The organism is Burkholderia sp. Bp8994 (assembly GCF_003853805.1).
Taxonomy (GTDB): Bacteria; Pseudomonadota; Gammaproteobacteria; order Burkholderiales; family Burkholderiaceae; genus Burkholderia.
The window spans coordinates 166,405-263,768 of record NZ_QTQH01000008.1 but is presented as its reverse complement, the minus strand read 5'-3'; the positions used below and the strand labels follow the sequence as shown (position 1 = coordinate 263,768).

The 97,364-nt window shown below is 65.7% G+C and carries 89 protein-coding genes and 1 pseudogene (1 of these 90 running past the window's edge); 62 read left to right on the top strand and 28 right to left on the bottom strand.

Annotated features, from left to right (window positions below; genetic code table 11):
• From glyA to DIE04_RS11190, 7 genes and pseudogenes are all read left to right on the top strand, one after another.
• Positions 1 to 240: pseudogene (gene glyA / locus DIE04_RS11220) on the top strand (serine hydroxymethyltransferase); the annotation flags it as partial.
• A 6-nt stretch (positions 241 to 246) separates the two neighbouring features.
• On the top strand, positions 247 to 726 hold the full coding sequence (nrdR, locus tag DIE04_RS11215) for a transcriptional regulator NrdR (protein ID WP_006760615.1): 480 nt from the start codon (positions 247 to 249) through the stop codon (positions 724 to 726).
• A 152-nt stretch (positions 727 to 878) separates the two neighbouring features.
• Positions 879 to 1,436 carry a GspH/FimT family pseudopilin gene (locus tag DIE04_RS11210; RefSeq protein ID WP_124488704.1) on the top strand — a complete coding sequence of 186 codons (558 nt, stop codon included), beginning with the start codon at positions 879 to 881 and terminating at the stop codon, positions 1,434 to 1,436.
• Positions 1,433 to 1,855 (top strand): hypothetical protein, encoded by a 423-nt coding sequence (locus tag DIE04_RS11205; RefSeq protein WP_044844097.1) that lies wholly within the window; start codon positions 1,433 to 1,435, stop codon positions 1,853 to 1,855. The genes DIE04_RS11210 and DIE04_RS11205 overlap by 4 nt, the downstream gene beginning before the upstream one ends.
• Positions 1,839 to 2,678 (top strand): PilW family protein, encoded by an 840-nt coding sequence (locus DIE04_RS11200; protein ID WP_124488705.1) that lies wholly within the window; start codon positions 1,839 to 1,841, stop codon positions 2,676 to 2,678. Before DIE04_RS11205 ends, DIE04_RS11200 begins: the two co-directional genes overlap by 17 nt.
• 106 nt (positions 2,679 to 2,784) lie before the next feature.
• Positions 2,785 to 3,333 (top strand): pilus assembly protein, encoded by a 549-nt coding sequence (locus tag DIE04_RS11195; protein WP_124488706.1) that lies wholly within the window; start codon positions 2,785 to 2,787, stop codon positions 3,331 to 3,333.
• Complete coding sequence (locus DIE04_RS11190) at positions 3,330 to 3,782, top strand: type IV pilin protein (protein WP_124488707.1); 453 nt, start codon at positions 3,330 to 3,332, stop codon at positions 3,780 to 3,782. The genes DIE04_RS11195 and DIE04_RS11190 overlap by 4 nt, the downstream gene beginning before the upstream one ends.
• A 78-nt stretch (positions 3,783 to 3,860) precedes the next feature.
• On the opposite strand, the gene DIE04_RS11185 is transcribed toward DIE04_RS11190, so the two are convergent.
• The 3 genes from DIE04_RS11185 to DIE04_RS11175 all read right to left on the bottom strand — a co-directional run bounded on the left by DIE04_RS11185 (position 3,861) and on the right by DIE04_RS11175 (position 5,164).
• Entirely contained in the window at positions 3,861 to 4,304 is a 444-nt protein-coding gene (locus DIE04_RS11185; protein ID WP_124488708.1) for a DUF3318 domain-containing protein, read from the bottom strand.
• Between the two features lie 43 nt (positions 4,305 to 4,347).
• Positions 4,348 to 4,737: a phage holin family protein gene (locus tag DIE04_RS11180; RefSeq protein ID WP_044844100.1), complete on the bottom strand. Its 390-nt coding sequence runs from the start codon at positions 4,735 to 4,737 to the stop codon at positions 4,348 to 4,350.
• 124 nt (positions 4,738 to 4,861) lie between these two features.
• Positions 4,862 to 5,164 carry a YqjD family protein gene (locus DIE04_RS11175; RefSeq protein WP_044844101.1) on the bottom strand — a complete coding sequence of 101 codons (303 nt, stop codon included), beginning with the start codon at positions 5,162 to 5,164 and terminating at the stop codon, positions 4,862 to 4,864.
• Between the two features lie 319 nt (positions 5,165 to 5,483).
• Here DIE04_RS11175 and DIE04_RS11170 point away from each other — a divergent pair, with 319 nt between their 5' ends.
• Positions 5,484 to 6,122, top strand: a complete 639-nt coding sequence (locus DIE04_RS11170) for a peroxiredoxin (RefSeq protein WP_034182833.1) — start codon at positions 5,484 to 5,486, stop codon at positions 6,120 to 6,122.
• A gap of 138 nt (positions 6,123 to 6,260) precedes the next feature.
• On the opposite strand, the gene DIE04_RS11165 is transcribed toward DIE04_RS11170, so the two are convergent.
• Complete coding sequence (locus DIE04_RS11165) at positions 6,261 to 7,448, bottom strand: acyl-CoA dehydrogenase (RefSeq protein ID WP_124488709.1); 1,188 nt, start codon at positions 7,446 to 7,448, stop codon at positions 6,261 to 6,263.
• A 123-nt stretch (positions 7,449 to 7,571) separates the two neighbouring features.
• Here DIE04_RS11165 and DIE04_RS11160 point away from each other — a divergent pair, with 123 nt between their 5' ends.
• Positions 7,572 to 8,363 (top strand): IclR family transcriptional regulator, encoded by a 792-nt coding sequence (locus DIE04_RS11160; protein WP_124488710.1) that lies wholly within the window; start codon positions 7,572 to 7,574, stop codon positions 8,361 to 8,363.
• 144 nt (positions 8,364 to 8,507) lie between these two features.
• Here the strand turns inward: DIE04_RS11160 and DIE04_RS11155 are convergent, their stop codons facing one another.
• Positions 8,508 to 9,311: an EAL domain-containing protein gene (locus DIE04_RS11155; RefSeq protein WP_044844104.1), complete on the bottom strand. Its 804-nt coding sequence runs from the start codon at positions 9,309 to 9,311 to the stop codon at positions 8,508 to 8,510.
• A 380-nt stretch (positions 9,312 to 9,691) separates the two neighbouring features.
• Between DIE04_RS11155 and DIE04_RS11145 the strand changes: the two genes are divergently transcribed.
• The 5 genes from DIE04_RS11145 to fahA are packed head-to-tail and all read left to right on the top strand — an operon-like array spanning position 9,692 to position 15,649.
• A complete protein-coding gene (locus tag DIE04_RS11145; protein WP_124488711.1) occupies positions 9,692 to 11,380 on the top strand; it encodes an FAD-dependent oxidoreductase in 1,689 nt (562 codons plus the stop codon).
• 29 nt (positions 11,381 to 11,409) lie between these two features.
• Positions 11,410 to 11,640, top strand: a complete 231-nt coding sequence (locus tag DIE04_RS11140; protein ID WP_044844106.1) for a DUF2783 domain-containing protein — start codon at positions 11,410 to 11,412, stop codon at positions 11,638 to 11,640.
• Positions 11,637 to 12,998, top strand: coding sequence for an MFS transporter (locus DIE04_RS11135; RefSeq protein WP_124488712.1), 1,362 nt, complete (start codon positions 11,637 to 11,639; stop codon positions 12,996 to 12,998). Before DIE04_RS11140 ends, DIE04_RS11135 begins: the two co-directional genes overlap by 4 nt.
• A gap of 15 nt (positions 12,999 to 13,013) precedes the next feature.
• Positions 13,014 to 14,348 carry a homogentisate 1,2-dioxygenase gene (gene hmgA, locus DIE04_RS11130; protein ID WP_124488713.1) on the top strand — a complete coding sequence of 445 codons (1,335 nt, stop codon included), beginning with the start codon at positions 13,014 to 13,016 and terminating at the stop codon, positions 14,346 to 14,348.
• Positions 14,345 to 15,649 (top strand): fumarylacetoacetase, encoded by a 1,305-nt coding sequence (gene fahA / locus DIE04_RS11125; protein WP_124488714.1) that lies wholly within the window; start codon positions 14,345 to 14,347, stop codon positions 15,647 to 15,649. The genes hmgA and fahA overlap by 4 nt, the downstream gene beginning before the upstream one ends.
• 104 nt (positions 15,650 to 15,753) lie before the next feature.
• On the opposite strand, the gene DIE04_RS11120 is transcribed toward fahA, so the two are convergent.
• From DIE04_RS11120 to DIE04_RS11095, 6 genes are all read right to left on the bottom strand, one after another.
• Positions 15,754 to 16,914, bottom strand: coding sequence for an MFS transporter (locus DIE04_RS11120; protein ID WP_124488715.1), 1,161 nt, complete (start codon positions 16,912 to 16,914; stop codon positions 15,754 to 15,756).
• A gap of 125 nt (positions 16,915 to 17,039) precedes the next feature.
• Entirely contained in the window at positions 17,040 to 18,209 is a 1,170-nt protein-coding gene (locus tag DIE04_RS11115) for an MFS transporter (RefSeq protein ID WP_124488716.1), read from the bottom strand.
• A gap of 325 nt (positions 18,210 to 18,534) precedes the next feature.
• Complete coding sequence (gene bluB / locus DIE04_RS11110) at positions 18,535 to 19,296, bottom strand: 5,6-dimethylbenzimidazole synthase (protein ID WP_124488717.1); 762 nt, start codon at positions 19,294 to 19,296, stop codon at positions 18,535 to 18,537.
• A gap of 142 nt (positions 19,297 to 19,438) precedes the next feature.
• The gene (locus DIE04_RS11105; protein WP_124488718.1) at positions 19,439 to 20,437 is read right to left on the bottom strand and encodes a 2-hydroxyacid dehydrogenase; all 999 of its coding nucleotides are present in this window, start codon (positions 20,435 to 20,437) and stop codon (positions 19,439 to 19,441) included.
• A 30-nt stretch (positions 20,438 to 20,467) separates the two neighbouring features.
• Positions 20,468 to 21,454 (bottom strand): LysR family transcriptional regulator, encoded by a 987-nt coding sequence (locus tag DIE04_RS11100; protein ID WP_124488719.1) that lies wholly within the window; start codon positions 21,452 to 21,454, stop codon positions 20,468 to 20,470.
• A 273-nt stretch (positions 21,455 to 21,727) separates the two neighbouring features.
• A complete protein-coding gene (locus DIE04_RS11095) occupies positions 21,728 to 21,973 on the bottom strand; it encodes a hypothetical protein (RefSeq protein ID WP_124523367.1) in 246 nt (81 codons plus the stop codon).
• A 234-nt stretch (positions 21,974 to 22,207) separates the two neighbouring features.
• Here DIE04_RS11095 and DIE04_RS11090 point away from each other — a divergent pair, with 234 nt between their 5' ends.
• Positions 22,208 to 23,419 (top strand): alanine--glyoxylate aminotransferase family protein, encoded by a 1,212-nt coding sequence (locus DIE04_RS11090; protein ID WP_124488721.1) that lies wholly within the window; start codon positions 22,208 to 22,210, stop codon positions 23,417 to 23,419.
• 68 nt (positions 23,420 to 23,487) lie between these two features.
• On the opposite strand, the gene DIE04_RS11085 is transcribed toward DIE04_RS11090, so the two are convergent.
• Positions 23,488 to 24,423 carry an AraC family transcriptional regulator gene (locus DIE04_RS11085; RefSeq protein ID WP_044844116.1) on the bottom strand — a complete coding sequence of 312 codons (936 nt, stop codon included), beginning with the start codon at positions 24,421 to 24,423 and terminating at the stop codon, positions 23,488 to 23,490.
• A gap of 133 nt (positions 24,424 to 24,556) precedes the next feature.
• Here DIE04_RS11085 and DIE04_RS11080 point away from each other — a divergent pair, with 133 nt between their 5' ends.
• Both DIE04_RS11080 and DIE04_RS11075 read left to right on the top strand, forming a co-directional pair.
• Positions 24,557 to 25,447, top strand: coding sequence for a DMT family transporter (locus tag DIE04_RS11080; protein WP_124573025.1), 891 nt, complete (start codon positions 24,557 to 24,559; stop codon positions 25,445 to 25,447).
• A gap of 7 nt (positions 25,448 to 25,454) precedes the next feature.
• Positions 25,455 to 25,868, top strand: coding sequence for an RES family NAD+ phosphorylase (locus DIE04_RS11075; RefSeq protein WP_260426291.1), 414 nt, complete (start codon positions 25,455 to 25,457; stop codon positions 25,866 to 25,868).
• A gap of 27 nt (positions 25,869 to 25,895) precedes the next feature.
• Here DIE04_RS11075 and DIE04_RS11070 read toward each other — a convergent pair whose 3' ends face one another.
• On the bottom strand, positions 25,896 to 27,110 hold the full coding sequence (locus tag DIE04_RS11070) for an MFS transporter (protein ID WP_044844119.1): 1,215 nt from the start codon (positions 27,108 to 27,110) through the stop codon (positions 25,896 to 25,898).
• Between the two features lie 348 nt (positions 27,111 to 27,458).
• On the opposite strand from DIE04_RS11070, the gene xdhA reads away from it, so the two are divergent.
• The 4 genes from xdhA to DIE04_RS11050 all read left to right on the top strand — a co-directional run bounded on the left by xdhA (position 27,459) and on the right by DIE04_RS11050 (position 32,503).
• Positions 27,459 to 29,003, top strand: a complete 1,545-nt coding sequence (gene xdhA / locus DIE04_RS11065; RefSeq protein WP_124488724.1) for a xanthine dehydrogenase small subunit — start codon at positions 27,459 to 27,461, stop codon at positions 29,001 to 29,003.
• Between the two features lie 18 nt (positions 29,004 to 29,021).
• Positions 29,022 to 31,385 (top strand): xanthine dehydrogenase molybdopterin binding subunit, encoded by a 2,364-nt coding sequence (gene xdhB, locus DIE04_RS11060; RefSeq protein WP_044844121.1) that lies wholly within the window; start codon positions 29,022 to 29,024, stop codon positions 31,383 to 31,385.
• 1 nt (position 31,386) lies between these two features.
• A complete protein-coding gene (xdhC, locus tag DIE04_RS11055) occupies positions 31,387 to 32,004 on the top strand; it encodes a xanthine dehydrogenase accessory protein XdhC (protein ID WP_124488725.1) in 618 nt (205 codons plus the stop codon).
• A gap of 97 nt (positions 32,005 to 32,101) precedes the next feature.
• On the top strand, positions 32,102 to 32,503 hold the full coding sequence (locus DIE04_RS11050) for a nuclear transport factor 2 family protein (RefSeq protein ID WP_124522824.1): 402 nt from the start codon (positions 32,102 to 32,104) through the stop codon (positions 32,501 to 32,503).
• Positions 32,504 to 32,557: 54 nt separating this feature from the next.
• On the opposite strand, the gene DIE04_RS11045 is transcribed toward DIE04_RS11050, so the two are convergent.
• The 3 genes from DIE04_RS11045 to DIE04_RS11035 form a co-directional block, all read right to left on the bottom strand.
• Positions 32,558 to 33,505, bottom strand: a complete 948-nt coding sequence (locus DIE04_RS11045; RefSeq protein WP_044844124.1) for a LysR family transcriptional regulator — start codon at positions 33,503 to 33,505, stop codon at positions 32,558 to 32,560.
• Between the two features lie 68 nt (positions 33,506 to 33,573).
• Positions 33,574 to 34,212 (bottom strand): 2-hydroxychromene-2-carboxylate isomerase, encoded by a 639-nt coding sequence (locus DIE04_RS11040; RefSeq protein ID WP_044844125.1) that lies wholly within the window; start codon positions 34,210 to 34,212, stop codon positions 33,574 to 33,576.
• A 107-nt stretch (positions 34,213 to 34,319) separates the two neighbouring features.
• Positions 34,320 to 35,771, bottom strand: coding sequence for a TAXI family TRAP transporter solute-binding subunit (locus tag DIE04_RS11035; RefSeq protein WP_124488726.1), 1,452 nt, complete (start codon positions 35,769 to 35,771; stop codon positions 34,320 to 34,322).
• Between the two features lie 452 nt (positions 35,772 to 36,223).
• Here DIE04_RS11035 and DIE04_RS11030 point away from each other — a divergent pair, with 452 nt between their 5' ends.
• From DIE04_RS11030 to DIE04_RS11015, 3 genes are all read left to right on the top strand, one after another.
• Positions 36,224 to 36,589, top strand: coding sequence for a BON domain-containing protein (locus DIE04_RS11030; protein WP_044844127.1), 366 nt, complete (start codon positions 36,224 to 36,226; stop codon positions 36,587 to 36,589).
• 241 nt (positions 36,590 to 36,830) lie between these two features.
• Positions 36,831 to 38,921: a D-(-)-3-hydroxybutyrate oligomer hydrolase gene (locus DIE04_RS11025; protein WP_124573023.1), complete on the top strand. Its 2,091-nt coding sequence runs from the start codon at positions 36,831 to 36,833 to the stop codon at positions 38,919 to 38,921.
• A gap of 611 nt (positions 38,922 to 39,532) precedes the next feature.
• Positions 39,533 to 41,368 carry a S10 family peptidase gene (locus DIE04_RS11015; protein ID WP_124488728.1) on the top strand — a complete coding sequence of 612 codons (1,836 nt, stop codon included), beginning with the start codon at positions 39,533 to 39,535 and terminating at the stop codon, positions 41,366 to 41,368.
• 377 nt (positions 41,369 to 41,745) lie between these two features.
• Here the strand turns inward: DIE04_RS11015 and DIE04_RS11010 are convergent, their stop codons facing one another.
• From DIE04_RS11010 to DIE04_RS10990, 5 genes are all read right to left on the bottom strand, one after another.
• Complete coding sequence (locus tag DIE04_RS11010) at positions 41,746 to 42,534, bottom strand: sulfite exporter TauE/SafE family protein (RefSeq protein ID WP_044844146.1); 789 nt, start codon at positions 42,532 to 42,534, stop codon at positions 41,746 to 41,748.
• Between the two features lie 278 nt (positions 42,535 to 42,812).
• Entirely contained in the window at positions 42,813 to 44,252 is a 1,440-nt protein-coding gene (locus DIE04_RS11005) for a DHA2 family efflux MFS transporter permease subunit (protein ID WP_124488729.1), read from the bottom strand.
• Positions 44,253 to 44,378: 126 nt separating this feature from the next.
• Positions 44,379 to 45,113, bottom strand: a complete 735-nt coding sequence (locus DIE04_RS11000) for a DsbA family oxidoreductase (protein ID WP_124488730.1) — start codon at positions 45,111 to 45,113, stop codon at positions 44,379 to 44,381.
• A gap of 281 nt (positions 45,114 to 45,394) precedes the next feature.
• Positions 45,395 to 46,189: a transcriptional regulator gene (locus DIE04_RS10995; RefSeq protein WP_124488731.1), complete on the bottom strand. Its 795-nt coding sequence runs from the start codon at positions 46,187 to 46,189 to the stop codon at positions 45,395 to 45,397.
• Positions 46,186 to 47,148: an ornithine cyclodeaminase family protein gene (locus DIE04_RS10990; RefSeq protein WP_044844133.1), complete on the bottom strand. Its 963-nt coding sequence runs from the start codon at positions 47,146 to 47,148 to the stop codon at positions 46,186 to 46,188. The genes DIE04_RS10995 and DIE04_RS10990 overlap by 4 nt, the downstream gene beginning before the upstream one ends.
• A gap of 380 nt (positions 47,149 to 47,528) precedes the next feature.
• Here DIE04_RS10990 and DIE04_RS10985 point away from each other — a divergent pair, with 380 nt between their 5' ends.
• The 11 genes from DIE04_RS10985 (at position 47,529) to groL (ending at position 58,435) form a co-directional block, all read left to right on the top strand.
• Entirely contained in the window at positions 47,529 to 48,308 is a 780-nt protein-coding gene (locus tag DIE04_RS10985) for an ABC transporter substrate-binding protein (RefSeq protein ID WP_124522832.1), read from the top strand.
• A 67-nt stretch (positions 48,309 to 48,375) separates the two neighbouring features.
• On the top strand, positions 48,376 to 49,620 hold the full coding sequence (locus DIE04_RS10980; RefSeq protein WP_124523364.1) for an FAD-binding oxidoreductase: 1,245 nt from the start codon (positions 48,376 to 48,378) through the stop codon (positions 49,618 to 49,620).
• Positions 49,621 to 50,099: 479 nt separating this feature from the next.
• Entirely contained in the window at positions 50,100 to 52,484 is a 2,385-nt protein-coding gene (locus DIE04_RS10970) for a hypothetical protein (protein ID WP_124523362.1), read from the top strand.
• 276 nt (positions 52,485 to 52,760) lie between these two features.
• Positions 52,761 to 53,120, top strand: coding sequence for a hypothetical protein (locus DIE04_RS10965; protein ID WP_124488735.1), 360 nt, complete (start codon positions 52,761 to 52,763; stop codon positions 53,118 to 53,120).
• Positions 53,121 to 53,166: 46 nt separating this feature from the next.
• Complete coding sequence (locus tag DIE04_RS10960; RefSeq protein ID WP_044846302.1) at positions 53,167 to 53,682, top strand: sigma-70 family RNA polymerase sigma factor; 516 nt, start codon at positions 53,167 to 53,169, stop codon at positions 53,680 to 53,682.
• On the top strand, positions 53,682 to 54,467 hold the full coding sequence (locus DIE04_RS10955; protein ID WP_409333444.1) for an anti-sigma factor family protein: 786 nt from the start codon (positions 53,682 to 53,684) through the stop codon (positions 54,465 to 54,467). The genes DIE04_RS10960 and DIE04_RS10955 overlap by 1 nt, the downstream gene beginning before the upstream one ends.
• A 28-nt stretch (positions 54,468 to 54,495) precedes the next feature.
• Positions 54,496 to 54,909, top strand: coding sequence for a quinol oxidase (locus tag DIE04_RS10950; protein WP_124488738.1), 414 nt, complete (start codon positions 54,496 to 54,498; stop codon positions 54,907 to 54,909).
• Positions 54,906 to 55,538, top strand: a complete 633-nt coding sequence (locus DIE04_RS10945) for a DUF1571 domain-containing protein (RefSeq protein ID WP_124522837.1) — start codon at positions 54,906 to 54,908, stop codon at positions 55,536 to 55,538. Before DIE04_RS10950 ends, DIE04_RS10945 begins: the two co-directional genes overlap by 4 nt.
• Positions 55,539 to 55,571: 33 nt before the next feature.
• Positions 55,572 to 56,081 carry an SRPBCC family protein gene (locus DIE04_RS10940; RefSeq protein ID WP_124488740.1) on the top strand — a complete coding sequence of 170 codons (510 nt, stop codon included), beginning with the start codon at positions 55,572 to 55,574 and terminating at the stop codon, positions 56,079 to 56,081.
• 373 nt (positions 56,082 to 56,454) lie between these two features.
• The gene (gene groES / locus DIE04_RS10935) at positions 56,455 to 56,748 is read left to right on the top strand and encodes a co-chaperone GroES (RefSeq protein WP_014897904.1); all 294 of its coding nucleotides are present in this window, start codon (positions 56,455 to 56,457) and stop codon (positions 56,746 to 56,748) included.
• 46 nt (positions 56,749 to 56,794) lie between these two features.
• Positions 56,795 to 58,435 carry a chaperonin GroEL gene (gene groL, locus DIE04_RS10930; protein WP_044846298.1) on the top strand — a complete coding sequence of 547 codons (1,641 nt, stop codon included), beginning with the start codon at positions 56,795 to 56,797 and terminating at the stop codon, positions 58,433 to 58,435.
• A 184-nt stretch (positions 58,436 to 58,619) separates the two neighbouring features.
• Here the strand turns inward: groL and DIE04_RS10925 are convergent, their stop codons facing one another.
• Positions 58,620 to 59,486, bottom strand: a complete 867-nt coding sequence (locus tag DIE04_RS10925) for a hydroxymethylpyrimidine/phosphomethylpyrimidine kinase (protein ID WP_044846297.1) — start codon at positions 59,484 to 59,486, stop codon at positions 58,620 to 58,622.
• A 254-nt stretch (positions 59,487 to 59,740) separates the two neighbouring features.
• On the opposite strand from DIE04_RS10925, the gene DIE04_RS10920 reads away from it, so the two are divergent.
• The 8 genes from DIE04_RS10920 (at position 59,741) to DIE04_RS10885 (ending at position 66,348) form a co-directional block, all read left to right on the top strand.
• Positions 59,741 to 59,911, top strand: coding sequence for a rubredoxin (locus DIE04_RS10920; RefSeq protein WP_004186709.1), 171 nt, complete (start codon positions 59,741 to 59,743; stop codon positions 59,909 to 59,911).
• 104 nt (positions 59,912 to 60,015) lie between these two features.
• The gene (locus tag DIE04_RS10915) at positions 60,016 to 61,317 is read left to right on the top strand and encodes a hypothetical protein (RefSeq protein ID WP_124573021.1); all 1,302 of its coding nucleotides are present in this window, start codon (positions 60,016 to 60,018) and stop codon (positions 61,315 to 61,317) included.
• A 182-nt stretch (positions 61,318 to 61,499) separates the two neighbouring features.
• Entirely contained in the window at positions 61,500 to 62,078 is a 579-nt protein-coding gene (locus DIE04_RS10910; RefSeq protein WP_044846295.1) for a YqgE/AlgH family protein, read from the top strand.
• Positions 62,075 to 62,524 carry a Holliday junction resolvase RuvX gene (ruvX, locus tag DIE04_RS10905; protein ID WP_124488742.1) on the top strand — a complete coding sequence of 150 codons (450 nt, stop codon included), beginning with the start codon at positions 62,075 to 62,077 and terminating at the stop codon, positions 62,522 to 62,524. The genes DIE04_RS10910 and ruvX overlap by 4 nt, the downstream gene beginning before the upstream one ends.
• Positions 62,511 to 63,026: a bifunctional pyr operon transcriptional regulator/uracil phosphoribosyltransferase PyrR gene (pyrR, locus tag DIE04_RS10900; RefSeq protein ID WP_124573019.1), complete on the top strand. Its 516-nt coding sequence runs from the start codon at positions 62,511 to 62,513 to the stop codon at positions 63,024 to 63,026. The genes ruvX and pyrR overlap by 14 nt, the downstream gene beginning before the upstream one ends.
• A gap of 74 nt (positions 63,027 to 63,100) precedes the next feature.
• Positions 63,101 to 64,132 (top strand): aspartate carbamoyltransferase catalytic subunit, encoded by a 1,032-nt coding sequence (locus tag DIE04_RS10895; protein WP_044846292.1) that lies wholly within the window; start codon positions 63,101 to 63,103, stop codon positions 64,130 to 64,132.
• Positions 64,133 to 64,184: 52 nt separating this feature from the next.
• Positions 64,185 to 65,471, top strand: a complete 1,287-nt coding sequence (locus tag DIE04_RS10890; protein ID WP_124573017.1) for a dihydroorotase — start codon at positions 64,185 to 64,187, stop codon at positions 65,469 to 65,471.
• A gap of 19 nt (positions 65,472 to 65,490) precedes the next feature.
• The gene (locus DIE04_RS10885) at positions 65,491 to 66,348 is read left to right on the top strand and encodes a 1-acyl-sn-glycerol-3-phosphate acyltransferase (RefSeq protein ID WP_124488744.1); all 858 of its coding nucleotides are present in this window, start codon (positions 65,491 to 65,493) and stop codon (positions 66,346 to 66,348) included.
• A gap of 33 nt (positions 66,349 to 66,381) precedes the next feature.
• Here DIE04_RS10885 and DIE04_RS10880 read toward each other — a convergent pair whose 3' ends face one another.
• A complete protein-coding gene (locus tag DIE04_RS10880) occupies positions 66,382 to 67,221 on the bottom strand; it encodes a symmetrical bis(5'-nucleosyl)-tetraphosphatase (protein ID WP_124529009.1) in 840 nt (279 codons plus the stop codon).
• A gap of 342 nt (positions 67,222 to 67,563) precedes the next feature.
• On the opposite strand from DIE04_RS10880, the gene rfbB reads away from it, so the two are divergent.
• The 15 genes from rfbB to DIE04_RS10805 all read left to right on the top strand — a co-directional run bounded on the left by rfbB (position 67,564) and on the right by DIE04_RS10805 (position 86,311).
• Complete coding sequence (gene rfbB, locus DIE04_RS10875; RefSeq protein WP_124573015.1) at positions 67,564 to 68,625, top strand: dTDP-glucose 4,6-dehydratase; 1,062 nt, start codon at positions 67,564 to 67,566, stop codon at positions 68,623 to 68,625.
• Between the two features lie 11 nt (positions 68,626 to 68,636).
• Positions 68,637 to 69,530 (top strand): glucose-1-phosphate thymidylyltransferase RfbA, encoded by an 894-nt coding sequence (gene rfbA / locus DIE04_RS10870; RefSeq protein WP_124529013.1) that lies wholly within the window; start codon positions 68,637 to 68,639, stop codon positions 69,528 to 69,530.
• Positions 69,515 to 70,066 (top strand): dTDP-4-dehydrorhamnose 3,5-epimerase, encoded by a 552-nt coding sequence (gene rfbC, locus DIE04_RS10865; protein ID WP_124529015.1) that lies wholly within the window; start codon positions 69,515 to 69,517, stop codon positions 70,064 to 70,066. Before rfbA ends, rfbC begins: the two co-directional genes overlap by 16 nt.
• Positions 70,059 to 70,958 (top strand): dTDP-4-dehydrorhamnose reductase, encoded by a 900-nt coding sequence (gene rfbD, locus DIE04_RS10860; protein WP_124529017.1) that lies wholly within the window; start codon positions 70,059 to 70,061, stop codon positions 70,956 to 70,958. The genes rfbC and rfbD overlap by 8 nt, the downstream gene beginning before the upstream one ends.
• Positions 70,959 to 71,149: 191 nt before the next feature.
• Complete coding sequence (locus DIE04_RS10855) at positions 71,150 to 71,827, top strand: hypothetical protein (protein ID WP_124529019.1); 678 nt, start codon at positions 71,150 to 71,152, stop codon at positions 71,825 to 71,827.
• An 86-nt stretch (positions 71,828 to 71,913) separates the two neighbouring features.
• Positions 71,914 to 75,324 carry a glycosyltransferase gene (locus DIE04_RS10850; protein WP_185500342.1) on the top strand — a complete coding sequence of 1,137 codons (3,411 nt, stop codon included), beginning with the start codon at positions 71,914 to 71,916 and terminating at the stop codon, positions 75,322 to 75,324.
• A gap of 188 nt (positions 75,325 to 75,512) precedes the next feature.
• Positions 75,513 to 76,325 carry an ABC transporter permease gene (locus DIE04_RS10845; RefSeq protein WP_124529023.1) on the top strand — a complete coding sequence of 271 codons (813 nt, stop codon included), beginning with the start codon at positions 75,513 to 75,515 and terminating at the stop codon, positions 76,323 to 76,325.
• 17 nt (positions 76,326 to 76,342) lie between these two features.
• Positions 76,343 to 77,725, top strand: coding sequence for an ABC transporter ATP-binding protein (locus DIE04_RS10840; RefSeq protein ID WP_124529025.1), 1,383 nt, complete (start codon positions 76,343 to 76,345; stop codon positions 77,723 to 77,725).
• A gap of 31 nt (positions 77,726 to 77,756) precedes the next feature.
• On the top strand, positions 77,757 to 78,362 hold the full coding sequence (locus DIE04_RS10835) for an acyltransferase (protein ID WP_185500341.1): 606 nt from the start codon (positions 77,757 to 77,759) through the stop codon (positions 78,360 to 78,362).
• A 134-nt stretch (positions 78,363 to 78,496) separates the two neighbouring features.
• Positions 78,497 to 79,564 carry a hypothetical protein gene (locus DIE04_RS10830; RefSeq protein ID WP_124529029.1) on the top strand — a complete coding sequence of 356 codons (1,068 nt, stop codon included), beginning with the start codon at positions 78,497 to 78,499 and terminating at the stop codon, positions 79,562 to 79,564.
• A 166-nt stretch (positions 79,565 to 79,730) separates the two neighbouring features.
• Positions 79,731 to 81,953, top strand: a complete 2,223-nt coding sequence (locus DIE04_RS10825) for a glycosyltransferase (protein WP_124573012.1) — start codon at positions 79,731 to 79,733, stop codon at positions 81,951 to 81,953.
• A gap of 29 nt (positions 81,954 to 81,982) precedes the next feature.
• Entirely contained in the window at positions 81,983 to 83,065 is a 1,083-nt protein-coding gene (locus tag DIE04_RS10820; RefSeq protein WP_185500340.1) for a glycosyltransferase family 4 protein, read from the top strand.
• 73 nt (positions 83,066 to 83,138) lie between these two features.
• Positions 83,139 to 85,202, top strand: coding sequence for an acyltransferase family protein (locus tag DIE04_RS10815; RefSeq protein WP_124529035.1), 2,064 nt, complete (start codon positions 83,139 to 83,141; stop codon positions 85,200 to 85,202).
• Between the two features lie 95 nt (positions 85,203 to 85,297).
• Positions 85,298 to 85,660 (top strand): acyltransferase, encoded by a 363-nt coding sequence (locus DIE04_RS10810; protein ID WP_124573010.1) that lies wholly within the window; start codon positions 85,298 to 85,300, stop codon positions 85,658 to 85,660.
• 333 nt (positions 85,661 to 85,993) lie between these two features.
• Entirely contained in the window at positions 85,994 to 86,311 is a 318-nt protein-coding gene (locus tag DIE04_RS10805) for a hypothetical protein (protein ID WP_124573008.1), read from the top strand.
• Between the two features lie 189 nt (positions 86,312 to 86,500).
• On the opposite strand, the gene DIE04_RS10800 is transcribed toward DIE04_RS10805, so the two are convergent.
• The 3 genes from DIE04_RS10800 to DIE04_RS10790 all read right to left on the bottom strand — a co-directional run bounded on the left by DIE04_RS10800 (position 86,501) and on the right by DIE04_RS10790 (position 90,084).
• A complete protein-coding gene (locus DIE04_RS10800; protein ID WP_124573006.1) occupies positions 86,501 to 87,373 on the bottom strand; it encodes a Stf0 family sulfotransferase in 873 nt (290 codons plus the stop codon).
• Positions 87,374 to 87,448: 75 nt separating this feature from the next.
• Positions 87,449 to 88,513, bottom strand: a complete 1,065-nt coding sequence (locus DIE04_RS10795) for a glycosyltransferase (RefSeq protein ID WP_311766326.1) — start codon at positions 88,511 to 88,513, stop codon at positions 87,449 to 87,451.
• A 122-nt stretch (positions 88,514 to 88,635) separates the two neighbouring features.
• On the bottom strand, positions 88,636 to 90,084 hold the full coding sequence (locus tag DIE04_RS10790) for a mannose-1-phosphate guanylyltransferase/mannose-6-phosphate isomerase (protein ID WP_124529045.1): 1,449 nt from the start codon (positions 90,082 to 90,084) through the stop codon (positions 88,636 to 88,638).
• Positions 90,085 to 90,548: 464 nt separating this feature from the next.
• Between DIE04_RS10790 and DIE04_RS10785 the strand changes: the two genes are divergently transcribed.
• From DIE04_RS10785 to DIE04_RS10770, 4 genes are read left to right on the top strand one after another with little or no spacing between them, the layout of a single operon-like run.
• Positions 90,549 to 91,844: a glycosyltransferase family 1 protein gene (locus DIE04_RS10785; RefSeq protein WP_124573004.1), complete on the top strand. Its 1,296-nt coding sequence runs from the start codon at positions 90,549 to 90,551 to the stop codon at positions 91,842 to 91,844.
• Positions 91,845 to 91,893: 49 nt separating this feature from the next.
• The gene (locus tag DIE04_RS10780) at positions 91,894 to 92,859 is read left to right on the top strand and encodes an NAD-dependent epimerase/dehydratase family protein (protein ID WP_124573002.1); all 966 of its coding nucleotides are present in this window, start codon (positions 91,894 to 91,896) and stop codon (positions 92,857 to 92,859) included.
• A 4-nt stretch (positions 92,860 to 92,863) separates the two neighbouring features.
• Positions 92,864 to 93,880: a glycosyltransferase family 4 protein gene (locus tag DIE04_RS10775; protein WP_124573000.1), complete on the top strand. Its 1,017-nt coding sequence runs from the start codon at positions 92,864 to 92,866 to the stop codon at positions 93,878 to 93,880.
• Positions 93,881 to 93,892: 12 nt separating this feature from the next.
• The gene (locus DIE04_RS10770; RefSeq protein ID WP_124572998.1) at positions 93,893 to 95,776 is read left to right on the top strand and encodes a nucleoside-diphosphate sugar epimerase/dehydratase; all 1,884 of its coding nucleotides are present in this window, start codon (positions 93,893 to 93,895) and stop codon (positions 95,774 to 95,776) included.
• An 82-nt stretch (positions 95,777 to 95,858) separates the two neighbouring features.
• On the opposite strand, the gene DIE04_RS10765 is transcribed toward DIE04_RS10770, so the two are convergent.
• Both DIE04_RS10765 and galE read right to left on the bottom strand, forming a co-directional pair.
• The gene (locus tag DIE04_RS10765; RefSeq protein WP_044846277.1) at positions 95,859 to 96,965 is read right to left on the bottom strand and encodes a glycosyltransferase; all 1,107 of its coding nucleotides are present in this window, start codon (positions 96,963 to 96,965) and stop codon (positions 95,859 to 95,861) included.
• Positions 96,966 to 96,992: 27 nt separating this feature from the next.
• On the bottom strand, positions 96,993 to 97,364 hold the end of the coding sequence (gene galE, locus DIE04_RS10760) for a UDP-glucose 4-epimerase GalE (RefSeq protein ID WP_044846276.1). The gene runs 651 nt beyond the window's last position; only the last 372 of its 1,023 coding nucleotides appear in the window; the start codon falls outside the window, past its right edge; it ends in the stop codon at positions 96,993 to 96,995.

The following is a 97,364-nucleotide window of genomic DNA, read 5'->3' as shown; positions in this document are numbered from 1 at the left end:
GCGGCGCACATCACGGTGAACAAGAACGCGATCCCGAACGATCCGGAGAAGCCGTTCGTGACGAGCGGCATCCGCCTCGGTTCGCCGGCGATGACGACGCGCGGCTTCGGCACGGCGGAAGCCGAGCAGGTCGGCAACCTGATCGCCGACGTGCTCGAGAACCCGGAAGATGCAGCGACGATCGAGCGCGTGCGCGCGCAAGTGGCCGAGCTGACGAAGCGTTTCCCGGTCTATCGCTGATCCGGCATGCGCTGCCCGTTCTGCCGGCATGAGGACACGCAGGTCGTCGACTCGCGCGTGTCCGAAGATGGCGCCGCGATTCGTCGGCGCCGTCGTTGCTCGGCTTGCGACAAGCGCTTCACGACGTACGAGCGGGTCGAGCTGAACCTGCCGGCCGTCGTGAAGAAGGACGGCAGCCGCACGGAATTCGACCGTCGCAAGATCGTCGCCAGCATGCAACTCGCGCTGCGCAAGCGGCCGGTTGCGGCTGACGCGATCGACGCGGCGGTCGCCCGCATCGAATATCAGCTGCTCGCAACCGGCGAGCGTGAAGTGCGTAGCGAGAAGCTCGGCGAGCTCGTGATGAACGAGCTGCGCGGCCTCGATACGATCGCCTATGTCCGTTTCGCGTCGGTTTACCGCCGGTTCGAGGACGTTTCCGAATTTGCCGACGTGATCGAAGAGTTCCGTCGCGCGTCCCCCTCCAAGCCTCCGCGTAAGCGCTGACGCGCTGCGTCCGTTCATCGTCTTCTCCGTGGTTCAGTTCGCGCCGATTGTGTCGGCTGCGATCGCACGTCGCCAGTCGGCCGTTCGGCCAATGGCGCGCGTTCGCTCGCGTCGCTACAGTCGACGCATCACGTTGACGGAGGGCGATCGCGATGGGACTGCACCGGCAGGGTGTTGAAAAACGCATGCGATGCGGCGGCTTCACGCTCGTCGAGTTGATGGTCGCGATCGCGCTGGCAGCCGCGATCGGACTTTACGCCGCACCCGCATTCGATCAGTGGCGCATGCGCGAACGCGTGGAGGCCCGCGCGCTCGCGCTGCTCGGTGCGCTGTCGTTCGCGCGCACCGAGGCGACGCGTCTCGGCGTGCGTGTCACGCTGTGCAGGGCCGGGCGCGATGGCGACTGCGTGCGGCACGGCGAGCGGTGCGATCCGGCGGAATGGTCGTGCGGCTGGATCGTCAGCGGGCAGTTCGACGGGCAGTCGCGCGTGCTGCGGCGCTATCCGCGCGATGCCGACGTCGCTATCGCGGGCGCGGCGCACGATCTGGCATTTGCGCCGTCGGCAGGCCAGGTGATCGGCGGGATCCGGCGTTTCGAATTGCGTCCGCAGCGTGCGCTGCCCGGCGATGACGCACGCGTATCGCGCTGCATCCGGATCGCGGCGGGCGGTCGGGCACGCGTCGTCGCCGGTCGTTGCGACGCGGCATGACGTGCGCACGCAAGTCGATGCGCGGCACGTCGCTGCTCGAAGCGGTGCTGGCCATCGCGTTGCTCGCAACCGTGATGCTGGCCGTGGCCGGCAGTCAGCTCGCGATGACGCGCACGCAGCGGGCGACGATCTGGCGTGAACGCGCGCTGTGGCTGGCCGACGCTCGCATCGAGCGCCGGCGCGCGGCGACGGGCGCCGACGACGGCATCGCGGCGCTCGCGGCTGCATCGCTGCCCGGCGGCACGATGACGCTCGACGATGGACCGGCCGGTGTCCGCTACGTGGTGGTCGGCTGGCGCGACACCAACGCCTACGCGGCGACTTCCACGCGATGTGAAGGTGCGGGCGCTACGGTCAAGCCGGCGTCGTGCGTGCGGATACCGTTTCGGGAGGCCCATGCCGATGCGGACGAACGCTGATCGCCGCAGCCGCGCGCATACGCTGCTCGAAGTGCTGATCGCGATGACCGTCGGCCTGCTCGTGCTTGCCGCGGCCGGTGCGCTGTACCACGCCCAGCGCATCGCGCAGCGGCGCGCGGAAGACGGGTTCCGGATGCGCGATGCGGCCGCGACCGCGCTGATGCTGATCGGCCAGCAGATCCAGATGGCCGGGTTTCGTCCGCTCGATGTCGAAGGGGCGTCATCGCTGCCGCCGGTGTTCGGTTGTTCCGCGGGGCGCGTGCGAGGCGATGGCGCGCAGGTGCGCTGCGAAGCCGTGCGCGCAGCGTCGGATGCGGTGCTGGTTCGGTATGTCGGCGATGCCGTGTCGACGTGGCTGACGGTCGGTGCACAGGTGTCGGATTGTCTCGGGCAGGGTGTCGGCGCTCCCGGTGAGCGGTCGCTCGTGGAAAACCGTTTCGACGCGCATGTCAGCCCGTCGACGGGCGAGCCCGAGTTGTACTGCGAGGGAAGCGGGCGCCCGGGTACGCCGCAGCCCGTCGTGTCCGGCATCGATCAGCTGCGGGTCCGTTACCTGCGTCGCGCAGGCGCGCGGTTCGTCAACGCGGAGGCGATGGGTGCCGGCGACTGGCACGATGTCGTCGCCGTGCATGTATGCGTGCGGGCGCGTGGCGAACCGATTGACGGGCCCGCGCGTCATGTCGATTGCGACGGCCGCACGGCCGTTTCGCGGGACGATCGCGCGCATCTGGTGCTGCATCGAATCGTCGCGTTGCGCAATGCCGCGGTCGCATTCGCGGATCCCGTCCGTGACGCGGCGCAGGACCACGAGGTAGCGCGATGATCCATGCAACCGAATTCGTCGGCGAGCTTGCGATGCGAATCGCGGCCGTCCGCGCAAGGGGGCGCATCGTTGCTTTCTTCGACTCGCAACATGCGGTGAGGGCCTCATGCTGAGCGGAAGAACGACGCGCGCACGCTTTCCATCCGCCAGCCGCGGCTGGCGTCGCGACGCGGGCCTTGCATTGCCTGCCGTGATCGCTGTCGGCGCGGCGGTCGCCGCGCTGACCGGCACATGGTTCGAATCCGCGCTGACGGAATCGCGCCGCACGCGTGCATTGTCGGACCGGTTGATTGCATTTCACGCGGCCGACGCAGCACTGGCAGCCTGTACCGCGCGATTGCTCCGCGGCGGGGCGCCGTACATGGACGAACCGCTATCACCCGGCGAGCCGGATGCATGGCGGCGTACGCCCGCGCTGGGCGTCGACGATGCATTCGCACCGTTCGCCTCCTGGCCGATGGCGGCCCAGCCGCCGCGTTGCCTGATCGAGGCCTGGCGAGGCGTCGGTCCGCAAGGGAGTCGCGCTTACCTCGTCACCGCGCGTGGTGTCGGCGGCCATGCGTCGAGCGTGGTCTGGCTGCAGAGCCAGGTCGCGCTGCGCGACGGACGCATTGTGGCGCAGCGCTGGCGTCGCGTCGCGGCGGTGCATCGATGAAAGCGCCTGGATTGCTGCGCCGGTCGGCGGCGTTCACGTTGCTCGAACTGATGATCGTGCTTGCGATCGTCGCTGTGCTGGCCGCGTGGGGCGTCCCGTCGTATCGCGAACATGTCGCGCGCATGCATCGCGCGTCCGCGGTTGCCGCGCTGTATCGCGCCGCTCAATATCTCGAAACGCTCGACGGCCCGGCGCCGCAGACGTTGCCGGATGCATACGCACAGGCACCGCCGGACGGGCAGGCGATTTACCGCGTGGGGCTGAAACGATCGGTCGGCGACGATGCGCAGGTCGTCTACGAACTCGTTGCGAACCCGCTCGAGGCAGGCCCGATGCGTGCCGATGCATGCGGCGCATTCACACTGCGTTCGGACGGCACGAAAGGCAATACGGGATCGAGCGACGCAGCGTCCGAGACACTGGGGCGGACATGCTGGGGCGTGCGCTGATCGCCCGATTACCCGATCGTCCGATCACGCACGGAAAACGCGCACCGCCGGATGGCCGTGCACGCCCGTCGTTGCGTATCAGTCGTCGTTCGCGGCCATTGCGCGTTCATCGCGCGACTGTTTCCAGATCCGGTAGAACTCCCACGCGGCGAAGCCGACGGTGCCCCACTTCAGCGCGGGGCCCGCGCTCGCGCGCAGCAGCGATCGAATGGGTTTCGCCAGCACGAGCGACGCGAGCGAACTCAGCATCGGATACTGGTTGACGAGCTGGCCGAGGTTCGCGTTCAGGTTCTTGGCGGACTGGCTCAACTTGCCGCTCGACAGGCCGGGGATGAACACCTTGAGCCAGCTGAAGCGCGTGACGGCGTGGCGCATTTCGGCGGCGGCTTCGGCAAGCTCGAGCCGCTCGACCTCGGATCGCAGGATCAGCAATTCCTTGCGGAGCGCGCGATGCTGCGACGCGCTCCACTTCGATCGCGACGAATGGGGGCGGGGCGAGTGGCCCGTGACGTTCTGGCTCATGGCGCGTCGGCGAAGTAGGTGAGAGGGGTGAACGCGACTGCGTTCACGGCTTGCCGCGGAAAGCCTCGCGGTCTTTCTCGAGCTCGGCGAGCGTTGCTTCGAACACGGTCGGCGCCTCGCGCAGGCCCGTGCGCGCCTTCAGCGCACATGCGATACCGGCGATCGCGTACAGCGCGGTGATGACCGCGAGCGATTGCCACCGGTAGGTGTCCCAGAACGCGATCGTGACGAGCACGGTCAGGCTGATGAGCGCCATCGTCGCGAGCATCATGGCCGCGAGCCCGAGGAACAGCACGCCCATCAGGCGTTCCTTCTCCTCGGCGAGTTCGATGCCGACCAGTTCGAGGCGCGTCTGCAGCAGGCCGATCGCGGAGCCGACGAAGCGGCGCAACGGTCCCTGGCCGGACGGCTGCGAGTGGGTGTCTGTCGTCATGAATAAGGCGCTTGCGCGCGCAGTGAGCGTCTAGGTCAAAGCTGGCCGGCGGCGAACCGCCGGCCGGCTTCGGCGCCCATGTGCCGCACCGGGCGGCGCATGGGGCGGAACGGCGCCGAGCGCGTTACTTGCGGTTGATCAGCAGGCCGATCAGCACACCGACGCCGGCGGCGACGCCGATCGACGTCCACGGATGCTCGTGCACGTAGTCGTCGGTCGCGCGCGCGGCCTTCTTGCCTTTCTCGACCACCACGACCTGGACGTCGGTTGCCTTTTCCTTGGCCTGCTTCAGGCGCGACAGGGCTTTTTCGCGCAGTTCCGCCGCACGGTCGCCCGTGCTGCTCGCCGCTTGCTTGAGCAGATCCTCGGCGTCCGCGAGAACGGTTTTGATATCCGACATCAGTTTCTCCTTGTTGATTTCCGACATTGCAACTCCCTTCATGCTGTCATGCTGCAGGTTCACATCCTAGCGAAACGCCTGCCCGCTGGCGAGCCGGGACAAATAAACGGCGGCAGTGCAAGACTGCATGGTAAACGACTCGTAATCGTCAACAGAGCTTCAGACGATACGAAAAGTTTCCCTGGACGCCATTCGTGCCGCGCCGCCACCCGGCAAAAATGACAAAAAAGTATGAATATCAAACGTAATAATCGTTCGCATGTCTCATTGCTTCCCGTAAGCTGATGGACTGTCCCGCGCCATCCAGCGCGCGGTTTCAACCAGCATCGTTCGAGGAGGGAACATCATGAGTCTGCGTCTTGGCGACATCGCACCGGATTTCGAGCAGGAATCGAGCCTGGGCCCCATCAAGTTTCACGAGTGGCTGGGCGACAGCTGGGGTGTCCTGTTCTCGCACCCGGCCGATTACACGCCGGTGTGCACGACTGAACTCGGGCTGACCTCGAAGCTGAAGGGCGAATTCGAGAAACGCAACGTGAAGGTGATCGCGCTGTCGGTCGACGGCGTCGAATCGCACAAGGGCTGGATCAACGACATCAACGAAACGCAGTCGACCGTGGTCGGTTTCCCGATCATCGCCGACGCGGACCGCAAGGTTTCGCAGCTGTACGACATGATCCACCCGAACGCGAACGAAACGCTGACGGTGCGCTCGCTGTTCGTGATCGATCCGAACAAGAAGGTGCGGCTCACCATCACCTATCCGGCCAGCACCGGCCGTAACTTCGACGAAGTGTTGCGCGTGATCGACTCGCTGCAGCTGACCGACAATTACAAGGTCGCGACGCCCGGCAACTGGAAGGACGGCGACGACGTCGTGATCGTGCCGTCGCTGCAGGATCCGGAAGAGCTGAAGAAACGCTTCCCGAAGGGTTTCAACGCCGTGCGGCCGTACCTGCGCCTCACGCCGCAGCCGAACAAGTAAGGAGCGGCTGCCGCCTCGGCGGCGCGTGACGAACGCGCGTCGATGAAAACGGCCCGCCCGGCAGCGATGCCGGGCGGGCCGTGTCGTTTCAGCGGCGACGATGCGACGCGAAGGGCGCCGCGCCGGGCAGGCGAATGATCAGAAGAATGCCTGGATGCCCGTCTGGGCGCGGCCGAGGATCAGCGCATGGATATCGTGCGTGCCTTCGTACGTATTCACCACTTCGAGGTTCACGAGGTGGCGCGCGACGCCGAATTCGTCCGAGATGCCGTTGCCGCCGAGCATGTCGCGCGCGAGCCGCGCGATGTCGAGTGCCTTGCCGCACGAGTTGCGCTTCATGATCGACGTGATCTCGACGGCCGCCGTGCCTTCGTCCTTCATCCGGCCGAGACGCAGCACGCCTTGCAGGCCGAGCGTGATTTCGGTCTGCATGTCGGCGAGCTTCTTCTGGATCAACTGGTTCGCGGCGAGCGGGCGGCCGAACTGCTTGCGGTCGAGCACGTACTGGCGCGCGGTGTGCCAGCAGGACTCGGCTGCGCCGAGCGCGCCCCAGGCGATCCCGTAGCGCGCCGAGTTCAGGCACGTGAACGGGCCGCGCAGGCCGCTCACGTCCGGCATCAGGTTCTCTTCGGGCACGAACACCTCGTCGAGGACGATCTCGCCGGTGATCGACGCACGCAGCCCGACCTTGCCGTGGATCGCCGGCGCCGACAGTCCCTTCCAGCCCTTCTCGAGAATGAAGCCGCGGATCGCGTCCTTGCCGTTTTCTTCCAGTTTCGCCCACACGACGAACACGTCGGCGATCGGCGAGTTGGTGATCCACATCTTCGCGCCGGACAGCGAATAGCCGCCGGGCACCTTCTTCGCGCGCGTGACCATGCTGCCCGGGTCGGAGCCGTGGTTCGGCTCGGTCAGCCCGAAGCAGCCGATCCATTCGCCGCTCGCGAGCTTCGGCAGGTATTTCTGCTTCTGCGCGTCCGAGCCGAATTCGTGAATCGGCACCATCACGAGCGACGACTGCACGGACATCATCGAGCGGTAGCCGGAGTCGACGCGCTCGACTTCGCGCGCGATCAGCCCGTAGCTCACGTAATTGAGACCGGGGCCGCCGTATTCTTCAGGAATCGTCGGGCCGAGCAGGCCGATCTCGCCCATCTCGCGGAAGATCTCGGCGTCGGTGCGCTCGTGGCGGAACGCTTCGGTCACGCGCGGCGCGAGCTTGTCCCGCGCGTACGCGTGCGCGGCATCGCGCACCATCCGCTCTTCTTCGGTCAGTTGCTGGTCGAGCAGCAGCGGATCGTCCCAATGAAAAGTTGCAGCAACCATCGTTTCATCTCCTGTCGGCCCCGGGTTGGCGCTTCGCCGCCTGGCCCGATGTCTAAAGTTCGCTTGACTCAGGTTCCGCTGTGCGGAACAATGTTTTGCAAAACGAACCCAGTGTAGCATCAGATGACGCTTTCAACCATCGACGAAACCACGATCGACGAACGCAAGTTCGTCGTTGCGCTCGCGCGCGGGCTCGACCTGCTGCGCGCCTTCCGGCCCGGCGAGACGATGCTCGGCAATCGCGACTTCGCGGAGCGCACCGGGCTGCCGAAGGCGACGGTGAACCGGCTCGCCTACACGCTGACCGTGCTCGGCTACCTGCGCTACGACGAGACGCTCGGAAAGTATGCGCTCGACGCCGGCGTGCTGTCGCTCGGCTACGCGCTGCTGTCCGGCTCGGGCACCCTCGATCTCGCGCGGCCGCACATGCAGGCGCTCGCGCGCGAGATCGGCGCGGCCGTGTCGCTCGGCTGCCGGGACGGGCTCGACATGATCTATCTGGAGACGATCCGCAGCGAAACGGCGCTGACGCTCGGGCTGGCGCCCGGCTCGCGGCTGTCGATGCTGACGAGCTCGATGGGGCGCGCGTACCTGGCCGTGCAGCCGGAGGACGTGCGCCGCGCGCTCTACGCGGATCTGCACCGGGCGGCGGGCGGCGCGGCCGATGCGGATGCACTCGTCGCGGCAGCCCAGGACGCGGTGGCCGAATTCTCCGCGGGCGGATGCTGTTATTCGTTCCGCGCGTGGCACATGGACGTGAACGCGGCGGCCGTGCCGTTTCGCGAGCCGCGCGAGGGGCGCTGGCTGATCCTGAGCTGCAGCGGGCCTGCGTCGTCGATGGACGAGGACGTGTTCCGCACGCAGGTCGGGCCGAAGCTGAAGGCGCTCGCGCAGCGGCTCGGGCAGACGGGCTGAAACAGGCCCTGCGCGGCGTGTCGCCGGGGCGCCCGGGCACGCGAGCGGGCGCGCCGACATCCCGATCCTCACCGCTACCCGCTCGCTGAATCGAATCCACGATCCTGCGCGGCGCTCCCCGCGCGCCGGCAGCCACACCGCCAATCAGGCCGTGACGACCTTCGCGAACACCGGCCCCTGCATGAACCGCACGTCGTGCTGGCGCAGCAGCTCGCACTGCGTCTCGTCGACGACGCCGTCGAAAATCAGCGGAATCCGCACGCGCTGCGCATACGCGACCAGCGCCTTCACCATCCCGTCGCGCAGCGCGATGCCCGCATCCATCTTGATGTAGTCGGGTCGCGCCATCTCCGATTCGACCGCGAGGATCCGGCCCGGGTCGGGCAGCTTGTCGGCGACCTTGAAGCCGTGATGCTGGTAGCTGCGCGTCAGGTAGCCGAGGAAGGTCTTGTGCGCGACCGCGACGGCCGGCAGCTCGATCACGATCCGCTCGGTCGGCAGCCCGAAGCGCTGCAGCACCGACGAGAAATGCTTGCCGTGGTCGTACTTCACGCTCTTGAGCAGCCGCTCGTGCACGCGCAGGAACAGCAGCCCGTGACGTTGCGCGCCGAAGAAGTTGATCGCGTGCAGCGCGCGCGACAGCCGGTCGATCGCGACGAGTGTCTGGTCGTCGACGGCCGAATCGACCGGGTCGTGCGGCGTGCCCGTGACCAGCGTGACGGCCTGGAAGCCGAGTTCGTCGCCGTAGCGCTCGATCGCGTCCGCGAACGACGTCGACTGCGGCGCGCCGGGCATCGTCACGTCGTAGATCGGTTCATAGGCGCTCGCGAGCGTGCGCTCCGGCAGATTGGCGCACGCGGTGCCGCCCTCGGCGAGCGCAAGGTGTTCACGCAGATACGGCAGTTGCCCGGCACGGACGACCAGCTCGGGAATGTTGGGCGGAATCATCGGCGTGGGAAGGAAAAAATGGCGGCCGAAAGGGCCGCCTCATCTCTCGATATTAGCAGCGCGAGCCCGGCTCGGCTTGGCGTTTCGCTCATATGGTTATCCCGTTCCGGAACCGGCGGCTAGGGTTTACGTTGATTTCACTATTCGTAATTGGTTTTACTATTCGTAAATCCAAGAATATGTCGCCGATCAAGAAAAGCGGCGTTCGGGCGCCCGCAGCGGTGCCGTTTCCCGAATCGGATCAACAGGAAGCAAGGAGCGAGACGTGGCGGTTGACAGGAAGTGGACGGAACAGGGCGGGCCGCGGCGGCGGCGGGCAACGGGCATGAGCGGAACGACGCTGCGCGCGCCGGCATGCGCACGGCAGGGTTGAGGAGCGGATGGCGACCATGAGCATCGATTACCAGACGCTGAAGTTCGACTACCGGCCGCGCGCGACGCGCGCCGCCGGCGATGACGCGACCCTCCACCCGGTGATCGTCGTCGGCGCGGGCCCGGTGGGCCTGTCGGCCGCGATCGACCTGGCGCAGCAGGGCGTGCCGGTCGTGCTGCTCGACGACGACGACACGCTGTCGACGGGCTCGCGCGCGATCTGCTTCGCGAAGCGCACGCTCGAGATCTTCGACCGGCTCGGCTGCGGCGAGCGCTTCGTCGACAAGGGCGTGAGCTGGCATGTCGGCAAGGTGTTCCTGCAGGACGAACAGCTGTATGCGTTCGACCTGCTGCCGGAGGAAGGCCACGCGCGTCCCGCGTTCATCAACCTGCAGCAGTACTACGTCGAAGGCTATCTGGCCGAGCGCGCGTTCGCGCTGCCCAACCTCGACATTCGCTGGAAGCACAAGGTGACGGGCGTCGCGCAATCGGCGGAACACGCCACGCTCACCGTCGAGACGCCGGAAGGGATCGAGACGCTGCGTGCGCAATACGTGATCGCGGCCGACGGCTCGCGCAGCCCGATGCGCGCGGCGATGGGCCTCGAGAGCCGCGGCCGCACGTTCAAGGACCGCTTCCTGATCGCCGACGTGAAGATGAAGGCGGAATTCCCGACCGAACGCTGGTTCTGGTTCGATCCGCCGTTCCATCGCAACCAGTCGGTGCTGCTGCACCGTCAGCCCGACAACGTGTGGCGCATCGACTTCCAGCTCGGCTGGGACGCCGATCCGGTCGCCGAGAAGCAGCCGGAACGCGTGATCCCGCGCGTGCGCGCGCTGCTCGGGCCGGACGTCGAGTTCGAGCTCGAATGGGTGAGCGTCTATACGTTCCGCTGCCAGCGGATGGACACGTTCCGTCACGGCCGCGTGCTGTTCGCGGGCGATTCCGCGCACGGCGTGTCGCCGTTCGGTGCGCGCGGCGCGAACAGCGGCGTGCAGGACGCGGACAACCTCGCGTGGAAGCTGAAGCTCGTGCTCGACGGCCGCGCTGACGACCGCCTGCTCGACACCTACGCGAGCGAGCGCGAGTTCGCGGCCGACGAGAACATCCGCAATTCGACGCGCTCGACCGATTTCATCACGCCGAAGAGCGCGGTGTCGCGCGTGTTCCGCGACGCGACACTGAAGCTTGCGCGCGACTGCGAATTCGCGCGCAAGCTCGTGAACAGCGGCCGCCTGTCGGTGCCTGCCGTGCTGACCGATTCGCCGCTGAACACGCCGGACCGCAACGGCGACGCGTTCGCGTGCGCGATGCGGCCGGGCGCGGCGGCGGCCGATGCGCCGGTGCGCGCGCAGGGTGCGTCCGGCTGGCTGCTGCGGCATCTGGGCGACGGCTTCGCGGGCATGCTGTTCGGGCTGCCGGGCGACGCCGCCGCGCTCGCGCAGGCGCTCGACGGCCTCGCGCTGCCGGTGCGGCCGGTGCTGGTCGTGCCGGCCGGGCACGCGCAACCGGTGGCCGGCGTCGACGTCGTGGAGGACGTCGACGGTTTCGTCGCGCAACGCTACGACGCGAAGCCCGGCACGTTCTACCTGCTGCGTCCCGACCAGCACGTCTGCGCACGGATGCGCACGCTCGAGCGCCAGGCGATCGCCGACGCACTGGCGCGCGCGACCTGCGCACGCGCAACCGCGCATTGACCACGACAACGATACCGGAGACACCCGTCATGCCCCGACTCGACACCCGCCCGCGCCTGGCCGATCCGGACGCGTTCTACGAAGCGCTGATCGACATGCATCGCGACCTGTCGGACGCCGACAGCCAGCTCGTCAACGCGAAGCTGATCCTGCTGCTCGCGAACCAGATCGGCGACGCCGACGTGCTGCGCGAAGCGATGGCGCTCGCGCGCCAGGGCGTGACGCCGCCCGTGCATCCGGCCGCCGAGGCGGCGCAATGAGCGCGGCGCCGGCCGACGCGCGCGTGCTCGAAGTCGAGCGCGTGATCGACGACACGCATCGCCCGGGCTTTCACTGGATGCTGCTCGTGTTGTGCGGGCTGTGTCTCGTGATCGACGGCTTCGATGCGCAGGCGATGGGGTATGTCGCGCCGAGCGTGATCGCCGAATGGGGCGTGCCGAAGCAGGCGCTCGGGCCCGTGTTCAGCGCGAGCCTGTTCGGGATGCTGCTCGGCGCGCTCGGGTTGTCGGTGCTGGCCGACCGGATCGGGCGGCGCCCGGTGCTGATCGGCTCGACGCTGTTCTTCGCGGTGACGATGCTCGCGACGCCGTTCGCGGGTTCGATCCCGGTGCTGATGGCGCTGCGCTTCGTCACGGGCCTCGGCCTCGGCTGCATCATGCCGAACGCGATGGCGCTGGTCGGCGAGTTCAGCCCGGCCGCCCATCGCGTGAAGCGGATGATGATCGTGTCGTGCGGCTTCACGCTCGGCGCCGCGCTCGGCGGCTTCATCAGCGCCGCGCTGATTCCGGCGCTCGGCTGGCGCTCGGTGTTCTTCGTCGGCGGCGCGGTGCCGCTGGTGCTGACGCTCGCGATGTTCGCGCGGCTGCCCGAATCGCTGCAGTTCCTGGTGCTGAAAGGGCGCGACGCGCAGGCACGCGCCTGGCTCGCGCGCTTCGCGCCGCAGGCCGGCATCGACGCGAACACGCGCCTCGTCGTGCGCGAGCGCGCGGCGAGCGGCGCGCCGGTCGCCGAGCTGTTCCGTCATGGCCGCCTGCCGGTCACGCTGCTGCTGTGGGCAATCAGCTTCATGAACCTGATCGACCTGTACTTCCTGTCGAACTGGCTGCCGACGGTGATGCGCGACGCGGGCTATTCGCCGGGAACGGCGGTGATCGTCGGCACTGTGCTGCAGACGGGCGGCGTGATCGGCACGCTGTCGCTCGGCTGGTTCATCGAACGCTACGGCTTCGTGCGCGTGCTGTTCGCGTGCTTCGCATGCGCGGCCGTGTCGGTGGGGCTGATCGGCTCGGTCGCGCATGCGCTGCCGTGGCTGCTGCTCGTCGTGTTCGCCGGCGGGTTCTGCGTGGTCGGCGGGCAGCCGGCCGTGAACGCGCTCGCGGGCCAGTATTACCCGACGTCGCTGCGCTCGACCGGCATCGGCTGGAGCCTCGGCATCGGCCGGATCGGCTCGGTGCTCGGGCCGCTCGTCGGCGGACAACTGATTGCGCTCAACTGGACCAACGGCGCGCTGTTCCATGCGGCCGCGGTGCCCGTGCTGTGCTCGGCGCTGTTCGTGCTGGGCCTGGCCGGCGTCACGCGGCGCAGCGGGGCGCAGGCGCCGAACGCCGCCTTGAATTGATGGAGAAAGGAAACGATGACGCTTGACCTGTCGAAACCGGCGACCGCCGGCTACCTGAGCGGATTCGCGAACGAATTCGCGACCGAGGCGCTGCCCGGCGCGCTGCCGCACGGCCGCAACTCGCCGCAGCGCGCGCCGTACGGGCTGTATGCGGAGCAGCTGTCGGGCACCGCGTTTACCGCACCGCGCAGCCACAACCGCCGCTCGTGGCTGTACCGGATCCGGCCGGCGGCCGTGCACCGGCCGTTCGAGCCGTTCACGGGCCCGCAGCGGCTCGTGTCGGAATTCGGCGATTCGGCCGACGTGCCGCCGACGCCGCCGAACCAGCTGCGCTGGGATCCGCTGCCGATGCCGGTCGAGCCGACCGATTTCGTCGAAGGGCTCGTGACGATGGCCGGCAACGGCTCGGCGGCCGCGATGAACGGCTGTGCGATCCACCTGTACGCGGCGAACCGCTCGATGCAGGACCGCTTTTTCTACAGCGCCGATGGCGAGCTGCTGATCGTGCCGCAGCAGGGGCGGCTCTTCATCGCGACCGAATTCGGCCGGCTCAACGTCGAGCCGTTCGAGATCGCGGTGATTCCGCGCGGCGTGCGTTTTTCCGTCGCGCTGCCGGACGGCGATGCGCGCGGCTACATCTGCGAGAACTTCGGCGCGCTGCTGCGCCTGCCGGACCTCGGCCCCATCGGTTCGAACGGCCTCGCGAACCCGCGCGATTTCCTCACGCCGCAGGCCGCGTACGAGGATCGCGAGGGCGCGTTCGAGCTGGTCGCGAAGCTGAACGGGCGCCTGTGGCGCGCGGACATCGGCCATTCGCCGTTCGACGTCGTCGCGTGGCACGGCAACTACGCGCCGTACAAATACGACCTGCGCCTGTTCAACACGATCGGCTCGATCAGCTTCGACCATCCCGATCCGTCGATCTTTCTCGTGCTGCAGTCGCCCAGCGACACGCCGGGCGTCGACACGATCGACTTCGTGATCTTCCCGCCGCGCTGGCTCGCGGCCGAGGATACGTTCCGCCCGCCTTGGTTCCACCGCAACGTCGCGAGCGAGTTCATGGGGCTCGTGCACGGCGCGTACGACGCGAAGGCCGAAGGCTTCGTGCCGGGTGGCGCGAGCCTGCACAACTGCATGTCGGGCCACGGGCCGGACGCGGACACGTTCGAGAAGGCGTCGGCGAGCGACACGACGAAGCCGCACAAGGTCGACGCGACGATGGCGTTCATGTTCGAAACCCGCACGCTGATCCGGCCGACGCGCTATGCGCTCGACACCGCGCAGCTGCAGGCCGACTACTTCGAATGCTGGCAAGGCATCAGGAAACACTTCAATCCGGAGCAACGATGAGCGATACCCAAGACTGGCGCGCGACGCTCGACCCGGCTCGCAAGAGCTGGGTCGAGACGGCGAACGATCCCGCCTGCGATTTCCCGATCCAGAACCTGCCGTTCGGGATCTTCAGCGATGCGAAGCAACCGGCGCGCCGCGCGGGCGTCGCGCTCGGCGACCAGATCGTCGACCTCGCCGCGCTCGCGCGTGCGGGCCTCGTGACGCTGCCGGCCGGCGCCGACGTGTTCGCCGCGCCGACGCTCAATGCGTTCATCGCGCTCGGCCGCGATGCGTGGCGCAGCGTGCGTGTGCAACTGTCGACGCTGTTTTCGCGCGACGACGCGCGACTGCGCGATGACGCCGCGTTGCGCGCGCAAGCGCTCGTCGCACAGCGCGATGCGACGCTGCACCTGCCGGTCGACATTCCCGGCTACACCGATTTCTATTCGTCGAAGGAGCATGCGACCAACGTCGGCTCGATGTTTCGCGATCCGAAGAATGCGCTGCTGCCGAACTGGTCGGAGATGCCGATCGGCTACAACGGCCGTGCGTCGTCGGTGGTCGTGAGCGGCACGCCGGTGCGGCGCCCGAATGGGCAGCTGAAGCTGCCCGACCAGGAGCGTCCGGTGTTCGGCGCGTGCCGCAAGCTCGACATCGAACTGGAGACGGGCTTCATCGTCGGCCGCGGCAATGCGCTCGGCGAGCCGATCGCGTGCGAGGATGCCGAAGCGCACATCTTCGGGATGGTGCTGCTGAACGACTGGAGCGCGCGCGACATCCAGCAGTGGGAATACGTGCCGCTCGGCCCGTTCAACTCGAAGGGCTTCGCGACGACGATCTCGCCCTGGATCGTCACGCTCGACGCGCTCGAACCGTTTCGCGTCGCGCAGCCCGAACAGTCGCCGCAGCCGCTCGCGTATCTGCGGCACGCGGGCAAGCATGCATTCGACATCGCGCTCGAAGTGACGCTGCGCGCCGAAGGTGCGCCCGAAGCGACGTCGATCTGCCGCACCAACTTCAGGCACATGTACTGGACGATGGCGCAGCAGCTCGCGCATCACACGGTCGCAGGCTGCAACACGCGCGTGGGCGACCTGATGGGTTCGGGCACGATCAGCGGGCCGACGAAGGATTCGTTCGGCAGCCTGCTCGAACTGACGTGGAACGGCAAGGAGCCGCTCGCGCTGAACGGCGGCGGCAGCCGCGCGTTCATCGAGGACGGCGACGAGCTCACGCTCGCCGGGTGGTGCCAGGGCGATGGTTATCGCGTCGGCTTCGGCACCTGTGCCGGCAAGATCCTTCCCGCGCGGGGCGCGTGACGGATCGCGGCGCGACATGTAGCGCGTAGTCCGGAAGGACAGGGCGGCCCGCATTAAGTGGGCCGTTTTCGTTTTGTCGGCGGGGTGTGGCGCGTGTGCGCCCGTCAGACCGCGCGCTGCAACGCGGCGCGTCGTTCCCACAGCGCTGCCGCGACGAACGCGGCGACGCAGACGACCAGCACGCCGATCAGCGCGTTGCTGCCGAGTTGCTCCATCAATGCGCCGGCGACCAGCGGACCGCCGAAGCTCGCGGCGCTCCACGACGCCGACACGAGCGAGCTCGCGGTGACGAGCGCCGCGCCGCGAAAGCGTTCGCCGCACGCGACGAGCGACAGCGTGTAGATGCTGCCGGCCGCCGCGCCCAGCACGAACAGCAGCGGCCAGCATAGCCACGGGTTCGCGATCACGAACGGCAGCAGCGGCAGGCCTGCGAGCACGATCCAGCCGGCGCCGAGGTGCACGCGTTCGCGGCCGAGCTTGTCCGCGAGCCAGCCGATCGGGAACTGCATCGCGGTGTCGCCGAACAGCATGATCGACGCGAGCAGCACGGCGGTCGCGCTCGCGACGCCGTGATCCATCGCATAGAGCGGCAGCAGCGACAGCGCGAGCGTATCGAACAGCGCGAAGAAGCCCGTGCCGATGATCAGCGCGGGCATGCGCGGCAGCACGGCGAACCAGCTGTCGTGCGCTGCGTGATGTGCGTCGTCGCCGGCGAGCGGCGCGCGCCGGATCGTCGCGAGCGCCGGCAGCGCGAGCAGGAACAGCGCGCCGCACAGCGCGAAGCGGATGCGCGTCGCGCCGGCGATCTGGCTGACGAGCACCGGGCCCGCCATCTGGAACAGCGTGAAATTGGTCGCGTAGATCGCGACCACGCGGCCGCGTGTCGAGTCGTCGGCGAGCTGGTTGACCCATGCCTCGCCGATCGTGAACAGCAGCATCAGCGCCGCGCCGCACAGCACGCGCAGCGCACCCCACACGATCAGGTTCGACGTGAACTGCATCAGCGCGGTGGCCGCGGCGAGCAGCACGACCGACACGACGATCGCGCGGCGCGCGCCGATGCGCCGTGCGAGCGCGGTGACGAACGGGACGATCGCGAGGCCGCCCAGGGCCTGCGCGGCCGTCAGCATGCCGACGACGTTGGTGCCGTGTCCGGCTTCGGTCAAGGCGAGCGCGGTGAGCGGCATCGTGGCGCCGGTGCCGAGACCGACCACCGCGACGCTGAGGATCAGCGCGAGGAAATCACGATTGAGAATGGCTTTCATCGGCCGCGATGCTACACCGTGGCCCCTGAAAGGTCCATGAAGGCCGTCAGGATCGAATGGGGTTGCGTGCGCAACGATCGCGGCGGCGCGCGGGCGCGGACGCGCGCCGTGCCGCCGCGCACGCGTCATACGTATCCGGTCGGCCCGCTCACCGGGCGGCGTTCGAGCGACGCCGACCACAACGTGAGCGCGAGCGCGGCGACCGCCATCGCCGCACCGACCCACGGCAGGTTCACGAGCGACACGCCGGATCCGATCGCCATCCCGCCGAGCCAGGCGCCCGTCGCGTTGCCGAGGTTGAACGCGCCCTGGTTCAGCGTCGACGCGAGGTTCGGCGCGTCGCTCGCGCGATCGACGATCAGGATCTGCAGCGGCGGCACGATCGCGAACGCGAGGATGCCCCAGACGAAGATCGTCGCGAGTGCCGCGAACGGCAGGTGCATCGTGCCTGCGAACAGCGCGAGGACGATGCCGATCAGCGCGAGCGTCGCGATCAGCGACGGCATCCGGCGCCAGTCGGCGAGCTTGCCGCCGAGCGTGCCGCCGACGGTCAGGCCGAGACCGAACAGCAGCAGCACGTAGGTGACCTGGCGCGGCGAGAAGCCCGTCACGTCCTCGAGGATCGGCGTGATGTACGTGAACACGCTGAACAGGCTCGCCGACGCGAGCACGCTGATGCCGAGCACCATCAGCACCTGCGGGTGCTTCAGCACGCTGAATTCGCGCGTGATGCTGCTGTCGGGCATCGCGAGGTGCTTCGGCAGGCACACCGCGAGCGCGGCAGCCGCGGCGATGCCGATGCCGGTGACGGCCCAGAACGTCGCGCGCCAGCCGTACGCCTGGCCGAGCGCGGTGCCGAGCGGCACGCCGAGCACGTTCGCGAGCGTGAGGCCGGTGAACATCAGCGCGATCGCCTGCGCGCGGCGGTTCGGCGCGACGAGGTTGCTCGCGACCACCGAGCCGATCCCGAAGAACGCGCCGTGGCAGAACGCCGTGACGACCCGCGCGGCCATCAGCACCGCATAGCCGGGCGCGATCGCGCAGAACAGGTTGCCCGCGATGAACAGCCCGATCAGGCCCATCAGCGCGCGCTTGCGCGGCATCTTCGCGGTGACGATCGCGAGGATTGGCGCGCCGATCGTCACGCCGAGCGCGTAGCCCGACACGAGCATCCCGGCGGCCGGGATCGACACGCCGAGGTCGCGGGCGACGTTGGGCAGCAGCCCCATGATCACGAACTCGGTGGTACCGATTCCAAATGCGGCGACGGCAAGGGCGAAAAGAGGTAATGGCATCGCGGTGGGCTACGGAAAAGGCCGCGGCCCGAGATCGGCGCGGCATGCGCGGAAGGGGCGAGGCGCGGAGATGTCAGCCGCGATTCTACTTCAGTGAAAACCCCTATGCTCGGGGTCAAAATGGTTGTTGCCGGCGTGCGACGGGTGGCGGCCAAGGTGCGCCCAAAGTGTGGGATTGGGCGGTGCTCAGTGCTCAGTGCTCGGCGCTCGGCGCTCGGTGGCAAGGCAAGGGCGAGAGCGAGGGCGAGGGCGAGAGCGAGGGGAGGCGTAATATCGGGTCGGAGCAAGACCGGCGAAACGGCCGTTCCGCGCCTCGTGCATCCCGTCAGCGGTCGGACAGGGCGCCGGCGGGTGTCGAGCCGGAGCGGTCGTCGGGTGCGGCAAGCTCGGGCGACGGCGACGATCCGCCGGTCGCGCCGGATGCTGCATTGCCCTCGGCGACCCCGGCCGCCGACGCATCCCAGCCGTTTTCGAACAGGCACGCCTCGATCGGCATCCGCGCGGCCCACCGCTCTTCCTCGAGCATTGGCTTCGCATAGAACGCGTCGACGTGCCCGACGCACAGCACGGCGATCGGCTTCGCGCCGGCCGGCATGCCGAGCAACGTGCGCAGCGCGTCGACATCGAACAGCGACACCCAGCCCATCCCGAGCCCTTCGGCGCGCGCGGCGAGCCACATGTTCTGGATCGCGCAGGCGGCCGACGCGAGGTCCATCTCCGGCAGCGTGCGGCGGCCGAACACGTGGCGCTCGCGGTCGTCGGTCAGCGCGACGACCAGCAGTTCGCCGCATTCGCGCACGCCTTCGACCTTCAGCCGCATGAATTCGTCCTGCCGCTCGCCGAGCGCGTCGGCGGTCGCGCGGCGCTCGGCCTCGACCAGCGCATGGATCGCGGTGCGCAGCGCGGGATCGGTGATGCGGATGAAGCGCCACGGCTGCATGAAGCCGACGCTCGGCGCGTGGTGCGCGGCGCGCAGCAGCCGCGCGAGCGTGGCCGGATCGACGGGTGCCGGCGTGAAGTGGCGCATGTCGCGCCGTTCGAAGATGGCGCGGTAGACCGCGGCAATGGCGGAGTCGTCGAAACGCATGAGCGGCAGAAGCAGGGGGAAGTCGGCGCAACGATAGCAGACGCCGCGCGCGCAGCGTTACATCAGTCGAAATAAATTGACGAATCGTTGATGGATCGCGTGCGCTCAGGCGCTGCGCCAACGCCGTGCGGAACGACGTGGCTCAGCGCCCCGTCGTGACGACGTTGGTCGGCGTGCCGGCGTGCCACGCCTCGATGTTCAGCAGCGTCGTGTGCGCGATCTCGGCGAGCGCCTCGCGCGTGAAGAACGCCTGGTGCGACGTGACGATCACGTTCGGGAACGTCAGCAGGCGCGCGAGCACGTCGTCCTGCAGCGGCAGGTCGGAGTGATCCTCGAAGAAGAGGCCGCTCTCCTCCTCGTACACGTCGAGCCCGAGGTGGCCGAGCTGCCCGCTCTTGAGCGCGTCGATCAGCGCCGGCGCATCGACCAGGCCGCCGCGGCCGGTATTGATCAGCATCGCACCGTGCTTCATCCGCGCGAGCGTCTGCGCGTTGATCAGATGGTGCGTCGACGGCAGCAGCGGGCAGTGCAGGCTGATGATGTCGGCATGGTGCAGCAGTTCGTCCAGCTCGACGTAGCGCGCGCCGTACGCGATCAGCTCCTCGTCGTACGGCGGCATCGAGTGTGCGAGCACATGCATCCCGAAGCCCATCATGATCTTCGCGAACACGCGGCCGATCAGGCCCGTGCCGATCACGCCGACCGTCTTGCCGTGCAGGTCGAAGCCGAGCAGGCCGTTCAGCGAGAAGTCGCCTTCGCGCGTGCGTGCGACCGCGCGCGGCAGCCGGCGGTTGAGCGCGAGGATCAGCGCGACCGCGTGTTCGGCGACCGCATGCGGGGAATACGCGGGCACCCGCACGACCGCGATGCCGAGCCGCTCGGCGGCCGCCAGGTCGACATGGTTGAAGCCGGCCGAGCGCAGCGCGATCAGGCGCGTGCCGCCGTCGGCGAGCCGTGCGAGCACGGCCGCGTCGACGGTGTCGTTGACGAACGGGCAGACGACCTCATAGCCGTGCGCGAGGATCGCGGTTTCCGCGTCGAGGTGCGACGGCTGGAAGTGCAGCCGATAACCGAATGGCCGATTGGCGGCGGTGAACGATTCGTCGTCGTACTGCCGGCTGCTGAACAGGATCACACGCACGCTGCACCTCCGATGGCTGTCGCGTGCAGTTTACTGCAGGCCCGTCTGCCGGCCCGCGACGATCTCGGCGCGATCGGGCGTGTGCAGGAAGCCGTAGCCGGTTCGCTCGCGGGCCGCCTGCGCGCCGAAATGCTCGAGCGCATGCTCGACGAAGCTGCGCGTGCGGGCCGGCACGTACTGGCGGTTCGGGTAGACGAGCGACAGCTGCGCGTCCGGGTCGTCGATCCGGTAAGCGGGCAACAGCCGCACCAGCGTGCCGGTGGCGAGTGCATCGGCGACGCTCGGCTCGGGCAGTACCGCGATGCCGGACCCGGCGACGGCTGCCGCCTGCACGAGCGCCAGCTGGTTGACCGTGCAGGTCGGGCGCACCGTGACCGAATGCGTGACGCCGTCGTGGCCGACCAGCCGCCACGCGGGCGCATGCTGGTGCGGCGCGAGCGCGACCCAGTCGTGGCCCGGCAGGTCGTCGGGTGCGCGCGGCTCGCCGCGCCGTTCGAGATAGGCGGGCGCCGCGCAGGCGACGAACGGGTTCGGCGTGAGCGCGTGGCCGATCAGCGTCGGGTTGCCGTCGAGCCGGTTGCCGGTCACGATGCCGACGTCGTAGCCCGAATCGAGCACGTCGAGCGGCCCCTCGGCGACGGTGAGCTGCACGCGCAGTTCGGGGTAGCGGTGCCGGAAACTGCTGACGAGCGGCGTCAGCGCGAGCGGCGACAGCAGGCCCGATGCGACGACGCGCAGCGTGCCGGCCGGCTCGCGCACGGCGTGCGCGACGGATGCCTCGAGGTGGTCGAATTCCTCGAGCAGCGCACGGCAGCCGTCGAGGTAGCGCAGGCCGGCCTCGGTCAGCGACAGGTTGCGCGTGGTGCGGTGGATCAACCGCGTGTTCAGGTGCGACTCGAGCATCGCGATCGAGCGCGTGACGAGCGCGTTGGACACGCCTAGATGGTGCGCCGCGCGCCGGAAGCTCTGCTGCTCGGCGACGCAGACGAACACACGCATGGTCTGAATCTGGTTCATGGCTCGCGAATTTCTGGCCCGGTTGATTGATTTTGGTTGGGATTTTTCGTCAAACGACCTGGAAAACCGTCGCGCCACCCCCGGGTCTCGTTCGTCTCGAAAAATCGGTTTTCGATTCTGCAGACGATTGTTCATTACGGAAGCGATATCGTCAACCTGAGAAAAGGGGCGGCTTGCGTAAAATCGAAATCGCGGGTATCGATTTAACGGATCGGCGGCGCTGGTATGCACCTGGGTTAGTCCGGCGTGTATTCGGAAGGTCCGCCTTGTATTTTAATATTGCTCATATAAATCAATATGTTGATGCGGTCTGGATGCGACGTCGTGCGGTAATGGGTGAAATCGCTCACCAATAGATGCTGCGATAGTGGATGTTTTTGTGCCGGTCTGGTTTTCGTGTGCCGATGCCAGTCGCGCGATTTTTATCGTGGTGACCGGTATTCCGGTAGATGCATGCGGCATGCTGAACTCGGGCGTCAGGATGCGCATCTCAATATTGCCGGAGAAAATCGCGGGCATCGACCGTCCGTTGGAACCGTTTCGCATGCGGCCGGCAATGCCACGGCAATACGAAACCCGGTCGTGCGGCGCGGGCGCGGCCGGCTGGCCCGGTCCGTCGACCGGGCCAGCGTCACGCTGTCCGGGCGCGCGTGCCTCTTGCGCACGGGCGCGGAACGCGGAATGATCGATCAGTTCGCCGTGCCGTGCGGCGAACGACGTCCGAGCGTTTTCTCCGTTCCTCTTTTACCAGCCATGTCCATCGATTACTCGCCGATTCCCTGTCCCGTCGTCGTGCCGCTCGACGCGATCCTGCCCGAAGAACCGCTGCTGATGATGGGGGCCGGCCCGGTCCCGATCCCGGCCGCCGTCGCGAAGGCGAACACGATCGTGATCAACCACCTCGGCGCGACGATGGCGAAGATCATCGAGCAGGTGAAGGAGATGGCGCGCTACGTGTTCCAGACCCGCACGAAGTGGGTGCTCGGCGTCGCCGGCCCCGGTTCCGCCGCGATGGAAATGGCGATCTCGAACCTCGCGTGGCGCGGCACGCGCGTGCTGTCGATCCGCAACGGCTTCTTCAGCGCGCGGATGGCCGAGATGGCCACGCGCGTCGGCGCCGACGTCGCCACGCTTGAAGTGGCCGACCGCTCGGTCGCGAGCCTCGACGAGATCGCGGACGCGATCGCGCGCGAGCGGCCCGAGATCGTCACGATCGTGCAGGGCGAGACGTCGAACACCGTGTGGAACCGCGAGCTGCGCGACATCGCGGCGCTCGCGAAGGCGGCCGGCGCGCTGGTCGTCGTCGATGCGGTGTGCACGCTGTCGACGATGCCGCTCGAGATGGACGCGTGGGGCATCGATGCGGTGATCACGGGCGGCCAGAAGGGGCTGTCGTCGATTCCCGGCGTATCGCTGATCGCGTTCTCGGACGCCGCGTGGGACCGGATGAAGCAGCGTCCGGAACCGAATGCGCACTGGTGCCTCGACATGGCGCTCGCGGAGAACTTCTGGCACAACGCGGGCTACCACTACACGGCGCCGGTGTCGGGCGTGCTCGCGCTGCACGAGGCGCTGCGGCTCGTCTGCGCGGAGACGCTCGAAAGCCGCTTCGCGCGCCACCTGCGCTGCTCGCTCGCGTTGCAGGCGGGCGTCGAGGCGATGGGGCTCGCGCTCTATGCGCCGAAGGACTGCCGGCTCAATTCGGTGGTCGGGATCGAGACGCCCGAAGGGCTCACGCCCGGGATGGTGTGCGGCCATATCTCGAAGCAGTACCAGGTCGAGATCTCGGGCTCGTTCGGGCTGCCGATCGTGCGGATCGGGCAGATGGGCGAACAGTGCCGCGAACACAACCTGTTCCGCACGCTGCATGCGTTCGGCCGCACGATGATCGACCTGAAGGTGCCGGTGGACCTGCCGGCCGGCGTGGCCGCGCTCGAGCAGGAATTGTCGCAGCGGGGCGCGTAAGCAGGGAGACGGTGATGCGTGCCGGGTGCGCGCTGCGCCAGCCGGCACGTTGAAGGTGCGCGCGGGGCTCAGCCGCCCTGCATCGCGCGCCGGTACGCGTTCGGCGTCGTGCCGTGCGCGTCGCGAAAGCGATGGCTGAAGTGGCCGGCGTTCGCGTAGCCGCATTCGGCCGCGACCTGCGCGAGCGGCAGCGCCGTCGTGCGCAGCAGCAGGCGCGCCCGCGCGAGCCGCTGCTCGGCCACCCACGCGTGCGGCGCGCGGCCGAACGACAGCCGGAACATCCGCGAGAAGTGATATTCGGACAGCGCGGCGACCTCCGCCAGTTCGCCGAGCGTCAGCGGTTGCGACAGGTAGCTGTCGATGTAGTCGCGCACGCGGCGGCGCACGGCCGGCGCGAGTCCGCCGCGGAACGGCACGTCGGTGCGCGTCGTGCTCTGGCCGCGCAGTAGCAGGCTCAGTACGTCGTGCGCGGCCTCGTTCACGCGCAGCCGCCCGTCGGCATCGTCCCAGCGCTCCAGCGCGAGCGAACGGAACTGCGCCGCGACGCGCGCATCCTCGAAATAGGTGCGGTCGGCGAGCTTCAGCTCGCGCGGCTCGCGATCGAGTTCGCGGATCGCGCGCTGCGTGAAGTGCTCGGGCAGGAAGTACAGGTGGATGAAGTGCATCTCGCCGCGCACCCACCAGCGCGATTCATGGTCCCCCGGCAGCGTGCACAGCAGGCTCGGCGCGCCGTAGCGCGGCACGCGTTCGCGCTCCGTCCGGTAGCCGCCGTCGAGATAGCACGACAGCGTGTGGTGGCCCGGTTGTTCGTAGATCGTCTCGCTTTCGTCGGTGATGCGCGTCCATTCGGCGATCGCGAGATGATCGCCGAGCCACGTGAAGCGCTCGAGCGTCGCGTTCGCCTCGGCGAGCGTGCGGCACACCGACTGCAGGCCGAACGGCATCGCACCGCCGGCAAGGGCGGCGGCGTGATCGGCGGGCGGGGCGTACAGGGGCGGACTCATGGTGCGACGAGTATAAGCGCGCGCGCGACGCGCCGTGCGGCCGCCCGAAAAAGACCGCAATTCCGGACAATCCGCGCGGGCGGGGCGGCGGCACAGTCTGAGTCCGTTTCACTCGTTTCGCTTCGTTGCCGCCATGAACCTGTCGCTTTATTTCGTCACCGTGCTGATCTGGGGCACCACCTGGATCGCGATCAAATGGCAGCTCGGCGCCGTGCCGCCGCCCGTGTCGATCGCGTGGCGCTTCTCGCTCGCGGCCGCCGTGCTGTTCGCGCTGCTGCGCGTGATGCGCCGGCCGGTGCGTCCGCCGCGCGAGGCGTGGCGCTACCTCGTCGCGCAGGGCTTCGCGTTGTTCTGCCTGAATTTCCTGTGCTTCTACTACTCGGAGCAGGTCGTGCCGAGCGGCCTCGTCGCGGTGATCTTCTCGACCGCGCCGCTCTTGAATTCGATCAACGGCCGGCTGTTCATGGGCCGCCCGCTGCGGCCGTCCGCGATTGCCGGCGCGCTGCTCGGGCTGACCGGCATCGCCTGCCTGTTCTGGCAGCAGATGGCCGGCCACCTCGACGATCACGCGACCTGGACGGGCCTCGCGATCGCGTTCGCGGGCACGATGTGCTTCTCGGCCGGCAACCTGCTGTCGAGCCGGATGCAATCGATGGGGCTGCATCCGCTCGCGACCAACGGCTGGGCGATGCTGATCGGCGCGGCGATCCTGACGGTCGGCAGTGCGGTGGCCGGGCTGCCGTTCATGATCGACCCGAGCCCGCGTTATCTCGGCGCGCTCGTCTATCTGGCCGTGCCGGGCTCGGTGATCGGGTTCACCGCGTACCTGACGCTCGTCGGGCGGATCGGGCCGGAGCGCGCGGCGTACTGCACGGTGCTGTTCCCGATCGTCGCGCTGGCCGTGTCGACGGTCTTCGAGGGCTACCAGTGGTCGCCGCTCGCGGTGATCGGGCTGCTGCTCGTGCTGGCCGGCAATCTCGTTGCGTTCGACCTGACGCGCCGGTTGTTCCTGCGCGTGGCTTGACCGGGGCATCAGGCACTCTTGCGCATTCGCGGAGACGGTGCTGCACGACGAAGTCGCCGATCTGGTGCTGGGCGGTTTCCCGCTCGTCACGACCGAGCTCGATCGCTACGTGCTTTCATTCGACGGTGCGCCGTTGGCCGTGGCCGTCCTGCATGGCTTGCCGCTGAAGAACCTTGGCGGCGACGGTGCGTTGTCGACGATCGTGCCTTACGACGTTCCGCAGCAGTGGTCGCTGACCGTCCACCGGCATCAGCGGCGGGTCGACGGGTTCCTGTACATGTCCCGCCATCTGAACACGTCGGAAGCCCTCGTGCTCTTCGATCGTGCCGAACCCAAGCTCTCGCTCCGGGACGCCGTTCCGTTCCGGCGTCATCCTCAAGCCGTCCGCGTATTGCGCGACTTCAACGTGTTGCTGCGTTGAACGGCGTTGCGCGCGCGGCAGCACGACTCACGCCGCCGCGCCGCTCCCGGCGAGCCGCGCCTGCCGCTGGTACAGCACCATCGACAGCGCGACGCCGGCCGCCGCGGCCACCGCCGCGAACAGGAACACCTGCGGATAACCGAACGCACCGGCCACATAGCCGGCGAGCGGGCCCGTGATGCCGAGCGACAGGTCGAGAAACACCGAATACGCGGACAGCGCCGCGCCGCGGCTCGCCGGCGGGACGAGCGCCACGGCCTCGACGCCGAGCGCCGGGAAGATCAGCGCGAAGCCGAAGCCGGTCAGCGCGGCGCCGACGAGCGCGACGTGCGGCACGGGCGCGAGCCACAGCAGCAAGAGGCCCGAGCATTCGAACGCGAACGACACGATCGCGACGCGGAAGCCGCCGTGAGTCTTGATCGTGTTCGCGAACAGCAGCCGCGCGCCGATGAACAGCGTGCCGAACACGGTCAGCGACAGCGCGGCGTTCGGCCAGTGGCGCGCCGCGTAGTACAGCGTGACGAAGGTCGCGATCGAGCCGAAGCCGGCCGAGCCGAGCGCGAGGCCGAGGCCGTGCGGCAGTACGCGCGTGAACACGCTCGCATACGACATCCGTTCGCCGTGCACGAGCGGCACGGAAGCGATCAGGCGCGCGAGATAGAAGCCGATCGCGGCGAGCGCGATCACGATCACGCCGATCAGCGCCGGATTCAGCGTGTGCGCGATCGCGACGCCGACCGGCGCGCCGAGCGCGAGCGCCCCGTAGGTCGCGATGCCGTTCCACGAGATCACCTTCGCGTTGTGCGCGACGCCGACCCGCCCGATGCCCCACAGGATCGCACCGGTGCCGCACAGGCTCTCGCCGACGCCGAGCACGAGCCGGCTCGCGACCAGCAGCACGAGGCTCGCGACCGGCCAGTGAGCCAGCAGCAGCGCGACGAGCAGCAGCACGCCCGACACGCCGCAGCCGATCAGCCCGCGCAGCACCGTCTGCTTCGGCCCGAGCGTATCGGCGAAGCGCCCGGCGAGCGGGCGCGACGCGAGCGTCGCGAAATACTGGACGCTGATCGCGCCGCCCGCGACGATCGCGGAAAAACCGAGGTCGTCATGGACGAAGCCCGGCAGCACCGCGAGCGGCAGGCCGATGGTCAGATAGCAGATGAACGTGAAACAGACGACGGACACGATTTGCAGCGTGACGGCAAACCCGCTGCGCGGCGGTGTGGCGGAATCGGTTGACATGGGGTCGGATCGAATGGACGAAACGGAGCGGAAAGCGGCGAAAAACGGAATCGGGATTTTCCCATGGAACCGGTTTTCACGCAGGTACCATTTAGTTAATCGCGACCCATTTTCATCGTCGAAGAATGGCTGACGGACCGCTGCGGGCAGGCCGGAACCCAGGCCGGGCAAGGCGCCCGACGCCTGCCGGGCGGCCGCGGCGCGCATATCGCGGCAGTTATATGGGCCCCATGCGTGATGGGCTATGGGTTGCGGAATTTGACGGTGATAGCGTGCAAACTGTCAGAGAAACGTCGGTCGAGCGCCCCGCGCAGGCCGCCTTGCCCCCACCGGAAGAACGATAGAGACATGAGTGAGCCGATCCGCTTCTACCATCGTCACGCGGTCCGCGAAGTCAGCGGCGCGGACGTCACCCGCACCGTGCTGCAGTACCTGCGCGAGGATGCGCACTGCACCGGCACCAAGGAAGGCTGCGCGGAAGGCGACTGCGGCGCGTGCACGGTCGTCGTCGGCGAGCTGACCGACACGGGTACGGTCGCGTTCAAGGCCGTCAATGCCTGCATCCAGTTCCTGCCCACGCTCGACGGCAAGGCGCTGTTGACGGTGGAAGACCTGCGCCAGCCGGACGGTTCGCTGCATCCGGTGCAGCAGGCGATGGTCGATTGCCACGGCTCGCAATGCGGGTTCTGCACGCCCGGTTTCGTGATGTCGATGTGGGCGCTGTACGAGAAGCACGGCCATGAAGGCTGCGCCGGCACGTGCGCGAAGGCGAAGGACGTGCCGACGCGCACCGAGATCGCCGATGCGCTCACCGGCAACCTGTGCCGCTGCACCGGCTATCGCCCGATCGTCGATGCGGCCGTGCAGATGTTCGGTGCGCCGGCGCCGACGGCACCGGTCGATACGGCCGCGCTGGCCCGCACGCTCGCGTCGCTCAAGCGTGACGACACGTTCGACTACACGACGCGCGACGGCGCGCGCTTCGCCGCGCCGCGCACGCTCGACGCGCTGGCCGCGCTGAAGGTCGAGCGCCCGGATGCACGGCTGCTCGCTGGCAGCACCGACATCGGCCTGTGGGTCACCAAGCAGATGCGTCGCCTCGACGACCTGATCTACGTCGGCCAGATCGCCGAACTGCGGACCGTCGTGCACGGCGACGACTGGATCGAGATCGGCGCGGGCGTGACGGTCGAGGACGGCTATGCGGCACTCGCCGGCACGTATCCGGAACTGACCGAAATGTGGAAGCGCTTCGCGTCGCTGCCGATCCGCAACGCGGGGACGATCGGCGGCAACGTCGCGAACGGCTCGCCGATCGGCGACTCGATGCCGGGCCTGATCGCGCTCGGCGCGCGGGTCGTGCTGCGCGGCGGCGACACGGTGCGCGAGCTGCCGCTCGAGGCGCTCTACACCGGCTATCAGCAAAAGGACATGGCGCCGCACGAATTCGTCGTCGGCCTGAAGGTGCCGACCCGCACCGGTGCGCGCGCGAAGCTGCAGTTCCGCACCTACAAGCTGTCGAAGCGCTTCGACTCCGACATTTCGGCGGTGTGCGCGGCGTTCGCGTTCATCGCGGACGGCGAGCTGATCCGCGAGCCGCGCATCGCGTTCGGCGGGATGGCCGCGACGCCGAAGCGCGCGACGCATACGGAGAGCCTGCTCGACGGCGCGCAGTGGCACGAAGCCACCGCGCAGGCCGCGATGCAGGCGCTCGAGCGCGACTACCAGCCGCTCACCGACATGCGTGCGACGAGCGCGTATCGCCTCGATACCGCGAAGAACCTGATGTACCGATTCTGGCTGGAGACGCGCCCGCACGACCCGCTGCCGCCGCAGGCGCTGAACGTGCGTGAAGTGGCCGCCGAAGTTGCCGACGACGCGGCGCGCGTCTGACGAGGGAGAACACCGAACATGAACCAGCAAGCAGAACCGTTCCTGAACACCCTCGACCCGCAGGCCGACGCCGCGCAGGTGCACGTCTCGCGCGCGCACGAATCCGCGCACCTGCACGTGAGCGGGCGCGCGACCTACACCGACGACATCCCGCTCGTCGCGGGCACGCTGCACGCTGCGCTCGGGTTGTCCGCGAAGCCGCACGCGAAGATCGTGTCGATGAATTTCGACGCGGTGCGCGCGACGCCCGGCGTGGTCGCCGTGTTCACGGCCGACGACATCCCCGGCGTCAACGATTGCGGCCCGATCATCCACGACGATCCGGTACTCGCCAAAGGCATCGTGCAGTTCGTCGGCCAGCCGATGTTCATCGTCGTCGCGACGTCGCACGAAACCGCGCGGCTCGCCGCGCGCCGCGCGCAGGTCGACTACGAGGAGCTGCCCGCGATCCTGACCGCGCAGGAAGCGCGGCAGGCCGAAACCTATGTGATCCCGCCGCTGAAACTCGCGCGCGGCGACGCGGCCGCGCGGCTCGCCGCCGCGCCGCATCGCGAGTCGGGCGAGATGCTGCTCGGCGGCCAGGAGCAGTTCTACCTGGAAGGGCAGATCGCGTACGCGGTGCCGAAGGACGACGACGGGATGCACGTGTACTGCTCGACGCAGCACCCGAGCGAGATGCAGCACCTCGTCGCGCACGTGCTCGGCGTCGCGTCGCACAACGTGCTGGTCGAATGCCGCCGGATGGGCGGCGGGTTCGGCGGCAAGGAATCGCAGTCGGGCCTGTTCGCATGCTGCGCGGCGCTCGCCGCGTGGAAGCTGCTGTGCCCGGTGAAGCTGCGTCCGGACCGCGACGACGACATGATGATCACCGGCAAGCGACACGACTTCCATTACCGCTTCGACGTCGGCTACGACGACGACGGCCGCCTCGACGGCGTCGCGCTCGACATGACGTCGCGCTGCGGCTTCTCGGCGGACCTGTCGGGCCCGGTGATGACGCGCGCGGTGTGCCACTTCGACAACGCGTACTGGCTCGGCGACGTCGACATCGCCGGCTACTGCGGCAAGACCAACACGCAGTCGAACACCGCGTTCCGCGGCTTCGGCGGGCCGCAGGGCGCGTTCGCGATCGAATACATCCTCGACGACGTCGCGCGCGCGCTCGGCCGCGATCCGCTCGACGTGCGCTACGCGAACCTGTACGGCAAGACCGAGCGCAACGTGACGCCTTACGGGCAGACGGTCGAGGACAACGTGCTGCACGAACTGCTCGGCGAACTCGAGTCGACGAGCGACTACCGCGCGCGGCGCGCGGGCGTGCGCGAATTCAACGCACGCAACACGGTGCTGAAGAAGGGCATCGCGCTCACGCCGGTGAAGTTCGGCATCGCGTTCAACGTCACGCACTTCAACCAGGCGGGCGCGCTGGTGCACATCTACACCGACGGCTCGGTGCTCGTGAACCACGGCGGCACGGAGATGGGGCAGGGGCTCAACACGAAGGTCGCGCAGGTCGTCGCGCACGAGCTCGGCATCCGCTTCGGCCGGATCCGCGTGACGGCGACCGACACGAGCAAGGTCGCGAACACGTCCGCGACGGCTGCGTCGACGGGCTCCGACCTGAACGGCAAGGCCGCGCAGGATGCGGCGCGCCAGCTGCGCGAGCGCCTCGCGGCGTTCGCGGCGAAGCAGTTCGGCGACGGCAAGGTCGATGCGGCCGACGTGAAGTTCGGCAACGACTTCGTGTGGATCGGCGGCGCGAGCGTGCCGTTCGGCGAGGTGATCGCGAAGGCGTATCTCGCGCGCGTGCAGCTGTGGTCCGACGGCTTCTACGCGACGCCGAAGCTGTACTGGGATCAGTCGAAGCTGCAGGGCCGGCCGTTCTATTACTACTCGTACGGCGCGGCCGTGTCGGAGGTCGTGATCGACACGCTGACGGGCGAGATGCGCACGCTGCGCGTCGACGCGCTGCACGACGTGGGCGCATCGCTGAACCCGGCGCTCGACATCGGCCAGGTCGAAGGCGCGTTCATCCAGGGAATGGGCTGGCTCACGACCGAGGAGCTGTGGTGGAACAAGGGCGGCAAGCTGATGACGCATGCGCCGTCCACGTACAAGATCCCGACGGTCAACGACACGCCGCCCGAATTCAACGTGCGGCTGTTCCAGAACCGCAACGTGGAGGACAGCATCCATCGTTCGAAGGCCGTCGGCGAACCGCCGCTGCTGCTGCCGTTCTCGGTGTTCTTCGCGGTGCGCGACGCGATTGCGGCGGTCGGCGACTACCGGGTGAATCCGCCGCTCGACGCGCCGGCCACCGGCGAGTCGATCCTGCGCGCGATCACTGCGGTGCGTGCTGCGCGCGCCGGTCAGGCAGGTTGAGATGAACGGGCCTGCACGTTCGTTTCGCACCGCGACGACCCCGGCATTCGCGCAGGGTACCGGCCAGCGCAACCGCGCGACCGGTACGTCCGCGCCGATGCACATCGTGCTGTTCGGCGCGGGGCACGTCGGCCATGCGCTCGTCACGCTGCTCGGCGCATTGCCGTGCGTCGTGCAGTGGGTCGATACGCGCGACGAGCTGTTCCCGGACGAATGTCCGCCGAACGTGCAGCCGGAGCCGACCGACATACCCGAGGCCGTCGTCGACGCGGCGCCGCCCGGCGCGTACTTCCTCGTGATGACGCACAACCACGCGCTCGACTTCTCGCTCGCCGTGCAGATCATGCGGCGGCGCGACTTCGCGTACTTCGGGATGATCGGTTCGCGTACCAAGCGCGTGAAGTTCGAGCGCCGGCTCGCCGCGCGCGGCGTCGATCCGGCGCGGCTCACCGAGATGGTGTGTCCGATCGGCGTCGCGGGCATCGTCGACAAGGCGCCCGGTGCGATCGCGGTGGCCGTCTGCGCGGAACTGCTGCAGGCCCGCTCGGGCATGCCGGTGGCCGATGCGAAGGCGGCCGCGGCGGGGCGCTTGCGCGACGACGCGCGCTGCGCACGGTAACGATCAGGGGCGGCACGCCCGACCCACGTCCGCGCGTTTTTGCCTACACTGCACGGATCGCGCGGCAGCGGGCCGCGCGTTCTTTCGTGCAGGTACCATGTCCGATCATCAGGTCTATCTCGATGCGCTCGATGCGAGCCTCGTCGTCATCGAGCGCTGGCTGTCCGGCGCCGATACTTCCCCCGCGGCGCTCGATGCGCTGCTCGCGCCTTTCTCCGCCGAATTCACGATGATCATGACCGACGGTCGCGCGTTCGACCGCGACGACACGCGCGCGCTGTTCGCGAAGCTCGGCGGCGCGAAGCCGGGGCTGCGCATCAAACTGTCGGACATCCGCGTGCTCGCGGCAGACGCGTCGCATGCGGTGCTCACCTATCTTGAAGCGCAGCAGGCGGCGTCGGGCGAACTGCCCGCGCGTCGCGCGACCGCCGTGTTCGCGCGCGACGCGGCAGGCGTCGTGCGCTGGACCCATCTGCAGGAAACCTTCTGCACGGCCTGAGCGGCCGCGCCGCGTGATCGTGCGCGGGCGATTCCGCGGGGGGGCAGCGCCGCTTCAGCGCTTGCGGCCGCGTGCGGCGGTCAGCTCGTCGGACACGCTTTGCATCAGCGCACACAGCCACGCGATGTCGGTCGGGCGATCGGGGTGCGGGTGCGTGAGCAGGTAGCTCTTGATGCGCGGGAACGGCACGGGCGGCGCGACGACGACGAGCGGCAGCAGCTGCGCGTAGTGCGTCGCGAAGCGGCGCGTCGTCGTGAAGATCAGGTCCGACTGCAGCAGCACCTGCGGCACGATGCCGAAGTACGGCAGCGTCGTCACGATCCGTCGCGTGAGGCGGGCGCGGGCGAGGCCGATCTCGATCGCGTTGCGCTTGTCGCCGGTGTACGGCGTCGGCGCGACGTGCGCGGCCGACGCGTACGCTTCGCGCGTGAGCGGTTCGCGGGCGAGCGGATGCGCGTCGCGCATCAGGCACACGATCGTGTCGGAGAACAGGTCCTGGCGCGCGAACCGCGGGTCGGGCTTCGGCCAGTTGCCGATCACGAGATCGAGCGCGCCCGATTCGAGCGCCTCCGCGTGATCGAGCGCGGGATTCAATGAGTCGATTTCCAGATGCGCATGCGGCGCCGCGTCGCGAAAGCGCTCGATCAGCGTCGGCATGAAGAAATCGTTGAGGTAGTCGGGCGCGGCGACGCGGAACGTGCGCCGCGCGGACGATGGATCGAAGTCGCCGTGCGGCGTCGCGATGAAGTCGACCTCGCGCAGCGCGCGCGACGCGGCACCGAGCAGCGATGCGCCGTACTCGGTCGGCACCATCCCGGATTTGCCGCGCACGAGAATCGGGTCGTTCAGCGTCTCGCGCAGCTTGCGCAGCGCGGTGCTGATCGCGGGCTGGGTCTGGTTCAGGCGCAGCGCGGCCTGCGTGACGCTGCGCTCGAGCAGCAGCGTGCGCAATACGCGCACGAGCCAGATATCGAGCGAGGCGGTACGATCGTCGTCTTCCATCGGCGAGCGGTGTTCGGGAGAAGCGTAACCTTACCGCAGCCGCACGTTGCCGTGCGTGATACCGGCCATCACGTGCGCCCCTTCGGCAGCACGCTGATCCGCTTGACCTCGCGCGACTCGAGCCAGTTCGGCGTGCGCGCGCAGTACAGCACCATCGGCAGCGCGTCCTCGCCCCAGAACAGCTGCTGGTTCATCCAGAAGGTCGGTACGCCGAACACGCCGAGCGCGATCGCGTCGTCGGTGTTGCGGCGCAACTGCGCGCTCGTCTCCTCGAATTCGATCAGCTCGTCGCCGTGCCCGACGCCGACGCGCTCGCACAGCGCCGCGAACCCGTCCGGCGTCGACGGATCGTTGCCGTCGTGCCAGATGAAGCGGAACATTTCCAGCACGGTCGCGATGTCGGCGCGCAGCGCGATCGCGAGGCGCAGCACCTTGTCGGAGTCGAACGGATGCGCGGGCGGCATCTTGAAGCGGATGCCGAGCTGTTCGGCGCGAAACAGCGCGTGGCGGTACGTGAACACGCGCTTGGCCGGCACGTCGGCGCTCGGGCGCTGCCCCCAGTGGCGCTGCAGGTCGGGCAGCGACACGGCGACGGGGTCGAACGGCACGTCGGGCCACTTGTCGTGCTGTTCGAGCAGCAGGTAGGAGAACGGCGACACGAAGTCGAAGAACCAGGCAGGCTGGGCAGTGTCGAGGCCGGTTGTCATGGCGATCTCCAGAGGGTGGGGCGTGCGCGCCTGGCGGCGGCCTTCATGTTACGTTGCGGCGCGCGGATGCAACCGCGCGGATGCAGCAATGATCGCGGATCGGCCGCTCATGCGGAACCGGGAGTCGCCCGGGGGGGCTCGCCGGCCGGCGCCGCCGCGCCGCCGCGCGCCGCTGCACGGCCGCCGGCGCCGGGTGTGCCCGGCGTGCCCGATGCGACGTCGTGATCGTGCGCGGTGAGCCGCTCGCGCACGAAGCCGATGTGCTCGCGCAGCACGTAGAACTGCCCCGCGTACGCAAGCGGCATCTTCATCCGGTTCACGGCTTCCTCGATGTCGTCGAGTTCGTCGAGCAACTGGACGCGCTCTTCGGCCGTATGCTCGCCGAGCGCGCGGCGCTCGAGCGCGATCAGCGCGCCGTACCAGCGGTAGATGCGCGAACGCACGCGCCAGCCGTACAGCGACGGCACCAGCCGCAACCCGGGGATCAGCACGACGATCAGCGGCACCACGACGACGAGCAGCCGGTCGACGAGACTCGCGACCCAGAACGGCAGCCGCCGGTACAGGAACGACTTGCCCGACTTGTAATAGCGCCCCGCGTCGTCGGACAGCGGGAAGCCGCGCGTGACGGCCGACGGGAATTCGCCCGCGTGCTGCAGGATCGTCGCGTGGCCGTGCACTTCGCGCGCGGCCTCGATCAGCAGGTCGGACAGCGCGGGGTGCAGCGTATCGCGCGCGACCAGCTCGATCGTCGGCGCGACCGTGTGGATGTCGGCGGGCGGCAGGTTGAGGCCGAGATCGTAGACGCCCATCGGCAGCGTGATCGCGGTCAGGTACGGAAAGCGCCGCGCGTAGGCCTCGGCTTGCGTGAACGAGTACACGTGCACGCCGGGCGCGCGGAACAGCTTCGCCATCACCGGGATCTGCGTCGAGTCGCCGGACAGGAACGCGGCGTCGATCTTGCCGTCGAGCAGCGCGGCCGCGGCGTCCTCGCCGGCGGTCGGCAGCAGCTCGGTCGAGCCGCCCGGCACGATGCCGTTCATCTTCAGCAGCGCCAGGCTCAATTCGCGCGCGCCGCTGCCTTCCGCGCCGAGCGCGAGCCGCTTGCCCTTGAAGTCGGACAGGCGTGCGACCACCGGCCCGCGGTACATGATCGCGAGCGGCACGTAGCCGATGCTGCCGAGCGAGACCAGGTGTTCATCGCGCTCCTTCGGGCCGATGCCGCTCTGCACGAAGCCGACGTCGACCGGCGCGTCCGGATTCGACAGCCGCGCGAGGTTCTGCGCGGATCCTTCGGATGACTGGACGTCGAGCGTGACGCCGTTCTTCGCGAGGATCGCCTTGTATTTCTGCGCGGCGTTCCAGTAGGTGCTGCCGGGCGGGCCGGACGAAATCACGAGCGTGGACGGCGGCGCCGGCTGGATCAGCTTGACCGCGAACCAGACCGCCGCGACCGCGAGCAGCACGGTGGGGCCGATCGACAGCGCGAGGTCGCGCCACGACACCGCGACGAAGCGGGCGAGGATGCGGCGGGGCGGGCGGGGGCGGGCTGGCTTCATGGAGTCGGCGGATGACACGGGCGTGACGCATCGATGACGGCCGTCGCGGACAAGGCACGCGATGCGCGTTCTGGCGGCGATGGTACCCGGTTTCGCCCGGCGTGCGCGAGTCCGGCGCCGTCGCGCGGCGGCGGACACGGGCGCGCGCGGGCGGATGGCGGGCGGCCACGCGTCAAAAGCTTTGCGCTTCGGCTGGCGCTGGATTACATTGTGCGACGCAGCCGCGCCCGATTCGCGCACGACCCGGCACGTTATGAGACCGGGCGCGCCCGGCCGGCGGCTGTCCGGCCCGGCCGGCCCGCATTCGCGCGCGCCGGCCGCCGGCCCGTGTCGCCTCTCTCGCATCGCCGTGGAAATCATCGGCCGTCCCGCCCGTTCGCGCGCGGGCCGGCTGCCTTTGGGGGTATCCGGCCGTACTGTGCACGGCCGTTCCGGAGTTACAAGGAGATAGCATGAAGTCGATCGTGTTGAGAGCGTTGGGTGTTGCGGCCGTGGCGGCCTGTCTGACGGGCAGCGTGTACGCGCAGTCGAGCGATGCGGCGGCCACCGAAGCGCCGGCCGCGGCAGCGAGCTCGCCGAAGGCGGCGGCCAAGACCGCGAAGAAGGCCAACCGCCAGCTCGGCTATGCGGTGCGCAAGGCCATTACGAAGGCAGGCGGCATCGACGTGGCGAACATCGTCGTGCGCTCGAAGGGCGGCGCGATCTCGCTGGAGGGCACGGTGCCCGACCAGGCACAGATCGACAAGGCGGAAGAGGCGGCGAAGGGCGTGAAGGGCGTGACGTCGGTCACGAACAAGCTGACGGTTCAGCAGCAATGATGCCGGGCGGCGGCGCGCCAGCGCCGCGCGCCCGCTTTCACGCGGGCCCCGGCGTGCCGGGGCCCGTTTGCACTTTTGAATGCCCCCAGGGCCCGCCGCTTCGCGCCAGGCCCCGGAGCGGGCGTCCCCCAAGGAAACTTCCTTCGGGGCGGAAAACCTTGGGCGGCCCGGCGTTTTCCCGACAGGCCGCGAGCCGCGCACGACGCAGCGGCGCACCGATAACGATATCGAGAGGGCGGCAATGACAACGCACGGGTGGGGCAGTCGGATTCTTTGGGGCGCGGCGCTGGTCGCGATCACGTTGCTCGGCGCCTGCAACGGCGACGAGTCGTCCGAACGCAATCGGCTGCCCGGGTTCGTGTCCGGCAGCGTGCGCACCACCGCCTACGACGGTACGGGCGACGACCTGCTGACTGCCGGTCTCGGCAAGACGGGCCTCGCCGCCGCCACCGCGCCGGCGTTCGCGAATCCGTCGCGGCCGACGAGCGCCGAGCTGCGCCGGCTCGCGATCTGGTCGAACTACCGCGCGCTCGTCGACATGAGCGCCAACGGCGGCTACGGCCGTTTCTGGGGACCGAACGTCGACCTCGACGGCAACGACACGCTCGGCGAAGGCAAGATTCCCGGCACCGAATATCTCGCGTATTCCGACGACGGCAGCGGCCGCAAGAACGTGACGCTGCTCGTGCAGGTGCCCGCGAGCTTCGACCCCGCGCAGCCGTGCATCGTCACCGCGACGTCGTCCGGTTCGCGCGGTGTGTACGGCGCGATTTCGGCGGCCGGCGAGTGGGGCCTCAAGCGCGGCTGCGCGGTCGCGTACAACGACAAGGGCGGCGGCAACGGCGCGCACGAGCTCGGCACCGACACGATCACGCTGATCGACGGCACGCTCGCCGACGAGGTGCTCGCCGGCAATGCGAGTCTCTTTACCGCCAATGTGACGAGCAGCGACCTGGCCGCGTTCAACAGCCGCTTCCCGAACCGCTACGCGTTCAAGCACGCGCATTCGCAACAGAATCCCGAGCAGGACTGGGGGCACGCGACGCTGCAGGCGGTCGAATTCGCGTACTGGGCGCTCAACGAACAGTTCGGGCCGTTCGTCGACGGCTCGCATCACGGCGTGCGCTACCGCCCGGGCGACATCACGACGATCGCCGCGTCCGTCAGCAACGGCGGCGGCGCGGCGCTCGCGGCGGCCGAGCAGGACACGCGCCGCTGGATCACCGCGGTCGTGGTCGGCGAGCCGCAAGTCAACGTGCGGATGGCGCCGAACGCGGTCGTGCGCGAGGGCGGCCAGCCGGTGCCGTCGTTCGGCCGGCCGCTGGCCGACTACGCGACGCTCGCGAACCTGCTGGAGCCGTGTGCGGCCGCGTCGTCGTCGCTCGCGGGCGCGCCGTACCTGAGCGCGCTGCCGGCCGCCACCACGCAGTCGATCCGCACGCAGCGCTGCGCGACGCTCGCCGCGGCCGGGTTCGTGTCGGGGGCCGATACGCAGAGCCAGGCCGCCGACGCGCTCGCGCAACTGCACGCGGCCGGCTATCTCGCGGATTCCGACCTGCTGCAGGCGCCGATGTGGGATTCGCAGGCGATTCCGGCGATCGCGGTCACCTATGCGAACGCGTACACGCGCTCGCGCGTGACCGACAACCTGTGCAATTTCAGCTTCGCGACCACCAATGCGGCGACGGGCGCGGTGGCGCCGCCCGCCGCCTCGCCGATGCCGGCCGTGTTCGGCCTCGGCAACGGCGTGCCGCCGACGGCAGGCGTCAATCTCGTGTTCAACACCGGTGCGGGTGTCGACCACCGGCTCGCGACGCCCGACGCGAGTTTCGCGGGCGCGCTGTGCCTGCGCCAGCTGTGGACCAACGGGATGCTCGACATGCCGGCGAACGTCGATGCGGTGCGCGTGAACGCGAACCTGCAGGGCAAGCCGGCGATCATCGTGCAGGGCCGCAGCGACGCGCTCGTGCCCGTGAATCACGCGTCGCGCGCGTACGTCGCGCAGAACGGCATCAGTGAAGGCGGCCGCAGCCAGCTCGTGTTCTACGAGGTGACGAACGGGCAGCACTTCGATGCGTTCCTGCCCGTCGCGGGCTTCGACACGCGCTTCGTGCCGGTCCACTACTACAACCTGCAGGCGCTGAACCTGATGTGGCGGCACCTGAAGAACGGTGCCGCGCTGCCGCCGTCACAGGTGGTCCGCACGCTGCCGCGCGGCGGCACGCCGGGCGCCGCGCCGGCGCTGACGAGCGCGAACCTGCCGCCGATCTCGGCGTCCCCCGGCGCGAACGCGATCACGGCCGGCGCGGGCGCGATCGATGTGCCGCTCTGACGGCACCCGCCCCACCGCGATACGGAAGCCGGACGCTCGTCCGGCTTTTTTATTTTCAGCGTCTGGAATCGGTCCCGCATTGCCCTTGGTCCGAATGGCATGCGCTGTAACAAATTATCGCTTTACGGCGGAAAATCCGGAATCTATTATGCGCCGATATTTTAACTTAATTTAATAAATTCCCGTAAAGACAATATTCCTTTCCGTATAGTTAATCGATCCTTTCGATTTTATTAAATCGGCTCGAGTTGCGGTTGGTCGCCCTTTCGCGATTGACCGGCATTTCGTCGAGGGAGTCGTTCGTCTGTTCGAAGCGAAGGCGCCTTGTCTGGCGGCCTTTGCAGGGGATGCTTTTGCTTGCGGTTTCTCGCGCGTGCGGATGGCGAGGGCGAATTCGCAGTGCCGCACATTATTGAATCGTCGTTTGCAATGGAATTGATTCCATTGTGCGATCGCGGAATATGGGTGGGGTAAATCATGCCGGTCGGTATTCGCCGATGCGGTAAAAAACTCGGGGTGCATCGCAAAACGAATGCGCTCCCGGTGCGGAGCGCCGGCGCAAATGATCCTTTGCGACCGGCGGTATTTATCGTTCTGTTCGAGAGGCAATAATGACGACACTGAAGTCCTTGAAAGACGGTTTCGCGCTATTTGGAACGACGCTGAGCGTGCCGCTCGCCGCAGCCGCGGCCGCGGCGCTGCTCGTCACGGGATGCGGCGGCGACGACGGGGCGGGCCCGACCGCCGCCACCGCGGCAGCCGCGACGACGTCGAACGGCAGCACGTCGGCCAGCACCAATGCAACGGCCGCCGTCCCGGCCGACCAGCCGTACGTCGACAACGACGTGTACGGCACCGGGCCGAACGACGCGGTCACGGATTCGACCGAAGGGGCCGCGGTCGTGCACCGCCAGGTCACGATCGGCGGCAAGACCGTCCAGTACACGGCCACCACCGGCCACCTGACCACGATCGACCCGATCACGTCGGCGCCGAACGCGAAGATGTTCTACGTCGCGTACACGCAGGACAATCCGGACCCGTCGAAGCCGCGCCCGGTCACGTTCTTCTACAACGGCGGCCCCGGCTCGTCGTCGGTCTACCTGCTGCTCGGCTCGTACGGGCCGAAGCGCCTGCAGTCGTCGTTCCCGAACTTCACGCCGCCGGCCCCGTACAAGCTGCTCGACAACCCGGACAGCCTGCTCGACCGTACCGACCTCGTGTTCATCAACCCGGTCGGCACCGGCTACTCGGCGGCGATCGCCCCGGCGAAGAACAAGGATTTCTGGGGCACCGACCAGGACGCGCGCTCGATCGACCGCTTCATCCAGCGCTACCTGACCAAGTACTCGCGCTGGAACTCGCCGAAGTTCCTGTACGGCGAGTCGTACGGCACCGCGCGCAGCGCGGTCGTGTCATGGGTGCTGCATGAGGACGGCATCGACCTGAACGGGATCACGCTGCAGTCGTCGATCCTCGACTATGCGAATGCGCTGTCCGCGCCGGGTACCTTCCCGACGCTCGCGGCCGACGCGTTCTACTGGAAGAAGACGACGCTCAACCCGACGCCGACCGATCTCGACGCATACATGGTGCAGGCCCGCAACTACGCGGACAACACGCTCGCGCCGCTCGCGCAGAAGCCGAACCCGCAGGACGGCGGCTTCGTGAACGTGCGGCTGAACCTGAACCTGCAGACCGCGCGGCAGATGGGTTCGTACATCGGCACGGATCCGACGTCGCTGATCCAGACGTTCGGCAACCCGGCCGCGCTCGGCAACGTGCCGTCGTCGGACGACAACCCGCCGTACACGTTCTTCCTGACGCTCGTGCCGGGCACGCAGATCGGCCAGTACGACGGTCGCGCGAACTTCACGGGCAAGGGCATCGCGCCGTACATCCTGCCGAACTCGGGCAGCAACGATCCGTCGATCACGAACGTCGGCGGCGCGTACACGGTGCTGTGGAACAGCTACATCAACACCGACCTCAAGTACACGTCGACGTCGTCGTTCGTGGACCTGAACGACCAGGTCTTCAACAACTGGGACTTCAGCCACACCGACCCGACCGGCGCGAACCGGGGCGGCGGCAATACGCTGTACACGGCCGGTGATCTCGCGGCGACGATGAGCGTGAACCCGGACCTGAAGGTGCTGTCGGCGAACGGCTATTTCGATGCGGTCACGCCGTTCCACCAGACCGAGCTGACGCTCGCGCAGATGCCGCTCGATCCGACGCTCAAGGCACAGAACCTGACGATCAAGAACTATCCGTCGGGCCACATGATTTACCTGAACGACGCGTCGCGGACCGCGCTGAAGGGCGATCTCGGCAACTTCTACGACGGGATCCTCGCAAACCGTACCGCGCTGCAGCGCGTGCTGAAGCTGCAGGCGCGCACGCAACAGATGAAGCAGCAACAGTTGAAGCAGCAGGGGCAGTAAGGATCGCGAGCGACTTGCGCTGCCCGGCCGTGGGCCGGGCGGCCCGAGTTCGCGAGGCCCCGGATGGACGACAGCCCGATCGGCGCAGGCCGGTCGGGCTGTTTTTTTGCGGCGGGGGAAGCCGGCGGCGCGTGCTGGCCGGTCATGCATCACATCGCGCATGCGGCTCGCGATGCTGTGAGCTTCCACGGTGCCCGTGAGTCGTCGACCGACGGGGCGTTGTCGGGTCCGCGTGAGATTCGCGGCGGCTTGATCCTCGCAAGGGGGATGCATGCCCCTGTATCGAGGGAAATTCTCCACCGACAAATCGTGCCGATCTCTTCCGTCAGGGGCGGGAAGATGGCGGTGTCTGCCGTGGCGGGCGGCAGCCGCGCCGCTTACGCGAGCACGAGCCGCACGCCGACCGCGACGAGCGTCGAGGCGAGCAGGTTGCGCAGCAGCCGCTCGGGCGCGCGCGCCGACAGCAGGCTGCCGAGCACGATGCCGGGCAGCGAGCCGAGCAGCAGCGACAGCAGCATCGACCAGTCGACCGAGCCGAGCAGCCAGTGGCCCATGCCGGCGACGAGCGTGAGCGGCACCGCGTGCGCGATGTCGGAGCCGACGATGCGCGCGGTCGCGAGCAGCGGGTACAGTAGCAGCAGCACGGTGACGCCGATCGCGCCGGCGCCGACCGACGTCATCGACACGAGCGCGCCCAGCACGGCGCCCGTCAGCACGGTCGACCAGAACGTGCGCGCGGGATTCGGCGGGAGCGGGTTGCGCGCGGCGAGCGCGGTCAACTGCGGGCGGAAGATCAGTGCGAGCGACGTGAGCAGCAGCGCGATGCCGAGCACCAGCTGGATCATTCGCGCGGTGCCGGGCGAGTTCATCCCGTGCGTGTGCAGCAGCCACAGCGTGACGGCCGCGGCCGGGACGCTGCCGGCCGCGAGCCGGCCGGTAATGCGCCAGTCGATCGACCCCTTCAGTCCGTGGACGAGGGTGCCGGTGGCCTTGGTCGCGGCCGCGTACAGCAGATCGGTGCCGACCGCCGTCGCGGGATGGACGCCAAACAGCAGCACGAGGATCGGCGTCATCAGCGAACCGCCGCCGACGCCCGTCAGGCCGACGAGAACGCCGACGAACAGGCCGGACAGGGAGTACAGCAGATCGATATGGGGAAGCGACATCGGAAGCAGGCGGTTATGCGGCGTTCGGCGGCGGCGCGCGGCCGCGGCGCGCGCATCAAAGTCCGCCATTGTCGCAAAAGTGGCGCTTCGGTGTACGACTACGTTAAAAATCGGCCGGGAAGGCCCGCCGGACGGGCCGTTCCCGGCGGGTCAAACGAACGTTTGAACGGGCGCCGGGCCGGGCGGGGTGGCGTGCCGGCGTTGCCGGGTTGCGACGCCGATGGCGGGCCATCGGGTGCGGCGGGGCGGAACTCTCCCCGATTCAGGCCGGACGGCCGTCAATGCATCGCGGGGCCGGCGCCCGCAACGGCGTCCTGGCGGCGGATGCGCAGCGCGAGACCGAGCAGCCCGGCCGCGGCCGCAAATGCGGCGCCGACGGCGAACGCGGCGTGGTAGCCGCCGTTCAGCGCGTCGAGCGGCGAGGCGTGTGCCGCCGCGAGCGCATCGGTGCGCGCGGCCGCGAGGCTCGCGAGCACGGCGAGGCCGAGCGCCCCGCCCATCATGAACGCGGTGTTGACGATGCCCGACGCGAGCCCCGAATCGGCCGGATCGACGTCGCTCATCGCGGCGAGCAGCACCGGATTGAACGCGACGCCCGCGCCGATGCCGAGCAGCGTCATGCCCGGCAGCACGTGCCAGACGAAGCTGCCGTCGGCCGGCGCGCGCGCGAACAGCGCGAGGCCGCACGCCGCGATCAGCAGGCCGGCGGCGATCGGGCCGCGGATGCCGAAACGCATCACGATCCGCGCCGACAGCCCGAGCGAGAACGCGGCCATGATCAGGTTCGCCGGCAGGAACGCGAGCCCGACCTGCAGCGGTCCGTAGCCGAGCACGCGCTGCATGTAGAGCGCGGACAGGAAGAACCACGCGAACATCGCGGCCGCCCACAGCACGCCGATCACGTTCGCGAGCGCGACGTTGCGCGCGGCGAACAGCGTGAGCGGCATCAGCGGATGCGCGACGCGCGCCTCGATCGCGACGAACAGCGCGAGCAGCACGACGGCCGCGCCGATCAGCACGACTGTTTGCGTAGACAGCCAGCCGGCCTCGTTGCCCCCGACGATCCCGTAGACCGCGAGCATCAGCGACGCGGTCACGGTGATCGCGCCCGCGACGTCGAGCCGCGCGGCGCCGGCCGGCGCGCGCAGGCGCGGCAGCAGCGCGACGCACATCGCATAGACGGCGATGCCGATCGGCAGGTTGACGAGGAAGATCCAGTGCCACGACAGCGTGCTCGTCAAGAGCCCGCCGAGCAGCACGCCGATGCTGCCGCCGCCCGCGCAGACGAAACCGTAGACGCCCATCGCGCGCGCCCGTTCGCCCGGCTCGGTGAACAGGTTCATGATCAGCGACAGCGACACGGCCGACACGATCGCGCCGCCGAAGCCCTGCACCGCGCGCGCGGCGATCAGCATCGTCTGCGATTGCGCGAGGCCGCAGGCGAGCGACGCGAGCGTGAACACGACGAGGCCGGCGAGGAACATGCGCCGCTGCCCGTACAGGTCGCCGAGCCGGCCGCCGAGCAGCAGGCAGCCGCCGAACGTCAGCAGGTAGGCGTTGACGACCCACACGAGGGCCGTCTCGGTGAAATGGAGGTCGGTGCTGATCGACGGCAGTGCAACGTTTACGATCGTGCTGTCGAGCACGATCATCAGCACGCCGAGGCAGAGGACGATCAGCGCGTACCAGCGCTTCTCGCCGTGGATCCCGTGGGTCATGGCTGGCAGCCTTCTCTCTGATAGTTATTTGAAAGGCTGAATTGTAGACGTCGTTCGCGTGCGCTTCCTGCCGGTTTGTGGCAGGAGCGACGCGTAGCGGCAGCGCGTGTCGCGCGGCGCCGGACGTTATCCGCGCGGCGGGAGTTCGCAGCCGTCGGGGCCGCAAGCGGCGGCGTCGTCGCCGGCGAATTCGACGATGGCGCCGTCGCGCCATGCCTGCTCGAGCGCCTGCGCGAACACGTCGGCCGGCTGCGCGCCCGATACCGCGTAGCGGCCGCCGAACACGAACAGCGGCACGCCGCGTCCGCCGATCTGCGCGGCGCGCGCGATGTCGGCCTCGACTTCGTCACGGTATGCATCGCTGCGCAGCACGGCTTCGACGGCCGAGCGCTCGAGCCCCGCTTCGACCGCGAAGTCGATCAGCGCCGCATGGTCGAACAGCGAGCCGTGCTCGCAGAAATAGGCGCGGTACAGGCGCTCGGTCAGCGCATGGGCGCGGCCGGTGGCTTCCGCGAGCTTCACGAGCCGATGGCCGTCGAGCGTGTCGCCGACGAACGTGCCGGGCAGGTCGTAGCTCAGCCCGACGCTCGCTGCCGCGTCGGTCACCTGGCGCAACATCTGGTCGACCTGCGCGGGCGACATCCGGTACTTGCCCGCGAGCATCGCCTCCACCGGTTCGACCGGCTGGCCCGGCATCAGCCGGTACGCACGCAACGCGACGTCGACGTGCTCCGCGTGCGCGAATGCGGCGAGCGCCTCGTCGAAGCGGCGCTTGCCGATCCAGCACCACGGGCAGATCAGGTCGGACCAGATTTCGACGGTCAGGATCGGGCGGGCAGTCGGGGCGGGAGTGGTCGTCATGGGCGGTCCGGGGCGGCAAATAAATGTAACCGGGACTATAGCATTTTGTGCTTCGACGCTTCGACGCTTCGACGCTTCGATGCTTCGCCGTGGGCTGGCCCGCGTGGAACGGGCCGGCCCCTGACGTATCACGAAGCATAGTCACGGACCGCGCGAACCGGTAGCGGGGCTGATGTCAGTGATGGTGAACGGTGAAGGCGGCAAGCTTGGCGACCAAGCGACCAAGCGACCAAGCGACCACGCCCGCAGCACAGGTCGCTCACACGTCGCTCACACGTCGCTCACACGTCGCCCTGCGTTTCCTTCAGATGCTTCAGGTGCTTGTAGACGGTCGCGCGCCCCATCCCGAGCACGTTCGCGACGTAGTTCGCGGCGCTCTTGCCGCGGAACGCGCCTTCCGCATAAAGCGCCTCGACGAGCTCGCGCCGGTGCTCGCGCGTGAGGCCGTTCAGGCCGACCTGCCGCTCGCGCAGCCAGCCGTGCAGGAACGTGTTGATGCGCTCCTGCCAGTCGTCGCGGAACAGCTCGTCCGGTTGCGCGACGATGCCCGCGCCCTTGATGAACACGTCGAGCGTCGCGCGGACGTCGTCGAACACCGCGATGTTGAAGTTGATGCACATCATCCCGGCCGGCCGGCCTTCGTCGTCGAACAGCACGTTGCTCACGCAACGCATGCGCCGGCCGTCCCAGTTCAGTTTCTCGTACGGGCCGATCACGCGCTCGCGCGCCGAATGATCGATTTCCTCGAGCGCCGAATCGTCGCCGACCTCGCGCTTCGACAGGTTGTTCGCGAGGTACAGCACGGTCTGGTCGTGCAGGTCGTGGATCACGACTTCCGCGTACGGGAAGAACAGCGCCGCGATGCCGTCGGCGATCGGTGCGTAGCGGGTGAGCAGCAGGTCTTTGACGGGGGATTGCTTCTTGCGCATCGGAATCGCCATCTCGGGTGAGCGGGAGCCGGGCGGTGCGTCGGCACGGCGCGCCGGCGTGCCGTCCACCGGCTCGCCCGTGCGCCCCCGCGCTGCCGCCGCGGCGGTTGCGCCATTGTATCGGCCCCGCGTGCGCGTGCCGCTCATGCGCGCGTCAGATGCATGTACAGCGCGTGTGCGATCGCGATGTCCTCGAGCCCGAGGCCGATCGAGCGGAAGAACGCGTGACGCGTGCGCGACGGCGCCGCGCAGGTGCCTGCGACGAGCGCGGGCAGGTCGCCGACGATCCGCTCCGGCGTCCAGCCGTGCCCGGCCGCCGCGATCTGCATCTCGCCCGCGCTCGCGGGCGTCGTGTGCCGGTAGTCACAGTACACGTCCATGTCGGGCAACCATGCGGGCGGGATCTCGTGCGCGCGCGCGACGTTGGTGCTGATCGAGGTGACGAGCGCGGGGCGCGTGAGCATGCCGTCGGCGAGCACCGGCGTGCCCGACGACGTGCACAGCATCACGACGTCCGCGTCGCGCACGCACGCCTCGACGCTGGCGGCCGCACGGGCGCGCGGATCGATCCGCGCGAGCGTCGCCTGCAGCGCCGGGTCGCCGGCGAGCGCGGGCGAATGGACGCTGATCGATGCCCAGTCGCGCAATGCCGCCGTATGGCGCAGATGTGCGAGGCCCACCGCGCCCGCGCCGATCACGGCGAGCCGGCGCGCATCGCGCGGCGCGAGGCAGTCGACCGCGAGCGCCGTCGTGCCGGCCGTGCGCTCGACCGTCAGCAGCCCCGCGTCGCACCACATCAGCGGCTGGCCGGTGCGCATCGACATCAGCGCGGTCCACGCCGTGACGATCGGTTTGCCGCCCGTCACGACGTATGGCGACAGCTTCGCGCCGAACACTTGCTCGTCGGCGAGTGCGCCGAGATACGTGATGAAATCGCCGGCCTGCTCGGGGAACAGCGTGAGGGTTTGCGGCGGCTGCACCGCGCGGGCCGATGCGAGCGACGCGAACATGCGGCGCAGCGTGCCGAGCACGTCGAGCGACGGCAGCGCCGCGCGCACCGCGGCTTCGTCGACGGTCAGCGGCAGGGTCGGGGCGGGTTGCGTCATGGAACTTCTCCGGTCGGGGCCGGACAGGACAGTCTCGAAAGCGGGCGTCCGGCGGTGTTCGTGATGGATTAAAAGTCTAATATAGACAAAAGAAGTCGGGTGAATTTTTCTTTTCAGGACAGGCCCGAGCCGCTGTCAGTCGAAAAAACATCGATGAATCAAAGGCATTTTGTGTAATCGACGGAATCTCGATGGGCAGCAGCGAGGCCGCGATTATCGTATCCCCTATAGTCTATAGTAGACTAAGAGTCTATATTTCACATGCGGACCGGCATGTTGCCGCCCGGCGGCCGGCATGCATCGCATGCCGATCCGGCGCCCGGCGACGGCGTCGCGCGAACGGTCTTCATCGCCTCAATCCGGAATCGAAGGACATCGTCATGAACTGGAAGCTTTCCCTCTGCGCCGTCGCGGCGCTTGCGTGCGCGGCCGTCACCGCCCACGCGGAACAGACCACGCTGCGCTTCGGGATCGAAGCCGCCTATCCGCCGTTCGAGAGCAAGACGCCGGCCGGCCAGCTGCAGGGTTTCGACGTCGACGTCGGCAATGCCGTCTGCGCGAAGCTGAACATGAAGTGCGTGTGGGTCGAGAATGCGTTCGACGGGCTGATCCCGGCGCTGCAGGCGCGCAAGTTCGACGCGATCAATTCGGCGATGAACATCACCGCGAAGCGCAAGCAGAGCATCGATTTCACGCCGGCGATCTACGTGGTGCCGATCGTGATGGTCGCGCACCGCGGCTCGCCGCTGCGGCCCGATGCCGCGAGCCTGCGCGGCAAGCACGTCGGCGTGCTGCAGGGCTCGTCGCAGGAGGATTTCCTGAAGGCGCACTGGGCCAATGCGGGCGTGGACGTCGTGTCGTATCAGGACCAGGACCAGATCTATGCCGATCTCGTCGCCGGTCGTCTCGACGCGGCCGTGCAGGAAGCGCAGACCGCGCAGGACGGTTTCCTCGACAAGCCGGCCGGCCGCGACTACCAGATCGTCGGCGAGCCGCTGAAGGATCCCGCGACGCTCGGCGAAGGCACCGGCTTCGGGTTGCGCAAGGGCGACAAGGCGCTGCAGGCGAAGATCGTCGGCGCGCTCGACGCGCTGAAGAAGGACGGCACGCTGAGCGCGCTGTCGCAGAAGTATTTCAAGCGCGACATCGTCGCGAAGTAAGCCAGGCCGCGCGCCGGCCGCGGTGCCGGCGCGCGTCGCACCGAATCTCGACGCAGTACGGGGAAGCATGGATTTCGACGTCATCGTTCTGGGGGCCGGCATCGTCGGCGTGTCGTCGGCGCTGCATCTGCAGGATCGCGGGCTGCGTGTCGCGCTCGTCGACCGGCGCGCGCCCGGCGAGGAAACGAGCCATGGCAATGCGGGGCTGATCGAGCGCTCGTCGGTCGTGCCGTACGCGTTCCCGCGCCGGCTCGGCACGCTGCTGCGCTACGCACGCAACCGCTCGGTCGATCTCTATTGGGACTACAAAGCATTGCCCGCGTACGCGGGCTGGCTTGCGCGTTTCTGGCGCGAATCGTCGCCGCAGCGGCTCGCGGCCGCCGCACGCGACATGCTGCCGCTCGTCGCGGCGAGCGTCGTCGAGCACGACGCGCTGCTCGCGCGCACCGACGCGCAGCCGCTCGTGCATGACGGCGGGTGGATCGAGGCATTCCGTTCGCCCGCGCTGTTCGACGCGGAAACGCGCGCGCAGCAGCGGGTGGCCGACGCGCACGGGTTGCGGATGAGTGTGCTCGACGCGCGCGCGTTGCGCGAACGCGAGCCCGGCATCGGCGACGCGTTCTGCGGCGCATTCCACTGGCAGGACCCGAAGACGGTGTCGAGCCCCGGCGGCCTCACGAAGGCGTACGCGCGGCTGTTCGAGCACGACGGCGGCACGTTCGTACGCGGCGACGCGACGACGCTCGCGCAGGTGCGCGACGGCTGGCAGGTCGATACCGAGCACGGGCCGATTGCGGCCCGTTCGGCCGTGGTTGCGCTCGGGCCGTGGTCCGATCACGTGTTCGCGCCGCTCGGCTACCGGATTCCGCTGCGCGCGAAGCGCGGCTATCACATGCATTACCGGCCGACCCGCGCGTCGCTGAACGTGCCCGTGTGCGATACCGAGGAGGGTTTCGTCGTCGCGCCGATGGAAGGCGGCCGCCTGCGGCTCACGACCGGCGTCGAGATCGCGTTGCGCGGCGCGCCGCCGACCGGCGTGCAGCTCGCACGGGCAGAGCCGCTGGCGCGCGACGCGTTCGGCATCGGCGAGCGGCTCGATCCGGCGCCGTGGCTCGGGATGCGGCCGTGCACGCCCGACATGCGGCCCGTGATCGGGCCTGCGCCGCGCCATCGTCATCTGTGGTTCGCGTTCGGGCACTGTCACCACGGGCTCACGCTCGGCCCCGCGACCGGGCGTCTGCTCGCCGAGATGATGACGGGCGCGCCGACCTTCATCGATCCCCATCCGTACCGGCCCGCGCGCTTCGGCTGAACCCGTTGCGATACGACGGCCGCCGCGTGTGCGGCCGTCACAGTTTTTCATTCGGCTGTCCGTATTGAGTGAAGTCTTGCAGCCGGAAATGATCTGCGCAATTGACCGGAAAGAAATCGCGAAATAAGCAAAACAGAAAACACGCGATTTATTAATGCAATTTCATGAAGATGAAATGCGAAGCAGGCGGTCCGTCCGGGCCATCCGGCGACGTTTCGCAACGGACGTTCCGATGTGACCCGGGATGTACCGGAACACGTTACTTCCGGCCTCGCAAACGTTACGTTACATCCGCGCTCCCGACACATTTATCGTCAGATGATTGCGGCTGCGCGACCCGTTTATTTACCCGGAAATCCATATAAAACCGTTATTGGCTTGCAATAGGCCAACGAATCAATCCGTTTTATCCGGATGGCACACTTCGTGCAATCGATCCCCATGCTTTATCAACGTAGTGCCAACGAGATGGGGTAAGGATGAGACAAAACTTTAAATTGACGGGCGTGGCGCTGTCGGTCACGACGGTGTTCGGGGTACTGGTTTCCGGTTCGGCTGTCGCCGGGCCGCTCGATGCGCTGCCGATTCCGCAAGTCGTCGTGAATCCGCCGACCAACAGCGTATCGATCGGGTTGGCCGCGACCGGCACGTCGCCGCTGGGTTCGGTCACCGTTGCGACGGGTGGGGCCGGCGCGATTCAGACGTCGCTGGGCAATCCGGCGCAGGCGTTGTCGGGCGCGGTGAACGCGCTGCAGGGCGCGCTCGGCGGCGGTGGCGGCGCGGTGACGCCCCTCGCGCCGGTACAAGGCGTGGTGAACCAGGTGACGGGAGCGCTCGGTGGCGGCAACCCGGCCGGTGCGTTGAGCGGCGCGCTGAATACGGCGACGGGGACGTTGAGCAATGCGGTCGGCACGGTGACGGGCGGGCTGGGTAACGTCGGCGGCGGTGCGAATCCGCTGGCGCCGGTTCAAGGTGTCGTCAATCAAGTGACGGGGGCGCTCGGTGGTGGCAACCCGGCCGGCGCGCTGACCGGCGCCCTCGGTACGGTCACGGGTGCGCTGGGTAACGTCGGTGGCGGGTCGAATCCGCTGGCACCGGTTCAAGGTGTCGTCAATCAAGTGACAGGGGCGCTCGGTGGTGGCAACCCGGCCGGCGCGCTGACCGGCGCGCTCAATACGGCGACGGGTACGCTGAGTAACGGAATCGGTACGGTGACGGGCGCACTGGGCAACGTCGGCGGCGGCGCGAATCCGCTGGCGCCGGTTCAGGGCGTGGTGAATCAAGTAACGGGTGCGCTTGGCGGCGGCAACCCGGCCGGCGCACTGACCGGCGCCCTCGGCACGGTGACGGGTGCGCTCGGCAGCGTCGGCGGCGGCAACCCGGCCGGCGCACTGACCGGCGCTCTCGGCACGGTGACGGGTGCGCTCGGCAACGTCGGCGGCGGCAACCCGGCCGGCGCACTGACCGGTGCTCTCGGCACGGTGACGGGTGCACTCGGCAACGTCGGCGGCGGCAACCCGGCCGGCGCGCTGACCGGCGCCCTCGGCACGGTGACGGGTGCGCTCGGCAACGTCGGCGGTGGCAACCCGGCCGGCGCACTGACCGGCGCCCTCGGCACGGTGACGGGTGCACTCGGCAACGTTGGCGGCACGAACCCGCTGGCGCCGATCCAGAACGTCGTCGACCAGGTCACGGGCACGCTGGGCAGCGGCAATCCGGCTGGTGCGCTGAGCAACGCGGTCAATACGATCACGGGTACGCTCGGCAACATCGGTGGCGCGTCGAGCCCGCTGGCCCCGGTGCAAGGCGCCGTCACGCAACTCGCCGGCACGCTCGGCAATGGCAACCCGGCCAGCGCACTGACGGACGCTGTGAACTCGGTGACGGGCGCGCTCGGCAGCCTCGGCGGCACGAACCCGCTGGCGCCGGTACAAGGCGTCGTGAACCAGGTCGTCGGCACGCTATCGGGCGCCGGCGGCGGCAGCCCGATCGCGCCGATCACGAACCTCGTCAGCGGCCTGCAAAACGCGCTGCCGACGGGCGGCAACCCGGCCGGCGCACTGGGCAACGCGGTCAACTCGGTCACGGGCGCACTCGGCAACCTCGGCGGCACGAACCCGCTGGCGCCGCTACAGGGCGTCGTGAACCAGGTCGTCGGCACGCTCGGCGGCAGCAACCCGGCCGGCGCACTGGGCAACGCGGTCAGCTCGGTCACGGGCGCACTCGGCAACCTCGGCGGCACGAACCCGCTGGCCCCGGTACAGGGCGTCGTGAACCAGGTGGTCGGTACGCTCGGCGGCAGCAACCCGGCCGGCGCACTGAGCAACGCGGTCAGTTCGGTGACGGGCGCACTCGGCAGCCTCGGCGGCACGAACCCGCTGGCGCCGGTGCAGGGCGTCGTGAACCAGGTCGTCGGCACCCTGTCGGGCGCAGGCGGCAGCAGCCCGATCGCGCCGATCACGAACCTCGTCAGCGGCCTGACCGGCGGCAGCAACCCGGCCGCCGCGCTGACCGGTGCGCTCGGTTCGGTGACGGGTGCCCTGGCGAACGGTCCGGCGGCCCTCGGGCAGGCGGCCGGCGCGTTGTCGGGCGCGGCCGGTTCGACGGCTGCAGCGGGCGGCAGCCTGCTCGGCTCGGGCGCGAGCGCGGCGGGCAGCACGGCGGGGGCAGCCGGTTCGCTGCTGTCGACGGGCGGCAACGCGACGGCGACGGTCGTCAATGCGGCCGGCACGACGCTGGGCACGGCGCTGGGTTCCACGCCGAGCCTGTCGGTCACGCCGCACTCGGGCAACAACTCGGCGAACAATCCGCTCGCACCGGTGTCGACGCTGCTGCAGGCGGTGACGGGCGCATTGCCGAGGTAACCGGCCGGCGCGCGCGGCGACGGTTCATCGCCTGCCGCGCGCAACGGGTCGCACAACGCGGCATGACAGCAATGTCATGCCGCGTTTTTTTTGGGTTCCCGGTCTGTCTCACGGGAGGAATGGCACTGAATTGCGGGGCGGAATGGAATAACCGGCCGGATTCGTCCGTTTACTTACCGAGTCGCGGCGCAGCCGGACAGCGGGATAATGGTCATGACGTAGTCGACGTCCCGTCCGGCGCCGCCGTGCCGCGATGCCATGCCAAGGAGAACGGGAATGAAGACGATGCTGTTCGCCATCGCGCTGATGGCCGCGATCGTGCGGCCCGCGGCCGCCGAGCCGCCGCAGGCCGGTGACGGGAAACTGGTCGACGAAGATCACATGACGCTGTACGTGTTCGATCACGACGCGCCGGGCAAGAGCACGTGCACCGGCACCTGCGCGGCCAACTGGCCGCCTGCGCTCGCCGACGGATACGACAAGGCGTCGGGCGCACTGAGCCTCGTCACGCGCGACGACGGCAAGAAGCAATGGGCGTACCGCGGCCGTCCGCTGTACCGCTGGAAGATGGACCACAAGGCCGGTGACGCGGGCGGTGACGGCGTCGGCGGCATGTGGCACGTCGCGCGCCCATGAGAACGGACTGACGGGCTGACGGCGCGGCGACGCGCAAGGCATCCGGATGAGCTACGAATCGGACCTGCTGGTGTGGCTGCCGCATCTCACCCGTTATGCGCGCGCGCTGACGGGCGATCGGGCCTGGGCGGACGATCTCGTGCAGGACACGCTGGAACGCGCGCTGAACCGGCCGCCGCGTGACGGCGGCAACCTGCGCGCGTGGCTGCTGACGCTGCTGCGCCACCGCTTCATCGACCAGTTGCGCGCGCGGCGCGAGATCGCGGTCGACGATGCGACCGCGCCGTGGCAGACGATGGCCGCGCCGAACGACGAGATCGGCGGCCTGCTGCTGCGCGACGTGCAGCGCGCGCTGTACCGGCTGCCGGTCGAGCAGCGCGAGGTGCTGCTGCTGGTGGCGCTCGAGGAGCTGAGTTACCGCGACGCCGCACAGGTGCTCGGCGTGCCGGTGGGGACTGTGATGTCGCGGCTGTCACGGGCGCGTGAACAGATGCGTGCGCTGTTGTCCGGCGAGCCGCCGGCGCACGGCGCGGCCGCGTTACGGGTGATCGGGAAGACATGATGGACGACGACGATCCGCGCAAACCTTCGAACGATCGGGACGATGCCGTGTCGGCCCAGCTGCTGTCGGCGCTGCTCGACGGCGAGCTGTCCGGGCAGGAGCGCCGCGAGGTGCTCGAGCGGCTGCGGTCCGATCCGCGGGAGGCCGACCGGTTCGCGCATTACGGCGCGCAGCGCGATGCGTTGCACGCGCTGTTCCCGCTGCCGGCTGCCGCACCCGCGCTGTTCGTGCAGCGGCGCGCGCCGCGCTGGCGTGGCCTTGCCTATGCGTTCGCGGGGCTGGCGGCCGGGCTGGTGATCGGCATCGCGCTGCACGCGGGCTGGACGACGTTCGGCGCCGAGCCGGCATTCGCCGCACGCGCGGACGTCGCTTACGCCGTGTACGCGGCCGAGCGGGAGCATCCGGTCGAGGTCGACGCACGCGATCCGGCGCGCCTTGCCGCGTGGCTGTCCGCGCATCTCGGGCGGCCCGTGCGCGCGCCGTCGCTCGACGAATACGGCTATGCATTGCTGGGCGGCCGGCTGCTGCCGGGCGACGCGGGGCCGGCGGCGCAACTCATGTACCAGCGCGCGGACGGCAAGCGCGTGACGCTCTACATGACGGCCTACGACGCGCGGCGCTTCGCGCCCCAGGCGATGTCGGCCGACGGCCGCCATACGTATTTCTGGTCGGATCGCGGCATGGGTTTTGCGCTCTCCGGGCGCGCCGACGAACGACGCCTGCGCGAACTCGCGATCGAGGCATGCGGCGCGCTCGGCGGGCCGACCGACGCGTGGAAGGGGTGATGCACGCGGCATCCGCAGGGAGCCAATGATGAACGCAAAGGTGGCGATGGTGACGGTGGCGCTCGCGGCATGCGCCGGGCTCGCGCGGGCGGACGGCGATGCCCCGGTGCGCGTGCCGGTCGACGCCGACGGCGTGCAGCGGGTGGCGATCGTCGGCGGCAGCTATTTCTTTCGCCCGAACCACGTGATCGTCCGCGCGCACGTGCCGGTGGAACTGACCGTATCGGCCGAACCGGGCGTCGTGCCGCACAGTTTCGCGATCGACGCGCCGCAGGCCGGCATCGCGGTGCGCACCGAACTCGGCACGACGCCGCGCACGTTGCGCTTCACGCCAACGACGCCCGGCCGCTTCGCCTACTATTGCACGCATCGGCTGCTGTTCTTGCGCAGTCATCGCGAGCGCGGAATGGAAGGCGTGCTCGACGTCGAGGCGGCGCCGTGATCGCCGCGTTGCTGGCCGCGAGCCTGATAGGAGCGAGCATGACAGCCGATCCCGTGACCGTCGCGCAGACGCATTTCGACCAGGTCCACTCGTACCGCGCGACGATCCGCTCGTCGGCGCGAAGCGGCGAGCACGCCGAATTCCACTATGCGTACCTGAAACCCGGTTTCGTCCGGATGGACTTCGTGTCGCCGCATCACGGCGCGGTGCTCGCGTACGATCCCGGCGACGGCAAGGTCCGGCTGCGCCCGTTCGGCGAGCATGCGCTGCCCGCGTTGACGCTGTCGCCGTCCAATCCGCTCCTGCGCAATCGCAGCGGCCATCGCGTCGACCGGTCGGACGTCGGCGTGCTGCTGCGCAACGTGCATGCGCTGCAGCAGGGCGGTGCGACGGTGACGGAGGGCCAGGAAACCGTCGGCGGCCGCACCACGCTGCGCGTGTCGGTGACGGGCGCACCCGCGCACGTGGTCGACGGCGTGCATCGCTATCGTCTGTGGCTGGACACCGAGGACGGCTTTCCGCTGAAGGTGGTCAGCTTCGCGGACGACGACGGCGCGCCGCTCGAGACGGTCACGCTCGACGACGTCGAGATCGACGTCGCGTTTCCCGCCCGCTTTTTCTCCCCCTGATTCCTGATCCCGACGACTCATGCCGGAGGCAGCATGGCGGAATACCGGTTTTCGACGACGTGGCGCGTGGACGCGCCGCTCGCGGCGGTCTGGGACGCGATCTACCAGGTCGATCGCTGGCCCGACTGGTGGAAGAGCGCCGTGCGGACCGTCGAGATCGAACCCGGCGATGCGCGCGGCGTCGGCGCGCTGCAGCGCTACACGTGGAAAGGCGCGTTGCCGTACCGGCTGACCTTCGACATGCGCGTGCTGCGCGTCGAGCGGCTGCATGCGCTCGAAGGCCGCGCGAGCGGCGCGATCGAAGGCGACGGCTGCTGGTCGTTCGCCGGCGACGGCACGCGCACCGTCGTGCGTTACGACTGGCACATCCGCACGCGCGAGCGCTGGATGAACTGGCTGGAGCCGGTCGCGCGCCCGCTGTTCGCCTGGAATCACGACGTCGTGATGCGCGAAGGCGCGAAAGGGCTCGCGCGCCGGCTGGGCGCGACGGTCGAGACCGACGGCCGGACGTTCCAGCCGGTCGCCGGCTGTCCGGACATGTGACGATCTCGCGGTCTGTCCCGGCCTCGTTGGCGTCCGAGCGGCCCTTTTCATGCGATACCGGACGACCGCGGGAACTCGGTGCCTGCCCCGTGTCAAATTGGGGCGATGGTCGGGATATCCCGTATCCTCGTCCGCTCCCGGTGTGCGAGGTTGATGTGTATGTGATTGTTTTGAATGGCCTTTTTTGATTTATCCCCGTTTTTCCGCCGTTCCGCCCCGCACGAAAAAACCTCCCGCTCCCCTTCTTGAATTTGTCAAAACCCGTCCATATAATTAGCACTCGCTGCACGAGAGTGCTAACAATTCTCTGCCGGGCGACCCGCCGGGCAGATTCCCTAAGCGTTCTTCAATCTCAGTCAAGAGAGGAGTGAATATGAACCTTCGTCCTTTGCACGATCGCGTGATCGTCAAGCGCCTGGATCAGGAAACCAAGACCGCCTCGGGCATCGTGATCCCCGAAGCTGCTGCTGAGAAGCCGGATCAAGGCGAGATCCTCGCGGTCGGCCCGGGCAAGCGCGACGACAAGGGCGCGGCGATCGCGCTCGACGTGAAGGTCGGCGATCGCGTGCTGTTCGGCAAGTACGCTGGTCAGACCGTCAAGGTCGACGGCCAGGAACTGCTGGTCATGCGCGAAGAAGACATCATGGCCGTGGTCAACGCGCAGTAAGCGTCCACCGACGGTACATATTCCCAAGAATTCAAGGAGTTAGAAGATGGCAGCTAAAGACGTCGTATTCGGCGATTCCGCCCGTTCGAAGATGGTCGAAGGCGTGAACATTCTCGCCAACGCAGTCAAGGTCACGCTGGGTCCGAAGGGCCGCAACGTCGTGCTCGAGCGCAGCTTCGGCGGCCCGACGGTCACCAAGGACGGTGTGTCGGTCGCGAAGGAAATCGAGCTGAAGGACAAGCTCCAGAACATGGGCGCGCAAATGGTCAAGGAAGTCGCTTCCAAGACCAGCGACAACGCAGGCGACGGCACGACGACGGCAACCGTCCTCGCGCAATCGATCGTTCGCGAAGGCATGAAGTACGTCGCATCGGGCATGAACCCGATGGACCTGAAGCGCGGCATCGACAAGGCAGTCGCAGCGGCTGTCGAAGAGCTGAAGAAGATCAGCAAGCCGTGCACGACGAACAAGGAAATCGCACAGGTCGGCTCGATCTCGGCGAACAGCGACACGTCGATCGGCGATCGCATCGCTGAAGCGATGGACAAGGTCGGCAAGGAAGGCGTGATCACCGTCGAAGACGGCAAGTCGCTGGCTGACGAACTCGACGTCGTCGAAGGCATGCAGTTCGACCGCGGCTACCTGTCGCCGTACTTCATCAACAACCCGGACAAGCAAGTCGCCGTCCTCGACAACCCGTTCGTGCTGCTGCACGACAAGAAGGTGTCGAACATCCGTGATCTGCTGCCGGTGCTCGAGCAAGTCGCGAAGGCTGGCCGTCCGCTGCTGATCATCGCAGAAGACGTCGAAGGCGAAGCGCTCGCAACGCTGGTCGTCAACAACATCCGCGGCATCCTGAAGACCGTTGCGGTCAAGGCGCCGGGCTTCGGCGATCGTCGCAAGGCGATGCTGGAAGACATCGCGATCCTGACCGGCGGTCAAGTCGTCGCGGAAGAAACCGGCCTGACGCTCGAGAAGGCAACGCTGGCAGAACTGGGCCAGGCGAAGCGCATCGAAGTGGGCAAGGAAAACACGACGATCATCGACGGCGCAGGCGAAGCCGTGAACATCGAAGCGCGCGTCAAGCAAGTTCGCACGCAAATCGAAGAAGCGACGTCGGACTACGACCGTGAAAAGCTGCAAGAGCGCGTGGCCAAGCTGGCCGGCGGCGTGGCAGTGATCAAGGTCGGTGCTGCGACCGAAGTCGAAATGAAGGAAAAGAAGGCACGTGTCGAAGACGCACTGCACGCAACGCGCGCAGCTGTGGAAGAAGGCATCGTGGCAGGCGGCGGCGTTGCGCTGATCCGCGCTCGCACCGCGATCGCAGGCCTGACCGGCGCGAACGCCGACCAGAACGCCGGCATCAAGATCGTGCTGCGCGCAATGGAAGAGCCACTGCGCCAGATCGTCACGAACGGCGGCGAAGAAGCGAGCGTCGTGGTGGCGGCAGTGGCTGCAGGCACGGGCAACTACGGCTACAACGCAGCAACGGGCGAGTACGTCGACATGGTTGAAGCCGGCGTCGTCGACCCGACCAAGGTCACGCGCACCGCGCTGCAGAACGCAGCTTCGGTTGCAGGCCTGCTGCTGACGACGGACGCAGCTGTCGCAGAACTGCCGAAGGAAGACGCACCGATGCCGGGCGGCATGCCGGGCGGCATGGGCGGCATGGGCATGGACATGTAATCGACTTCGGTCGATGGTGTCCGGGGCGCGCAGCGATGCGCGCTCCAGCCAAAGAAAAAGACCCGCAGCGATGCGGGTCTTTTTTTATGTGCGCGCAAAAAGGGGCGGACATTCGCGGGCGGACCTGCCGCCCCCGCGCGAGGGTGAGCCACGTGCAACGGCGGCGCGGGGCCGCCGTGCGGGTTCAATGCCGGGCGATCCGCGGGGAGGTTTTGCTGCTTTCCGTCACCGGGCGTCCGCCTTCCTCATCGTTGCTGCGGGCCCAGAAGAACCGGTCGGGCAGGTACGCGCCCATGCCGGGCCGGAACGCGTCGCGCACGGCCTGGTACAGGTATTCCTGCGCCTCGCGCACCGCTTCGGGCGGTTCCTGGCCATTCGCGAGCAGGGCCGCGATCGCCGCGCCGAGCGTATCGGTGATGCCCATCAACCGGTGCGGCGAACGATCCCACATGTCCTCGCGAAGCTGGCCTTCCTCGCCGTACAGCGTGTTGACGAGCCGGTGCGAGCCCGTCTCCGACGACAGGATGTACTCGCAGCCCTGCGACAGCAGGTGCGACACGGCCGCGTCGAGATTCGGCGCCTCGGCATCGCCGTCCGGCTGCGCGAGCGCGATCAGCGTCGCGTGGTCGGCGACCAGCAGCGTCGTCTGCGGCGCGAGCAGGTCGGCGATCGATTCGCGCAGGTCGTCGGCGGCGAGCACGTGCTCGTCGTCGAGCGTGAAGTCCGGCGCGAGCACGAGCGGCACGCCGTCGTAGTCGGCGACCACTTCGGCGATCGCGCTCACGACTTCCGCGCGCGTCGCCGCGCCGATCTTGAACGCGGCGACCGGCATGTCCTCGAGCAGCATGCGCGCCTGGGCGGCGACGACATCGGGATCGAGACCGGTCACTTCGTCGCAGGCGGCCGAGTCGCGCACGGTATAGCCCGTCAGGACGGACACGCCGTGGCAGCCCATGCTCGCCAGTGTCATCAGATCGGCTTGGAGGCCGGAGCCGCCGGTGGGATCGGACAGGCCGAAGGTGAGGACGATCGGAGGGGCGTTGCTGGACATGTAAAAATGGGGCAAGAAAAAAACGGGGAAGCGACGGAACTGCGGACGGCGAGGCGAAGTGGGCGTTTGGGCCCTGTGTTGCCCGGCAGGCCGCACTTTCCAGCCATTATGCGGCGGAATCCGGCCCGCACGACGGATTTTTTAGCGCAGCGCAACGTAGTCGCCGTACTCCAGCGCGATTGCTAGGCAGTCCGGCCCCGACACGGTACCATCATGGCTCCCGAATTTACCGACTTTTCCCGACGCGGCTTAAGATGGAATACAAGAGCTGGATGTGCCTGATTTGTGGCTGGATTTATGACGAAGAAGCCGGGCTGCCCGAAGAGGGCATCGCCCCGGGCACGCGCTGGGAAGACGTCCCGATCAACTGGACGTGCCCCGAATGCGGCGCTCGCAAGGAAGACTTCGAGATGGTCCAGATCTGACCGGACCCTTGGCCAACGGACACCCGGCTGCGGCCTCGCGGTTGCCCGGTGCTTGCGCGCCGAGGCCGGCGCGAGCGACTTGACGATGACAGGCGCGCGTGTCCATGACGGCCGATCCGGCGAACGTTCCCCACCCTGACGCATTACCCAACCCGCGCGGCGGGGCCGTGCGCGCGGCCGACGCGTGGCTCGCGGCGGCCGCCGACGCATTCGAGCGTCGCGACGACGCGGCCGCGCCGCTGTCGGCCGCTGCCGCCGTGCTGGCGGAGGCCGGCTGGCTGCCGGCTGCCCGATTCGCGGGGCAACTCGCCGCCGCGGCGCCGCTGGTCGCCGCCGAACCGGCTTGCGCCGCCTGGCGCCTCGCGTTGCGCGATTTCAGCGCGGCGGTCGGGCGCCACAATCTTCGCGAGCTGGCCTGCTCGCCCGTCCTGTTCGACCATTTCCGTGCGCTGCGTGCGCAAAGCTCGGCCGACCTGCACGCGAGCGTGCCGCTCGACACGCTGGCACTCGTCGGGCGCGCGACGCCGCCGGCGACGCTGCGCGCGTTGCCCGACGCATTCGCGAGCCGCGCGCGGGCCCGTTACGAGCAGGCGCTGCTCGGCGTGCTGCGCGCGCCGCACGGCACGCCGGACGCGGCGCTCGACGAGCTCGACACGACCCTGACCGCGCTGGCCGACGACGCGCCGTACGACTTCTGGCGGCTCGCCGCCGCGTGCCTGCGCGCGCTGCGCGCGAGCGCCGCGCCCGAACTGAAGCGTTTCCTCGCACGGACCAACCTGCTGCTCGGCGAGCACGCGCAGGGCAGGCGCCGCGCGCCGCCGGCGCTCGTGCGCGAGACGGTTGCGTTGCTGTGGCGCGATTTCGCGCTGTTCGGCGCGGCCGCGGAAGACGTCGCGCTCGTCGACGTGCTGCACGACTATGGGCTGACCGTGGACTGGCACGTCGCCGGCACGCCCGCGTCCGAGGCGCTGTGGGAAGCCGGCGCGGCGCAGGCCGAGCATGAGGCGGTCGCGGCGGCGCCCACCCGCATGCTCGGCGTCGTGACCGTCAACGCGCACGCGTATGAGGATTTCCTGCAGACGGCCGACGCGTCGATGGCCGATCTGGCCGTCGATGCGGCCACGGCCGATGCGGGGGCCGCATGGCGCGCGTCCGCGGCCGCCTACCGGGTCGGTACGGCCGCATGCGCGCTCGGGCTCGGTCACGCGGCGCTGCTGGCCGACACGCTCGGGCTCGCGTGGCGCCGTGCCGCACACGGCCTGCCGCTCGCCGACGGCGGGCTCGACGCGCACGGCCGGGCATCCGACCTGCTGCGCGGCGCGCTGCTGAAGATCGCCGCGGGGGTGGCGCCGCCGGACCTGACCGCGGCGTCCGAGGCGCTCGGCGCGGCGCTTGCCCCGAGCTGACGCGCAACGGGGCGCGACCGCGGCGGCAGCCCTTGCCACGCGGGCCGGCAACACGCTGCCGACAGCGCCCGCGCGCGTGTTAGAGTGCCATGTGATCCGCGCGCGTCGTTGCCAGCGTCGTGCGGCGTTGCTTGTTGATCGCGGCCCGGTCAGGCCGCGGCGTCTTTGCTAAAATTCAAACCATGTCAAAGCCTTCCGATCGCATCAATCTCACCAACCAGTTCCTGATCGCCATGCCGAACATGGCGGATCCGACGTTTTCAGGAACGGTGGTCTATCTTTGCGATCACAGCGAGCGCGGTGCGCTCGGCCTCGTCATCAATCGGCCCACCGACATCGACCTCGAATCGCTGTTCAGCCGCATCGACCTGAAGCTCGACATCGAGCCGCTGCTGCACATTCCCGTGTACTTCGGCGGCCCGGTCCAGACCGAGCGCGGCTTCGTGCTGCACGAGCCGGTCGAGGGCGCGAACTACAACTCGTCCATGTCGGTCGAGGGCGGGCTCGAGATGACGACGTCGAAGGACGTGCTCGAGGCGGTCGCGACGGGCACCGGCCCGAAGCGCTTCCTGCTGACGCTCGGCCATGCCGGGTGGGGCGCCGGGCAGCTCGAGGAAGAAATTTCCCGCAACGGCTGGCTGACGGTCGCCGCCGATCCGCGCATCGTGTTCGACACGCCGGCCGAGGAGCGTTTCGAAGCCGCACTTGGCCTGCTCGGCGTCAGCTCGTCGATGCTGTCCGGCGAAGCAGGGCACGCATGAGCGGCGCGAGCGCGCGCGATGCGACGCTCCTGGCGTTCGATTACGGCGAGAAGCGGATCGGCGTCGCGATCGGCAATGCGCTGACGCGCTCGGCCCGCGCCCTCGTCGTGATTCCCAACCTGAACCGCGAGCACCGCTTCAAGGCGGTCGGCGAACTGCTGGCCGAATGGCGGCCGGACGCGCTCGTCGTCGGCCTGCCGATGCATCCGGACGGCACGCCGCACGACATGACGCAGCAGGCGAAGCGTTTCGGCAACCAGCTGAACGGCCGCTTCGGGCTGCCCGTCACGTGGGTCGACGAACGCTATTCGTCGGTCGAGGCCGAGGCCGGGCTGCGCGAGCGCAACGTGCGCGGGCGCGCACGCGCCGAGATACTCGATGCCGAGGCCGCGCGCGTGATCCTTCAACAGTATCTCGATCAATTGTCCGACCATGAGCACCATTGATGCCGACGCGCTCTACTGCGTCCTGCTCGACCAGATCCGCGACGCATACGGCACGGCCTTCGCCGAGCCGGGCGGCCCGCGGCTCGCCGGCATTCACAGCGGCGGCGCCTGGCTCGCCGAGCGCCTCGCGCGCGATCTCGGCGCGCCGGGATTCGGCGTCGTGAACGTCGCGCTGCATCGCGACGACTACGCGAAGAAGGGGCTGCACAGCCAGGCGAGCCCCACGTCGCTGCCGTTCGAGGTCGACGGCGCGCGCATCGTGCTCGTCGACGACGTGCTGTACACCGGCCGCACCGTGCGCGCCGCGCTCAACGAACTGTTCGACTACGGCCGTCCGGCCGCGGTCGAGCTTGCGGTGCTCGCCGATCGCGGCGGCCGCGAACTGCCGGTCGCCGCGCGTTTCGCGGGCGGCACCCTCGACGTGCCGGCCGATGCGACGCTCGTGCTCGCGCGCGACGAAGCCGCGCAGCTCACGCTGCGCATCGAGGCCCACGGCGCCTGAGCGAACCGCGCAACCGTATCCCGGGCCGCCGGTTCGTACCGCGGCCCGTTTGCATAGTTGGAATCACGCACACCATGACCACCGACACCACTGGCCGCACCGGCAATCCCGCCGCGGCCGCGAGCCCCGAGCGGTTCCGCTACGGTTTCCTGAAGGGCAACCCGCAGCTCACGAAAAACGGCGAGTTGAAACACCTGCTGTCGATCGAGGGCCTGCCGCGCTCGATCGTCAACCACATCCTCGACACGGCCGAGCAGTTCGTCAGCGTGACGGACCGCGAGGTGAAGAAGGTGCCGCTCCTGCGCGGCAAGTCGGTATTCAACCTGTTCTTCGAGAACTCGACGCGCACGCGCACGACCTTCGAGATCGCCGCGACGCGCCTGTCGGCCGACGTGCTGAACCTGAACATCAACGCGTCGTCGACGAGCAAGGGCGAGTCGCTGCTCGACACGATCAACAACCTGTCGGCGATGCATGCCGACCTGTTCGTCGTGCGCCATGCGTCGAGCGGCGCGCCGTACCTGATCGCCGAGCACTGCGCGCCGCACGTGCACGTGATCAACGCGGGCGACGGCCGGCACGCGCACCCGACGCAGGGCCTGCTCGACATGTACACGATCCGTCACTACAAGCGCGACTTCACGAAGCTGCGCGTGGCGATCGTCGGCGACATCCTGCATTCGCGCGTCGCGCGCTCGGACATCCACGCACTCACCACGCTCGGCGTGCCGGAAGTGCGCGCGATCGGCCCGCGCACGCTGCTGCCGGGCGGCCTCGAGCAGATGGGCGTGAAGGTGTTCCACAACCTCGACGAAGGCCTGAAGGGCGTCGACGTGATCATCATGCTGCGCCTGCAGAACGAGCGGATGAGCGGCGCGCTGCTGCCGTCCGCGCAGGAATATTTCAAGACGTGGGGCCTGACGCCCGAGCGCCTCGCGCTCGCCGCACCCGACGCGATCGTGATGCACCCGGGCCCGATGAACCGCGGCGTCGAGATCGACTCGCAGGTCGCCGACGGCCCGCAGTCGGTGATCCTCAACCAGGTCACGTTCGGTATCGCCGTGCGGATGGCGGTGATGGGCATCGTCGCCGGCAACAGCGACTGAGCCCGCTTTCGCGCATCCTTATTCACGCAATCAACGCATTTACAGACAGCGCATGAAGATTCATATCAAAGGCGGCACGCTGATCGACCCGGTCGCCGGCACCGAGCGGCAGGCCGACGTATTCGTCGCGGACGGCAAGATCGCCGCGCTCGCGGCAGCAGGTACGGCGCCGGCCGGTTTCGACGCGGACAAGACGATCGACGCGTCGGGCCTGATCGTCGCGCCCGGTCTCGTCGACCTGTGCGCGCGGCTGCGCGAGCCCGGCTACGAGCACAAGGCGACGCTCGCGTCCGAGATGGCCGCGGCCGTCGCGGGCGGCGTGACGACCCTCGTGTGCCCGCCGGACACCGACCCCGTGCTCGACGAGCCGGGCCTCGTCGAGATGCTCAAGTTCCGTGCCCGCAACCTGCGCCAGGCGAACGTCCATCCGCTCGGCGCGCTCACCGTCGGCCTCAAGGGCGAAGTGATCACCGAGATGGTCGCGCTGACCGAATCGGGCTGCGTCGGCTTCACGCATGCGAACGTGCCGGTGCGCGACACGCAGGTGCTGCTGCGCGCGCTGCAATACGCGAGCACCTACGGCTACACGACGTGGCTGCGGCCGCTCGACGCGTTCATCGGCCGCGGCGGCGTCGCCGCGAGCGGCGCGCTCGCGTCGCGGCTCGGGCTGTCCGGCGTGCCGGTCGCGGCAGAGACGATCGCGCTGCACACGATCTTCGAACTGATGCGCGTGACGGGCGCGCGCGTGCACCTTGCGCGCCTGTCGTCCGCGGCCGGCCTTGCGCTCGTGCGCGCGGCGAAGGCCGAGGGGCTGCCCGTGACGTGCGACGTCGGCGTGAACCACCTGCACCTGATCGACGTCGACATCGGCTACTTCGATTCGCAGTTCCGGCTCGATCCGCCGCTGCGCGGCGAGCGCGATCGCGAAGCGATCCGCGCGGCGCTCGCCGACGGCACGATCGATGCGATCTGTTCCGATCACACGCCGGTAGACGACGACGAGAAGCTGCTGCCGTTCGCCGAAGCGACGCCGGGCGCGACGGGGCTCGAACTGCTGCTGTCGCTCACGGTGAAGTGGGCCGATGAAACGAACACGCCGCTCGCGCAGGCGCTGCGCCGCATCACGGCCGCGCCGGCCGACGTGCTGCAGTTGCCGGCAGGCCGCCTGGCCGAAGGCGGCGCGGCCGACCTGTGCGTGTTCGACCCGCGCGCGCACTGGCGCGTCGAGCCGCGCGTGCTGAAGAGCCAGGGCCACAACTCGCCGTTCCTCGGCTACGAACTGCCGGCCTGCGTGCGTGCGACGCTCGTGGCGGGGCAGGTCGCGTTCGAGCGTCACTGAACCCAGCCGGATCTTCGCCATGACCGCTCTTCGCAAGCTGCGTCTCGTCTTTCACCTGCTGCGCGGTATGGCGATCGTCGCGCTGCGCTTTTCGCATGTCGGCCCCGCGCGGCGCCTCGAACTCACGCGCCGCTGGTCGCTCAAGCTGCTGCGGATCTGCGGGATGCGCCTCGTCGTCCACAACGACGGGGCGCGTCTCGACGCGGGGGCGCTCGTCGTCGGCAACCACGTGTCGTGGCTGGACATCTACACCGTCAACGCGTGGCGGCCGACGCCGTTCGTGTCGAAGGCCGAGGTGCGGCAATGGCCGGTGGTCGGCTGGCTGGCGGAGAAGCTCGACACCGTGTTCCTGCAGCGCGAGAAGCGCACCGAGGCGATGCGGGTCATGCACGAGATGGCCGACCGGTTGCGCAACGGCGGTGTGATGTGTGTGTTTCCGGAGGGCACGACGTCGGACGGGCAGGCGCTGCTGCCGTTCCACGCGAACCTGTTTCAGGCCGCGGTGTCGGCCGGCTGCGCGGTGCAGCCGATCTGCCTCATGTACGAGGACGCGCAGCGGCGGCAGTCGGTCGCGCCGGCCTATACGGGCGAACTGTCGCTCGGGACGTCGCTCGACATGGTGCTGCGCGGCGGCCCGCTCGTCGCGCATCTCTACGTGTGCGAGCCAATCGCGCCGGGCGGTGATCGGCGCACGACGTCGGCGGCGGCCCGCGATGCGATCGCCGCCGCGCTGGCGACGTTGCAGGAGAAGGTCGGCAAGCCGTCGGCCGAGTCGCTCGCGGAGCTGCAGAAGCATGCATATCCGGCGACCGAGCTCGGTGGCGGTGCGGCGGGTGAGGCGGCGGCCGAGGAGCCGGTGCCGGGGCGGGAGGGGTGATGCTTCATTCCGCCCGCACGCCGCGCGTGCGGGTCATTCGCCGCCCGGCGTGCGGCACGCGTCGCACTGCACCTGCGTGACCGTACGCTGTGCCGGGTCGGCCGTCAGTCGCACGGCCGACAGCTGATTTCCCCATACGCACCCCGAATCGAGCGCGACGACGTTGTCGCGCAGCATCAGGCCGAGCGCGGCCCAGTGCCCGAACACGACCGTTACGTTTTCGGTGCGGCGCGCCGGTACGTCGAACCACGGCAGGTAGCCCGGTGGCGCGCTGTCGGGGCCGCCGTTCGCCTTGAACTCCATCGCGCCATCGGGCGTGCAGAACCGCAAGCGCGTGAACGCGTTGAACGCGACGCGCATCCGGTCGCGTTTTTTCAGGTTCGGACTCCATTGATTCGGTTCGTTGCCGTACAGGCCTTGAAGCGTGTCGCGCCAGTCGGGGGCGCGCAGTGCGCGCTGGAGTTCGTCCGCGAGTTCGAGCGCGAGCGATGTGTCCCATTGCGGCAGTACGCCCGCGTGCACGAGCAGCATGTCGTTTTCGAAGTGCGCGAACGGGCGGTGGCGGACCCAGTCCAGCAGCGCGTCGGCGTCGGGTGCGTCGAGGATTTCGCCGATCGTGTCGCCCGGGCGTTCGGTGCGGATGCCGGCTGACACCGCGAGCAGATGGAGGTCGTGGTTGCCGAGCACGACGGTCGCGCGCGGGCCGAGGTCGACCAGCGCGCGCAGCGCGGCGAGGGAGTCGGGGCCGCGGTTGACGATGTCGCCGGCGATCCATAGCGGGGTGTCGGCGGGGGCTGAAAGCTTTTCGGACAGCGACTGGAAAGCTGAATGACAGCCTTGGATGTCGCCGATGGCGATGGGGGGGCGGGTCATGAGAGGCAGTTGTTACAGGTCTTGACACTGGATGGGAAAAGGCGCACTGCGGAAGCGCGCCCATGCACAATATTGTGCCAGTTTAACGTATTGATTTAAAACATAATTTCATGCGTTCTGCCGATGCGGACCACTGTTTCAAGTTGTTAGCAGCGTGGCTTTTGCGGAGGCTTGCTTCCTATAATTGCGGCTTCCTCGACAGAATTAGCATTTCATGACTTTGACGGTCACGGTGAGAAGTTAGAATTCCCGCCTTGAGCGACGCGTACATCGATGCCGTCGCTGTTCGAAATGATGGCGGCTCGTACTTGAGGCCTGCCGTGTATGACTAGAGGGAGCCTCATGATCCTGGTGACGGGGGGCGCGGGTTTTATCGGCGCCAATTTTGTACTCGACTGGCTGCGTCAATCCGACGAGGCCGTGCTCAATGTCGACAAGTTGACCTACGCCGGCAATCGTCGCACGCTGCAGTCGCTGGACGGGAACCCGGAACACGTGTTCGTACGGGCCGATATTTGCGACCGGGCAGCACTCGATGCGCTGTTCGCGCACCACAAGCCTCGCGCAGTCCTGCATTTCGCTGCGGAAAGCCACGTCGATCGCTCGATTCACGGGCCGGCGGATTTTGTTCAGACCAATGTGGTGGGCACGTTCACGCTGCTCGAAGCCGCACGGACATACTGGAACGGCCTCGGCGAAGCGGACAAATTGGCCTTTCGTTTTCTGCACGTATCGACGGATGAAGTGTTCGGCTCGTTGTCGGCGACTGATCCGCAGTTCTCGGAAACCACGCCGTATGCGCCGAACAGTCCTTATTCGGCGACCAAGGCCGGCTCCGATCATCTTGTGCGCGCCTATCATCATACGTACGGCCTGCCCACGCTCACCACGAACTGCTCGAACAATTACGGCCCGTACCAGTTCCCCGAGAAACTCATTCCGCTGATGATTGCCAATGCGCTCGCCGGCAAGCCGCTGCCCGTCTACGGCGACGGGCAGAACGTGCGCGACTGGCTGTATGTCGGCGACCACTGCAGCGCGATTCGTGAAGTGCTCGCGCGCGGCGAGCCCGGCGAGACGTACAACGTCGGCGGCTGGAACGAGAAGAAGAACCTCGAGGTCGTGCATACGCTGTGCGATTTGCTCGATCAGGCGCGTCCGAAGGCAACCGGTTCGTACCGTGATCAGATCACCTACGTGACGGACCGTCCCGGCCATGATCGTCGTTATGCGATCGATGCGCGCAAGCTCGAGCGCGATCTCGGCTGGAAGCCCGCCGAGACGTTCGAGACCGGTCTCGCGAAGACGGTGCGCTGGTATCTCGACAACCAGGTATGGGTCGACGAGGTGGCCTCGGGCGAATACCTCAAGTGGGTTGAAACCAACTACGCGGAACGCGCGTAAGGGGAACGGACATGGCGCGCAAGGGCATCATTCTCGCCGGCGGTTCCGGCACGCGACTGTATCCGGTCACGCACGTCGTATCGAAGCAGCTCCTGCCGGTGTACGACAAGCCGATGATTTACTACCCGCTTTCAACACTGATGGTCGCGGGCATCCGCGATGTGCTGATCATCTCGACCCCGCAGGATACGCCGCGCTTCGAAGCCATGCTCGGCGACGGCAGCCAGTGGGGGATGAACATCCAGTATGCGGTGCAGCCGTCACCGGACGGCCTTGCGCAGGCTTTCATCATCGGCCGGGATTTCGTCGGTAACGATCCTTCGGCGCTCATCCTCGGCGACAACATCTTTTACGGGCACGATCTCGCGAAGCAACTCGAGCGCGCATATGCGGCCGAGGCCGGGGCTACGGTGTTTGCCTACCACGTGCACGATCCCGAGCGTTATGGCGTCGTCGAATTCGATGCGTCGTTCCGTGCATTGTCGATCGAGGAGAAGCCCGCGAAACCGCGTTCGAACTACGCGGTCACGGGGCTGTATTTCTACGACAACCGCGTGTGCGACATCGCCGCCGACATCAAGCCGTCGGCGCGCGGCGAGCTGGAAATTACCGACATCAACTCGCGATATCTCGCGGATGGTGCGCTGAACGTCGAAATCATGGGGCGCGGTTACGCATGGCTCGACACGGGTACCCACGATTCGCTGATCGAAGCGGCAAGCTTCATCGCGACATTGCAGAAGCGGCAGGGACTGGTCGTTGCATGCCCTGAAGAGATTGCGTACCGCAGGCACTGGATCGACGCGGAGCAGGTGCTGAAGCTGGCGCAACCGCTGTCGAAGAACGCTTACGGGCAGTACCTCAGGAACCTTCTCACGAATCAGGTCGCATGGCTATCCAGGTAACGGCAACGGCGCTGCCCGAAGTCAAGATCATCGAACCGAAGGTGTTCGGCGACGCGCGAGGGTATTTCTACGAGAGCTTCAACGAGCGCGAATTCGCGGAGCAGATCGGGCCACGCATCGAGTTCGTTCAAGACAATCATTCGCGTTCGACGAAGGGCGTGTTGCGCGGGCTTCACTATCAGATCGAGCACGCGCAAGGGAAGCTTGTGCGTGTGGTGGAAGGTAAGGTATTCGATGTCGCGGTCGATATCCGGCGCAGTTCGTCGAACTTCGGCAAGTGGGTTGGCGTGATGCTGTCGGCGGACAACCATCGCCAGCTTTGGGTGCCGCCCGGCTTCGCGCACGGCTTCGTTGTGCTATCGGCGGCAGCGCAGTTCCTTTACAAGACGACTGATTACTGGTTCGCCGAGCACGAGCGCTGCATTGTATGGAACGATGCGGAGATCGGCATCGAGTGGCCCATCGATGGCGAGCCGCTACTGGCAGCGAAAGATGCGGCGGGCAAATGTCTGAGCGAGGCCGAAGTCTATGCGTGAGGGCCACATGCGTCCTGCCCCGACCATTCTCGTGACGGGTGTCAACGGGCAAGTGGGATTCGAACTATTGCGTACGCTGCAGGGGCTCGGCCATGTGGTGGCGTGCGACCGGACGATGCTCGATTTGTCGGATCTGGATCAGGTGCGGGCCGTGGTGCGTGACCTGAAGCCGGCGGTCATCGTGAATCCTGCGGCTTATACCGCCGTGGACCAGGCCGAAACGGCCATCGATGCCGCACGGCGCCTGAATACCGATGTGCCGCGCGTGCTTGCGCAGGAAGCGTTGCGGCTCAACGCGTTGCTCGTTCATTACTCGACCGACTATGTGTTCGACGGCACGAAGGAAGGGGTCTATGTCGAAACGGACGAGACCAATCCGCAGAATGTGTACGGCCTGACCAAGCTTGACGGCGAGCGGGCCATTGCAGCGACGGGTTGCGATCACTTGATATTGCGTACGAGTTGGGTCTACGGGCGTCGAGGCAAGAACTTCCTGCTCACGATGCTCAAGCTTGCTGCCGAGCGATCCGAACTGCGGGTTGTGGTCGATCAACTCGGGGCGCCGACCTGGTCGAATTCGATTGCCGCTGCAACCGCACATATTCTGGCGCAGTGCCTGGCACCGAATGCCGGTAACGTTCGAGCGCCACAATCGGGTGTCTATCATCTTGCTGCCGGCGGGGAGACATCATGGCATGGCTTTGCGCAGGAAATTTTCCGACTGGCGCTGGGCGACAAGGCGCCGCGAGTGTTGCCGATCGCCGCGAGCGAATACCCGACGCCGGCGCGGCGCCCCGCAAACTCGCGCATGTCCGGGGCGAAACTGGCCGGTACGTTCGGCATACGGATGCCGGCATGGAATGAGGCGCTCCGACTATGTCTGGATTCCTGAATGGATGGCGATCTGGTTGCGGTTGGGCAAAGCGACCGTTGCGATAAACTAATCGGCTCCGTGTGCGTTGCCCTGTCGGTCCGCCGGCGAGTGCGCCGCAATTGCGTGCGGATGTCTCGAGGTCGGATGCGTCGGCATTGTCGATGGGAGACAATGCCCGGCGAATCGATTCAATGAATGGTGCTGTAGCGATGGACTCAACGTCACAAAATTTTGCTTCCGGCGAGCCTGCTCAGTCGGCCGATGCTCTCGCGGTGCTGCAGACTCGCATAGAGGAGCTCGAGGCCGAGCTTGTCCAGGCGCGGGCGCTGGCTCGTGAGGCAACGATGCGTGCGCGGCGGAACAGTTATCAGGCATCCGCAGCGCAGGCGCATGCAGATGCGGCAGAGCGCCAACTGAGTTCGGTTCTGTCCAGTTCGTCCTGGCGCATCACCGCTCCGGTTCGCGTTGTGGCGCATGTCGCGAAATCTGCAATCCGGTTCGCGCGTGATCCATCGTGGTCGGTATTGAAGCGGCGCAGCATCTCGCTGCTTCGCGAAGCAGCGCGCCGGAGCGCATTGGCGCGGGCGGTGGTGTTTTGGGTGCGCGATCGCCATCCGCGACTTTGGGCGCGACTTGCGCCGCTGGCGGCTCCTCGCTTTGCCGGGGCGCAGTCCATCTCGGTTACACGCTGGAAGGAAGGGAGCGTGTCTCGCCGGAACTACGCTGAACTGGTTGCCGCACGGGCGCCGCAATGTGATCGAGCCACCATCGATGGTTTTCTCGACGCAAGCATGAGAGGCGTCGACTCCCGAAAGCTTGCCGGACGCCTTGCCGAAATCTGTGCCGCTACCATGCCGGGCCGCGATAGCGGAACGGCTGCGCCTTGACTGCGACGAAATCAGGTAGCAGTTCTTACATCATGCACAACGGAGTAACACGCGCAGTGGGTTCATCAAACACCGTATCGGGAATCATGGCCGACATCGAGGGTAAGTCATTCCCTGCGCAGTCACGGCGAACGGGCGCCATCCATCAGTTTCATTCCGGAAGTGCCGTTGCGGATGCCGTGACCAATAGTATGTTCATGATCCAGGCGCTGCTGCGCGAGCTGGGTTTCGAATCCGATATCTTTGCCGAACACGTCGCGCCGGAACTGACGGGCAGTATCCGCTATTTCAGGGAGTACGCCGAGTCCAAAGAAGACGTAATGTTGTTGCATCATTCGATGGGACATGATCAGGACGAGTGGGTCATGAATCTGTCGTGCACGACGATTCTGATCTATCACAACATTACGCCCGAATCGTTTTTCGACGAGCGTTCTCCTTTCAGACATTATTCGGCCAAGGGCCGTGCCCAACTCGATGCGTTTCGTGAGCACTTCGCGGCAGCAATCGCGGTGTCCGATCTCAATGCGCGAGAGCTGACCGAACGCGGCTACGAAAAGGTTACGACGATTCCGCTCCTGATCGATGCGGCAAAGATTCGCTCGGCAGAATGGAACGATGTGCTCGTTCAGGAGCAGTCACAGGTGATGACGGTCTTGTTCGTCGGCCGCATCTCGCCGAACAAGGCGCATCGGGATCTCGTCGAAGCAGCGGCCCAACTGCGGGCAATGATGCCCCGGCCGTTCCAGTTCGTGTTTGTCGGGGGGTACGGAGAAGAGGAGCCTTACTATCTCGAACTGCGGCAACTGATCGACGAGCTCGAATTGGGCGAGATCGTTCGGTTTGCGGGGAAGGTTCCTGATGCGGATCTTTATGGCTGGTACCGGGCGGCAAGTGCGTTTCTGTGTCTCAGCGATCATGAGGGGTTTGGTGTTCCGCTAATCGAGGCGATGACTTTCGACGTACCGGTGATCGCGTATGCGAGTAGCAATATCGAGTCGACGCTTGGCGGCGCCGGGCTGCTCATTCACGACAAGCACCCGCAAGCCGTCGCCGCGCTTTTGCGCGCCGTATCCGAAGACCGCGCGCTGCGTCGCGCGATAGTTGTCGAGCAGCGCAAGCGGGTTCGACAATTTGAGCGTCCCGCGCTGCTGGAGCAGTTGCAGCAGTTCCTGCGCCAGCACGGTGTCGAGATTCCGCAGCCGATCGACACGTACCCTCGTACCGATGGGGAGCGTCCACCACGCTATCAAGTCGAGGGGCCGTTCGAGACGTCATACAGTCTCGCACTGACCAATCGAGAACTGGCTTTCGCACTGGACCGTGCAAATCCGGGTGAAGTCGGCTTGTTTGCGACTGAGGGGCCGGGCGACTATGCGCCAGACGTTCGAAAAATCAGCGCGATCCGCGGGCTTCCCGAGCTCGCGGCGCGTGGCAGCAAGCGCAGTGGTGCGGACGTTGTGGTCCGCGACCTCTATCCGCCGCGCGTTCACGACATGGACGGACTGTACAATTTCCTGCATTTCGCATGGGAAGAGTCGGAACTGCCTGCTGCCTGGGTCGGTGCATTCAACGAGCATCTCGATGGAGTGGCCGCGATATCGACGTTCGTCGCAAAGGTCATGCGAGACAATGGCTATGCAGGGCTGATTGCTTCTGTCGGCAATGGCGTCGATCATGTCGCCCGAGCCGAGCGGCTCGAATATCGCGGCCCGCTCGGAAAGGGCTTTCGTTTTCTGCACATATCATCCTGCTTTCCGCGCAAGAGTGTCGACGTGTTGCTCGACGCGTTCGCGAAGGCCTTCACCACGCGCGACGATGTATCGCTGACTATCAAGACGTTTCCCAATCCTCACAATAAGGTTTCTGCCCAGATCCAGGCTTTGCGCCGGCGCTACCCCGACTGTCCGGAGATTGTCCTCGTCGAGGAAGACCTGAACGCTGGCGAGATCGTGGACCTTTACCAACGGTGCCACGCATTCGTGGCGCCGTCTCGCGGGGAGGGTTTTGGGTTGCCCATGGGCGAGGCGATGTGGTTCGGTCTACCCGTTATCACCACGGCGTTTGGTGGCCAGGCCGACTTCTGTACGGCCGAGACCGCGTGGCTTGTCGACTTTACGTTCGAGCGCGCCAAGACGCACCTTGGGTTGTTCGACTCCGTCTGGGCGGAACCCAACGTCGACAGTCTTGTCGCTCAACTGAAAGCGGTGCGTGAAGCGACGGCTGAAACACGTGCCGAAAAGGCGGAGCGCGGTCGTGCATTGCTCGAGTCGCGTTTCACGTGGGACCGTTGTGCCGAGCGACTGATGGCGCTGGAAGCGTCGGTCCGGCGTCTGGAGCCTGGGTCCGCTCGGCGAATGCGGCTCGCATGGATTTCGTCGTGGAACACGAAATGCGGAATCGCGACCTATTCATCATTCCTGGTCGGTGGTCTCGATCCGGCATGGTTCGATGTCAGGATTCTCGCCTCGCGCGATCCCGCCGTCGTCATCGAGGACGGTCCGGGAGTGACGCGCTGCTGGACGGATCAGCGTGGCCGCATCGACGACTTGCTGGCAGAACTCGATCGATGCCGGCCGGACGCGATCATGTTGCAGCACAACTTCGGCTTCTTCAGCATGCCTTCGACGTCTCGAATCGTCGAGTATGCGAACGCACACGACATTCCGATCGTGATTACCTTTCACTCGACGAAGGATGTCGATACGCCGGACTATCAGGCATCGCTGTCGGAAATCGCTGGCGCGCTGCGTGGTGCCGACCGCTTGCTCGTGCATAGTATCGACGACCTGAATCGGCTGCGGATGTTGGGCCTCGTTGATAACGCGACGCTGTTTCCGCATGGCGTGCATGCACGCGAGTCGTCCGACCGGCTTGCGTGCCGGACGGCGTTGAACATTCCCGCCGATGCTCCGGTAATTGCAACGTATGGATTCCTGCTTCCGCACAAAGGCCTGGAGGAGATCATCGAAGCGTTCTCGATGATGTCAAAAGAGCTGCCGCAGGCGCGTCTGTTAATGGTCAACGCGCTGTATCCGGTTCGCGATTCGGAGTTGACGGCGGAACGATGCAGCAATCTGATCAAGACGCTCAATCTCGAAGGCCGTGTGCAGATGATTACCGACTTCCTGCCCGATCGCGAGAGCTTCGCGTATCTGGATGCGGCCGACCTCGTCGTGTTTGCATATCAGGATACGGCCGAATCGGCGAGCGGTGCCGTGCGGTACGGACTGGCTGCCAATCGGCCGGTGGCCTGCACACCGATACCGATCTTTGACGATCTCGGCGACCTCGTACATCGGTTCTCGGGCACCGATGCGCGCGCGATTTCCGCTGATCTGGCTACGCTGCTCGGCGATTCCTCGCTGCTGCGAAGCAAGGCCGGTGCTCAGGCGGCGTGGATCCAAGCCCGGTCGTGGGACGAGATGTCGGCGCGGCTCGGCGGGATTGTCCGCGGGCTCGTCGCCGAGCGGTCGTCTGTCAGCCGAGGTGGCTGATAAAATGATGAGTTTGCCAAGCGGGAGCCGGGCAAGGGACGCGTGTCACCGCTGTTGATCGCCATCTCCGTCGGCCCCGTGCAAAAGGGCTAAAAGGCGCCTGAGTTCGTCGCGCAACACGTTCGCGAGGCGCGTGTCATTCGAGTCCGCCTTCGAAGGGACTCTAATTAATTGGGTATCGAAAACCGATGCAGGACAAAGCACATCACTCCGTCGGGAGTTCACTGAGGTTGGCGTGGATGCTTGCGAAGCGAGATCTGAAGAATCGCTACGCCAGCTCGTACGCGGGTACGGCATGGAACGTCGGCGTACCGCTGCTTTACTCCCTCATCAACGTGGTCGTGTTCTCGATCCTGATGCGGGGACGAATGGGGGCCCAATACGGTGACATTCCGTTTGCCCTTTTCTATTTCGTGCCATTCTCGCTGTGGACAGTATTCACCGAAGTGACGGGGCGCAGCACCGGCATCCTGCGGGAATACAGCTATCTCATCAGCAAGATCGCGTTTCCGGTCTGGGTCTTGCCGCTGATTCCACTCACGTCGGCGCTGATCAGTCAGGGCATCATTTTTGTTTTCGTAATCGGCCTGTTGATCATTAAGGGTGTCGTGCCGGGAGCCATGATCTGGATGTTTCCCATTATCTGGGCTCTCTCGCTTGCGATTTCGATCGGCTTTGCCTATGGCATCTCGGCCATTTCGGTCTATGTCCCGGACATGGTGCCGATCGTTCCGCTGTGCACGAACATCATCTTTTGGCTCACGCCGATCCTGTATCCGGCGACGATGGTGGAGGCATCGCGCATGATCTGGATGCGCAACATCGTCATGACGCTCAATCCGTTCTACTACATGGTGGAGACATCTCGGCAAGCCGTGTTTCCCGGGATTCCGTTCAATTGGGAATATGTCGGAATTCTGATCGTTGTAGCGGTGGGTGCCGTTGCGATCGGTGCATATATTTTTCGCAAGCTGAAGCCTGGCTTCGCAGACGTCCTTTAAAGGTCAAGAGTTAGTTCATGTCGACACAAGATCGCTCCAAGGTTATCGAGCTGAGCAATATCAGCAAGATCTACCGTTCGTATTCTTCGCCGCGACATCGCTTGCTCGAGTTGATGTCGGCGGGCAAGAGGCAATATTTTCGCGAAACTCGTGCGCTGGACGACGTTTCATTCTCGCTTGAGAAAGGCGACCGATTCGGTGTAGTAGGGGAAAACGGCAGCGGCAAGAGTACGCTCCTGAAGGTCCTGGCCGGCGTACTCAATCCGAGTACCGGTTTGGTCAATGTCTCCGGGCGCGTATCGGCGCTTCTCGAACTGGGCGCAGGGTTTAATCCGGAACTGTCTGGACGCGAAAACATCGTCCAGTTCTGCATGCTGCATGGCATGCTGCAAGAGCAGGCCATTGCCGCTCAGCCGGAAATCATCAGGTTCAGTGAACTGGGCGATGCAGTCGATCATCCCGTCAAGACATACAGCAGCGGGATGGCAGTGCGGCTCGGGTTTGCATGCGCAGTCTACGTGCAACCCGACATTCTGATCGTTGACGAGGCGCTGAGCGTCGGCGATGCATACTTTCAGAACAAGTGCCTGCACAAGATCCGCACGATGCTTGATGAAGGGACGACGTTCATCTACGTGACGCATGCTGCGGATTCGGTGCGTGCACTTTGCAATCGAGGCCTCTGGCTCGAGAAAGGGCGCGTTCGACTGCTCGGCAGTTCGAAGCAGGTCGGCGCCGCATACCAGAGTGAAGTGTTCAGCCGGATGGTACGAGCTGGTATCGACGTCACCGAAGTCGATGATGACGACGTCTCGGCGGATACGCAAGCCACGGCCGGCGAACCGGTGACGACGCGTACGCATGTGCGCCCCGACAAGGCCCGGACGCGCGCATTTTCATCGCGTGTCGAGCCGTTGCGTACCGGCACCGGCGAGATCCGGATTGACGATATCAGCGTCATCGATCCGGAGGGCAATGAGTGCGACACCATCGACATCGAGAAGAAGATGCGCGTTCGCGTTTTCTTTCACGTGGTATCGCCGCCTCCCGAGCGCAGTTCCCTCGCGCTTGGCATCACCGATTCATCGGGGCGACAAATCCTGCATTTCAGTTCCGCAGTACAGGACGTGTTCCCGTCGGAGGCGACACCGCATATCCAGCATATGATGGAATTCACCTTCGCGAACCCGTTGTGTCCCGGCGAGTATGGATTGATCGCGGGGGTCGGTGTGACCACGGAGCATCCCGAAAATCGAGGGCAGAGTCTCGTCACGACCGTGATTGATTACTGCGTAGGCGGCGCGCGGTTCGCAGTGCGATTCCCCGACGAAATGGTGAAGCGGGATTTGTGGGGCGTTGTGCACGTGGACTACGATGTTTCGATGCATTCGCTCGATTGAGCGATCGCGTCGTTGCCAGTCGGATATTCACATGTTTGAGCGTCTTAGGACAAAAATCCGGGAACGATTGATTGAAGCCGTGACCGATCGTGTCATCTCGCGTCTTGCTGAATCGGCGGACTTCATGGCTCAAGTTACCCGGCGCGTGGCGGCGGAGCAATCGTCAAACGCGTCGCAGTCCGTGCCATGGGAGTCAGATTCCGTCGTCGAGCGCCTCATCGAGCGGATGACGCCGGGAATCGCGCAGCGACTGGTCATGACGCCGGTCGTGTTCGGCGGTGAATGGGACCGCATCTCGCTCGGAGAGGGCGTGCAATTGGTGAACACGCTGATGAATGTGTCATCAGGGCGCATCGTCATTGGCGATCAGACGTTCTTCGGTCATAACGTCAGTTTGATTACGGGCACGCATCCGTTGACTGAGCAGATGTCCGCCCGGCACGACTATCCGCGGGAAGGGCGCGATATCGTGATTGGGAAAGGGGTTTGGATTGCATCCAACGCGATCGTCGCGGGCCCGTGTACGATCGGCGACCATGCGGTGATCGCTGCGGGCGCAGTCGTGACGTGCGACGAAGTCGAGGCGGGTTGGCTGTACGGTGGCGTTCCAGCGCGCAAGATCCGGAAGTTGATTTGAGTGTACGCACGGAGCTTCAGGGCGACCTCGATACAGCAGACCTTTCGCACTGTCGAACGGAAGCCAGGGACGGAACTTCGTGAGCACCGCGCCTAGTCGCGGCAGAGAATCATTGAGCGTATTTTGAGAGTTGATTGAATATGAAGGCTGAAATTAGAAAGGTGGTGCGAGCCGTTGCGAACTGGCCGGTAGTGGGCCGACTCGTACGCATCGTGGTCGCCGCGATACGGCTCCCTGAGTTCCGCGCCGACGTCATGCATCGTCAGGACGTTTATGAACGAGATCAGCTTCCGATGCTCTTGCGCACGTTGTCGGAGTTGAACGATCGTCAACGGTTGATCGATAACGACCAAGACAATCTCGTACGATCGGTGCCCGTTGCGTTGCGACGGCTTCATGCGGACGTCAAACAACTGAAGGCCGTACTCGAAGAGCGCAAGGCGTCGGACCATGAGGCATTGGCGAAGCAGCGCGAAAGTGCGGACGCACGCCTGCCGGAAGTCGAGGCGCTTGTACGTCGCCTGGACGAGCGCTTGGGCGGCATGGACGACTCTGTTCGATATCTGCTTGGCCGCGTCGAATTCGTTCGCCGGGAATTGATGTTCGAAATGCGCTATGGCGCTTCGTCGCCGGGCGAGAAGGAAGACACGCTGAAGGCGAAGACAGAAATCATCGCGAAGGAGAAGGTGGCCGCAGCAGCCAGCAACGGTCAGTTGCGCCTTAATCTGGGTTGCGGCCATATCGCGCTGGACGGCTATTTGAATGTCGACCGCCGAGCATTGCCGGGTGTCGATATCGTCTCGGAGGTCGACGAACTGCCATTCAAGAATGGTGAGTTGACTGAAATTTTCTCCGCGCACTTGCTTGAGCATTTTCCTCAGGAGCAGATGGCCCGCGAGTTGTTGCCATACTGGTTCGGCCTTCTGAAGCCGGGTGGCGAGTTCCACGCGGTCGTTCCCGATGCACAGGCGATGATGAAGAACTACATCGACGGTGATTACCCGTACGCGTACCTGCGCGAGGTGACGTTCGGTGGTCAGGATTACGACGGCGATTTTCACTTCAACATGTTCACCCCTGAATCCATGTCGGCCATTCTGAAGGAGGCGGGGTTTGTCGATATTTCGGTGATCCAGACTGGACGACGCAACGGGAACTGCTACGAATTTGAAATCGTGGCGAAACGTGCGATACCGGCCTGATGCAACGTCTGCGATCGAGTGCAGTCGTCACCTGCCTTCGTTCGGTCAGGCCCTCGATGGCCGTGACGAAACGAAACGGCAAGCATACCGAACCACCGAATGTGCGAACGACGCCGCTTTGTCGAGTATCACCATCAAACACTGTACCGAAATATCGAGGTAACCCATGTTGAGCTTTTCGATTGTCATAAATACGCTCAATCGTGCCGCATTGTTGCAGAAGACGTTAGAGAGTTTTCGCTGGATTCGGTACGCTGGTGACTTCGAAGTCATCGTAGTGAACGGGCCGTCGACTGATGGGTCGGCGGACGTGATTTCGTCCTGGTCGTCGTTCATCCGCGCCGGGACGTGTCCGGTCGCGAACCTGTCGGTTTCTCGAAACGTCGGCATCTGCATGGCCGAAGGTGACGTCGTTGCCTTTATCGATGACGATGCGATCCCGGAGCCGGAATGGCTCACACAACTCGCGGCAGCTTACGACTCTCCAGAAATCGGCGGTGCGGGTGGGCTCGTGTTCGATCAGACGGGTTACACATTCCAGTATGAGTACAGTACCGCCAATCGCTTGGGAAATTCGAACTGGGCCGCAAAGAAGAGTGCCGAGCATCTATGCTTTCCGGGATCCTATGAATTTCCTTACCTTCAGGGGACAAACGCATCATTTCGTCGGTCAGCCCTGATGGAGGTGGGCGGCTTCGACGAGGAGATCGAGTACTACCTCGATGAAACGGAGCTGTGCTGCCGATTGGTCGACGCCGGATACGTCATTCGTCAGTTGTCGAACGCGTACGTGCACCATAAATTTGCGCCGAGCCATGTTCGCGACGATCACAAGATCACGCGTTACCGGTATCCGGTGATCAAGAACAAGATCTATTTTTCGCTCAAGCACGCACGCAAATATCTGCCGCTGGAAGAGATCTTCGACGACAACCGGAAGTTTTCGCAAGGACACCAAAACGATATTCGCTTCCATATAGACGGCGGCCGTCTTGACAAGTCGGAACTCGACAAATTCAAGGAGGAGAATGCCCGCGCCTGGGATACCGGCGTTGAACATGGATTGAACGGGCACGCGGAACTGATCACCGCCGAAAAGAAGGCACGTGTCGCTGGCGAATTCAAGAAATTCCAGACATTCGGTGATTCGAGTCAGGACGCAATTGTGTTGATCGCGCGCGATTATCCGCCGGCGCAAGCAGGTGGAATTGCCACGTTCAACAAGGATCTTGCCGAAGGGCTCGGCTCGGAAGGCCGAATCGTTCACGTGATTACACAGAGCCCGGATTTCAATCGTGTCGATTTCGAAAATGGGGCGTGGATTCACCGTATCGTAACGAAAGAGATGGGGCGTTCCAGCGATGCCGTCGAGAGGAATATTCCCGCCCACATCTGGAACTGGTCGGCAACGGCGCTCGAGGAAGTCGAGCGCATTGCGTCGCATCGCAAGATCGGCGTGGTCGAAGCACCGATCTGGGACTGCGAGGGATGCGCATTCCTGTTCGACGGTCGTTGGCCGGTAGTGACGAGTTTGCACACGACGCTGCACTTCTGGATTCAGACGCATCCCGAGTACGCCGCCGATGCCGCGTGGATGAAGTCGTTCGGCAAGCCGATGCTCGCGCTGGAGCAGGAAATGATGACTCGCGTAAACGCGGTTCGCGCCAATAGTCGGGCGATCGTGACCGAGATCGAGGCAGCGTACGGATTCAAATTCGATCAACAGAAGACGATCGTCGTGCCGCACGGCCTTGCGGCAAATGCGCCCACGTCGAAGGGGAAGCCTACGTCAAACCCCGATGTTGTCACGCTGCTGTTTGTCGGTCGACTTGAGCCGCGCAAAGGCATTGACGTGTTATTGGAGGCGCTTCCGGATGTACTCGCAGAAACACCGAACCTGAAGGTGCGGGTGATCGGTGATGACACGCTGCCGGGTCCGACCGGACGTCCCTTCAAGGACGTTTTTCTCGATTCGGATGCCGGGCGCAAGTGGGGCGATCGTTTGTCGTTCGAGGGCCGTGTGCCGGATGAGGTGGTGCGCGCGGCTTATGCCGAATGCGACGTCTTTATCGCCCCGAGTCGATTCGAATCGTTTGGTCTCGTGTTCCTCGAGGCCATGCGCGAAGGAAAGCCTGTGATCGGATGCGCCGCGGGCGGGATGCCAGAGGTGGTTTCGCACGATGTCAACGGATTACTAGTGACACCAGGTGACGCGAAGTCGCTGGCGCAAGCAATTCGGCGGCTTGTCGACTCGTCCGAACTGCGTGAGCGTATGGGGGCTGCCGGAAAACGCCTGTTCGCGGAGCGGTTTACGGCAACGCGTATGGCATCCGAGAGTTCGGCACTTTATTCGCTTGCGATCAACAACCACCTCAATTCGGTTGCGTAATGAAAGTCTCATACGTGAACGGAATTTGCGTGAAGAACGACGCAATTTCCAACAGCATCCGTGACGAAGTACGCGCTTTGCGCAAGAGCGGTGTCGACGACGTTCGCTTGTACGCGTACGCATGCGAGTATGAAGACATTCCGTCGACGGTGGTGTCTGACGTCAGGGATATTGCGTTCGATCCGCATTTTCTGGCGAGTGATGTCGTCATCTTTCACTTCGGCATCTACTATCCGCTGTTCGATCTGTTGTCGATCGTTCCGGCGAACGCACGACGTCTGGTGGTGTTTCATAATGTCACGCCGCGGGAGTTCGTCAAACCGGAAAGTCGTGCACTGATCGACCAGTCCTTTTCGCAGATGTCGAATATTGCGTGGGCCGATCACGTCATCTGCGTGAGCGATACGAATCTCGAGGTGCTCCGCAAGGCTGGTATCAACACGCCTGCCACGGTGTTGCCACTTGCAATTCACTCGATGTCGCACCCTCCATCGAGAAAGCCGAGCGTTGTGGATAACATCGTACGCATCGCGTTCATCGGCAGGTTCGTGAAGTCGAAAGGGCCGCATGAGTTGCTGATGGCGCTCAGCAACGTATTGGCATCGAACCCGACATGCGGACTCAAAGTCGATATGGTCGGCAATCTGTTGTTTTCGGATCCTGAACTTCTGGCGCAGATCGAGACGATCATTGCCGCGCTGGTGCGACAGTATGGCCGACGCGTCGACGTTAACATTCATGGCAACGCTTCGGAAGAGCAGAAGCACGAGATCCTGCAGGATGCCGATTTGTTCGTCTTGCCGACCTATCACGAAGGATTCGGAGTACCGATTGTCGAGGCGATCTCCAACGGATGCTATGTCATCGCCTACGACAACTCCAACGTACCGTCGGTGACGAACGGCTTCGGTCGACTCGTCGACACGGGCTGCATTAACAGTCTTTCCGCAGAGCTTGCTCAAGCAGTGGAGAAAGTCACGTCGGCTGCATGGCGCGGTCAGGGTGGCGAGAGTTATGAGACGTTTGTCAGACATGCGACCCGGTATGCTGAGCAGTTTTCGCCGAGCAGGGTAGCAAGGAATTTCGTCAATCTCGTAAGCAAGATCCAATAATTCAAGGCGGCCTGCCTGTGTGGGATGCCGCTCGGGCAGTGATAAAGGCGTCCAATTTTTAAGATAACTAGCAATGGCGAGTGCGAAGACAGCCTATTTTCCATATATCGACGGCCTACGTGCATTGGCGGTATTGTCCGTCATGCTTTTCCACCTGAACGCCCATTGGCTTCCTGGTGGATTTTCCGGGGTCGATATCTTTTTCGTGATCTCCGGATTCGTCGTCAGTTCCTCGGTCGCGAATCTCGGTTCGATCTCGATCGGGCGATTTCTGCTGTTGTTCTATGCACGGCGGATGCGGCGAATTTTGCCTGCACTGATCGTCGTGTTGCTGGTAACGGGACTCGTTTCCGCATTGTTCATCCCGTCGTCGTATCTGAGTGATAAGAGCCAAAAGACCGGTCTCTATGCATTCTTCGGCCTGAGTAACTTCATTTTGGGCTCGGTCGGCAACGACTATTTTTCTCCGACCGCTGAATTCAACCCATACACGCACACTTGGTCGCTTGGCGTTGAGGAGCAGTTCTATCTGGCCTTTCCGTTTTTGTTCTGGGCTTGGCTCGCCCGAAAGAACTGGCGACATCTGTCGGTCATTCTGATTGCTGCGGCGTTCGGTGCGTCATTCGTGTGGGGGCACTGGCTCGGGCAGGCGAATCAAACGCAAGCGTTCTATTTCATTTTCGGTCGATTCTGGGAGCTGGCCGCTGGCGTTTTGCTGTACCAATGTTTCGCGCTCTCCGGGTTCATCACGAATGAATCGACTCGAGCGCCTGCTACCGCGGGCGTCAAGATAGGGGCATGGATCTCATTAGCGACGGTGATGGCCGGACTCGTGATTTCGAAGTCAGATCATTATCCGTTTCCAGGCGCGATCGTTCCAGTAATCGGCACGGTCGGCCTGCTGGGATTTTTGTATCGTCGCGAGCATGCGGGTTTCATCTCGACGGTACTTGAAAGTGGTCCGGCTCGTTTTGTGGGGCGAATTTCCTATTCGCTCTATTTGTGGCACTGGCCAGTTTACGTGGTGTTGCGCTGGACGGCGGGGCTTGAGTCGCCGCTCGCGATTGTTTGCGCCATTGTGCTGACGTTCGCGTTGGCGATGGCGTCATACCGATTCATTGAGGAACCGTTCCGACATGGATTGTCGGCAGCCCGAATTCCCCGCCTCGTCATCGTGGGATGTGGACTTTGCCTGATGATTGGTGGCGCGGGGCTGTCGTCAATGATGGCTGAAGCTCAACCTAAGTTTTCCTTGAGCACCGTGACTAGACACGGAGACGATTGGTATCCGTATGGAACCGACACGAGTCCCGCTTTCCCCGGTTGTCATACCGACGTCGCGCCTCAGGACGTGCAAGGCGGGCAGCTCTGGGTCTATTCGCGTAAAAACTGCGATCTGCCGGCGAGGAGTTCGCATCGGGTCTTCGTAATCGGCGACTCTCATGCGATGGCCTATTCGGGAATGTTCAAGCAATTCGTGGTGCAAACAGGTGTAACGGTTTACGCTTACAACAATGCCGGTTGTCCGTTTCTTAGTTTGCAGCCGTGGCGCGAGGACGGAAACCCGGTCTGCCATCAGTACGGCGATTCGGCGTTGAAGGATATGCTGGCGAAGCTGCAGCCTGGTGACGTGGTTTTCCTGCCCTCATTGCGTTTGCCCCGAATGATCGATCAATGGGCTTATTTTGGCGATGAGACTGCGCGCAATCAGTTGTTTGGTGACGAGGCAGTCAAAGGCCGAACTCGATCAGTCGAAGAGGCCATTCCGATACTGCAGGATATAGAGAAGCGTGGTGGCAAAGTTGTGCTGGAAGCGCCAAAGCCGATTTTCCGTATGGTTCCATATCGTTGCTCGGATTGGTTCAATCGGCACAATCCGATTTGTGAGCGCGGTCCGTTGATCAGTCGTAGTGAAATCGATGAAATGCGAGCTCCGATTCTGAAATCGTATGAGCAGATGGAAGCGAAGGTGCCGAATGTATATACTTGGGATCCGCTGCCGATGCTGTGTTCGGATAAGGCGTGTTCAGCATATGACGGCAGAAGACCCCTGTTCTTCGACGGAGACCACATTAGCGGATATGGCAACTTGCGCGTACTACCGGGCTTCGAATCGCTGATGTTGAAGTTGTTGTAATAGGTTCGAGTCGGCAAATTTGGGTCGTGCGTCACGCGTATCGCAGATATTTGCGATACGCGTGACGTGGCGGTAAAGGGCGATCGACGGAAATCATGGCCACTGTTCCGGAGCACGGAGTTCGAATCCCCCGCCTTGCTGAGATCAATGGGCTGCGCGGAATCGCCATTCTTGCGGTTGTCTGGCATCGCTTGAGTTTTGTGCTTGTGCCGACGCCGCCGCGCCTTTGGGGTACGCCTACTGAGCTGGTACTATGGAATGGTTGGATGGGCGTGAACCTATTCTTCATCCTTTCGGGTTTCGTGCTCTATTTGCCGTATGCAGCCGGTAAACGGAGCTTCACCGGGCGCGAAGATGTTGCTCAGTTCTACAGGCATCGCTTCCTTCGCCTGATGCCAATGTATTCTGGTCGTGGTGGCGACGTTCGCTCTGAGCGGACAATTCGTCAATGCAAATGAACGGGCGATCCGTGAGATCGTCCGGTGCCTGACCTTTACGTTCCCGCTTTTTCCGGATACGTACTCGCCATCTTCGAATTGGGCGCTCCGGTCCATCGGAACGGAAGTGCTGTTCAGCCTGATATTTCCACTCCTGGTCGCGATTGCAGAGCGGATCGGCTTGACGCGACTGCTTGGCTTTGCAATTGTTTTCTCATTGTGCGTCAGGCTGCTCCGGAGAATTTACTACCCGGTATTCTTCGGACCGGACTGGATCATCGACGCACTTCTCATTGGCCGACTCGATGAGTTCGTTATCGGCATGTGGCTTGCGCGCTCTTATGTGATCGGACAATGGTCGCCGCGTTCTGCCTCTTGTTGCGACGGCGTTGCTGGTTGTGGCAACTTGCGGTTTTACCGGGTGACTTCGACAAACGGATTCCGGCGGAATGGACGGCCGTCCTGAACAACGTGCTCGATATCGCGTCGGCGTTGTTTATCGTCACTGCGCTGAGCGACGGGTCGCTGCTCGCAAGGTTATTGCGTTCCCGTGTGTTGCAGGTGTTCGGCATGGGATGCTATAGCGTCTATCTCTGGCATCTGCCCGTACTGCGCGCGTTGCAGATCGATCTCGGCGGGGCGGGGGGCGATACGCATCGCCTGCTTCATTAGGGCGACGGTATTTCTTTCCGCGATGACGTATCGTTTCGTGGAGTTCAGGGCCGTCAATTCGTGGCGGCAGCTCTTTCTTGCTGAGCCGCGCGAAGACCGAATGCGCTCGATGATCAGGGGCGCAGGAGGATGAACTCAGGTAGCTATTGTGTTGATTGCAGGGTACCTGCGTGTCGGCAGATATCTCGCTTATTTGGGATCCTCGGTTCGCCATCGTTGGTTGCCGAAGAAATCGACCCAGCGCTCTAGGCCGGCGCCGAGCATTGCACGATTATCACGCCGTCCGATGTTGAGAAAATCTCTAGTAAAGCGCTCACGAATATCTCGATAAACGTCGCTCATTCGGTCGGATATTTTATCCAGGCCTCCGCTGCGGCTCAAATGGGCGCTGGTTATCTCGTGCGCGGGAGCGTTGAGATGATCGGCCATCGCCGTAAGGAACTTGGACGGCGAAGCTATTAGTGATTCGTACGTCATCCGCAGCGGTTGGATGCCGGTCTTGTCGAAATACGCGTCCCAGTTAGCTTCATGTGATAAAAGCATCATCAGCTTCGTCAGGATCGCGAAGAAGTCGTATCGAACTTCCGGCGGAGATGTGCCTGAATCACTGCCTGCCGGCATGTGCCATACACCGGTTTCGTCCGCAATGTAGAGGGATACGGCTTGCTTGATCGAATTTTCTCGCCGGATATAAACCCAGCGATGGTTGGGCAGGATGTCGTCCAGCGTTGCGTAGCCGTCAACGCTGCTTGCCAACCAGTCATCGAGGTGCGCACGATGATCGTGCATGATCTTTGAACCGAAAATACCATTGGCACTTCGATCGAGCACCAGCGTTTCAAAATTTTCTTCGAAGCGTTCCCCAGGTGTTACACCAAATGGAGACTGTTCGGAGTAGGGATACTGGAAGTACTCGGTCGGTCGTCCAATGCCGGCGCCGGTCAATGCATTGGACAAGACGGTACTGCCGCAGCGAGGGGTAAATGCGATCGTAAAGGTTCTGTGTATGCCGGCTTGTTCCAGCCGGCTCAGGAGCGTTGTTTTATCAATGCGCTGCGACATCGTTTGCTTGCAAGGGAATTGATTGGCCTGAGGCGATTCGGCCGCGCTGGTGTCTCCGCCGTCGCCGTCGCACCCTTACCGGGACAATTGATGGTAAAGATCGACGTAGCGATCGATCATCTGTCCGGCGGTTAGATTTTGCTCGAATCGCTGGCGTGCATGTTTACCAAGTGTTGCAGCCAGGTCGGAATCGTTCCACAGGGTGGTCATTGCAGCGCGCAGGGCGGCGGGATCGTTCGGGGGAACAACCAGTCCCGTCTTGCCCGCGACATTCACATACGAGGTACCCGTGCCAATCTCGGTGGAAACCAACGCTTTGCCGAACATTGCTCCTTCGACTAGCGAGATGCCGAATGCCTCGGCGCGGAGGTGCGACGGAAACGTGAGCCCGTGGCACATACTCAGAAGGGCAACCTTGTCTTCGTCGGGCACCGCGCCGACGAATATCGCGCGGTCACCCAGCCCGAGGCGTGCGGCTTGGGCCTTGAGCTCGCTCTCGACTGGCCCGGCTCCGACGATTACCACCTTCATCGACGTACTGACGAGCGCATCCAACAGGATGTGCAGGCCTTTGTAGTAGCGCAAATTGCCGACGAACAGGAAGAATTTTGAACCTACCCGGTTGTGCCAATAGGCGACTCGCTCTGGGTCGACCGTAGGGTAGCGAGTTTCATCGAGACCGATCGGAATGACGTCAACCTTGTCCTTGAATTGACGCAATACGGGGCTTGTCTCGAGGTAGTTTGGCGATGTCGCCACGATTCGATCGACGTCGCGCAGAAAGAGGCGCTGCAGTGGCTTGTAAGCCTGAAGCAGAACCTTCTGCCGCGTGATGTCGGCATGGTACGTGACGACAGACGGCTTCCGACAACGCGTGGCGAAATGGACGACATCCATGAAGGGCCACGGAAAGTGGTAATGGATGACATCGGCCCGTCGGGCAAGTTCGGCAAAGCGCTGGAATGCCGCAATCGAGAATGGAGAGGACGCAATCTGGACGTTCACCTTGGCTCGATGGTGAACATGGTCGCCAAAGTCGACGGAAGTCGTGTCCGTGCTAACGGTCAGGACTTCACTGGTGATTCCATGCTTGCTAGCGCCCGAGCATACCTGGCCGATTAGTTCTTCTACCCCTCCCATCGAGTCCGGGCGGTAGGTCTTGTAGAAATGTAAAACGTGCATATCGCTTCAGGTCACCAAAGGAGCGCAAACGGCAGGGGGGCGATATCGTATCGCCCCCTTGAGTATTGCGCCGCTTGGCGTCAGGTTGCAGGCGCCCGTCCGTAGACGTCCTCGAAGCGGACGATATCGTCTTCCCCGAGATATTCTCCGCACTGCACTTCAATGAGTACGAGGTCGACGACACCCGGATTGATCAGCCGATGTTTGTGCCCAGCGGGAATGTATGTCGACTCGTTCGGTTGTAGCGAAATGACGCGTTCACCGTTGACGACGTCTGCACATCCGCGCACGACGATCCAGTGTTCGCTGCGATGATGGTGCATCTGCAACGACAACGACGCCCCGGGCTTGACGACGATGCGCTTCATCTTGAAGCGATCACCTTCTTCGAGCACCGTATAAGTGCCCCACGGACGATGAACTGTCCGATGGATTCGATACGCGTCGTGATTCGATTGCTTCAACTGCGCGACGATTTGCTTGACGTCCTGCGCGCGGTCGCGCCGGGCGATCAACAGTGCGTCGGGCGTGTCCACGACCACGAGATCCTCGACACCCACGGCACCGATCATCCGGTCTTCGGAACGGAAATAGCAGTTCGACGTATCGTGCAGAAGGGCGGCACCTTCAATCCGGTTGCCTTGATCGTCGGGCTGGGTCAGGTCGCTGATGGCGAGCCAGGAGCCGATGTCGCTCCAGCCGATGTCGCACGGCACGACTGCCGCCTTCTTCGTGCGCTCCATCACGGCGTAGTCGATCGAGATGTCCTTTGCCGTTTCGAATGCTGTGCGCGTGAGTTCCACGACGTAATCCTCGCCGATCGAGGTCCAGCTTCCGTCGGGAACGGCTTGCTTGACCGGCTCGGCAACGTCGATCGCCAGCGTTTCCATTTCGTCGAGCATCGTCTGGGCGGCGAAACAGAAAATGCCCGCATTCCACGCATGCTGACCGTCAGTCGCAAGCTTTGCAGCCACTTCGGCGTTCGGTTTCTCGACGAAGCTGACGATGTCGCAAGCGTCAGTTTCTTCACGCGTGCCGCGGTCGTACTGGATATAGCCGAAGCCCGTTTCAGCGCGGGTCGGCTTCACGCCGAACGCCACCACCTTGCCGGCATTGGCTGCGTCCGATGCCTTCTGGACTGCCGCATTGAACGCTGCGAGATCGTTGATCAAATGGTCCGCCGGCATGACGAGCATGACCGCTTCCGGACCATGGCGCTCACGCACGACCAGCGCAGCGGCTTCGATCGCTGCCGCGGTATTGCGCGAAACCGGTTCGAGTACGAACCCCATCTTCACACCGTCGTGGCGAATTTCAGTGCATTCGTCCTTGGTCAGGAAGTATGTATCGCGATTCGTGACGAAGACGATTTCCTCGACGCCTGGAATGCCGCACGCGCGAAGGTAAGTCTTTTGCAGTAATGATTGACCGTCCGCCAGCTTGAGCAGGGGTTTCGGAAACGCTTCGCGCGATACCGGCCAAAGGCGGGTGCCCGCGCCACCGCAGATGATGATGGGAACAATGCTCATGTGAACTTAAGCGGCAGGAATCTATGGTGCAATGGACGATTGTAGCCGAGATTCCGCTAGCTCCCGCCCCATCCGACGCATTAGGTTACAAACTTTTTGTGGTTCGCCGACGGGGGCGAGTCCTGTACCAGCCCCACCGGGGCTGCACCGGACTGCTTCGGCGGCTTCTGGGTTGGCATCGACCCGGGATGCACGGGCTCGCACCATCATTGACTACATTTGGCGACATAATCGCGCCCTTTTCGAGCCTGAACCCGCGCCGCACGTCAGCGCGCTGTCCGTGTCGGAGGAACTGGGGCGGCGTCGTGCAGTACGTCGCAGTGGTGAGGTGCGCAAGGTGATTGTCGGGCACGCTTTCATGACAGGCGGAGTGTTAAGCTATTGCCCCCGTCCGTGGCTGCTATTGCTTCACATGACATCCGTATTCCGTGGGTTTCGTTCCCACTCGGCACGATTCGTTGCGGGTGCTGCACGACGAGGATCTCGCAATCGAAGCAAAAGCGCGCAGCGATCGATGTTTAACTGCCGCCTCTGGCAAACCTCAAACAGTCTCCAATCAGTCGTTAGTGGACCGCATGAAGCTCGTTTTTGATCTGAATTCGCTGCGACCTCCGAGAAGCGGTGTCGGTTACTACACCCAGCATTTGCTGGAAGGACTGCGAACGCAACGGGATATCGAAGCTCTGGCAGGATGGATCGGTCCGAAAGTATACGAGGACGACAGCCTTAACGAATTGATGTGCGATCAATCCGCGCTGAAAAAGGCGGCTCGGCTGACCCGCGGGCCGGTAGCGTCAGCAGTTCGTGCGGCGCGGAATGTTCCAGGAGTCTATGAGGCCCGCACATTGCTCAGAGGGTTTGCTTCGGCGCGGCCGCGCGATGAGTTTGCAGCTCGCGGTTATATCTATCATGAGACAAATTTCATCGCGTCCCGCTATCGCGGACCGACCGTCGTTACGATTCATGATCTATCGCATCGTCGCCATCCGGAATTTCATCCCAAAGCCGCCGTTAAATACGTAGACGATGGACTACCTCGGACTCTGGAGCAGGCGCGGGCCGTGATTGCAGTGAGCCACTACACGAAGCAGGCCATTCATGAGATCTACGGTCTGCCGGACGACAAGGTGATCGCGATCCATCTTGGCGTGGAGCCCTGTTTTAGGCCTCGGGGCGAGGAAGAATGCGAGTCGGTGCTATCGCGTTCTGGATTGCGCTACCAGGGCTTCGTACTATCGGTATGCACACTTCAGCCCCGGAAGAACCTGCGCCGTCTCGTGGAGGCGTTCTCGCGCTTGCCGGTTGCGGTCCGCCAGGCGTTTCCCCTCGTGTTGATCGGCGCCGAGGGTTGGATGAATTCGGAGCTGATGCGGGAAATCGAACCGTTGGCCATGCGCGGTCAATTGATCGCACCCGGATATGTGTCCCGCAACGATCTCGTGCAGTTGTTCGCATCCGCGGCGGTATTTGCGTACCCTTCGCTTTACGAGGGATTTGGTCTGCCGGTGGCGGAAGCGATGGCGAGCGGCGTGCCCGTGCTGACCTCGAACGTCACCTCGTTACCCGAGGTGGCTGGAGGAGCGGCATGGGAGGTCGATCCGTATGCTGTTGACGCGATCGCGGATGGCCTTGAACGCACGCTGGACAATGAGTCACTGCGTGGCGAACTGGTTGCGAAAGGCTTGCGCCGGGCAGCCGACTTTACGTGGTCCGCAACGGTCGAGAAAACGTGCGACGTGTACCGTTCGGTGGCGGCGTGAATACTGCAACAGCGCGACATGCAGTCGTGCCGTTCATTGGAAGGTATGCGTGATGCGAATTGCGATCAGCGGTGCAAACGGATTCGTGGGTCGCGCCGTCAGTTTACGTGCCAACGCACAAGGCAATCACGTGATCGGGCTGGTGCGTCGGCCCGGTGTGTGCGAGTCCTACGTTCATGAGTGCGTGATTGGCGACGACAACTTTGCCGGTGTTGCGAATGGTTTCGCTGGGCTCGACCGTTGCGATGCCGTTATTCACCTAGCCGCCCGCGTCCATGTTATGCGGGATCGAGTTGCGAACCCGCTTGCTGCCTTCAGGGCGGTAAATGTCGAAGGGTCCTTGAACGTCGCAAGGGCGGCATTGCGAGCTGGTGCTCGCCGCTTGGTATTGGTAAGCAGTATCAAGGCGCTGGGAGAGGGGGAGCCGGGACGGCCGTGGCGCGAGGACGACGAGGCGATGCCGACAGATCCGTATGGCATGTCAAAACTCGAGGCCGAACTGGCGATCCGGGAATTCGGGCAAACGCAAGGTCTTGAAGTCGTCGTTGTGCGACCGCCCCTCGTCTATGGCCCAGGCGTCGGCGCCAATTTTCTGGGGCTGATGAAAGCGGTCGACATGGCGATTCCGCTTCCGCTGGCGAGCGTCACCGCTCGCCGCAGTCTCGTGTATGTCGAAAATCTGGCCGACAGCCTGCTTCGATGCGCAAGCGATCCACGCGCTGCCGGTGAGTGCTTTCATATCGCCGATGACGACGCTCTTTCCATCGTGGAGCTATTGCGCGCGCTCGGCGATGTGCTCGGCAGGCCGACGAGGCTGTTTCCAGTGCCGGTTGCGGCGTTGCACGCACTTGGCAAACTGACTGGTCGACATGCTGCTGTCGACCGTCTAACGGGTAGCTTGCGGCTCGATACCGCCCACGTGAAACGCACGTTGGACTGGCAACCTCCGTTCACGACGCAGCAGGGACTCGAAGCGACCGCTACATGGTATCGTTCGCGCGGTACCCAAATATAAACACATGCTTCTCGCAACTCCCTCATGGATCACTGCAGCTGCGGTGACGTTCGCCGCCGTACTTGCGTCCACGGCCATCCTGCGCATGCTGCTCGCGACCGGCCTCGCGTGGCGCCTTGCCACCGACATTCCGAACGACCGTTCGCTCCATACGCTGCCGACGCCGCGCGTCGGCGGATGGGGCATCGTACCGGTCTGCGTCGTTGCGCTGCTCGCGCTGGCGCCGCACTTGTGGCTGATCGCCGTCGCCGCCGCCGGACTCGCCGCGATGTCGCAGATCGACGACCGGCGCGGGCTGCCCGCCCGCGTGCGGTTCTCGGCGCACCTCGCGGCGGTCGTCGCGCTGATCGCCGTGTTCCCGGCCGACGCACCGTGGTGGCTGCTGGTCGGCATCGGCTTCGCGATGGTGTGGCTGACGAACCTGTACAACTTCATGGACGGCGCCGACGGCCTCGCGGGCGGCATGGCGCTGTTCGGCTTCGGCGCATATGCGGTCGCGGCGCTGACCGGCCCGATGCCGTCACCGGATCTGGCCGTGGCCGGCTCGGCTGTCGCCGGCGCCGCGCTCGGCTTTCTGCTGCTGAACTTCCATCCGGCCCGGCTGTTTCTCGGCGATGCGGGTTCGATTCCGCTCGGATTCCTGGCTGGTGCACTCGGCTATTGGGGCTGGCGGGCCGGCGTCTGGCCGATCTGGTTCCCGGCGCTGGTGTTCGCGCCCTTTATTGCCGACGCATCTGTAACACTTTTGAGACGTCTGTTACGTGGCGAAAAGTTCTGGCAGGCGCACCGGGAGCATTATTATCAAAGGATGGTCCGGGCGGGCGTAGGTCACCGCCGGACCGCTCTTTATTGGTACCTCATCATGCTCGCAGGCATAATCGTCGCCGTGTGGGCAAAGGGCCGCCCGGAACTGCAGCAGTGGCTGTCGTTCTTCGCGTGGTACGGCGTCCTGGCATGTATCGGACTGGTAATCGACATGCGCTGGCGCCGGTTTCAGTCGGCCGCCGAAAATAACTCTTGAGGTTTCCTGCCGATGTTGCGATCCAAAGCATCATGGCTTTCGCTGAGCGCTTTCCTGTTTGACCTGACGGCGGTTACCGCCGCGTGGTTGTTCGCCTATCTCGTCCGATTCAACGGCAGCGTTCCGTCCGATTTCATGGGCGGCGCGCTGACGGCGCTCGTCTGGGTGCTGCCCGTCTACGCGCTGATGTTTCACGTATTCGGCCTGTATCGCGGCCTGTGGGTGTTCGCGAGCCTTCCGGATCTGGTTCGGATTTCGAAGGCGGTGATTGGCGGCGGCGTGATCGTGATGATCGGCGCCGTGATGTTCCAGCCGTCGCCGATCATCCCGCGTTCGGTGTTGCTCGTGTCGCCGCTGATGCTGTTCCTCGCGATGGGCGGCGCCCGTGCGCTGTACCGCGCAACGAAGGAGTTCTACCTGTACGGCGGGCTCGTCGGGCAGGGCAAGCCGGTGCTCGTGCTCGGCGCCGGCACGGCCGGCGCGAGCCTCGCGCGCGAACTGTCGCGTTCGGGGGAATGGCGTCTGGTGGGCCTCCTCGACGACGATCTGACCAAGCAGGGGCGCGAGATCTACGGCTACAAGGTACTCGGCTCGTTCAACGACCTGAAGCACTGGACCGATGCGATGAAGGTCGAATACGCGATCATCGCGATTCCGTCGGCATCCGTCGAAACACAGCGCCGCGTTGCGACATTGTGCGTGCGCGCCGGCGTGAAGGCGATGGTGCTGCCGTCGCTGACCGCGCTGATGCCGGGGCAGGGGTTCCTGTCGCAGGTGCGCAATATCGATCTCGAGGACTTGCTCGGACGCGATGCCGTCACGATCGACACGCCGCACGTCGAGGCGCTGCTGCGCGGCCGCGTCGTGATGGTAACCGGTGCGGGCGGTTCGATCGGTTCCGAGCTGTGCCGGCAGATCCTACGTTTCAAGCCGGCGCAACTGGTCGCGTTCGATCTCTCCGAATATGCGATGTACCGGCTCGCCGAGGAACTGCGCGAGCGCTTCCCCGACCAGCCTGTCGTACCGATCATCGGCGACGCGAAGGATTCGCTGCTGCTCGACCAGGTGATGTCGCGCTATGCGCCGCATATCGTTTTCCACGCGGCCGCGTACAAGCATGTGCCGCTGATGGAGGAGCACAACGCGTGGCAGGCGCTGCGCAACAACGTGCTGGGCACCTATCGCGTCGCCCGCTCGGCGATCCGCCACAACGTGCGCCATTTCGTGCTGATTTCGACCGACAAGGCCGTCAATCCGACCAATGTGATGGGCGCGAGCAAGCGGCTCGCGGAGATGGCGTGCCAGGCGTTGCAGCAGACGAGCGAAGGCACGCAGTTCGAGACGGTGCGTTTCGGCAACGTGCTCGGCAGCGCCGGCAGCGTGATCCCGAAGTTCCAGCAGCAGATCGCGAAGGGCGGCCCGGTGACGGTCACGCATCCCGAGATCACGCGCTTCTTCATGACGATTCCTGAAGCGTCGCAACTCGTGCTGCAGGCGTCGAGCATGGGGCACGGCGGCGAGATCTTCATTCTCGACATGGGCGAGCCGGTCAAGATCGTGGATCTCGCGCGCGATCTGATCCGTCTCTACGGCTTCTCGGAAGGGCAGATCCGGATCGAATTCACGGGGCTGCGTCCGGGCGAGAAACTCTACGAGGAACTGCTCGCGGACGACGAGACGACCACGCGCACGCCGCATCCGAAGCTGCGGATTGCACGTGCGCGGGAAGTGCCGGACCATCTGCTCGACGAGTTGTTGCCGTGGCTGATGCAGCACCGCGTGCTGAGCGACGACGAGGTGCGGCGGGATCTGCGGCGCTGGGTGCCGGAATATCAGACGACCGTCGCCCCGGTGCTGCAGAGCGTGCCGATGGCGCGAGCCGTATCGAACGAATGAGCGCTCGCGGACGCCGCCCACGTTGGCCCCGAGCATGAAAAAAGCGCCCCGCGAGGCGCTTTTTTCGTTTTGGGTGCTGGACTCACTGCCCGCGTCTTTCCTTTCTCACCACCATCCACCGCGGCACCTTGAACCTGACGATGCTGAGATAAAGCCACACATACGTCAGCGCGAACAGCACGACAAAAACGAACAGGTGCACCGTGTGCCGCCAGAACAGCGTCGCCGGAATCACCGCAACGAGGCACAGCAGCCAAAGATAAGGCGACGTCAGCGAATTGCGCCGCGTGAGGTCGTGCGCATGCTTCGTCCCGACGGCCCAGCGCATCAGCCGCTTGTACACGAGCATATGAAGATGCACGCCGTCGGGAATCCCCGGCGACATCCCGCGGATGAACTTCTTCCGGTAGATCGAGAAACACGTCTCGAAGATCGGATACATGAACAGCAGCACCGGATACCACGCCGACACTTCGCGATTGCGCATCACGAGCATGATCGCGAGTTCGGCGAGCATGAAGCCGATGAAATACGCGCCGCCGTCGCCGAGGAAGATCAGCCCCGCAGGGAAATTCCACAGGAAGAAGCCGAGCACGGCGCCCATCATGATGATCGACGCCGACATCACGACCGGGTCGTTGACGTGGAATGCGACATACGCAAGCGACGCGAACATCATGAAGCTGACCATCGACGCGAGGCCGTTGAAGCCGTCGATGATGTTGATCGCGTTGGCCAGGGCCGCGACCGCGAGCACCGTGATGAACGCCGAAATGGCCACGTAGCCGAGCAGGAAGTCGAGCGGCGGCACGCTGATCCGCTTGACCGCGATGCCCAGCAGCCAGAACGCCAGCGCGGCCGCGCCCATCGTGCAGAGCAGCCGCGCGCGCGGCGACACGCGCTTGGTCAGGTCCTCGACGAGGCCCGACAGGAACGCCGGCATCCCGCACGCGACGATTCCGAGAATGCTGCCGGCGATCGTTGGATAGCGCCGCGACACGAGTAGCGCGGCAATGACGACCCCGGCGAGGATCCCGATGCCCCCGACGCGCGGCACCGGCCGCACGTGGAATTTCTGCACGCCGGCCAGGTCGCTGTCGACCGAGAATTTCTCGTGCAGATGCGCATAGCGCACGATGAACAACGTGACGAGCAGGGAGACGATGAAGCCGGACGCGAAGCTGAGCATGGGATCGCTCGAAAAATGGACAGCGGATTATACAAAACCGCGGGGGTTCCCCTCCTGCCATTTCCAGTGGTCGGCGCACATCTCGTCGATCCCGAGCGTCGCGCGCCAGCCGATGAGGTCGGCCGCGGCCTGCGGATTCGCGTAGCACTCGGCGATGTCGCCCGGGCGGCGCGCGACGAGTTCATACGGCACCGGGCGGCCCGACGCCTTCTCGAACGCGCGCACGACTTCCAGCACGCTGTAGCCCTGGCCGGTGCCGAGGTTCACGACGAAGCTCGCATCGCGCTTCGCGAGCGCGTCGAGCGCGGCGATGTGCCCCTTCGCGAGATCGACGACGTGGATGTAGTCGCGCACGCCGGTGCCGTCCGGCGTCGGGTAGTCGGAGCCGAACACGCGCAG

What these genes read in the sequence shown, in the direction of transcription:
- DIE04_RS10800 (WP_124573006.1), bottom strand. Translation starts at nt 87,373, where the DNA reads ATGTCGCAGCGCATTGATAAAACAACGCTCCTGAGCCGGCTGGAACAA.
- xdhB (WP_044844121.1), top strand. Translation starts at nt 29,022, where the DNA reads ATGAACCAGCAAGCAGAACCGTTCCTGAACACCCTCGACCCGCAGGCC.
- DIE04_RS10970 (WP_124523362.1), top strand. Translation starts at nt 50,100, where the DNA reads ATGAGACAAAACTTTAAATTGACGGGCGTGGCGCTGTCGGTCACGACG.
- DIE04_RS11170 (WP_034182833.1), top strand. Translation starts at nt 5,484, where the DNA reads ATGAGTCTGCGTCTTGGCGACATCGCACCGGATTTCGAGCAGGAATCG.
- DIE04_RS10855 (WP_124529019.1), top strand. Translation starts at nt 71,150, where the DNA reads ATGGACTCAACGTCACAAAATTTTGCTTCCGGCGAGCCTGCTCAGTCG.
- DIE04_RS10940 (WP_124488740.1), top strand. Translation starts at nt 55,572, where the DNA reads ATGGCGGAATACCGGTTTTCGACGACGTGGCGCGTGGACGCGCCGCTC.
- DIE04_RS11050 (WP_124522824.1), top strand. Translation starts at nt 32,102, where the DNA reads ATGTCCGATCATCAGGTCTATCTCGATGCGCTCGATGCGAGCCTCGTC.
- DIE04_RS10835 (WP_185500341.1), top strand. Translation starts at nt 77,757, where the DNA reads ATGTTTGAGCGTCTTAGGACAAAAATCCGGGAACGATTGATTGAAGCC.
- DIE04_RS11030 (WP_044844127.1), top strand. Translation starts at nt 36,224, where the DNA reads ATGAAGTCGATCGTGTTGAGAGCGTTGGGTGTTGCGGCCGTGGCGGCC.
- DIE04_RS11070 (WP_044844119.1), bottom strand. Translation starts at nt 27,110, where the DNA reads ATGTCAACCGATTCCGCCACACCGCCGCGCAGCGGGTTTGCCGTCACG.
- DIE04_RS11145 (WP_124488711.1), top strand. Translation starts at nt 9,692, where the DNA reads ATGGCGACCATGAGCATCGATTACCAGACGCTGAAGTTCGACTACCGG.
- DIE04_RS11025 (WP_124573023.1), top strand. Translation starts at nt 36,831, where the DNA reads ATGACAACGCACGGGTGGGGCAGTCGGATTCTTTGGGGCGCGGCGCTG.
- DIE04_RS10985 (WP_124522832.1), top strand. Translation starts at nt 47,529, where the DNA reads ATGAACTGGAAGCTTTCCCTCTGCGCCGTCGCGGCGCTTGCGTGCGCG.
- DIE04_RS10850 (WP_185500342.1), top strand. Translation starts at nt 71,914, where the DNA reads ATGGCCGACATCGAGGGTAAGTCATTCCCTGCGCAGTCACGGCGAACG.
- DIE04_RS11185 (WP_124488708.1), bottom strand. Translation starts at nt 4,304, where the DNA reads ATGAGCCAGAACGTCACGGGCCACTCGCCCCGCCCCCATTCGTCGCGA.
- DIE04_RS11205 (WP_044844097.1), top strand. Translation starts at nt 1,433, where the DNA reads ATGACGTGCGCACGCAAGTCGATGCGCGGCACGTCGCTGCTCGAAGCG.
- DIE04_RS11080 (WP_124573025.1), top strand. Translation starts at nt 24,557, where the DNA reads ATGAACCTGTCGCTTTATTTCGTCACCGTGCTGATCTGGGGCACCACC.
- DIE04_RS10825 (WP_124573012.1), top strand. Translation starts at nt 79,731, where the DNA reads ATGTTGAGCTTTTCGATTGTCATAAATACGCTCAATCGTGCCGCATTG.
- DIE04_RS10845 (WP_124529023.1), top strand. Translation starts at nt 75,513, where the DNA reads ATGCAGGACAAAGCACATCACTCCGTCGGGAGTTCACTGAGGTTGGCG.
- DIE04_RS10815 (WP_124529035.1), top strand. Translation starts at nt 83,139, where the DNA reads ATGGCGAGTGCGAAGACAGCCTATTTTCCATATATCGACGGCCTACGT.
- DIE04_RS10885 (WP_124488744.1), top strand. Translation starts at nt 65,491, where the DNA reads ATGACCGCTCTTCGCAAGCTGCGTCTCGTCTTTCACCTGCTGCGCGGT.
- DIE04_RS11135 (WP_124488712.1), top strand. Translation starts at nt 11,637, where the DNA reads ATGAGCGCGGCGCCGGCCGACGCGCGCGTGCTCGAAGTCGAGCGCGTG.
- DIE04_RS11045 (WP_044844124.1), bottom strand. Translation starts at nt 33,505, where the DNA reads ATGGAAGACGACGATCGTACCGCCTCGCTCGATATCTGGCTCGTGCGC.
- DIE04_RS11115 (WP_124488716.1), bottom strand. Translation starts at nt 18,209, where the DNA reads ATGCCATTACCTCTTTTCGCCCTTGCCGTCGCCGCATTTGGAATCGGT.
- DIE04_RS10805 (WP_124573008.1), top strand. Translation starts at nt 85,994, where the DNA reads ATGGTCGCCGCGTTCTGCCTCTTGTTGCGACGGCGTTGCTGGTTGTGG.
- DIE04_RS10795 (WP_311766326.1), bottom strand. Translation starts at nt 88,513, where the DNA reads ATGGGAGGGGTAGAAGAACTAATCGGCCAGGTATGCTCGGGCGCTAGC.
- DIE04_RS11210 (WP_124488704.1), top strand. Translation starts at nt 879, where the DNA reads ATGGGACTGCACCGGCAGGGTGTTGAAAAACGCATGCGATGCGGCGGC.
- nrdR (WP_006760615.1), top strand. Translation starts at nt 247, where the DNA reads ATGCGCTGCCCGTTCTGCCGGCATGAGGACACGCAGGTCGTCGACTCG.
- DIE04_RS10775 (WP_124573000.1), top strand. Translation starts at nt 92,864, where the DNA reads ATGCTTCTCGCAACTCCCTCATGGATCACTGCAGCTGCGGTGACGTTC.
- DIE04_RS11085 (WP_044844116.1), bottom strand. Translation starts at nt 24,423, where the DNA reads ATGAGTCCGCCCCTGTACGCCCCGCCCGCCGATCACGCCGCCGCCCTT.
- rfbA (WP_124529013.1), top strand. Translation starts at nt 68,637, where the DNA reads ATGGCGCGCAAGGGCATCATTCTCGCCGGCGGTTCCGGCACGCGACTG.
- DIE04_RS11100 (WP_124488719.1), bottom strand. Translation starts at nt 21,454, where the DNA reads ATGAACCAGATTCAGACCATGCGTGTGTTCGTCTGCGTCGCCGAGCAG.
- DIE04_RS11140 (WP_044844106.1), top strand. Translation starts at nt 11,410, where the DNA reads ATGCCCCGACTCGACACCCGCCCGCGCCTGGCCGATCCGGACGCGTTC.
- DIE04_RS10980 (WP_124523364.1), top strand. Translation starts at nt 48,376, where the DNA reads ATGGATTTCGACGTCATCGTTCTGGGGGCCGGCATCGTCGGCGTGTCG.
- groES (WP_014897904.1), top strand. Translation starts at nt 56,455, where the DNA reads ATGAACCTTCGTCCTTTGCACGATCGCGTGATCGTCAAGCGCCTGGAT.
- DIE04_RS11200 (WP_124488705.1), top strand. Translation starts at nt 1,839, where the DNA reads ATGCGGACGAACGCTGATCGCCGCAGCCGCGCGCATACGCTGCTCGAA.
- DIE04_RS11090 (WP_124488721.1), top strand. Translation starts at nt 22,208, where the DNA reads ATGTCCATCGATTACTCGCCGATTCCCTGTCCCGTCGTCGTGCCGCTC.
- DIE04_RS11190 (WP_124488707.1), top strand. Translation starts at nt 3,330, where the DNA reads ATGAAAGCGCCTGGATTGCTGCGCCGGTCGGCGGCGTTCACGTTGCTC.
- DIE04_RS10950 (WP_124488738.1), top strand. Translation starts at nt 54,496, where the DNA reads ATGAACGCAAAGGTGGCGATGGTGACGGTGGCGCTCGCGGCATGCGCC.
- DIE04_RS10880 (WP_124529009.1), bottom strand. Translation starts at nt 67,221, where the DNA reads ATGACCCGCCCCCCCATCGCCATCGGCGACATCCAAGGCTGTCATTCA.
- DIE04_RS10920 (WP_004186709.1), top strand. Translation starts at nt 59,741, where the DNA reads ATGGAATACAAGAGCTGGATGTGCCTGATTTGTGGCTGGATTTATGAC.
- DIE04_RS11195 (WP_124488706.1), top strand. Translation starts at nt 2,785, where the DNA reads ATGCTGAGCGGAAGAACGACGCGCGCACGCTTTCCATCCGCCAGCCGC.
- fahA (WP_124488714.1), top strand. Translation starts at nt 14,345, where the DNA reads ATGAGCGATACCCAAGACTGGCGCGCGACGCTCGACCCGGCTCGCAAG.
- DIE04_RS11180 (WP_044844100.1), bottom strand. Translation starts at nt 4,737, where the DNA reads ATGACGACAGACACCCACTCGCAGCCGTCCGGCCAGGGACCGTTGCGC.
- pyrR (WP_124573019.1), top strand. Translation starts at nt 62,511, where the DNA reads ATGAGCACCATTGATGCCGACGCGCTCTACTGCGTCCTGCTCGACCAG.
- DIE04_RS10910 (WP_044846295.1), top strand. Translation starts at nt 61,500, where the DNA reads ATGTCAAAGCCTTCCGATCGCATCAATCTCACCAACCAGTTCCTGATC.
- DIE04_RS11000 (WP_124488730.1), bottom strand. Translation starts at nt 45,113, where the DNA reads ATGACGACCACTCCCGCCCCGACTGCCCGCCCGATCCTGACCGTCGAA.
- bluB (WP_124488717.1), bottom strand. Translation starts at nt 19,296, where the DNA reads ATGCGTTTCGACGACTCCGCCATTGCCGCGGTCTACCGCGCCATCTTC.
- DIE04_RS11040 (WP_044844125.1), bottom strand. Translation starts at nt 34,212, where the DNA reads ATGACAACCGGCCTCGACACTGCCCAGCCTGCCTGGTTCTTCGACTTC.
- ruvX (WP_124488742.1), top strand. Translation starts at nt 62,075, where the DNA reads ATGAGCGGCGCGAGCGCGCGCGATGCGACGCTCCTGGCGTTCGATTAC.
- DIE04_RS10770 (WP_124572998.1), top strand. Translation starts at nt 93,893, where the DNA reads ATGTTGCGATCCAAAGCATCATGGCTTTCGCTGAGCGCTTTCCTGTTT.
- DIE04_RS11095 (WP_124523367.1), bottom strand. Translation starts at nt 21,973, where the DNA reads ATGCCCGCGATTTTCTCCGGCAATATTGAGATGCGCATCCTGACGCCC.
- DIE04_RS11010 (WP_044844146.1), bottom strand. Translation starts at nt 42,534, where the DNA reads ATGTCGCTTCCCCATATCGATCTGCTGTACTCCCTGTCCGGCCTGTTC.
- DIE04_RS10890 (WP_124573017.1), top strand. Translation starts at nt 64,185, where the DNA reads ATGAAGATTCATATCAAAGGCGGCACGCTGATCGACCCGGTCGCCGGC.
- DIE04_RS10840 (WP_124529025.1), top strand. Translation starts at nt 76,343, where the DNA reads ATGTCGACACAAGATCGCTCCAAGGTTATCGAGCTGAGCAATATCAGC.
- DIE04_RS10925 (WP_044846297.1), bottom strand. Translation starts at nt 59,486, where the DNA reads ATGTCCAGCAACGCCCCTCCGATCGTCCTCACCTTCGGCCTGTCCGAT.
- DIE04_RS11165 (WP_124488709.1), bottom strand. Translation starts at nt 7,448, where the DNA reads ATGGTTGCTGCAACTTTTCATTGGGACGATCCGCTGCTGCTCGACCAG.
- rfbD (WP_124529017.1), top strand. Translation starts at nt 70,059, where the DNA reads ATGCGTGAGGGCCACATGCGTCCTGCCCCGACCATTCTCGTGACGGGT.
- DIE04_RS10960 (WP_044846302.1), top strand. Translation starts at nt 53,167, where the DNA reads ATGAGCTACGAATCGGACCTGCTGGTGTGGCTGCCGCATCTCACCCGT.
- DIE04_RS10955 (WP_409333444.1), top strand. Translation starts at nt 53,682, where the DNA reads ATGGACGACGACGATCCGCGCAAACCTTCGAACGATCGGGACGATGCC.
- DIE04_RS11175 (WP_044844101.1), bottom strand. Translation starts at nt 5,164, where the DNA reads ATGTCGGAAATCAACAAGGAGAAACTGATGTCGGATATCAAAACCGTT.
- xdhA (WP_124488724.1), top strand. Translation starts at nt 27,459, where the DNA reads ATGAGTGAGCCGATCCGCTTCTACCATCGTCACGCGGTCCGCGAAGTC.
- rfbB (WP_124573015.1), top strand. Translation starts at nt 67,564, where the DNA reads ATGATCCTGGTGACGGGGGGCGCGGGTTTTATCGGCGCCAATTTTGTA.
- DIE04_RS10990 (WP_044844133.1), bottom strand. Translation starts at nt 47,148, where the DNA reads ATGACGCAACCCGCCCCGACCCTGCCGCTGACCGTCGACGAAGCCGCG.
- DIE04_RS11005 (WP_124488729.1), bottom strand. Translation starts at nt 44,252, where the DNA reads ATGACCCACGGGATCCACGGCGAGAAGCGCTGGTACGCGCTGATCGTC.
- DIE04_RS10995 (WP_124488731.1), bottom strand. Translation starts at nt 46,189, where the DNA reads ATGAGCGGCACGCGCACGCGGGGCCGATACAATGGCGCAACCGCCGCG.
- DIE04_RS10915 (WP_124573021.1), top strand. Translation starts at nt 60,016, where the DNA reads ATGACGGCCGATCCGGCGAACGTTCCCCACCCTGACGCATTACCCAAC.
- DIE04_RS10765 (WP_044846277.1), bottom strand. Translation starts at nt 96,965, where the DNA reads ATGCTCAGCTTCGCGTCCGGCTTCATCGTCTCCCTGCTCGTCACGTTG.
- DIE04_RS10790 (WP_124529045.1), bottom strand. Translation starts at nt 90,084, where the DNA reads ATGAGCATTGTTCCCATCATCATCTGCGGTGGCGCGGGCACCCGCCTT.
- rfbC (WP_124529015.1), top strand. Translation starts at nt 69,515, where the DNA reads ATGGCTATCCAGGTAACGGCAACGGCGCTGCCCGAAGTCAAGATCATC.
- DIE04_RS11120 (WP_124488715.1), bottom strand. Translation starts at nt 16,914, where the DNA reads ATGAAAGCCATTCTCAATCGTGATTTCCTCGCGCTGATCCTCAGCGTC.
- DIE04_RS10810 (WP_124573010.1), top strand. Translation starts at nt 85,298, where the DNA reads ATGGCCACTGTTCCGGAGCACGGAGTTCGAATCCCCCGCCTTGCTGAG.
- hmgA (WP_124488713.1), top strand. Translation starts at nt 13,014, where the DNA reads ATGACGCTTGACCTGTCGAAACCGGCGACCGCCGGCTACCTGAGCGGA.
- DIE04_RS10895 (WP_044846292.1), top strand. Translation starts at nt 63,101, where the DNA reads ATGACCACCGACACCACTGGCCGCACCGGCAATCCCGCCGCGGCCGCG.
- DIE04_RS11035 (WP_124488726.1), bottom strand. Translation starts at nt 35,771, where the DNA reads ATGAAGCCAGCCCGCCCCCGCCCGCCCCGCCGCATCCTCGCCCGCTTC.
- xdhC (WP_124488725.1), top strand. Translation starts at nt 31,387, where the DNA reads ATGAACGGGCCTGCACGTTCGTTTCGCACCGCGACGACCCCGGCATTC.
- DIE04_RS11160 (WP_124488710.1), top strand. Translation starts at nt 7,572, where the DNA reads ATGACGCTTTCAACCATCGACGAAACCACGATCGACGAACGCAAGTTC.
- DIE04_RS11155 (WP_044844104.1), bottom strand. Translation starts at nt 9,311, where the DNA reads ATGATTCCGCCCAACATTCCCGAGCTGGTCGTCCGTGCCGGGCAACTG.
- DIE04_RS11015 (WP_124488728.1), top strand. Translation starts at nt 39,533, where the DNA reads ATGACGACACTGAAGTCCTTGAAAGACGGTTTCGCGCTATTTGGAACG.
- DIE04_RS10965 (WP_124488735.1), top strand. Translation starts at nt 52,761, where the DNA reads ATGAAGACGATGCTGTTCGCCATCGCGCTGATGGCCGCGATCGTGCGG.
- groL (WP_044846298.1), top strand. Translation starts at nt 56,795, where the DNA reads ATGGCAGCTAAAGACGTCGTATTCGGCGATTCCGCCCGTTCGAAGATG.